Raw genomic sequence first — 115,343 nt, 5'->3', positions numbered from 1 at the left:
GCTTTTTCTTTTTTCTTTCTTCTTTTATTGTCCACCACGCATCTTGCCCCGTTACTGTTGGAATCACTGCAAAATTGTAGTGCGGCGGCGGTGAAGGGATGGACCATTCTAATGTACGTCCATTCCAAGGATCCCCTGTTACATCTCGTTCTCCATACTTAATGCCATGAAGAATCTGCCATGCTTGAAAGATAAACCCTATGCCCATAAAGAAAGCTCCGACTGTAGAGATAACGTTCAGCGGTCCCCATCCCATGTCAAAGTCGTACGTATAAATACGGCGCGTCATTCCCATAAATCCTAATGCGTATTGAGGCATGAAGCATACATAAAAACCAATATTCCATGTCCAAAACGCCCATTTACCAAGACGGTCATTTAGTTTAAAGCCAAACATTTTTGGCCACCAATAGTACAAACCTGCAAAAAAGCCGAATACAACGCCACCGATTAACACTTGGTGAAAGTGTGCAACTAAAAAGTAGCTATTATGATACTGATAGTCTGCGGGAGCTGCTGAAAGCATCACCCCCGTTGCTCCTCCCACAACAAAGCACGGGATAAAAGCAATTGTCCATAGCATTGGCTGCGTCATTTGAATACGGCCCCGGAACATCGTAAATAACCAGTTGAACACTTTAACACCCGTGGGAATTCCGATAGCCATCGTCGTAATAGCAAAAAACACATTCACATTAGCACCTGCACCCATCGTAAAGAAATGATGCACCCATGTGAAATACGATAGAACGCTAATAATCATCATTGAAAAAACCATAGACTTATAGCCAAATATCTTCTTTTGAGAAAACGTTGCAACGATTTCAGAAAAAATGCCGAATGCAGGAAGTACAACGATATACACTTCAGGATGTCCCCACATCCAAATTAAGTTAATGTACATCATCGGATTTCCTCCGCCGGTCATAGTAAATAAGTGTCCGTCAAAGAAGCGGTCAATAAACAATAAAGCAAGCGTCACGGTTAATACAGGAAACGCGAAAATGATAATAATACAGCTTGCTAGAACGGACCACGTGAATAACGGCATATGCATAAGTTTCATGCCCGGCGCACGCATTTTTAAAATAGTCATAATAAAATTAATTCCAGAAGCCAAGCTGCCAATACCTGATATTTGAATACCCCAAATATAAAAATCTTGACCTGGTCCAGGACTGAACTGCATGCCAGAAAGCGGCGGATAACTCAACCATCCTGCATCTGGCGAGCCGCCGATTACAAACGACAAATTGAAAAGCATGGCGCCAAAGAAAAATAGCCAAAAGCTTACCGCGTTTAAAAAGGGATAGGCGACATCTCTTGCTCCAATTTGAAGCGGCACAACAATGTTAAAGAACGCAAACATAAGCGGCATTGCCATAAATAGAATCATAATGGTTCCGTGCGTAGTGAAAATTTCGTTGTAATGATTAGAATCTAGAAAATGCCACTGAGGAAATGCTAGTTGAATACGCATTAATAATGCATCTACTCCGCCTCGAAACAGCATTAATAATGAAGAAAGCATATACATAATTCCAATTTTTTTATGATCTACCGTTGTGAGCCACTCACGCCATAGCCACTTCCATTTTTTAAGATACGTAAGAACAAAAATAATACCGGCTAGTGTTAACAAAATCGCGACATCGGCTCCGTAAATCATCGGCTCTCCTGTCACAAAAAAATGAGATAAAAATTCTTTTAATCTGTCTAACAACTTAGTTTCCTCCTTCCTAGTGCTCGTGCTGTGTATGGGCTTGTTCATCAGAAGCCACATTCATGGTCTTCATGTCTTCATTTTTCATATGGTGATGCTGACTATAATATTGACCACCGTTTTTAATGACAATTTCTTGGAATAAGCCTTTAGGAATAGTAGAATACGATTTTTCCAAGGAAAGACCTTGTTTGGCAAGGTTGCTATAATCAGCTTTTGTTAAAGCTGGTGCGGTTTCTTTCACTTGCTTTACCCAATGATTAAATTGTTTTGTCGATGTAGATTTAACTTTAAAGTTCATATGAGCGAACCCTTCACCCGTAAAATTAGCACCTGAACCAAAATATTCTCCCTTGTGATCAGCTTGCAGCCAAAGCCCCATTGCCATTCCCGGCATGGTATATAATTGTCCTCCCAACTCCGGTACCCAAAAAGAATTCATAGGTGCATCTGACGTTAGAACGAATTGAACGGGCACATTCTTTGGAATTTCGACATAGTTGACTGTCGCAATATCTTGATCCGGATATTGAAACAACCATTTCCAATCAAGGGACGTTACTTCAATCGTTAGCGGCTTTACATCTTTTTGCGGCGGATCTACTAAGTCATACGTTGTTCTGGCCGTAGCAAAACCTAAAATGCCGATAATAATGATGGGGATGCCCCACCAAATAAATTCAAGACGCTTACTATCGTCCCATTCTGGCCGATACGGAGCCTTGTTTCCAGGCTTATCACGGTAGCGTAAAACGATATATACAAGCAGACCTAAAACAGGAATAACGACAATTGCGCATAAAAATATCGAAAAAATAATTAAATGGTATTCTTTTTGAGCCACCGCCCCCTGTGGGTTTAAAATCAAATAACGACTATCACAGCCTGCTAACAAAATTGTAATGAAAACGGAGAGAATGATTAACTTGCCAATATGCATTGATTTTTGCTTTCTCACCTAAGCTCAGTCTCCCTTCCTCTAAATCTCTGTACATAATAATGATATATAAACGTTCATATTAGAGATGCATCTCAACAGATCAAAAGGCTAATAACCTCCTAACATATTGAAGTTTGTCATGACATATTGCTTACTCCTAAAAAATTATCATGTTGTGTTGTTAAAGGGTGTGATATTTATCACACTTGAAGCGATTTTTATGTAGTTTAAATGGCTTTACCATAATTTCGTCACATATTTGGGTAATTGTAGGGAATAAAAGGTGCCTTGTGACTAGCCTAATAAAAGAAAAAAACTCTTCCAGTTTTTATTAACTGAAAGAGTTTTTTATAAGTACTAGATGAAGTATTGAGCTTTAACACTTACTGATTTGCTTGTTTGACCTGCTGAAACAGCCAATCAATCATTTTCTGATTTTGATACGCGGGAACCCATGAAGCATGATCATACTTTAATTCTTTAGGATATTCCGTATATAGTGGGTGCCCCCCAGCTTTCTTTATAGCCTCTATTATATTCCTTGAATAGGTAACAGCAATAATAGAATCGTCTTCAGCATGAAATTCCCATATTGGTTTGTGGGTAAGAAGGTGCGCTTTAGCTGGATCGGCTCCTCCCGCTATTGGAACCATAGCAGCAAACAAATTAGGGTGTTCTATATTTAAGTTAAATGTGCCAAACCCTCCCTGAGATAGTCCTGTAGAATAAAGGCGATTACTATCTATATTGTAGGCTTTTCTTACACTTTGTAGAATTTCATAAGCCGTTTTCAAATCCTCTGATGTTTCGAATACTTTTGCTAAGTCGACTTTGTTGTTATCGTCTCTTGTAACGGTGAAGCCTCCGCTTGGTACATTACGAGCTTGAGGAGCTAAAACAAAAGCGGGGTGCTTTCGTTGATTTTCTGGTGAAGCCCAAATGATAGCTCCGTCGTTGCTAAGAAGCTGTTTTTTATTATCATTTCCTCGTTCACCACCTCCATGTAAAAATAGCACCAAGGGATATGATTTTGTAGAATCATAGTCTTTAGGCACATAAAGTCGGTAGGGCATTGCTTTATAAGTGAATGATAAAAATTGAGTAGCTATAGATTCTCTGCTTTCAAATGAATAAGTAAATATAGCTAGATCACTATGATTCTTATTTTTCGCGTTTCCTCTTATGGAAATTGCTTTAAGCACCGTATCATTATTAATAATAATTGGGTTTGTATACTGAGTGCTTTTAGTAGTCGGAGTGCTCCCGTCAAGTGTATAGTAAGTCTTTGCCCCTGGTGTGTTTGTCTTTAATTCAACCTTCTGCTCCAAATAATAAGTACCTGATAAAACTGAAGAGGTTGGTTTTTTTACGTTTCTATAATTATTTTCTTCTTTTGCCGCAACAATATTTAAAGGAAGGAAAGCTAGAATAAGAACTCCTACAGTAATAAAACTTAGAACTTTTTGTATTGACGTATTGTTCACTGATAAAGTCCCTCCTTTATACTATTATTCAAATGTCTACTTCCATTTCTAGAAGGGCATAACTTAAACTCTTTCCGTGCGTATCCATTCCTAAAGAAGTAGTGACTCCACCAAGTAACGCGCGGTGGCATACAAATTGAAATGCTGATATATTAGGAACTTCGTAGCGAACAATGTCTCCTTCTACAATATTTCTTAAGTGTTTTTTCACTTCCAAAGCAGTCACTTTTTCACATAGCAAGAAATAGTCTTTTTCGTCATATGGAATTAGTGATAGCATAAGCGTATTTCCTTTATCTCCAGCTCGACTGTGAGCAAGTTCATATAATTTCTTTTTCATTTGTTAAGCTCCCCTTTAATGTAAGGTGTGTTTCTATTTTGTTACGTGAAATCAACGTAGAAATAATTCCTACTACCTCATTAACATACTTTCTTGCTCCGCCTCCGCCTGCGGGTCCATTTGTATAAAGAGCTTCTACCTCTTCTCCGACTTTAGCAGCTTCCTTTGAAGTAAGACATTTCCCTGCTACTCTCAGCCTAATTTCATAAGGAGCTGATTCTTGAAAAGAGACTCTATGAACGGAAGAAATACCAATATAATCAATTCTTAAGTCGACTACTTTATTTTTTAAACGCTTATATAAAATTTCCCCAGCTAGCTTAGCTCTTTCTAGAGCATGGGATCCGGCGTAGGAAATTTCCCCTTCTCCAATAACACCTGCTTCGTAACCTACGCTGACTTTTAACGTTTCAGGCCTTGGTATACCTGTTCCACCAGACACTTGAATTTGGTTCAATTTAATTTCCTGTAAATGAACGGAAGTAAAATCTGCAATAACATCCGGTGTTATATATTGATGGGGGTTAGTTACTTCGTAGAGAAGCTGTTCTTTTACAGTAGCTAAGTTAATGACTCCTCCTGTCCCTTCTACTTTAGTAATGATGGCTGTCCCATCTTCTTTAACATCAGCAAATGGAAAACCTAATTCAGCAAGCTTTGGGACTTCTTTTTTTCCGGGATCAGCAAAATAACCACCAGCTACCTGCCCCCCACACTCCAATAAGTGTCCAATTACTGTTCCCTGAGCAATTTTATCTACGTCGTCTAAAGACCATCCAAAGTGGTGTACCATTGGAGCAACAAATAAAGACGGATCTGCTACTCTACCAGTAATAATAACTTGAGCCTCTGTCTCTAGAGCTGGCAATATTGTTTCTACCCCTAGGTAAGCGTTTGCGGATATGACGTTATCAAAATGAGATATCGGTTCATTTGTTTCTAGAGTCAATCCATTTCTATCTATCAACTTTAGTACATCATCTCCCGTTACGGCTGCTACCTTTATCTCAATGTTTAGTCGGTTAGCTATTTCAACAACTTTTTCAGCAGCACCTATTGGATTGGCTGCTCCCATATTTGTAATAATCCGCACTTTCTTTTTCTTAATAATAGGTAAAAGAATCTCTAGTCTTTCTTCTAACAAGGGATCGTAACCCATTAAAGAATTTTGACTTTTTCTTTTTTGAGCAAGTGCGATTGTTCTTTCAGCTAAACATTCTAATACTAAATAATCTAAATTTCCTTTTTCAGCCAATATAACAGCCGGTTCTAATCGATCTTCTGAAAAACCCGCGCCTGATCCAATTCTTATCATTTTCATCACCTCAAATAGTAATTGCTCCCGTTATTAATGCCACAATTGTCATAACAATGGTCGTTCCAAACGCCCACTTAAAGATAAAACGCTGATGATCGCCTAAATTTACACCGCTAACCCGACAAGAATAAAAGTTGAGGCGGTTAAAGGACTTAATGGAAACCCAGTTGTCATCTGTCCTAAAATAGCTGCTCTGCCAATTTCAATTGGATCGATACCAAAGTTAGAAGCCGTTTGGCTAATAATAGGTAATACTCCAAAATAGTAAGCATCCGGTGTAAACACTAAACTAAGAGGCATACTTGTAACCGCTACTAGTACAGGTAAGTAAGAAGCTAGTGATTCAGGGATAATACTAACCATTGCAGAAGCCATTCCATCTATCATCTTTGTTCCTGTTAGAATACCCGTAAAAATGCCTGCAGCAAAAATCATCGTAGAAACAATTAACACGTTGTTTGCGTGGCTTAGTAAGCGTTTTTGCTGCTCTTCTGGATTTGGATAATTCACTAAAAGAGCAATTACAAAAGCCACAATAAATAAAATCGGTAAAGGTAGCCATACTTTAATTAACGCGATAAGCAGCAAAATTGTTAAAGCAAGATTAAACCTAAAAAGCCGTGGTCCTTTTGCTTCTAGAGCAGCTGCATGTTCTGTAAACCCTTGTACATGTGCTTCCAGTTCAATGACTCCTAGCCTCTGCCTCTCCTTTTTCCCAAGCCAAAAAGCAGCTGCTAACACCCATACAATCCCAGCAATCATTGCGGGAATAACAGGGTTAAATAATTGAGAAGAATCTGCATTAAATGTAGTCATGGCTCTAGCAGTAGGGCCTCCCCAAGGAGCTAAGTTCATAACCCCTGCTCCTAAAGCAACCACTCCTGATAAAATAAGAGGGTTCATCTTTAATCTCTTATAAAGAGGTAGCAGCGCTGTAATTGTAATCATAAAAGTAGATGCACCGTCTCCGTCTAATGACACAAGCATTGTGACGATAGCTGTCCCTACGACTACTTTTAACGGATCTCCTTTAACTAGACGAAGCATTTTAGAAATCATAGGATTAAATAGGCCTGTATCAATCATTAAAACGAAGTACAAAACTGCAAAAACAATCATAATACCTGTAGGCGCTACTTTTATAATACCTTCTAACATCATGTCTCCCATTTCTAGCCCAAATCCGCCTATCAACGCAAAAACAGTTGGTACGAGAACTAAGGCAATCAATACAGATAAACGATTGGTCATAATTAAAAATAAAAATACGCCAATAATTAAAAATCCTAACAATGCTAACATGTAATCCCCCCTGCCCTAAATTCACAGATTCAAAAATCTTAGATGTGAAAACCTTCGGTACTTTTTGTTCTTGCAGGATTCATGCCAAGAATATATAAAAATGGAAACAAACCTTTATTAAACCCCTTCAACATGTATTGAAAAAAATTTACGACACAACAAAAAGAAAGCGTTAACAATTAAACTGCTTTCTTTTTTTGTTTTTGTAATCTAAATTCTACTATTTTAGAAATAATCATTGCCCAGTAAAAAAATAGGCTTCTTAATACATATTCTTCTGTATTTCTAAAAAACTAGACATCTTTCTAAAGTCTTAGAAATGAATATGATATTTTTTCATTTTATTGTATAAAGTAGCTAAAGAAATATCTAAAACCTCTGCTGTTTTCCTTTTTCCTTCAATATTATTTGGATATTTTCTTAATATTTCCTGAATAAATGCGCGCTCTTTATCTTGTGTAGCTTGTTGCAGTGTTTGACTGATTTTTTCTGTTTTACCTGCAACGCCTGAAAATCTTTTTTCATTTTTAATCATAAATTCTGGAAGGTGATGAAATAAAATATCTGTACCTTCCGTCATACATGTGGCGTAGTCAATTACATTTTTTAATTCTCTTACGTTGCCAGGCCAATGATAGGATTGAAGAAAGTCTAGTGTATATTCGTCAATTGTGTAGGAAGTATTTGTGATCGAGTGCTCAATAAAAGAATAGACAAGTTTACGTATATCTTCTCTCCTTTCTCTTAAAGGAGGTATTTCTAATTGAATGACATTAAGTCTATAAAATAAATCTTCTCGAAATTGTTTCTTATTCACAAGCTGCTGTAGGTTACGGTGCGTAGCAGCAATGATCCTTACGTCAACTGCACGTTCAGTAGCTTCTCCTACCCTTCTGATCTTTTTCTCTTGCAGAACTCTTAACAACTTAGCTTGAAGATCATAGGACATATCTCCAATTTCATCTAAAAATACAGTTCCGTTGTTTGCTATTTCGAATAGTCCAGCCTTCCCGCCTTTTTTAGCATTTGTAAGAGCACCGTCTCCATATCCAAAAAGTTCACTTTCTAACAGAGACGAAGGAATAGCCGCACAATTTACAGGTATAAAAGGACCATGCTTGCGCTCACTTTTATTATGTATAGCCTGTGAAAATAATTCTTTTCCCGTGCCGCTTTCTCCCGTCACAAGAATAGGAAATTGAGATTCTGCTACTTTTTCAGCTATATAAACAACGTGCCTTAACCCTCCTTCCCCACCGATTATTTGTTCAAATGTATATTTTGCTTCATAGATAGAATCCATTCGGTTTTCTAAATTCTTTAACTTTTCGGTTTGTCTTCTTAATTCCTTTGATAACTTGTCAACTTCATTGAGACTTTTACAAACCGATACGGCTCCTGCAACTTTACCTTCTATTATAATTGGAGCCATGTCAACCATATATTCCCGATTTTTTTCTTTTCGATATACGCCTACTCTGCATTGTTGATCTTTTAGGGTATTGGTTAACTGAGCACCCGGGCGATATTCTATTAGTGGTTTTCCGATAATATCACTTTTTACTCCTGTAATCTTTGTATACTCTGGGTTAATAAATCTAACAATCCCTTCTTTGTCGATAACTAGAATACCATCATTTATCGAATTTATAACTGCATGCCACCAGTTAAAGTTTTTAGAAGAGCAGTCGACCTCTATGGGCTCTTGGAATGTATTCTTCACAGTATTATAAGCTCCTTTCTATAATAACTTGAGAGTAGATTCTTGCTTTATTTATAATTATCAACTAATTTTCTCTTTTTTGAAACAGAGTCCGCTCAATTAATTTGAATAATCTGATTTATATAAGTGAATATAACCTCGCTTTCTCCATTATTAATGTGTAAATTCATTGCACCATTATTTATATTTAAGATGAAACACTCCTCATAAAGAAAACTATATTTCTATTTTCAAAGAGACTTATCACTATAGCAATATCTTTTAAAAAAGCTATCCACTTTCTTCATAAAGATTACATATTAAAAACACCTAAAGATAGTTTAGGTGTTTTTGAAAGTTTTATATTCATCTTTTCTCTAAGTAAAAGCTCAATGGTTATATGGCCTTCTTACTCTTTGAAGCCCCTTGTTTTTTTCTCCACATATTTTCCATTTGTTCGAGAGTTCTACCTTTTGTTTCAGGAACAAATTTCCAGACAAATAAAGCAGAAAGTACACTCATTAAACCGTAAAAACCATATGTTAATCCTCCGCTATATTCCATCATCACGGGATATGTAGAGGAAATAAAATAGTTAGCCGCCCACTGAGCAGCTACGGCAATAGCTACAGCACGACCTCTAATTTTATTAGGAAAAATCTCTGAAATGAGCACCCAACAAATTGGTCCCCATGACATCATAAAGGAAGCTGTATAAATAATGATAAATATAAGCGTCCCTATACCAATGATGTTTGAAAAAGCCATGCTTGCTACACCGAACATTCCAATGGCCATTCCGATAGACCCTGTTATTAATAAAGGTTTTCTTCCCAAACGATCAACTGTCAAAATTGCAATTACTGTAAAAATAACATTTACTAATCCCATAATAATGGTTTGCAGCATAGAAGAACCTTTAGCTGCTCCCATGCTTTCAAAAATACGCGGAGCATAATATAGAGCTACATTGATTCCTACAAACTGTTGAAATACAGAAAGCAGTATACCTACAACGATAACTAATTTTCCATATGCCAATAATTTTTCAGACGAAACATTGGTAGAAATTGTTTGTTTAATATCGTCTAAAATTGATTTCGCTTCTGAAGATCCATTAATTTTAGTTAGTATGGCTAAAGCTTTTTGATCTTGATTCTGTATAGCTAAGTAGCGAGGCGTTTCAGGAACTAAAAACAAGAGTGCTGCAAAGAGTAAAGCTGGAATAGCTCCTGAAGCAAACATGTATCTCCAACCTACATCATTAATCCATTCTAAGGTTTCCCCATTTGCAATACCCCAATTCACGAAGTAAACGACTAACATTCCAAAAATAATCATAAATTGATTGAATGATACCAATCTGCCGCGAATATCTGCCGGTGCAATTTCTCCTATATAGATGGGACAAATGGCTGATGCTAAGCCAACACCAATCCCACCTATAATGCGGTAGAAGTTAAAAGCTAGTAACAAAGAGAGTGTCGGTTCCCCTTTTGTGAAAAATAAAAACTCAGGATAAGAAGCGCCTAACGCTGAGACTATAAAAAGAATAGCTGCTAATATAAGTGATTGTTTGCGTCCTAGTTTCGTCGCAAAATAACCAGATACCAATCCTCCAATAATACATCCTATTAAAGCACTTGATACAGTAACACCGTGTGCTAAAGATCCTAACCCTAAGCTGTCAATAAGATACACCTTTAATGATTCTTCAGCTCCAGATATTACAGCTGTATCATATCCAAACAGTAACCCTCCGATAGCGGCAACTAAGGTAATAGAAAAAATATATAATGAGTTTCGATTTTGTTTCATGCGTTGTTAAAAGCAGTTAAAACAGTAGAAGTTCTATTTCTAACTGAGTTCACACTTATTTGAATGCGTTTTCAAATCCTTGGAACACAAAAGAAATTTTCTTCGTCCATTCGACTAACTGCTCTTATCCTCCCCTCTAATGTACGTATTTTTCTATTGAATCAAATCTTACTACAGCATTTTCTATACTTCCTTTTGTGTCAGGTATATCGATATACAACCATAATCAATTGATACAAGCTACTTTCATATAAAGCTCCTTTTTAAAGTAAGGTTGCATGTTTTGCAACCTATTACTTCTTTTTAAATTCGCCTAGCTTTTTACTTAAGTCGTTTGTTTGAAGGTAGACTTCTTTATATAATTCATAAAGCTGTTTATAGACTTGTACATGTTCTGCGTTAGGATAATATGTTTTTGAAGACGTAATAAATACGTTTGCGCACTCTTCCAATGAGTTATACCAGCCACAGCCATAAGCTGCTAGCATGGCTGCTCCTAACGCCGGGCCTTGTTCAGTAGACAACTTTACGATTTTTGCATTAAAAACGTCTGCTTGAATTTGAAGCCAATGATCATTTTTTGCTCCTCCGCCAATTGATACAATAGACGTAATTTCCTTTCCGCTTTCTCGAAAGATTTCAATTGATTCACATAATGAAAATGTAATACCTTCAATAACTGCTCGCGTAAAGTCTCTCTTTTTATGAGAGGCGTCCATTCCTATAAAACTTCCGCGAATCGTAGCATCTGCATGCGGTGTACGCTCCCCAACTAAGTAAGGGGTAAATAAAAGGCCGTTTGAGCCAATTGGTACATTTTTTAGGTCAGCCAACAATTCTTCAAACGTGTCGTTTTCTGCGAAATTTTCCTTAAACCAGCTTAAACTGTGACCCGCAGATAGCGTAACGCCCATCGTATAAAAGGCATTTTCTTTTCCATGATTAAAATAATGGACTTTTCCATTAAAGTCTCTATCGCTTCGTTCCTCATAAGAAAGAACAACACCCGATGTTCCAATGCTACATAGTGTTTCCCCTGGCGATAAAATGCCGGCGCCAATTGCTCCGCAAGCATTATCAGCTCCACCTGCAAATACTTTTGTTGAAGTAGCTAATCCCGTTTTTTGAGAGAACGATTCACTAATATTGCCTATGCATTCACTAGATTCGACTAGTGGCGGACAAAGGTTAATATTGACTCCTACTAATTGGAAAAGCTCACCATCCCATTTTTTCTTGCTAATGTTTAATAATAATGTACCGGCAGCGTCTGAATATTCACTATGAATAAAGCCAGTCATCTTAAAACGCAAATAGTCTTTGGGCAACATAAATACAGCTGTTTTTTCAAATATCTCCGGTTCATACTCTTTTACCCACAATAACTTAGGAAGAGTAAATCCTTCTAAAGCCTGGTTTTTTGTTATTTCTAAAAGACGTTTTTCTCCAATCACTTTATAGAGATGATGACATTGTTCTGTTGTTCTTGTGTCATTCCACAAAATGGCGTTACGTAATAGGTTATAGTTTTTATCCAGCAGCACAAGGCCATGCATCTGTCCAGAATAACTAATTCCTTCTATATCTTCGGGTTTTATATTAGCGTTAGCAATTAATTCATTTAAAGCACTAGCCGTCTGCTGAACCCATTCTTCTGGATTCTGTTCGCTATACCCTGTTTTTTCATGAAGGAGAGGATAATTTTTAGAAACTACAGCGCAAATCTCGCCTTTTGTATCAACTAAAACCGTTTTTACGGCGCTTGTTCCTAGATCAATTCCAATTACATATTTCATCTTGATACCTCCGCGTTTATAAACGAGAGTAGAAATTGTTTCTACTCTCGTTTGTCCTTTAAACTTCCAAAATATATTGATTTAAAATGGCCTTTAATCGTTCTTGTCTTCCTGATTTATTCACAATATTCGAATTTTTAAACGCATACTGCTCCAGTGTATGGAAGTTAGCTTTTCCTTCCACAATCTCAAGCCCAATTCCCTCTTTAAAGCTGCTGTAGCGCTCGTTGATAACATTTTCGAAAACACGATCTTCTACTAATTTATGTGCTACTTTCAATCCTCGAGCAAACGCATCCATTCCTGCTACATGAGCATAGAGTAAATCGTCTTGTTCAAAAGAACCTCTGCGTACTTTGGCATCAAAGTTTAATCCTCCGCTGCCCAGCCCTCCATTTTGCAGGATTTCATACATTGCTAGCGTTGTAGAATATAAATCCGTTGGGAATTCATCTGTATCCCAGCCTAAAAGAGGGTCACCTTGGTTTGCATCCACTGATCCTAAGAAGCCTTGTACTCTAGCTACTCGTAATTCGTGTTCAAATGTATGCCCAGCTAACGTTGCGTGGTTAGCTTCTAGATTAAGTTTGAAGTATTTATCTAATCCGTATTGTCTTAAAAATGAAATAGTTGTTGCTGCATCGGTATCATACTGATGTGTCGTAGGCTCTTTAGGTTTAGGTTCAATTAAAAACTGCCCCGTATATCCAATTTCGGTTGCGTAATCTACAGCCATATGCATAAATCTGGCTAAGTTATCTAACTCTAACTGTAAATTTGTGTTAAGCAGTGTTTCATATCCCTCACGGCCGCCCCAGAATACATAATTTTCTGCGCCTAGTTCTTTTGCTGTTTCAAGCCCCTTTTTTACTTGAGCCGCCGCATAAGCAAATACATCTGCATTACAAGAAGTAGCTGCACCATGAACGAACCGGGGATTTGTAAACATATTCGCTGTGTTCCATAATAACTTTACGTTACTTGTTTGCATGTATTCTTTGATCATAGTGACTATAACATCAAGATTTTTATTTGTTTCTTGCAACGTACTCCCCTCAGGAGCAATGTCTCGATCATGAAATGCAAAGAATGGAACATTTAATGTTTCAAAAAGTTGAAAAGCTGCTTCAACTCTCGCTTTTGCTAAATCCATTCCATCATATCTATCCCAGGATCTTTGCATAGTAGCTGCACCAAAAGGATCCGTACCATCTGCTGTAAACGTGTGCCAGTAAGCAACAGAAAAACGCAGCTGATCTTTCATCGTTTTACCGCCTACTACTTCTTCAGGGTTATAGTATTTAAAAGCTAAAGGATTTTTAGAATCTTTACCTTCGTATAAAACTTTGTTTACGCTTTCAAGAAAATTAATTTTATTAGTACTAGTTTGGACCATTTGTCATTTCCCCCTTCGATTTAAGTGAACAAGTTTATCCATTAACTATCTTAATTCGGTTAGTTTGTTTATCCAATAAACTAACTTTATTTCATCATATACAAAATAAATGTTTATTTCAATGTTTTTTTTAGAAAATTTAGTTATAATATTAGGTATGATACTTTCAATTATCTAATTCAAGCTTCATAAAAAACCAACTTAGTTCGATAGATAAACAAAGGAGTGGTTATTATTCAAATTGCAGATCAAGCTTTAGTAAAAAAAATGAATCAAAAATTAATATTAGATGAAATTTTAAAGAACTCCCCTATCTCCAGGGCAACTCTCTCTGAGATTACAGGATTAAACAAGTCTACTGTCTCCTCTCAAGTAAATACACTGCTTGAAAAAGATTTTATTTTTGAAATTGGGGCAGGGCAATCCAGAGGCGGCAGAAGACCTGTAATGCTTGTTTTTAATAAGAATGCAGGCTACTCGATCGGTATCGATATAGGAGTCGACTATCTTAACGGAATTCTAACCGACTTAGAAGGAAATATTATTCTCGAGAAGACTTCTGACTTATCTAGTTCTTCTGCTAGTGAAGTAAAAGAGATTTTATTTGGACTTATTCATGGTTTTGTAACCCATATGCCTGAGTCCCCTTATGGTCTAGTGGGAATAGGAATTTGTGTTCCAGGTCTTGTAGATCGTCATCACCAAATTATTTTTATGCCTAACTTAAATTGGAATATCAAAGATTTGCAGTTTTTAATTGAGAGTGAGTTTAATGTTCCGGTTTTTGTTGAAAATGAAGCTAATGCAGGAGCATACGGTGAAAAAGTATTTGGTATGACAAAAAACTACGAAAACATCGTTTACATCAGTATTAATGTCGGAATTGGAACTGGACTTGTTATTAACAACGAATTATATAAAGGTGTTCAGGGTTTTTCTGGGGAAATGGGTCATATGACGATAGATTTTAATGGACCCAAATGCAGCTGTGGAAATCGAGGCTGTTGGGAATTATATGCTTCTGAAAAAGCGTTACTGGTTTCGCTTTCTAAAGAAGAAAAGAATATTTCTCGAAAAGAGATTGTGGAACGCGCAAATAAAAATGATGTAGAAATGTTAAATGCACTTCAAAACTTTGGCTTTTATATCGGAATTGGATTAACCAATATTCTTAATACATTTGATGTAGAAGCTGTTATCTTGAGAAATCATATAATTGAATCTCATCCCATTGTTTTAAATACGATTAAAAACGAAGTTTCTTCTAGAGTCCATTCTCATTTAGACAATAAATGTGAACTATTGCCTTCTTCGTTAGGAAAAAATGCACCTGCTTTAGGAGCGGTTTCTATCGTTATTGATTCTTTTTTAAGTGTTGCCCCTATAAGTTAGTTAAGTGAACGCAAAAGTTAGCAAACTATATCACGTTTGATCTTAAGAATGAAACAGCTATTTTCGATTAATTGATTTTCTATCTAAGGGAAAGAATAACCCTCTTCTAATAAGAGTGTTATGTCTGTCTCCACCCTCACCTTTTTCATCCCATGCAGCCAGTCACCTATCATAACGGCAACTGGCTGTTTATATGTTATTGGCAACCTGCTCTTTTCTAAACTACGGAGAGTCTTGCCTTTTGGGTTAGTTTACCTGCTTTTCAAATTATGAAGCATGTCTTGTAAGAGTAGTTATGACTTCCTTATATTCCTCTAACTCTTTGGTCTGTGCGAGAGTATTGATTTTCTCTAGCGATAAAAGAGAGCTCTGAATAATAAATGTGCGAGGCTCCGTATCATTTTGCAGTAATTCATCAGATATAAACGTCACAAATTCCAGACTCTTCTTTTGTTCCTCTTCATTTGTTAGTTTATTTTCAATCACCCGTTTTAACTTCGCGGTTACGCGCATAAGCTCAGTCGAAAAATGACTTTCTGTTTTCTCATTAAATACCACAGAGTAAACGGAAGGATTAAATAACTGTTCTTTTTGTTCTGCTACTTCGATTACGATTTCCTCTGTACGCTTCATACAATAAGTGACAATTTGTTCGATAGGCAATGGATAGTTTAGTGCTTTATTCATTTTAAATATATTGTTAAGCATTCCTTCTAGCAGCACAGCTCCATCAAATAAATAAGGAGAAGTCTTAGACGGGAAAATCTGCTGCAAACGTTCATATATCCAGGTGAATGTTGCTGCTTTTAACTCCTCTATATATCGAAATGTTTTAACTTCATTTAAAACGAGTGTACTTTCAATAATTTCAGGAATTTTGTTTTGCTCTGCAAAGTTCAGCATAAAAATTATCTGTTCTTCAAATACCTTCTGATTATCTCCTTTATATTCAATGGCTACTTTTTCTCTTTGTAGAATAAGTGATTCTTGCAAAGACGAAAGTAATGAGAGAAGCAGTTCGCTTTTAGATGAAAAATATTTATAAAATGTTCCTTTTGAAATACCGCTTCTTTCTAATATATCTTGTACCGAAGTGTCTACGTATCCTTTTTCCATAAAAAGCTGGTGCGTATGCCCTAAAATATCGAGCTGTTTTTGATTCATTGCTGCTACTCCTCTGTTTACAATTTACTTTTTATTTAGTATAACTTATCTGCCTTTTCCTACGTGAATTTTATCCTTTTCCCTTGATAAACAGCTAAAAATAATTATATACTATTAGTACATTTTTATACAATTAGTATAAAAATGTACTAATAGTATACGTTAATTCAACAAAGTAATTATTTATCTAGCAAGTAACAACTACTAAGCGCTATGTAGCTAGTAGATTCCAAATTTATACCTATTCTGAAGGAGGAATAAGATCATATGAACAAAGAAGTCATTCCCGTTACAGAAATTCCAAAATTCCAATCACGTGCAGAAGAGTTTTTCCCTATCCAATGGTATAAAGAAATGCTGAACAACCACCCTGTTTATTTTCATGAAGAAACAAACACATGGAATGTATTCCAATACGACCATGTTAAACAAGTCTTGAGCAACTACGAATTTTTTTCAAGCGATGGACAAAGAACCACTATTTTTGTGGGAGATAATAGTAAGAAAAAAAGCACATCTCCAATTACCAATCTTACAAACTTAGATCCTCCTGACCACCGGAAAGCGCGATCTTTGCTTGCTGCAGCCTTTACCCCTCGCAGTTTAAAGAACTGGGAACCGCGAATCAAACAAATTGCAGCAGACCTTGTAGAAGCGATACAAAAGAATTCAACTATTAATATTGTTGACGATTTATCTTCTCCTTTTCCTAGTTTAGTTATAGCAGATCTATTCGGTGTACCGGTAAAAGACCGATATCAGTTCAAAAAATGGGTAGATATTCTGTTTCAGCCTTATGACCAAGAAAGATTAGAAGAGATTGAACAAGAAAAGCAACGTGCAGGAGCTGAATATTTTCAATACCTCTACCCGATTGTCATTGAAAAGCGCTACAACCTTTCTGATGATATTATCTCAGACTTAATTCAAGCCGAAGTTGATGGTGAAACATTCACAAATGAAGAAATTGTACACGCTACCATGCTGCTTTTAGGTGCAGGAGTTGAAACCACAAGTCACGCCATTGCAAATATGTTTTATTCTTTTTTATATGACGACGAGTCGTTATACAGCGAGCTGAGAAACAATAGAGAATTAGCTCCAAAAGCAGTAGAAGAAATGCTTCGATATCGGTTTCACATCTCCAGACGAGATCGGACAGTTAAACAAGATAACGATTTATTAGGCGTTAAGCTAAAAAAAGGAGATGTCGTTATTGCGTGGATGAGTGCATGTAATATGGATGAAAATATGTTTAAAAACCCTTTTTCTGTAGACATTCACCGTCCAACTAATAAAAAGCACTTAACATTCGGAAACGGACCTCATTTTTGTTTGGGCGCCCCTCTTGCTCGACTTGAAATGACAATCATATTAGAAGCATTTTTAGAGGCCTTTTCTCATATCGAACCATTTGAAGATTTTGAATTAGAATCGAATTTAACAGCTTCAGCTACCGGTCAATCTTTAACATATTTGCCAATGAAGGTGTACAGATAAAGGCTATGTACATGACAAAAAAGAGAGCCGTGAAAGAGGTTTATCATCTCCCTCACGTTTCTCTTTTTTGTTATTCCGTTATTTATCAGGATTTTATTATTTCATTTAAGTATTTATGTACCAAGTTTGAGAGGCCTTTTATATGATTTAAATCCTCATCCCAAAAATCTTTATTCCCTAGGATATTTTCAACAAGTTGCAAGAGAGACATCCGGTTTTTTTGATATTTCAACCACTGGTCTCTATAAAATTCTAAAACATATTCTTCATCTTTTAATATATATGGGGAGCCCTTAAAATCTTCTCCTGTCCAAGTGCTTTTAAGCTTTTCTATTTTATAAAAACGAATAAGCACCGCAAAGGCTTGAACGATTCCAAGTGGAAGTGCTCTGTTTAGGTCGACGTAGCTTTTTAAAGTAGGCAGTAGACGATGTTTAAATTTTGATAAGCTGTTTAATGAAATATCAGCAAGACGATGATGAATAAATGGATTGGTGAATCGTTCAAATACCTCTTCTGCGTATACTATATTTTCATTAAAATTACCTTGGATAGAAGGAATAACTTCTTTTTTTATTACTTCATGCAGAAAGTGTTTAAAATTGGAGTTGTCCATAAATTCTTTTACTGTTTCCACTCCTGACAAAATCCCATTTAGTACCATAAGTGTATGAGCCCCATTTAAGATACGGACTTTTCGTGTTTGGTAAGGACCTAAATCCTCTACCCAATGCACATTTAAACCGGATTTTTTAAAAGGAAGGCGATGATCTAATTCACTGTTTCCTTCTATAGCCCAAAAATGATAAGGTTCCGCTGTATTCAGTAAGGAATCCTTATATCCCCATTCTGTAAATAAAGAATCTGCTTCTGCCTTAGGAAAGCCTGTGACTATTCGATCTACCAACGAATTAAGGAATAAATTATGTTCTTTTATCCATTTTATAAATGCTTCAGGTAACTCCCACTCTTTACTATAACGGAGCACGCATTCTTTTAAGGTATCTCCATTTCTTTCAACAAGTTCACATGGAAGCATAGTCAACCCTTTTTCTGTATTTCCACTGAAATGCAAATAGCGATGGTACAAAAAGAGTGTTAATTTTCCTGGAAATGATTGAATTGGGACACCTTCTTCTAATAAAGTTGGCTGATAGTTAAGTCCCGCTTCTGTAGTATTAGAGATTACAAATTCCAATGTAGGGTTTTCTGCTAATTGTAGGAAGGTATTCCACTCTTCGTATGGGTTAATGACTTGGGAGAAAACAGAAATTACTTCACTAGACGTAACCGTATCTCCATTTTCCACTCCACGTGTAAGCAAGGTATAGAGGCCATCTTGCTCCTTCAATTTGTCTATTTTCTCTTTGCCCGCAGGTCGAGGCTGCGTAACAGCAATACTTCCTTGAAAATAACCTTTCTTGTTACATTGATGAATCATCCAGTCACAGAAGCCACGCAGAAAATTTCCTTCCCCAATCTGTAACACTCTTACAGGATATTCGAAGCCGGCAGAGTTATCTTGAATAGGAGTGATCTTTTTATTAAGTGGATTTAAGGTATTTTGTGAATTATTCAAGGTAGATTCCTCCTTTGTATGATTAAGTGCTTAGTTTTTTATAGTAATTGATTATATTTCTACAATAGCTTTAATCACATTTGATTCAGGATTTAACCAGTCTTCAAACTGTTCAATTAATTGATCAAACTGTGCTCGATGGGTAATATAACGATTTAAATCTACTTTCTTGCGTTTAAGAGTGTCTACTACATAATGAAAATCTTCTAACGTAGCATTCCTGCTTCCCATCAGCGTCAGCTCCTTTTTATGGAATTCTGGATCGTTAAATGAGATGTCTGCTTTCACTAGACCTACGTATATTAATTTTCCGCCATGAGCCGAATAGTTAAATGCCTCTGTCATTGATTTAGCATTACCCGTCGCATCAAATACTGTTGTTGGCATCTCTCCCTTTGTTAACTCTACTAATTTATCAAATGGATTATTAAGAACATTTAACGTATAATCCACTTTAGCCCATTCATTAGCAAACTCTAAGCGTTCGTTATTTACATCCATTGCTATGACCTTTGCTCCTCGGTCTTTAGCAAATGCCATCACCCCTAAACCAATAGGGCCAGCACCAATGACTAAGACAAACTCTCCTTGCTGAATCTCAGCGCGTCTAACTGCATGAGCTCCTATACTTAATGGTTCCACCATTGCAGCTTGATCAAGTGTTAGTCCCTTAGTTCTCACTAAATGCGTATAAGGAACCGTAATCCACTCACTCATTCCTCCTTCAATATGTACACCTAATACTTTCATATCTGTACAGCAATTTGTTTTTCCATTTCTACAAGCAATGCATTTTCCACATTCCATATAAGGGATAATAGAGACTTGGTCACCAGCTTTTAATCCCAACTCATTGTGAGGAATAAATTCAATGTATCCTGATAATTCATGACCGAGTACACGAGGGTAAGTGAAAAAGGGCTGGTTTCCTCCATAGGCATGAATGTCTGTACCGCATATCCCAATACGTTGAATACGAACTAATGCTTCTCCTGCTTGGGGGAAAGGCCTTTTACTTTCCACTTTTTTCAACTGGTTGGGCTGTTCACATACAATGCTTTTCATACTTTATCTCTCCATTTCAATTTGAAATTTTTTTATTCAATAAACACATATCAGAGAATAACGCCTTCTTTAAAAATACTAATTTCTCGAAAGCCTAAACGTTCATTATTTGTGTGAGTTTGACCTGAAGCAACATTCAAAATATATTGCAATAAATCATGCTTTAGCTCATCTATGGTTTGATTTTCAATTAGTCTCCCTGCATTGTAATCAATCCAATGTTTTTTACGATATGCTAACTCGGAGTTTGTAGATATCTTCACTGTAGGTACAGGACCTCCAAATGGTGTACCTCTCCCGGTTGTAAACAATACAATATGAGCACCCGCTGCAGCTAATGCTGTTACGGAAATCAAATCATTTCCAGGGGCATCTACTAGGTTCAATCCTGATTTGCTTACCCTCTCACCATATGGAACAACATCTTCAACTCTAGAATGCCCTCCTTTTTGTGTACAACCAAGAGATTTTTCCTCTAGAGTGCTAATTCCACCGTCTTTATTTCCTGGAGATGGATTTTCATAAATTTCTTGATTGTGCCGAATAAAATATTCTTTAAAATTATTAACTAGGTTTGTAATTTTATTAAACGTTTCTTCATTCTTAGCCCGGCTCATTAGAATCGTTTCCGCACCAAACATTTCTGGTACTTCTGTTAAAATAGCTGTTCCGCCACTAGCAACGACTATATCAGAAACTGCTCCAACTAACGGGTTCGCTGTAATGCCTGAGAAACCATCTGATCCTCCACACTTCAAACCTATTTTTAGTTTTGAAAGAGGAATAGGTTGGCGTTCATATTGATTAGCATGGGCTACTAACTCCGAAATAAGGGATATTCCTTTTTCTAATTCGTCTTCAACTTCTTGTGCTTTAAGGAATTTAATACGATCTGTCGCATATTCACCGATAACCTCTTTAAACGCTTCAATTTGATTATTTTCACAACCTAATCCAACGACTAGGATACCCGCAGCATTTGGATGCTGAGTTAAAGCAGCTAAAAGCTTTTGTGTATTTGTCAGATCATCTCCTAATTGCGAGCAGCCATATGGATGAGGAAAATGATAAATTCCATCCACTCTTTCATCTCTGAACTGTTCAGTCGCCATTTTAGCTAAAAATTCACATGTTTTATTAATGCACCCAACCGTATTAATAATCCAAATTTCATTACGAATTCCGACTTCGCCATTTTCACGAATATACCCTTGAAACGTATAATTCAAGGCTTTTGGAATATTTGGTTGAGTAATTGGCTGGTACTCGTAATGTAAAATACCACTTAATCCGGATTGTAAATTATGAGTATGAATCCACTCTCCTTCTTCTAAATCTTTTTTAGCTTTTCCGATTGAGTATCCATATTTAAAGATGTCCTCACCTTTTTTACAAGGCTTCACTAAAATTTTATGACCTCTAGGAATATCAGTACGAATAGGAATTTCAATGCTGTTTTGACCCTCGCCTTGTACGTTTATAACTTCACCTTTGACAATCTCATTTATAGAAATGACAACACTGTCTTTTGAATGTAATTGAATAACCTTACTCATTTTTCACCCTCCATTTTCCTCTTATTTAGATGCTTTTAAAAAAGATAACGTTTTCATTTTACGAATATATTTATATAGTATCATCAATATTTGGGATAAAAATTGCGATTTTTGCTGTATTTATACTGTTTTTTGATATAAATTAGTAAAAAGAGGAGAGGGATTTCATGAGTAACTTAAAAAATGAATTACACAGCAATTTTCCATTTTTATTTGTCTATAAGGATACGAAGAGTCCTCAAAAAGAATTATCTAACCATATGCATGATTATTATGAGATTGTGTACGTTTATGGAGGGAACGGAACTTTTTTTATAGGTGATATTTTTCATGAAATGAATCAAGGAGATGTTTTTTTAATTCCTAATAATACAATTCACCGAGCAATGCCAGATAAAGAAACCCCTGTAACGTCTACTGTTCTTTTTTTAGCCCTATGTTAATCTATAAAGATTTAATTAACGATTCTTTTTCTTATTTTAGTGTGTTTGATGTAGTAAAAAAGAGTAAAAACTATAAAATTTCGCTGCACCCCGAGGAAAAACAGCAAATTGAAAAATTTCTTATACAACTTTATGAGGAAGTAACTAACGAAGAACCGGGTTCTAAGCATTATGTCTTACTAATTATTCATCAAATAATGCTAGAGTTATATCGTACTCACACCAAAAGCAAGGAAAGAATAAAAGATAATACGTATAAGGTAGATTGGATTGCAGACATTTTGCTTTATATAAACGAACATCTACATGAACCTCTCTCATTGACAACTCTTGCAGATAAATGTTTAGTCAGTCCTTCTCACTTCAGCAGGGTTTTTAAAGAAACAACAGGGATAGGATTAACTGTCTATATCAACACAAAGCGAATTATTAAATCGAAAGACCTTTTACTAGAAACCGATTATACAATTTCTCACATCGCTGAAATGTGTGGATTTGAAAGTAATCCTCATTTTTATCGAATGTTTAAAAAATATATGAATACAACTCCAGCCTCCTATAGAAAGAAAAATGATATAAGCAACATATAAACAAAGTAATGTAAAAAAGAGTACAAGCAAATAAGTGACGATGTGCTTGTACTCTTTTACCTAATTCTATAGCCCTGTCTTAGAAGTTAAATTAACATCTTTTGGTACAAGTTGTGATGCTGGTTTTACAATTGGACGTACAAATCGAATAACCGCAAGTGAGGCAAATACTGCTAGTCCTCCCGCAAGTAAAAAGGCAGCAGTGTAAGTTCCTGATCTCTCAACAAGGAAACCGGTTAATGTAGGCCCAATGATTCCTGCTGTATTAGCCAAGAAGTGCATGAACCCTCCTACGGATCCAACGTTATTTTTGTCTACTACATCGTTAACGATTGCCCAGTAAATAGCTCCTGTTAAATACAGAAAGAACACGGAAAGGGCAACGAGTGTGACCGCACTGACTGTAGTTGTTACAAGGCCTGCTACACCTATGCAAACGGCTGATAAAAACAAACATGTGACAAGTACCAGTTTACGCGAAAACAGCACTCCTTTTTGAGCGAATTTTTTGGAGAAGAAATCTGATACGAAGCCTCCTAGAGCAAGGCCTATAAAACCGAGAATCCAAGGAATGACGGTAGTAATACTCATCTCTTTTACACTCAGGCCACGCGCATCTACTAAGTAACTTGGAAACCAAGTTAGGAAAAAGAACAAAATGTAGTTGTAAGCAAAAAATGCAAATGCTGTGAATAACACAGTTCTATGTTTTAAGTAAAAAGTTAGCTTCAATTTACTTTCTGTTGCTACAGGAAGTTCTTGCGTTTTTAGCTCTTCTGATGTATCCGAAGGTTTTTCTTTAACAAATTCCCACCAGCAAACAGCCCAAATAATCCCAATTAACATAATGGCAATAAAGGAAACTTTCCAGCCATATGCAATTGCAATAAAACCAACAATTGGACCAGAGATAGCGCCTCCAAGAGGTGTACCGCTGTTAGTCAAACCAATAACAGTCGCACGATTACTTGATGGAAACCAGTTATTTACCATTTTACTTATTGTAGCAGAGAGTGGACCTTCACCCATCCCAAATAAAACTCGAATAGCAATCATACTTGCAAAGCCTACAGCAATGACCAGAGCACCGCTAAATATTGACCACACAATCATAGCTACAAAAAGAGTCAACTTAGCACCGTATTTGTCAGAAGCCATTCCTCCAAGAAAATTGAAAATTGCATAGCCTACAGAGAAACTACTAAAAATAATTCCCATCTCAGTGGGCGTAAGAGATAAATCATCTTGAATAAAAGGAGCTGCAATTGATAATGCAGAACGATCTAAGTAATTAATAATTCCTGCTAAAAATAAAAATAAAATGACAATACCTTTCCCTTTTGAAAACATAAATACCCCCTTGTTTGTAAAGCCATTGCTTTCTATTGAAAGCGGTATCATTATGAAGCAAAGCTAAATAATTTCTTTCTTCAATCAAGATCATTTTGTAAAGTAAATCGATTTACTAAGAATCAAGCAAAAAAGTACTTCTTTTTTGCTTGATGGTTTCTAACAAGAAGTTCCAAGAAGCAGAATTGGTTTCAAACGATGGATGCTGGTATCGATTTTATCCGTTTTATTAATTTGATTAAAAAGAAGCTCTGCTGCTAAATTCGCCATCTGTACGGTAGGCTGTTTAATAGTTGTAATCGTTGGCGTATAAAGCTTTGCAAACGATACCTCGTCAATACCAATAACAGCTAGGTCTTGTGGTATTCTTAAATTTTCTTTTTTTATATATTGCAGAACTTCATTAAGAACAATATCGTTCCCTGCTAAAATTGCCTTAGGCGGCTGGGATAGAATGAATAGCTCAGAAAGCGCTTCTGAAATCTTTTCTATATCTGCTGTTTTAATATAATTTTCATTGGGACTTATTCCATGTGATAACAATGATGATTTATACCCTTCAATTCTCTCGACCCGCGGACTAATATTTCGAATGATGGAGGTAGTTACAATGGCAATATCTTTGTATCCTTTTTCAACAAAGTGATCAATTGCCAGCTTAGCCGCTAAGTGATTATCAAGCATGACCGTAGCAATTTCAGGTTCTGTAATGGTTCGATCCATAAACACAATAGGAAAATTTTCTTTTTTCATTTGCTTATATAAGTCTGGATTGCCCCCTGTAGGGAAAATAATAATACCATCTACTTGTTTTGCTTTTAACATTTGAATATAATTTTTTTCTTTATCAGGCTCATCGTCAGCGTTACAAACAATAATATGGAATCCATGGTTGTAAAAATAGTTCTCTATCGCACGAATGATTTGAGTTGAAAACGTATGGAGTATATTGGCGACAACAACTCCTACTGTAAACGTCGATTTTTGCTTTAAACTACGGGCTAAAATATTGGGTTCATAGTTTAAATCTTTAATTGCTTCTTCAATCTTTTTTCTGGTCTTTTCACTCATATGTTCGTATCGCTTGTTCAAATATTGAGAGATTGTACTTTTGGATACCTTAGCATGTTTAGCTACATCTGCAATAGTTACTTTGGCCATAACATTCATCCCTAACTTATAAAGAGTAGTTGATCCAAGATTCATGTAATCAAACAATATTTTATTGTATTAGGAATATATTTACAATTATTTGTTGATAGTTTTTATTTCTACGGCTCCATTTGATAAGGAATGTGATAGTCTAAACGCCCGCGTAAGCCATGAACCCTCCATCAACTGGTACTGTGATACCCGTAACGAAGCCGGAATACGTTTCATCTGCAAGCCAAAGTAGCGTTCCTAGTAAATCCTCTGGTTTTCCAAACCGCTTCATTGGTGTCGAAGTAATAATTTTGTTGGATCTTTCTGTTAAGCTTCCATCATTATTAAGCAATAAATTTCGATTCTGTTTTGTTAAAAAGAATCCTGGAGCGATAGCGTTTACTCGTAAACCAGCTTCAGCAAAATGAACAGCCATCCACATGGTAAAGTTATTAATAGAAGCTTTAGCAGCACTATACGCCGGTACTTTGGTCATCGGTGCATATGAACTCATAGAAGAAATGTTAATAATAACGGGAGACCTTGCTTCTAATAAAGCTTTTCCAAAAACTTGACTAGCTAAAAACGTTCCTATGAAATTACTAGAAAACACTTGTGAAAAACCATTTTCATCTAAATCAAAAAATGTTTTTTCCTCCACCTTTTCACTATACTTTTCTCCCTCTGTAATAGCATCAGGATGGTTCCCGCCGGCGCCGTTAATAAGTAAATCAATATGGCCAAATGTTTTAAGAATTTCCTCTCTTGCATGTAATAAAGAATCTCTATCTAATACATCGGCCTTAACAGAAATAGCTATTCCACCTAATTCCTTGATCTCATTAACTATTTCTCTTCCTTTATCGATAGTTCTGTTCAAGATAGCTACTTTCATACCTTGACTCGCTAACTCTTGTGCCATTTTAGAACAAAGAACACCGCTACCCCCAGTAATTACAGCAACTCTTCCAGTTAAATTTTCGTGAATTGAACCCATTCTTTCTCCCCTACCTTATGGACTTGATGCGCATCCCATAGACCAAGTAAGTACATGATTCCTAAAGCTCGATCATATAACCCGTAGCCAGGGCGACAAACTTCTCCCCAAATATGACGACCATGATCAGGTCTTACGTAACCGCTATAGTTTTGATTGCTTAATTCTTCTACAACACCTTGAATGTTGATGGATCCATCTTGTGTATAATGAGAAGTCTCTACAAAGTCGCCATTCTCATAGATTTTTACATTGCGAACATGGGCAAAAGGCGAACGGGAAGCATATTTTTTAGCAATCTCCACCATATTATTTTTAGGATTAGCGCCCATTGATCCTGTACATAAAGTGAATGTGTTAGATGGTGAATCGGATATAGCCATCAACTTTTCATAGCTTGTTTCGCCTGTAATAATACGCGGTAATCCAAAGATTGACCAAGGTGGATCATCCGGATGAATGGCTAATTTAATTCCACATTCCTCTGCTACAGGTAACACTTCTCTAAGGAAAAATTCTAAATTCGCCCATAATAAATCTTCATTTATCTTTTTGTACGCCTCAAATAACTCCGAAATGTGATCCAGTTTTTCAGGCTCCCACCCAGGTAACGTCAGATCTGAGGCTGCTGTTACAGTACGAATTAGCTCTTTAGGGTCAATATTTTCTACTTTTCCTTTTTCATAAAATAAGGCAGTAGATCCATCCGCTAAAGGATGAAACATTTCAGTACGAGTCCAATCAAAGATTGGCATAAAGTTATAACAAATGACTTTGACCCCAAATTCTGCGAGATTACGAATTGTTTGTTTATAGTTCTCAATATAAAATTCTCGCTCTGCATTCCCTAATTTAATAGATTCGTGAACGTTAACGCTTTCAACAACATCCGTATGAAAACCAAATGATCGAATATACTCGATTTCTTTTTGGATTTCTTCTATTTCCCATACATCCCCTACAGGCTTTTCATGCAATGCCCAAACAATTCCTTTTACACCGGGAATTTGTTTAACCTGTTCTAAAGTAACTGTATCATTTCCTTTTCCATACCATCTAAAAGTAATATTCATGATAACACCTCCGTTAGTGCGCTACACTTTTCTATATATTTCTCACTTAATTTAACAACAGCTTCATACCCCCGATTTTGATAGGCTTTGTTTAAATCACTCCCAATGCCAATAGCTACAGCACCTGCGTTTATCCATTCTTCCATGTTATCTAAGTTAATTCCGCCTGTAGGCATGATTTTCACGTTAGGTAGCGGACCATTTACAGCTTTAATAAAAGATGGATCAAAGTGGCCTGCAGGAAATAGTTTAAGACTGTCGCATCCTAGTTCAAGAGCACTAGCCATTTCTCGAATGCTCATACATCCGGGGATATAAGGAATACCGTATCGATTACAAAGTTTAGCCACATCTTCAACAAAGTGAGAACTTACAATAAATTTTGCACCATTTAAAATAGCATGACGAGCTGTTTCTGAATCTAGTACAGAACCTGCTCCTAAAAGCACATCTAGCCCTTTTAAGGATCTAAATGTATCTTCAATTTGAGGAGTAGTATACGTTAACTCGATTGCTTTAATGCCGCCTTCTACCGCCGCTTTAGACAATTCAGTTGCTTCACTCGCATCTTTCCCGCGAATGACAGCGACCACCTTTGTACTCGTTAATGCGTTAATAGTTGAATATTTATTCATTTTTTCCTCCTTAGTCAAATACGATAATGGCTTTACGAACTTGTTCTGGATGTGCTTCTACAAAATTAAACGCCTCTTGTACTTCATCTAATGCAAATTGATGCGTTATTAAACCGTTATGACAAAGCTTCTTTTCATTTAATAGTTGAACAATTTTAGGAAATTGATTTGTTTGCAATCGCGATCCTGTTACTGTTATTTCTTTTTTAGTAATAGGCAGCTGCGAGATAGCAGAAGGCCTTTCGTCAAATCCAAGCACGACTACACTTCCTGCAGCCGATACTACTTCAAAGGACAATTCAAATGTATTTGGTAAGCACACGGCATCAATTACTACGTTTGCTCCTTTTCCATTCGTCCATTCTTTAACTCGGTCTCGAACGTCTTCACGCCCAGCATGAACGGTAACATCAGCTCCATTTTCATTCGCAAACCCTAATCGCTCTTCACTTAAGTCTGTCATTATTACAGTTGCTCCTTGAAGTTTGGCTAATTTTAATATACAAATTCCAATAGGTCCTGCTCCCTGAATGAGTACCGTATCTCCTTTTTCTACCTCACCTCTCCAAACAGCTTGGGCACCTATAGTGTAAGGTTCTGCCAATACGATTTCTTCCCAGGGAAGAGTTGAGTCTACAACATGAAGCTGCTTCTCTGGAAGTACGAACCATTCCCTCATGCCTCCATCTTCATGAACACCGAATACAGATAGATTTTCACACACGTTCGGCCTCTTTTTTTGGCATGCGTAGCACTCCCCACAGTAATTAATGGGTTCTACAACTACATGATCACCGATTTGGATACCGGTAACTCTCTTACCAATCTCCATAACTTCTCCTGCTACTTCATGACCAACGACACGTGGTAAAGTAGCAAGAGGGTTTGTACCATGATAGATATGCATATCAGATCCGCAAATTCCTACTCGTTTTGTCTTAACTAAAACATCTGTAGGATTTAAAATTTTTGGCCTTTCAGTTTCTTGGATAACGAGTTTATGAGCTTGTTTAATTTGAACCACTTTCATTTTTTCACCTACTCCTTTAGAAATTCGTATACGCTTGAGGCGATCGTAATCCCTTGTTCTAGGTTTCTTTCTTCATGTAACTGTTCAATTTCCCCCGGCACATATACACGTTCAGTTGCTGGAGCGGGCGGTACTTGCTGTAGCTCTTCTATCATTTGATCCATTTGTTCTAAAAAGTGATTTTTATCTGTAAAGAAAGAAGGGTTTATTACACAAAAATAGTGACCAAGCTTTCTTTTTTTATCAAGGTCCCCGTACATTTTACTAATGTGAGGGCCAAATGCAGCTCCGGCTAGTAAGCCAGAAAATACATCTACAATCACAGATAAACCGTACCCTTTAGGCCCGCCGAATGTAGAAAGAGAAACGACCTTATTAGGATCTGTTACAGGAATGCCATTCTCATCTACTCCCCAACTTGCAGGAATTTCTTTTCCTTCTTTACGGGCTTGAAGAATTTTTCCGAAAGCTACATTGGAAGTAGCCATATCAAGAATAAATGGCTTTTTTGTTTTTGCAGGTATACCATAAGCAATTGGATTTGTTCCAAGAAAAGATGCTTTTCCTCCAAACGGTACAACAATCTTATCGGTGTGTGTCATGGCCATTCCAATTAATTCGGCTTCTGTTGCTTTTTGAACAAAATAACTTAATGCACCGCAGTGGCTGCTGTTTATAACAGTAATCATGCCAACTCCATTTTCACCGGCCATCTTAATCGCATGATCAACAGCAATGTTGCCAATTACATGACCAAACCCGTCATCTCCGTCAACAATTCCAGTTACAGGTCCCGTAGAACGAAAAGAAATGTTAGCATCAGGATTAATTCCACCCGCTCGCAAACGATTTATGTAGTGCTCTGTTCTTAATACACCATGTGAATTTACATTTCTCAAATCTGCGTGAGTCAATACGTCTGCGATTTGTTCTGCATACGCTTTGTTTACCTTTTCCTTAGTTAACTTTTTAATAACTAGCTGTTTAACTTCTTCCACTTGTACAGTTACTGTGGACATTTTTACCCCCTACATGATAAAAAAGTTTGATGAATTCAACTTATCATTTTAATAGTTAGAATAATTAGATTTTTATTCTGATAACTTCTATTAATCTACCTTTCAATAATCGCTTCTTTCTGCATAAAAGCTGAAACTTCTTCTAAGTAAGGCAGCCCTTCATTATCTCCTGATACAGTCGTAACTAGAGCTCCTACACTATTCCCAAGTTCTAATCTTTCATCTAAAGATAATCCATGTAAATATCCATAGACATACCCAGCATCAAAACCATCTCCTGCATCGACTGTGTCTATCGCTTTAACTTTAAAAGCATTCTTTCGATACCATTTTCCATTGCTGTATACCTTCGAACCATTCGCACCGTCTTTAATTACAAGTTGATAGATACTGTAATGTCTGGCTAGGCTTGCTAACTCACTTTCAGAATTACTTCCTGTGATCATATTTATTTCATCAAGTCCAGTTAGCAAAATATCAACATGTGGAAAAATTTCAAAATAAATGGATCGCGCCTCTTCAATTGTCCATAACTTCAGTCTTATATTAGGATCGAATGAAACAGGGATTCTTTTTTTTGCCGCAATTTCAATTATCCTTTTGACAATTTCAATATTTTTATAGTCTATAGCTAAGAACACACCTGTTATATGTATTAAATGAATGTTCTCAAACATCGTCTCCTGAATATCTTCTGGTTCTAATGTTAAAATGGGAGACTGATGTCAATAATAAAAAGTTTTTCCTGAACCATCTTCTCTAATTTCTTTAAAATTTAGAGATGTAGAAAAGCCATTTATAAACGAAACGTATTCCATATCTATTCCTTCACCACGTGCAAAGTTATAAATGAAACGCCCAAATTCATCTTTTCCTAAACGACTCAGCCATTTTGTACGTAACCCAAGTCGTGCGCAGCCAACAGCAAAATTAAGTTCAGCCCCTCCCACTTTTCGTTCAAAATTTGGAACAAATCGCAAAGGTCCTGTTATGGAAGGATTGAGAGTAATCATAGCATCACCTAAAGTGAAAACACCACATGTAGAGGACATTGAATCGCCTACCTTTCTGACTAGATATAACTTTCTTATATGATGTACTAGCTAATCTGGTTAAAGCCACATGGACAATTAAGTGTATCTGAAGTTAAACAAAGTTTTAAAGTAAATCGGTTTTGTAAACCGGTTTTGTAAATCGATTTATTAAAAGTATAATTGAAAGCACTTACATTTTCAATAACAAAAACAATTATTATTATAAAGATTCAGAAAAATAAATTTATTATTGTTTTATTCATTACATAAATGACTCTATTTTAGGATACGTATATTAAAAATAAATAAGTTTTCACCTCTTTGTTTGAAAATAGCAGATTTGTTTATTATCTTTGCTTTTGAAAATTTGTAAATTATTTTAGACATAAGAAATAGTCCATCATAAAATGGACCTCAAAAAGTTAATTTGTTTCCGTGTGCTTAATAAATCTTTGTTATTAAGCCTTGTACGGTAACATATAAGCTATTGCCTTCTCTGCCTTAATACATCTTCTATAAAATGCTGATACAAATAATTAATAAGAGCAGTCGCAATCGAGATAACAAAAAGTTGAAAACGCGTCATGTTGACCATTTTGTATACCTTCAGTTTTTCTGCCAGACTCGTCAAAGGATAAGCAAATAGATAATCAAATAGAACGTTAATCAGCAAATATTTTTTGAAATTTCCATAGGTCAGCTTGAATACCCAAAAATTAGCTACAAAAAATGGTCCAAAGATAAAAGATATATCGCTTGCAAGTTTAGGAAAAAGAGGTTTTCTCACTTTCCACCAAGTAAAGCTTTTAGATAACTCACTGATAAAAGCAATAACCAATGAACTAAACGTTAAAACAGGTAGGTATCTTTTAAAGACAAATTTATCAACTTTTACTATAGACAGCCAAGGCAATAAAAGTACTGCCAAAAGCGTTAACTTTCCTTTCATTATGTACCCGACTCCTGCCGTTACGAAAATGTAAGCTAGATCATATCCTCTTTAGTTTGTGTAATAGGCTCTTTTTTATGTGCTTATTACACTGCGTTAGTTCTTTTATTCGCCTTTTATTACAAGATTTTTTGCTTTCAGGAAATTATTGATTCTCATATTCTGCATGTGCATGGAGAAAATACGGAGGTGAATGTTTAAAAGGAGGAATTAAAAATGACTACAGTACGTGAAGTTATGACTAAAGATGTGAAAGCTTGTGCACCGCACGACCCAGTAACAGCAGCCGCAAAATTAATGCGTGATATTAATTGTGGTTCTGTGCCGGTGTGTCAAGAAAATCGAGTAATGGGAATGATCACAGACCGTGATATCGTGTTAAACTGCGTGGCAGATGGAAAAGATTGCAACACTGTGCATTGCCATGATTGTATGACTAAAGATGTAATTACGTGTTCTCCGGATACGGATATTCACGAGTGTGCACGTATGATGGCTGACCATCAAATTCGCCGCATTATTGTAGTGGAGAATAATAATATGGTTGGAATCTGTGCAATCGGCGACCTTGCGACAGTGAACGTATATGTTGATGAAGCCGGTGCAGCATTAAGCGAAATTTCTAATCAAGTTCATTAAAACTTTTCAGCATATAAATCCTTAATGCTTGCACAAAATAACCCTGTCTGCAAGGAGGTGCTAACATGCCAAATTTAAACGATAACAAATTTAAAAAGATTCAGTCTGAGAGTCAAAAGCAAGGAAAGTCTCAAGAGGAATATGCGGCTGAGCTTGACGCTAATCGTGCAAAAAGCCAAAAGAAAAAGTAACAATAAAAAAGGATTACAATCGGCAGAGGCTCGTTTGTAATCCTTTTTATCATCCCGTTTTGTTACAGGCTGCGATCAGTTATAAATGTGTAGTGAGTATATGCTTCATACTTCTCACCGGGCTTTAATACACAAGAAGGAAAATGCTTATGATGAATAGCGTCCGGTAAACCTTGTGTTTCTAGGCAAACACCGAGATATTTCTCTGAGTGAACGCCTCTGATTTCGAATTCTTCGTCTAGATGATTTCCAGTATAGAGAACAACTGAAGGCTGATCCGTTTTGACTTCTATTTTGCGGCCGCTTGCAGGATCAAATAATGACATCTGATTTTCAGCTTCTGCTTCTAAAAGAAATGGATGATCGTACCCTTTACCCACTAATATATTTTGCGGATGTGTAGAGTCCACACCTTCCTTGAGACTATGTCCTTCTCTAAAATCAAATGGGGTACATGTGACATTTAGCGTTTCCCCAGTAGGTAAAAGATCATCATTCAATTCTAAGAATTCGTTACTTTTCATCTTCAAAACATGATCCAAGACCGTTTCTTTTAGATTTCCGCTTAAATTGAAATACGTATGATTTGTTAAATTGATAAGAGTGTCTTGATCTGTTGTTCCTTCATAAGAAATATGGAACTCATTTTTATTCGTTAATGTATACGTAACTTTCACTTCAAGGCTGCCGGGATACCCTTCTTCTCCGTCTTTACTTACATATGTAAATTCAACACCTACATGATCACTTGCTTCAATTATTTCGGCATTCCATATTTTGTGGCTGAATCCTTCTTTTCCGCCATGCAAATGGTTGTTTCCTTCATTTTTCTCTAGACGATAGGTTTCATTATTAAGCTCAAACGATGCTCCACCTATACGCCCTGCTACGCGTCCGACCACAGCTCCGAAATAAGGCGAATATTTCTGATATTCTTCTATTGAATCAAATCCCAATACAACACTTTCACTCTTCCCTTCAGAATCCCGCATTTCAATATTTGATATCACACATCCATAGTCAAGGCAGGTAATTTTAAGCCCTTCATCATTTAGTAAGGTATAAGCATGTACAGCTTGATTGTTTAGTTCTCCAAATTTCTCTGAGTTTACTTTCACTTTTAATCAGTCCAATCCTCTTTTTATTCGTAAATTGCTTAACGGACCCTACATGTTATAAACATCGGATATGTTGTCATAGTTCCCTCCGCAATTCTTCCTGAATCTTCATTATTCTCATTTTATTGTAATCGTGTACATTTCTTAATTCAAGCTTGAATGATAAAGGCTGGCCACTGGGTGTCATTGCTATTTCTTTAGTATTCCTAAGTATTCTTCCCAAGGTCCTACATCTTCTCTATATCGTTCTGCCATTACTCGAACAATTTGCGCAATATGGGTTAAATCATGAGCAACCCAAGTCGAGAGCAACTCTCTGACTTTTACTTCCCCAAACTCAGGGTGTTCTCCTCTCATTTCAAGGTGCTTTTCATGCTTAACTAGCAGCTTTAGTTGATGTAAATTCTGTATTCTTACCTTTTTGAATTCAAGAAGCTTCTCTTCAATAGAATTAGCAGATTCCTTGTTTAAATGGGCATAGCGGTCAAACGGAGGAAAAGCTCCCTCTTTTCCTTTTTGAAGGATAAATTCTAGCCTTGGTATCCAATTGTTTTTTTCTGCTTCTATTAAATGTTCTATGACTTCGGAGGTATCCCACGTTCCTTCTCCTTCATTGCATTGCAGCCACCCTGCAGATAGACCAGACAAAAGTTTTTCAAGCGTTTGTGGCGTATGCTCAAGTATTTCAATCGCTTCTTTTAAATTAAAATTCATATCAATTCCCCTTTCTCAACGTAATGATGCTGAGCTGTCAGTTATGTAAATCCTTTAGAGATTATAGTCAATTTTACCATAATTCGCTTCTATTAAAGGAGCCAACTATTTTTCTAATTCCTTTTATGATGACTAAAACAAAATAGGAACACATGTTTGGTTTTTCTCTAAAAATATGATAAAATATATATAGGCTAAAACGCAGTGAGTATCAGTCTGAATAGGCACTGCTCATTCGTAAAATAGATTGCTAGCAACTTTTCATCTTGAGCTTTCCGTGTGAATTGGAGTGAGACAACAGTGAGTAAAAATCAAAAACGATGGACAAAAGAAGAAGATAGATTTCTTATCCAACACTATGGCGCTATGACGCTTCAAGAGATGGGTAAGTATTTACATAGAAGCAAGGAATCGGTTAATAAACGACTTACTCGATTAAACCTTCGTGCTTCGGATACAGCTTTACGTAAAAAATGGACGCTTGAGCAAGATGCTTTTTTGCAGGAGAACATTGATATCATGAATAACCGTGAAATAGCACACTCCTTAGGCAGAAGTCCTTCTTCTATTGCTACGCGCATAAAAGTTTTGGGACTAACACGAAAAACGGCGATGCGAAGATGGACGCTGCAAGAAGACGAATATTTGCTAAGGTATTACGGAGTAAAACCTCTTTCACACATATCAGCTAAATTAGAGCGAAGTGTGCAAGCGCTAGAATCGAGGTTGAACCGTTTAGAAGTGTATGGAGCCAAAGTACACGTAGGACATATTACAGCGTGTGAACTAGCAGCCTGCCTTGAAGTAGATGTTCATACAATTTACAAGTGGATTCATAAAGAGAATCTACCGTATAAAATGATCATCGCCAAGACCAGAACATTTATGGGAATTGACATTCAATCTTTTTGGAAGTGGGCTGAACAAAATAAATCGTGCCTTAACTTTTTTAAAATACCTAAAAATACGCTTATTCCAGAACCAGCGTGGGTAGATGCACAGAGAAAACTAGACTATGTAAAGCGCCCTAAATACGAGCATAAAAAGTGGACAGCAGAAGAAGATGCCAGATTGTGGCGCATGTTTTATCAGGAAAAGCGCAATCAGCGAGAAATTGGGCAGCTGCTCGGGCGCTCGAGAAATAGCGTGCAGCGACGCTTAGAGCGTTTACGTAAAAAGAAACTAGCTAGTTAAACGATAAAAAGCTTGGAATAAGCTATGCTTACCCCAAGCTTTTTTTATTGATATGACTTTTTGTTAAGCTTTAACTGCTTTTTCCCAATCTGCTGCAAATTTTTCCATTCCTTGGTCAGTTAACGGATGTTTTGCTAATTGCTCAATAACAGCGTATGGAATTGTGGCAATATGAGCTCCTGCAAGTGCTACACGCGTTACATGATCCGGGTGTCTTACAGATGCTGCAATAATTTGAGAGTCGATGTTTTGAACGCGGAATAACTCAGCAATTTTAGATACTAGCTGTACTCCGTCTTCTGAAATATCATCAAGACGTCCTAAAAATGGAGAAACATACGTCGCTCCAGCACGAGCTGCTAAAAGCGCTTGATTTACTGTAAAGATCAAGGTTACATTTGTCTTTACGCCTTTCTTTGCAAGGTAGCGCGTCGCTTCCAAGCCAGCTAATGTCATAGGCAGCTTAATCGTAATGTTTTTATCTCCGTCGTTAATTTTAATCAGTTCTTCAGCTTGAGCAATCATGTCTTCAGCAGAAAGTGCGTCAGGCGTTACCTCAGCGGAAACGGATTCAACTTCCGGTACCATTTGAAGAATTTCTTCGATGCGGTCTTCAAACCTTACGCCTTCTTTTGCTACTAAAGATGGATTGGTTGTCACACCAGCTAGAACACCTACTTTGTATGCTTTCTTAATATCCTCAAGGTTTGCTGTATCAATAAAAAATTTCATCTCACTATTCCTCCTTATTGTTGTACATCAATCTGCATTTCAACTTGCGCGAACTATAGCCTAGCCAATTTGCTGCAGGGCATATAGGTTTTCTATAGAAGCGTTTTCAATCTCTTTTGCAGTTAATACCTTTAATTTTTCTAAAAATTGTATGGCGTCCACTCGGTCTTCAATGTCTTCTTCTGTACGAATATTCTCCGTTTTAATCTGATGGATACATTCGTTGATGACTTCTTTGTACGCATTCGTTTGGATAAACCATTCTGCTAACAGCGTTTTTGTTGCTTCTCTTTCTTCTTCACTTTTAACTGCAAACAAACTCTCTGTTTCCGTTTCACTCAGCATAAGACTGCTAAAATCGTGATTCATACAAAGCCAAAAATAACCTTTTTGGCTATCGTAATACTTTCCTTCTCTTAAAAGAAAATACTTGATTCCAAATTTAATTTTATGAGATTGGTTCTCTGAACTCGGCATATGAATTTCTTTTATTTCTACGCTTTCTGGTACATCCAGATATGTTTCTAAACCGTACTTTGTATTCACTACTTTTGCATCCAATATGTCCATCCTCATTCTCCTTTTCTCAAATTCTATTTATTTTTATAAAAACAGAGGTCTGATTTTATGTAATAACGAATCCCGTTTTTATGGATGTTTTTCTTAACCAACCGACATGTTTTACTGTTTACGCTTTCATTATATATCAGATTATTCGAAAAATCATCAAAAACAACCAAATTCATTCAAAAAAAGTCATAAAACCATAAAAAGTAGTCAAAAAAGGTCATTATTCATTAAAAATAGATGAACTTTTATGTTGATTGCGTGCTTCAACGTTTCTTAAGGTAATTACCTTTTCCAAAAAAACGACTTTTATTACATACCCTTTCTGCAAAAATATACTCATTCGTTTCACCGTTTTTTCACTTTAACATGATATCCTGTAGTATACTTTTGTTTCACGTGCTAATTCTCATGAATTTTTGCTATTTAAGGTTATTCATTTTTATTAGTGGGAAAGTTACATAAATACAACACGTTATAGGGGACTTTAACATGGATAAGAGAATTGAAACATTAAAAGAAAAGCTGCCTGATAATCATAAGGAGGTTGCTGTTCTGACCTCTCATATTTTTGATGCGCTTGATAAATTAACAACTGAACATCGCAGATATGTTGATATTTCGGCAGCAGCCAAAATAAAGCCGAATCCGGATGAAGAGAAAGCTTTTTTTGATACCATTTATCAAGTGAAAACACTCATTATGTCAGAGCTTGAAAAAACCGTTGAGGATATCGAGCATAAAGGTGATAAAAACTGGCATAAGAACTATAAAGATGGAATCGAGTGATAGGTAAATAAAACGTTTAAAAGCCTGTGCTTTTTGGAGCACAGGCTTTTTCCCATGAGATTCTCTACACTCTACTGGCTTGATTTGGAGAGATCTTGGAATTCAATCATTGAAGATTTAATACCGTTACTTTTTCACGAGTCATAGATTCAATACTTTTACGAATGCCTTGAGCACCCATACCGGATCCTTTTACGCCGATAAAAGGAAAATGATCAGGACCGCGTTCTGTGCGGCCATTGATTTGAACGGAGCCGACTTCCATTTTATTTGCAATTGAGAAGGCTTTATTAATATCTTTTGTAAAAACACTTGCTTGTAAGCCAAATTCTGATTCGTTTGCTATATCAATAGCTTCTTGGTCAGAAGCGACGCGAATAATTGGTAACACAGGGCCAAATGGTTCTTCCCATGCTACGCGCATAGTATCATTTACGTCATCTAAAAGAGTAGGATAAATAAGGTTGCCTTCACGCTTGTTTCCAGTCACAACTGTTGCACCTTTTCCTAGTGCATCTGCAATTAAAATCTGAATAAAGTCCGCTGCTTTGCTATCAATTAATGGAACGATCGTACATCCATCTTCAGGAGAACCGACTGATAGTTTATGTACTTCTTCTTTTAAAATATTTACGAGCTCGTTTGCCACTTTTTCATGCACAAGTACTCGTTTAATAGCTGTACAGCGCTGGCCGGAATAAGAAAATGCTCCGCTTATAATATGTTTTGCTGCTTCTTGTAAATCTGCATCTTCACATACAATACCCGGGTCTTTTCCTCCAAGTTCTAATACAAGAGGAATCATGCCTGCCTTTTTAGCTAATTGAGTACCCGTATTTGTTCCTCCGGTAAATGAAATCATGTTAATGCCTTTATGTTCAACTAAATAATCCCCAATAACAGATCCGCGACCCGTTACGACGTTTACAAGACCTTGTGGAATACCTGCTTGATGAAGAGCTTCAATCATCTTAATACCGCTGATCGCTCCTTGCGTTGCGGGTTTGAAGATAACTGCATTTCCTGAAATAAGCGCAGGCGCCAGTTTAGCAGCTGCTAAATTTACCGGATAATTAAAAGGAGGAATTGCGAGTACAACCCCTAAAGGCACGCGTTCAACAATCGCAACTTTAGACTTAGAACCGCCAGGAAAACTATCTCCCTTCATGCTTTCTCCGTTCATATGAAGGGCTTCTTCAACTGTATAGCGAATGAAATCAGCTGTGCGCACTACTTCATTTCTTGCATCTTTTAAGCTTTTTCCAACTTCCTTCATGATAATTTCGGCAATTTCACTCTGCATTTTCACCAGCTCATCCGCCCATTTGTATAAATATTTTGCACGTTCTTGCAGAGAAATTTCTGCCCACCCTTTCTGAGCTTTCTGCGCGGCATGTACTGCTTCATCGACCTCTTCTTTTGTGATAGCCTGCACTTTTCCAATCACGTCATGACGGTATGGAGAAACAATGTCGATTGTCTGCCCTGATTTGCTTTCTTTCCACTCACCGTTAAGATAAAAAGAATAAGTTGATACATTTAATACCGTTGTTGTCATAAAAAGTCCCCCTTAATAAAAGTAAAAGTGAAATTTATTATCAAAATTTTCAGTCTTTTTACAAATGAAAACTCTGTGAATATCTGAGCAAAAAAGAATTCTAGCTGTATCCATTTCTATAACTTTTTAATATCGCTTGTAACTTCCTTAAACTTGTTGCCTTTAAAGCAGTAGCTTTTCTCTTTTCGACTCGAAACCAAAGCATCATATAATTTAATGAATATTTTGTATTTTTAATATATATAAATTTCTTTCATTCGTACAATACAAAAAAGTTATCTCAACGATTAATAATTTTAATGATTTATATCCCCCCTACGAAAAAAATTTATGACTTCCTACTTTTTCAGGGAAAATAGGAGTTTTAAGCTCCCTTGATTATATTTATTTTGAGGGAGATATCGAGGAGATGCACTACTCTTTTTGTTCTATGTGTTGAGAAAATAAAATAAGGGTATAAAATAAATATAGGAAAATGAAGATAAAAGTAGAATATATATCCTAAAGGGAGGGATTTATTGTGATTGTTACTTTAGGTTTTCTGGCATCAATTATTGCTTTGTTTATGCTTTTTACTAACCGGACGTCCAATATCCCGGAAGAAATAATCCATGAAACAACAAATGTCAATAAGGAAGAGCAGTATATGTATTATATATAAAGCGTCTTAACAGACGTTTTTTTGTTGCGCTTTTTACAAACTCTATAGCGGTTAGAAACGGCCCTCACCTATCATTTATCTTTATTTGTCAGTGCCTGATAGCCATAGATAGTTAAGCAGAAACTAATAAACGAAAAAAAGATATGTTTTGGCTTAAAGTTAACTAACGTAAATAAGTCCAATTTTTGATACAAGTAACTTAGCGGAAAAGCAAATAGTGAATCCATAAGTAAATTGACGAAAATAAATCTCTTAAAGCTGCCAAACGTAAAATGAAAGATCCACAGTGTCCCTACCAAAAAGGTCCAAAAATAAAACTGCTATCGTTTAAAATTTTCCTTTCCACCCTCCTTTTACACTCCACCACTTGTAAGGAATAGCTAATGAGCACATTCCAATTACTAAAGATGAGGCAAAAAGAGAAGCGGGAAAATAGGTTCTAATTGATTTTTTCGGCATAAAAACAAGGGAAATCCACAGAAGAAACAATTGAAGAATTCTGATGACATTGGGCATATTAGTAAATTCTCCTTTCTTATGTTAACATGCTTAAATGTAATTGGATTATGCCTATATCAAAAAAACAGGATAAGCTCTGTTGCTCTGTGAGTTATTTACAACCGGTGGAACAATCATAATTAAGACAGAGCACAGCTTCCAACAAAACGTTTAAGAGCTAATTCTTTTTAAATGAAAATATCTGAATTCAAAATACGACAGACTTCGACACTATCTATTTGTTACTATATTTTTTAGGTTCTATTTTTAGATTGGAACCATTTTTACATAAGTAATTCAACAATTTAAGCCTTTAAAATGACGTGGCAAGTGGAGGAAACTTAATGTGTTTCAAATGTAGACTACTGCTGATAAAGATAGAATTTATACGAAAAATGATGATGATGATTGCCCTAGAAGAAGGGTTTACAAGTAGTAATACGATTAAAATCAGTCAGGATCTAGATGTATTATTAAATCGGTTTGAAGCTACTTGTTAAAAAATGGTGGTGGATAACAGAAAAAGGATCTTTCGATAAGATCCTTTTTTGCTGTTGGTAGACAATTATTTGTTTCAAAAAAAATGAAGGCTGATGTTATTTAGTAGTACATCTTGATTGCTCGTTCATACTCTATTCAATCATTCTGTGCTTCAAAAAAGTCCCACATCATTTTTGAAGCATTAGGACCTTTTGAATCAGTATCTGATCCATTGTCATTTCCTCCTGACCATGCATGCCCCATATCCTCTACCATAATTTTTTTCATCCAGATTTTATTTTCTGCATCTATGTAGTCAGCCATTATGTAGCTATAATGATTTCCGTTGTCTTGTGACGTATAAAAAGCAGCATTTTCATGTAGGTTTATACCGAAATTCTTATATGTATAAATCCACTGCTGAATTAATTTAGACGCATTAATTGGATTGACTGTTGTATCTGATTGGCCATGAAACGTAATGATAGGAACAGGCCGTGCATAAGGTCCCATTTTTTTATAAGCTTCATCACCGTCAAGTTCAGGATTTAAAGAGCCATATAGCATGACTTCTCCAGCTGTGATGAGGTCTACAGCATACGCATTACTGCCTGCTGAATGAATGCCTACCGCTTTGAATACATCAGGATAAGCAATAGCCATCACATTTGCCATAAAGCCTCCAGCTGACATACCAGCAAGGTATATACTAGCAGGATCAACAGCATATTTAGCGGTTATGTGATCAATCATATCTTTTATTATGTCTGGCTCTCCATTACCGCGAAACTGGTTATACTCATAAAACCAATTCCAGCACCCGTTGGAATTAGCAAAATAATTCATTTGAGGATAGAGAACAATAAAGCCTTTTTCTTCCGCTAGCTTATTCATCTCCGTACCTGCAGCAAAATCATCTGCATCTTGTTGACATCCATGAAGCATAACGATTAATGGTACTTTACTTAACCCAGTATATGTACTTGGAACATACACCTTGTAGGTAAAATAATCATCATAATTATACTCTTTCCAAATAGGTTGAAAGAACACGCTCTGTAATTCTAGTAAAAACGTAGAAGCAGTTAAAACTGGGTTTGTAAAAAAGGAATATAAAGTATTCACGAAGTTTACCCTCTCTCTATTTCTGATGTATATACTCTTTATTTCGTTATACCACAAAATAATCCTTTTATTATGACGCTGATCTTTTTATATGCCTCTAATTATTTTTTTCTTCATTCTTTAGTCGTACAAATTCATACAATAAGTTACGCTTTGCGTTGGATAACAACTTTAGGTAATTTTATTAAACTTAGTATAACGAATACAAGCAAAAAATTTTAAAAGGGAGTGTTCAAAATGGCGAAAGTAAAGCCTGATTTTAAACATTACTTGAATGAGATCATTCAAGCCCTTATTACCACCAAATAATAGACAAAAATCCTACTACAGAAAAAAGTTGTACAGCACGGATAGCTTAGTAAGGCTAGCCCTTTACGATAGCGATAAAACAGTTGGTCTTATCGAAGAAGGCACGCGTGAATTTAGCTTGAAAGATCCTATCTTTCCATATTCTGAGCCGACTACAAAACAAATATTTTTTAAGAATATAAAAAAAGGACTGACTATAAAAAGCCAGTCCTTTTTTATGTTATCAAACGATTATTTCTTTAACTAAAATTAAAGACTGATGTTATTAGGGGGTACTTTGTCATCTGTCTTGAGCTCAGATTCTATGTATGAATCTTTAGAGGACTCTCCCATACGCCAATAAACAAGAAAGCTGATGGCAATACATCCTGCTACATAGAAAAAGAAAAGTGATTCATGGCCGATACTTTTTAACCATAGGGCAATAAATTCTGCAGTACCTCCAAATATGGCAACTGTAAGTCCGTATGGTAACCCTACACCAAGAGCTCGAATCTCTGTTGGAAAAAGCTCAGCTTTTACAATAGCGTTAATAGATGTATAACCTGTTACAATGATAAGTCCAACTGTCATTAATAAAAAGGCCATGACTGGGTTATGTGCTTGTTTCATAAAAAGAAACAGGGGTACAGTCAGCAATGTTCCCAAAATACCAAAGCTCATTAACAAAGGTCTGCGTCCAATTTTATCCGATAGCATACCTGCTATTGGCTGAATGACAACAAATACAAGCAGCGCACAGAAGTTAATCCAGCTTACGACTCCTTTATCTAGCCCTACACTGTTTACCATGAATTTTTGCAAATACGTCGTGTACGTATAAAAAGCGACCGTTCCTCCTAATGTTAAGCCAATAACGGTCAACACTGCTTTAGGATGCTTCATAAGTGCTTTAATAGTTCCGGCATTTTCACGACTTTCAGAGTCCATTTTAGAAAATTGCTCTGACTCATCCATTGTACGGCGCAGCCATAAAACGCTTAGCGCTCCGATGGCTCCAATGACAAAGGGAATACGCCAGCCCCATGAAATCATATCTGCTTCACTAAGAACGTTTTGCAGAATAATTTGAACACCTAATGCCACCAGCTGACCAGCAACAAGCGTCACATACTGAAAGCTTGAATAAAATCCTCTTCGCCCGCTGCTTGCCATTTCAGAAAGGTAAGTTGCAGACGTTCCGTATTCTCCTCCTAAGGAGATTCCTTGCAGCAAACGCGCTAGTACTAGAATAATAGGAGATAATAATCCTATGGTGCCATAGCTAGGAGTACAAGCAATAATAAAAGAACCGCTCGCCATAATTGTAATAGACAAGGTAAGTGCAGCCCGGCGACCATATCGATCCGCGTAGCGTCCCATTAATAAACTACCGATTGGACGCATCAAGAAACCGACGGCAAAGATTGCAGCTGTGTTAAGCAGCTGACTTGTTGAATCACCTTCCGGGAAGAATTGCGATGAAAAATAGACGGCAAAAGCAGAGTAAACGTACCAATCGTACCATTCAATTAAATTCCCAACAGATCCTTTGAAAATATTACTTGTAATACGCCTGTTGTTTGCAGCTTCACTGGTATGAGCCATGATTGATCCCTCTTTTCTTTGAGTGTTTAATGTTGGTTCTCCTGTAACATGAAGTAGTAAATAATTTACCAGCAAATCTTTTTAAACAGCTAGATTGTATTGCTTTCTATAAAACCTGTTCAACCAATTACTTATATAATGAGAGCGCTTAAAAAAGGTTGGATAATTCATTTCAATATCATCTATAGATAACAAAATAAGCGGTTTTAAAAGCGGTTGCTGTCTATTACATATGTAGTGTTAATCCTCCCTTCTATTTATATATTGTACTATCGATTTATTAGAAAATATAATATTTTCTAATTATTTATACAAAAATTTTACAAAGTTCGGCTTTCTAATTTATATGACAAACAGAAAAAAAGCCATGTTCTTTAAGTGAGAACATGGTTAAGAAAATACTCTTTTCAACTTGTGAGTGTAAGCTGCTTACATTTACATAATATGTAGAATAAACATAACTTGTACTAAGCTCTAACCTAAATTTAAGATAATTATCGAATTTTAATGTTATCCCCTATTATATATACAGCCATAGATGCTCTATAATTTTGTTGCATCGGCGACCTTAATTTGACTCATTTGATTTTAAATTCACACAAAAAGCGTTCTATCCCGAGATATTTTTCACCTAAGCTTGTTGTTTGGAAACCAAACTTAGAATAAAAGTTTACTGCCTCTTTATCTGTCTCAGCAAAAACCGAATGTATATCATGTTTCTTACAAAGAAAATTAATCATGCTGCTTCCTGTTCCTCTACCTCTTTCTCTTGGTAAAACAGCTATATGTTTTATAACAGCTTCTTTGGAGTTAAGAAATTCAACTCCTATACAACTAACGGTTTCTTCGTTTACTTCCATACTGTATAATTTCCGACTTTGCAAACAAACGTATTTTTCATATTCTTCATCAACCTTCTCTTCTAAAGTTGCATAAGATAACAGTTTTTTTATGGACGGACTTACCTCAGGTGAATTGATTTCTTTCATACTAGGGCCTCTTTCCCCCTATTACCTTATTAATAATTAGTTTGTTTCTTAGGGATCTTGCTGTTTGCCCTTATAAGAGAGAAAATAACTATATAAAATAATGAATGAGAAGAAATACCCCGAGAACTGGAGTCGCAGCTAACATAAGGTTTATAGAATTTGTAATTCTCCACTTCTTGTCCGTTTTTGATTCGGTGGCCAGATTGGCTCTCATCCGATCGCCACTTACAGCTTCTCCAGATATAATAATGGCTAGCCCTACTAGTATAATGAACACTGCCAAAAAGACTGTTTCTAAATTTACGTTAGCTATTGTACATGCCAATAAAAGAACAAAAGATAAAATGAACCCTCCAATAATTGATTTAATCATTTTTGTTTCCCTCCTAGTCTTTTCATAAAGTTCCCAAACATTAACTATATAATATCATTTTTCTATATTTTTACTTTTGGTTTTTGTTATTCTAACAGGTAAAAAGACAGCAATTAAGACAGCTAAAAAAGCGAAACGCTCATGTCTGAGTGCGTTTCGCTCAAGGGAACTGCATTTCAACTACCTTTTGTGATGTCTGCCGAACCTATGCGAATTACTTTTGATAAGTCACTTAATGTTAACTGTATCTGGTGACCTACACGTCCACCTGAAAAGTAAATCGTTTCACAGTTTTCTGCTGTAGAGTCAATGAAGGTTTCGAACTGCTTTTTCATTCCGATAGGAGAACACCCGCCGTGAACATATCCTGTAAGAGGTAACAGTTCTTTTTGAGGAATCATTTCCAAAGACTTTTCACCAGCTGCTTTTGCCGCTTTCTTTAAATCAAGCTCCTTTTCAACCGGTACCATGAAGACATAATGTTCTTTTGATTTCCCGACGGTCACCAGTGTCTTAAAGACTTTAGAAAGGTCCTCTCCGAGCGAAGTAGCTACCTGTACCCCACTCAGCTTTTTAGTGTCATAAGAATAATAGTTGTACTCAATTTTTTTCTGATCTAAAATTCGCATGACATTCGTTTTATCTGCTTTTTTACCCATAATTATCACCGATACCATCATAACACGTTTTGTTTTCGTATCTCCATATATTAGGATAGGTAGGTTAGTAAGGATTATTCATATCTTTTATTGTGATACAATCATTTGCGATAAGGCAATAAACTTTTTTAAATATCGTCCTTCCCTGTGTCGCAAAAATTTCTGTTCTAAAAGAAAGGCTTTATCCAAGGAATAGCTTGTGGAATAAATGCCATAATTACATAAATACAAAAAATAAGCCAAGAAGCAAGCTACACTTCTTGGCTTATTTATCATTTAGTATGCATCATTTAGTATGCATCATTAAGTAAATCAATAATTTCACCTGTTTTAGGATTCACTGAGTACCATCCATATGTGGCTTCGTGCGCTTCGCTGTAAGGTGTATTAGGGTCATCTTTTACATCTTCAAGATCGTGGATAACATAATTCCCATCCTCATCATCGTGGTCATAAACAACAATGTGTACCGGATCATTAATAGAATAACCTTGTTGTTTTCTAACTAACTCTTCCGCTTGTTCGTGAGTCAGTAATGTTTGCGTATCCTGGGCTGGTGCTTCTTCAGTAGCCGATTCTTCGCTACCTTGCGGATTTTCTTGTGACCCCTCTGTTGATGTAGTATCATCTGTTCTTTTTGCTTTTATCTGAGGTGTTTCCGACATACTTCCTTTTTGATATTTTCCATCATAGTAAACGCCTATTCCTCCACCAGAACTGGTACAGCTTGGCTGATAATCAACTTTTATATAACTTGTATAGTTAGTCATCGTAATCATACAACCACCGTCTATATCATCCGTTATTTGAGTAGCGACATTTCCTTTAATCTTTTCAGTTCCTTCCACATCCCCTGCGCTCACAATTCCCGTACTAACATCTTCTGGGTTGTCAAAATGATTTGCGTTTAATTTGAACTTAAACGTGTCGCCTTTTAAATTAGTAATATCTATTCCAGCGGGGTCTGTATCAATATTTCTGCTCCACGTGCTACCCCAGTCAACTTGACTAGGTGCTGATTCAGTTTTATCTGCTGCTTTCGTAGAATCTTCTTTCTGTTTATTCCCTGGTTTTGAGGAGTCTTTCTCTTTTTCTGTGACTTTATTTGGTTCTTTATCCGACTCTTCTGTAGCATTGTCTTTTGGCTCTTTTTTCTTGATTGCTTCGTTACTTTCTTCTTTTGCTTCTACGTTTTTCTTTGTTGCGTTCTCCTTGGTTTCTTGACTGCTTGTAGCGGCTTCCTTTTCACCTAAAAAACCACACCCGGTTAAGCTACCTACACATAACAGTAATGAAATTCCCAAAACAAAAGATTCCTTTTTCATCTAAAAACCCCTTTTTATGTATATTTATAGAACTATATTATCATTAAAATATTCGTTTTTTATATAAAAATGAATTTAATATGCTAAATAATAACTTTTCACCATCCTTAGACCCCGCTGTTTTCACAGAAAAAAAAGCCACTAGAGGCACTAGTGACTTTTTTATTTCTATTTATTCAATTGTGCTGGTGCATCCATACGTTTGTTTTCTATATCGCTACAGCTTTTCATCTTAACTATAAAGATGACATTTTACTTTATGCTTACTGTCAATCACTGTATCTTCAGGTGTTTCTTTCATGCAGCGGTCGAATGCGAACGGGCATCTTTTATGAAACGCACAGCCTGAAGGTGGATTAAGAGGAGAAGGAATTTCACCTTTAACCTCAATTTTTTCGCGTTTTTCATGTTCGTGAATTGCCGGGACAGAAGATAAAAGAAGTTTTGTATAAGGATGACGAGGATTTGAAAAAATCTCATCTGTTGGCCCTTCTTCTACTAATCTTCCTAAATACATCACGCCAACGCGATCTGCAATATGTCTTACGACGCTTAAATCGTGGGAGATAAAGAGATACGAAAGCTTCATTTCTCTTTGCAAACTGCGCAGCAAGTTTAAGATTTGTGCTTGAATAGATACGTCCAGCGCTGAAACCGGCTCATCACAAATGATAAGCTTTGGATTTAAAATTAATGAACGCGCAATCCCTATACGCTGGCGCTGACCGCCTGAAAATTCGTGCGGATAGCGGTTGTAATCTTCTTCGTTAAACCCAAGCTTTTTTAACAACTCAATGACAAGCTGCTTTCGTTCACTTTTTGCCCCTACATTATGAATCGTTAATGTTTCTTGAATGGAAGCACCAATTTTTTTCCTTGGATTAAGAGAAGTATGCGGATCTTGGAAAATCATTTGCAAATCTTTACGAATTGTTCGCAAGCGTGAGGCTTTAGATTCGAAAATACTTTCTCCATTAAACCGTGCTTCTCCGCCCGTTGGTTCTACTAATTTTAAAAGCGTGCGCCCCGCTGTACTTTTCCCGCAGCCAGATTCACCTACTAATCCATACGTTTCACCTTCATAAATATCAAAGGATAAATCTTGAACTGCTTTGATTTGGCCTTTTGCTTTCCCTAAAGCAGAACGAACCGGATAATATTTTTGCAGGTTGCGAACTTCAAGCAAGGGCTTGGCGCTTTGATGCTTTGCTTCACTAGACATACGCAACCTCTCCTTCTTGAATTTTTTCATAGTGCCAGCATCGAATGCGATGCGTATCATCGGCATGCTCTAAAACAGGTACTTCTTTATGGCATTTTTCCGTTGCAAATGGGCATCTTGGAGCAAAACGACAGCCGTCTGGCACGTTTGAAAGCGGCGGAACCGTTCCTGGAATGGATGAAAGCTCTTTTGTTCTATCTCCATCTAAGTGAGGAACCGACTTAATTAAGCCCATTGTATAAGGATGAAGTGGTTTTGAAAACAGCGTTTTAACGTCCGTTTCTTCCATCACTTGACCCAAATACATCACGGCTACTTTTGTACAAATATTAGCCACAACTCCTAAATCATGGGTGATGAAAAGCACGCCCATATTGAGCTTGTCTTTTAAGTCCATCATAAGATCAAGGATTTGCGCTTGAATGGTTACGTCTAAAGCCGTTGTTGGCTCATCGGCAATGAGAAGCTTTGGCTCACAGGCTAAAGCCATCGCAATCATAATGCGCTGCCTCATTCCGCCGGAAATTTCATGCGGATACTCTTTTGCTCGCTGTTCTGGAGACGGAATGCCGGTTAGTCTCAAAAGCTCTACGACTTTCTTTTGTGCTTCTTTTTTGGAGACTTTCTGATGCAGACGAATCACTTCAGCAATTTGTTTTCCAATTGGCATAACGGGATTTAATGACGACATTGGATCTTGGAAAATCATTGAGATTTCGTTTCCTCTTAGCTTTTGAATTTGCTTTGAAGTCATGTCTAATAAGTTTTTTCCTTCAAACAAAATCTTGCCGTCGTAGCTTGTTAAGTCTTCATCCAATAGCTGAAGAATAGATTCGGACGTTACGCTTTTTCCTGATCCAGATTCACCCACAATGCCTAATACTTCTCCTTTATTTAATTGAAGAGATACATTGTCAACAGCTGTTACTTCTCCGCTATACGTTGTAAAAGTTACTTGTAAGTCTTCTAATTTTAAAAGGGCGTTACTCAACGTTTTTTCCTCCTTTTCTTCAGCATTAAGTTTTTCGGATTTAGCCAGTCGCGCAGACCGTCACCAAATAAATTAAGGCCAAGTACAATTAAAATGATGAATACACCCGGAAACACGGTCATCCACCACGCGTTGTAAATCGCAAGCTTTCCGTCATACAGCATATTTCCTAAGCTCGGTGTCGGCGCAGGAATCCCGGCTCCTAAAAAGCTTAGCGAAGCCTCAGTTAAAATCGTTACGGCAAACACGTATGTTACTTGAACGATTAAAGGCGATAAGACGTTTGGTGCCATATGAAAACAAATGATTCGAAGTGAGCTTGCTCCTTGAGCTTTTAGCGCTTCAATAAACGTTTTTTCTTTTACAACAAGCGCAGCTGAACGAACAATTCTCGCAATCGAAGGAATAAATACAAGGCTCAGTGCGATAATAACGTTGCTTGTTTTAGGTCCTAAAGCAGACATGATGGCAATTGCTAGTAAAATAGATGGAAAAGCAAACAAGCCGTCACAAATTCTCATTAAGATATAATCAAGAATTTTATAATAAGAAGATAAAAGTCCAACGATTAAACCAAGTACAGTAGCAACAATCGTTACTGCAGCTCCAATCATTAATGATATTCTGACGCCGTACATTGTCCGGCTAAATACATCTCGTCCAAAGTTATCCGTTCCAAACCAGTGCGTGCTAGACGGCGGTGCTAATCGATTTGCAGGGTCGATTTGTAAGCTGCCAAAAGGAGAAATGAGCGGAGCAAAAACAGCAATCAAAATAGATAATAAAATAAGTATCGCTCCTCTTACTAGCAAACGATTTGAGAAAAAGCGCGCTGCTGCTGGGTTTCTTTTTTCTTTGCAGTTACTGAAATGGTCTCTGTATTTTGTTGTGCGTTCACATTCATCACCCTCCTTTAATCATGATAAGAATTGCGTACACGCGGATCGATCACGGCATACAGCAAATCAACAACTAAATTGATGACCACATAAGCAACCGTAATTAAAAGTACGGCTCCTTGAATAAGCGCGTAATCACGGCGTTCAATTGATGAAACAATCAGCTGACCTAACCCCGGGATGTTAAATAATGATTCTGTTACCGCCGCTCCGGTCACAAGCCCCGCAAATGATTCTCCGATAACTGTTAAAATCGGTAAAAAACTCACGCGCAGCGTATGCTTAAGCATAATTGTGCGTTCATTTAATCCTTTTGCTTTTGCCGTTTTAACAAAGTTCTCAGAAATGGTATCGAGTAAAGATGAACGCGTCATACGCGTAATTAATGCAGCTTGAATAGCTCCAAGCGTAATCGTTGGTAAAACTAAGTACTTTAAATACTCAAATAATCCAGCATTTAACGGAACGTATCCTGAAACAGGAAAAATTCGAAGCTGTACCGCAAAAAGCAAAATAAGGAATGAACCGAGAAGAAAGCTAGGAATGGAAATACCTAAAAGGCTGGCTCCCATAATGCTTTCATCACGAATCGTTCCTTTGTGTTTAGCTGCATATATACCAAATAGTAAAGCAAACGCCACGCCAAAAATTTGCGCGAGTATAGCTAGAGAAACCGTAGGACCTACGTTATCCCAAATTGCCCCGAGCACAGGTTTATTTAAAAAGTAGGAATAGCCAAAATCTCCGTGAAAAATGTTAGATAGCCAGATAAAGTATTGATTGACCACGGGCTCATCCAATCCCATTTCCTTGCTCAGCGCTGCAATTTGTTCTGGACTTGCGCCTTGTCCTAAAATGATCGCTGCAGGACTCCCAGGCGTTAAGCGCGTAATTAAAAACACAACAATAGATACAATGAATAAAACAGGAATTAGTGCAAAAAGTCTCTTAAGTGTATAAGCTCCCATCGTAAACTCCTTTCTAAAACAGAGAGCATAAGCTCTCTGTTTATTAGAATAATAAGATATTATTTTGTTAAACTCATATTGTAGAAAATTGGACCTAAATTATACTCATAGCCTTTTGCATTGTTAGAAACGGCATTGATGTTCACTTTATGACCAATAAGCGTAAACGGAAGCTCGTCCCATACGTATTGCTGAATTGCATCAATGTCACCGCGAGCTTCTTTAACAGAAGGAGCAGCTTTAATTTTGTTTAAGTAGTCCATTGATTTTTCAACTGATGTCCCTTTTGTAGTCCAGAATCCTTGGAAGATGGTAGAACGAGCATTCCAGTCAACAGGATAGATGTCCCATTGGCTTGTATCACTCATTTTATCGCTGAATGTCGCCCAGTCGTATACTTCGAGTTTTACATTCATACCAATGTCTTTTAACTCTTGTTGAACCACAACAGCTGTATTGTATTGATCTTGGTAATCACGAGACGCCATTAAACGAATTTCTTCCCCGTTATAACCAGATTTCTTCAAATATTCTTTTGCTTTTTTCTTGTCATGCTGGTTGTATTCTTCTTTTCCAGCTGTACTGTAGTAGTTTGGATACTCTTTGTTCACAATGGATGAAGAAAGCTTGTAATAATCTGAGCTTCCGTAAGAACTGTCTAAAATGTCTTTTGAGTTAAGAGCTGCGTTAACTGCTTTTCGTGCATTGATATCTTTGAAGACGCCTTTATCTGTGTTGTAGAAAAGTCCCATAAATCCGCCTGGTGATGTTTCTACTTTTGCATTTTGACTGCCTTCAACTTGTTTGGCATTATCGCTTGATACAGATAGCGCAACGTCAAATTGTCCGGTTGTAATACCAGAAATCCTAGTTGACTCATCGCTTACGAAACTAATCTTAATTTCATCGACGTGAGGAGTTTTCTTAACTTCGCGGCCTTTCGAAGAATAATCTTTAAATTTCTCTAATAAAAGATATTGATTTTTCTTCCATTCTTTTACTTTATATGGACCTGTTCCTATGTAGTCTTTGATCCCTTCATCAGATGCATTGTCAACCACTTCTTTTGGTAAAATAGCTGCTGCAGGGATTGGATCAGCTAATAAAGATAGCGTGTTTACATTTGGTGATGGTAAGTGAAGCTCCACCGTATAATCACCGGTTTTTGTCATTTCAGCACCAGAGAAGTTTGTTTTCCCAAGGGATGATAGCTTAATCCATCGGTTAATAGAAGCGACAACATCATCTGCAGTCATTTCTTCGCCGTTATGGAATTTAATCCCTTTTCTTAACTGGAACGTGTATGTTTTTTTATCATCGCTAATATCTACTTTAGACGCTAAGTCAGGCTTAGGATTTCCTTTGTCGTCTAAAATCATTAACCCTTCATAGATACTGCGCGTTGCATCTTTCACGTCGGAGTCCCCAGTGATTTGAGCATCCAGCGTTGCTGGCTCACTTTGAGACGCGACGTTTAGCATTCCGCCTTCTTTTCCTTCTTTTTCACTTGAAGAATTTTTACTTGCGTTACCACTGCACCCTGCTACCATGAGGACAATGGTTAAAAGAGAAATGAAAAGTAAATAAGTCCTTTTCACTAAAATCACTCCTATTTCCTTGTATAAAATTTTAATCCGACTATAATAAGAAGAATAGTAGGAATGTGAACAATTGTAGCACTACCTTCTACCTTTGGCAATTAGTATTTTTAACATACAGAGGCTATTATACCATTTTCTATTAAATAAATAGGGTATATATGTATAATAGTTGAACAAAAGAACCATTTATTTCTTATAAAGCAAGCGATTGAACACACTTTATCAACGCAGTAAAAAAGAAAGAACATCTCAAGAAATGGTAATTTAACAAAAAGGAGAAAACAACAGTGGGATTTTTAATTGGTATATCAGGAAGCATTATTGTGGATCAAGGAGGACGCTTTCCAGGCTATAAGCGAGCGTATGTGAATAACGACTATATCGAATCAACAGCGCTCAGCGGCGGAGTTCCTTTTATCTTGCCAGTGCTAAAAGACGAAGAAATGATTAAAGCGCAGGCAGAAAGTATAGACGGGTTGATTTTATCAGGTGGCCAAGACGTTAACCCCCTTTTATACGGAGAAGAACCGACAACCAAAACGGGTTCACCTTTTTTAGCACGAGATCAGTCTGAACAGCTATTGTTAAAGCATGTGATCGATCAAGGAAAGCCGGTATTAGCAATTTGCCGCGGCTTACAAATTTTAAACGTTGCTTACGGAGGCACTCTTCATCAAGACATGTCAGACATTAAAGAGTCATTTATCAAACATGATCAATACAACAATACAAGCGACCCTTCTCATTCCATCATGATTAAAGACGGAACACGCCTGCATGAACTTTACGGTAATCAAGCTCTTATTAATTCATTTCACCACCAAGCTATTAAAGACGTAGCGCCAGGTTTTGAAGTTTCCGCGTGGGCAAAAGATGGAGTCATTGAAGCCATTGAAAAACAAGGAGAACAATTTGTAGTCGGCGTCCAGTGGCATCCAGAAATGATGGCAAAAGAACATACTTCAATGCTAAACTTGTTTAAACTGTTTATGGAGCATGTGCAGCAGTCGGCTGTAAAAAAAGTCAGCATTTGACGTTTCAATCTACTGCGTCACCAATACAAAAAAGGCAGGCCGTTATAATGGCCTGCCTTTTTGTATTACCTGAAGATACGCATAGGAATTTAAACAAATTTTCATCTATTAATTAGGTAAAAAGAAGAAAAACAGCGCAAGCATCTTTAGCTTTTACAATATTTCAATATACCCATCTGTTCCATGTACGCGAATTCGCTGTCCGTCTTTTATCAGCCGAGTAGCATTCTCTACTCCGACAACCGCTGGCAATCCGTATTCACGTGCAATGACTGCTCCATGAGTCATCAGTCCGCCAACTTCCGTAACAAGCCCCTTTATTCCTACAAATAACGGGGTCCAGCTAGGGTCAGTAAAGGAAGTGACTAATATATCTCCATCTGATAGATTAGCATTTTCCATGTTTAAAATGACGCGCGCTCGCCCTTCAATCACTCCTGAAGAAACCGGTAAACCTACAATTGCTTGGGACGGAAGATTTTCTCGTTTGTACGCACCTGTAACAATTTCGCCATGAGATGTGATTACACGCGGAGATGTTAGCTTTGTGTATAATTGGTATTCTTCTTTTCGCTTGGTGATGATTTGATCATTCACTTTATGTGTGCGCACGACTTCTTGAAGTTCGTCAAACGTCAGATAGTATATATCTTCTGTTTCAGAAATAACACCGGCTTTTACAAGCTGAGCGGCTTCTTTCAGCAGAGCCTGCTTATAAACAAAATAGCGATTAATCATGCCGTATTTGGGATATTCACGATAACCGATAAAATTTCGGATGAGATTAATCTTTTCTTTTGTTTCTTTTGCTTTTTGTTCACCATCCGGCAATTGCTTCAAGCGGTTTAATAGCTCTTGCTCTTTTTTCAAGGCTTCCTGCAGGCCTTTTTCAAATTTTTGCTTGCTAGCGTTAGCCTCAAAGTTTTTAATATTACCAAGAATCACAGGGATAAGTGCAGACGGCTTTTCGCTCCAGCGAGTTTTCGTAATATCGATTTCGCCGGGGCATCGCATTCCGTATTTGCTGAGATAATCATAGATAGCGACTTGAGTTTCCTGTCCGCCTTCAAACTTAACCAGTTTCTCCAAAAAGTTATCATCTTTTACGTGCTGTAAATAATGGATGACTTCTGGATAAGGACGAATCACATCTGCGACATCCAATAGCGCCAGACCCATTTCTGAAGTAATATTGTTTGGTACAGATTGAGAAAGCGCATCTGCTGCGTTTTTTTCACCTAGCCACGTCTCCATTTTTTCATTGATCCATGATGAAGCATCCATAGCGGCCATAAACACAGCTGAACTTTGTGGGTCAAATAAAATCTTCTTTAATGTCCCGATATCTTCTGAAATAAAATCGACTAATTCCGACCCAGATTTCGTCTGGATGGTTTGTTTTAGCTCTTCTATTGATGCTTGATTCTTCTTGATCAAGTCAGAAACGATGGTCGAGTCGTTTTCCATTTGCGCCTTAGGCTTCGTAGAGGGAACGCTTTTATTGCTTTTACCAGAACTTTGATCATTTGGTAAAGGTTTTATAAAGTCTCCTCGCTCTATTATGCTTGTAAGTGCGTCTTTCATGAGCGGATCATGTTGTCCCATGGCGCCTAACATCATTTTTCTGCTGTCAGGTGAAGCCAGCATAGGGGTGACATCAACAAACAGCCTTCCACCGGCTGTACGCATCGGTGCATTAGTCGTTAACAGAAAAAAAGACAATCCCAGTGGTTTCATGGCATCGGTCATCATTTGTTGATGTCCCACAGATACATACACGCGATTTTCCTGATCATGTGCTTCAGGAATTGGATATAGAGTAGTAATTGGACGACTTTGGACAATATAAAATGTATCATCAGCCAAGCACCATTCAATATCTTGAGGACAATCAAAATAAGCTTCAAGCTGTCTTCCAACGCGTTCTAGCTGTAAAATTTGAGAGTCAGTGAGCGCTTGCGTTTTTTGCAGATCGAAATGAACTTCCTTCGTTTCTGTTCCGCCTTCTTTTAATCCGTAAATAGCTACCTTTTTAGCTGCTATTTTTTTATCGACGATTTCTCCTTCTTTTACTTTATAGCAATCGGCAGAGACCAAACCTGACACTAGCGCTTCTCCAAGTCCAAATCCCGCATCGATTGATAACAGCTTTCGGTTAGAAGTAATTGGGTCAGCGGTAAATAAAATACCTGAAGCCTGCGGAAAAACCATTCGTTGAACAATAACCGATACGTGCACTTGACTATGGTCAAATCCATTTTTAATACGGTAGGTTACCGCGCGATTTGTAAACAGGGAAGCCCAGCATTTGCTAATGTGCTGCAGAATGGCTTCTTTGCCTCTGATGTTTAAATAGGTGTCATGCTGACCAGCAAAAGAAGCATGTGGCAAATCTTCAGCAGTCGCACTTGAACGAACTGCATAAGCATGCTCTTCCCCAAACTGAGAGAGAGAATGAATAACTGCTTTTACAACGTCAGAAGGAATTTTTATTTCCAGAATGATTTGGCGAATTTTTTCGCTAATTTCACCAATTTGATCTCGGTCATCAGCTTTTAACATCGTCAGCTGGTTCAGTAACGCTTGAAACGTTTCATTTTGTTCAAGGGCTTTTTGATACCCGGCCGCTGTCACACAAAATCCGTCCGGTACTTGTATTCCTTGAATTTTTGATAACGCCCCTAAATTTAAGGCTTTTCCTCCAACAAGTGAAAGCTGTGTATCTTTTATTTCTTGAAAGCTAAGAACTAAAGAGTTCATTCAACATCTCTCCTAACCGGTAATGTTTTATTGATTTTACCAGCAGTAAATGAGAATAAACAGTCTATATCGACGTTTTTTTATGTGATATAATTAAAGTAGGAAGAGAAATACATACCTTTTTGTTTGCGGTTACATATTTAAAAGTTGTATAACTAACTTATCTAATTGATTCGTATCCTTTTTAAAGCAGGTAAGTACACGTTTGAAGTATTTGTTGATCTTCCTCATTTAGCACTTTCTTTTTATAGGATAAAATTTCAGCAACTCTCCTCATTTTAACCCTTCTTTCATTTGGTCACCTGAAGAGTCTAGCTCATTAGATGACTAACTCTCTTTTTTTGAACTATTCCGAAACCATAGTATTACGAATGTATCTCTTCGCTCGTTTTCTAGCAAGTGTATAAATAATTACCTGCAGCACAAGCGCCGCAAGGCTTATCAGTACTACTTGTTCGACAGAATTAAAGGGCGAAAAATATTTCTCCCATTTAGAATCAGGAAGCCTTAATGCGTTATAAAAATATGAAGTACTAAAAGAAATTATATTTCCTAAAATAAGTGATAAATCCGCTCTAATAAGCCCACTTAGATAAGACAGTGCTACTGTAACTATGGCCATGATTATATAGTTTACCTTTGAATCATCCTCAAAATCTTTTCGCATAGATAAATAAACGTATGGAATGCAATAAACGCTAAAAATTATAAAAGGAAGTATTCTTCTCATATAGTAATCTCTCCAATATTTAGGATTCGACATAGTTTTCTATTATTATAAATTACCAAAGGGAATTTTTTCTAGTTTTTTGTACGCAGAGAGTGTAGAAATACTTATATGTATCATGATCGTTTGTAGAATCATTCTTTAAGGCAAAGTAAAAAAGCACGCTTATGAGTGCTTTTTTACAGCATATTTATTTAAACAGGACGTGTGTTTTAATCGAACATTTTCTGTTTACTGGTAACAATTACTTCTTTATTTTTCTCCTAAAATGGCTACAGGGCTAAATACCTTGTAATGAATACGTTCGTTTGGTATATCCCATCTACGTAATGCTTTAAGAATAGCTTCCATAAACGGAATCGATCCACAGAAATAAAAGACAGCTTCTTTTGAAGGAACAACGGATTGTAACAATTCTAAATCAATATAACCTTCTTTATCAAAATCAGTACCAAGTCGATCCCCTTCATTAGGCGAACTATAAAAGATGAAGGAGGTAACATTTTCGTTATTTCTGTTTAGTTGAGCCACATGTTCTTTAAAAGCATGCGTTTTACCATTAATACTTGCATGAAGAAAGGTAACCTTACGTGTAGGTTGTTTTTCTACAATGGTATTCAGCATACTAAGCAAAGGCGTAATGCCTATACATCCACTGATTAGTACAACGGGAAGTTCACTGTGATCAAGTACAAAATCTCCAGCAGGAGCTGAGAACTTAAGAGTATCTCCTGTTTGAACTTGTTTATGTAAATAGTTTGACACGATTCCTGCTGGCGCACCGTCATGCGCATCTTCTCGTTTTACACTGATTCGATAATAATCCTTTCCAGGGGCTTCAGAAAGACTATAGTGACGAATATGCGTGTATTTCTCTCCTGGAACATTTGCTGCTAATGTAAGGTATTGTCCTGCTTTATAAGAGGCAATTTCTTTCTCATTTTTAGCTTTTAAATAAAAAGATGTTACGTTATCACTTTCTTATACCTTCTTATCTATATAAAAGCTTCGATACCCTCCCCAACCTCCAGATTGACTTTCTGTCTCTTCGTAAAGAGCTTCTTCTAGCTCAATAAAAGCATCGGCAATATATCCGTACGCTTTTCCCCATGCTTCAATAATCTCATCTGAAGCTGTATCTCCCAAAACATCCTTTACTGCTTGAAGTAAAGTTTCACCAACGACTGGATATTGTTCTGCCTTTACCCCTATCGCACGATGCTTTTGTGAAATTCGTTCAATTACAGGTTTAATGGCTTCTAAGTTTGTAATATGTTCCCCTGCAGCATACACGGCATAGCCTAATGCTTCCTGTTGAATTCCTCTTTTTTGATTTGTTTGATTGAACATATTATACAAATCTGGCGCTTTTTCAAATAACAATTCATAAAATCTCTTTCCTATTTGTTTACTATGTTCCTTCAAAACTGGCACTGTTGATTGGACAATTTCAATCGTTTTAGAATCAAGCATATAACATCGTTAAGTGAATCTATGAAAAATGGTTAACTACTCTTTAAGCTTATACTAATTATGTATGGGAATTTTATGTAAATAAACCTTTTTATTACGTGAAATGAACATCAATTAATTCACTTAATCTCATTTAAAAAATCTGTTATTTTAATGGTTTTTACCACTGCATCAATAATCATTTTTATGTTCTTTATTCCATTAAAGCGACAGATTTTTGAAGATTTTAAAATTACTATTTCTTATCGCACTAAAGGACCCTTTACTTTAAGTGCAATCTTTCACAATCTGCAGTGTTTCTTCATTTAATAAACTTAGTTTTCTCTTATTCGGCTTATATCTACTCTAGGTGGAAAACCAAACATTCGGGAATATTCTCGACTAAATTGCGATTGACTTTCGTATCCCACCCTGAATGCGGCCTCGGCTACATCTGTTAATTCTGTTAATAACAAGCGCCTTGCCTCCTGCAATCTCAGTTGTTTTTGAAACTGAATAGGGCTCATTGCCGTTACCTCTTTAAAATACCGGTGTAGCGATGAAACACTCATATTCGCTATTTCAGCAAGCTCTTCAATACGAAAAGACTCTCCATAGTTATTAATAATATGGTCTATAACCTCTCTTATTCTAGAGGCATGGCTACCTTCTAACGCCATTTGTTCAAGTGCTTCGCCGTGTGGACCATGTAGAATCCAATAGAGAATTTCTTTTTTTAATAAAGGGGCGAGAACAGGGATATGTTTTGGAGCGTCTAGCAAAGATGGTTCTATTTTGCTAACATACATACCTCGTTTTACGTTCTTTCCTTGCCCCGTTTTAATATCTGTACCATTTAAGATCTCTAAAACCTGGCTAGAGGTAAATTCAAGTTTCAAGGCTAAATATGGGGACTCGGCTGAGGCTTTGATGACTTGACCTGTAACTGGCAAGTCAACAGATGCCACAATATAATGACCAGAACCGTATAAAAAACGTTCTTCTCCCAATAATACCTCCTTCTCTCCTTGGAGGATAATGCAAAAGGATGGCTCGTTAACTCTAGAAATGGGTTCAGTAATAATGGATTCGCGGATGAGAAATAAAGATGGAATAGTAGTAGAGTGAACACCATCCTGCTTCGAAAAGCGTTCAATAAGTTTAGCAAGTTCATGTTGCTGTTTATAGGGGTTGTTAGACATAACTTATTCTCCTTTTATTTATTTTTGGTTTATTATAACGGATATTCATTGATTAAGTAAGAGGACCTAAGAGGATTAGGCAAAAACTTGATAGCAATGTGCTAATGGTTTCTTTATTATTTATGACATAATTAACCGTAAATAAGTCACGAGAAATGTGATAAATAACTAAGAGAGAGGAAGCAGTTAAATGGAATATGTAAAACTTGGTAATACAGGCTTAGATGTATCTCGACTTTGTCTTGGATGTATGGGTTTTGGGGACGCCAACAAATGGCTTCATCAATGGGTGCTTAATGAAGAGGACTCTCGCCTTGTTATAAAAAAAGCCCTGGACTTAGGGATTAATTTTTTTGATACAGCAAATGTATACTCACTGGGTACAAGTGAGGAATATCTTGGACGAGCTCTTAAGGATTATGCTAATCGTGATGAAGTTGTCATAGCAACTAAAGTACACGGACAAATGCATAAAGGTCCAAACGGCTCTGGTCTTTCCAGAAAAGCAATTATGGGTGAAATTGATAAAAGTCTTAAGAGGTTGGAAACTGATTATGTAGATCTTTATATCATCCATCGCTGGGATTACACTACCCCTCTTGAAGAAACGATAGAAGCATTACATGACGTGGTGAAGGCTGGCAAAGCAAGATATATTGGTGCTTCTGCCATGTACGCTTGGCAGTTTCAAAAGGCATTACATGTGGCTGAAAAAAATGGTTGGACTAAGTTTGTGTCCATGCAGAACCATTTAAATCTAATATACCGTGAAGAAGAACGAGAAATGTTGCCTCTTTGTAAGGAAGAGAAAATTGGTGTCACTCCATATAGCCCTCTTGCATCTGGGAGATTAACACGTGACTGGTCAGTAACAACACATCGTTCCGAGACAGATCAAATTCAAAAATCTAAATACGATGCGACTGTGGACGCAGATCGATTGGTTGTAGAGCGAGTAGCATTCATGGCAGAAAAACATGGTATACCTCGCACACACATCGCACTTGCCTGGTTACTACAGAAAGAATTGGTAGCAGCTCCTATAATTGGTGCTACGAAAATATCACATCTTGAAAATGCTGTAGGTGCTTTATCTGTTAAGCTAACAGATGAGGAAATTGCGTTTCTTGAAGAGCCATATGTACCACACTCAGTAGTTGGCCATAATTAATAATGACCGATTAACGTGTTTCTATCTCTATTGAACTTTCATTATGGGCTACCTCTCTATAGTAATTAGAGGTGGCTTTTTATTTTAATTTGATAATATGTTTATTTAAATTAGTTCTGTATATGATATAGAACTCTAGCCACTATAAAGGCCGAATGAGTAGGTAACGAAGTCGTAATTCTTTAGATACTATGTAGCTGTTTAAGTAAATAAAGAGTAGGTAGTGATGCAAGTTGTACCTGTCTTTTATATGCTTATCATTGTCTTCACATATCTCTTTATAAATTGGACGAGAAGTTATAATATTCCCTAACGATTAAAGCAGATCCTTATGAAAGATAAGAATGACGTGAATAACCATAAATAAAAAAGAAGTCACCCCTTGGTAACTTCTTTTTATTCTAATATGTGTGTGTAATCAATATTACAAGGAATAGCAGGGCCCAAAAACCATCTGAAACTTGTATAGTAGAAAGGAATTTATAGAAAAGCTGTTAGGGTTTATTCCCTTTAAATATAATCTTTCTTTTCTCCTGTTTAATCCGTTTTAAGCGCAGTTCTATCTTTTTATCTAACGCTCTATATAGTATTTCGCTAGTTGTGCATATACAAAATAAGATTATAGTAATGATTACAGCTTGTGGTACATCAAAATAGAAACACAGCATGACTATGAGTAGGGACATAGCGTAAATGGAGTTGATTACCCATCTTCTATTTCTATGAGCTTCAAGGTTTCTTTCAAGTAACTCTTTTTGTCCTTCTTCTTTTTTTGTATTCTCTAAATGGTTGTACGTATAATTCATTGTTGTTTCTCCCCTAAAAAACTAATTTTAGATTATGCACGCATTATATTTCCTATATGATCCAATTAAGAAAAAAATGGTTTTTCCTTTTTATTATAAATTAATGATTAGTAAAAGTTTAGACCTAATTTTTCACAAAAAATCTAATACGTAAATCTTCTGTTTGTTAAAAAAGAACACTTATAAATTTGATTTCTTCTCAACAAAGTAACAGCATAGTTGGGTACGCTCAAAGAGAAAGCTGGCTTCTTATAATCGTTTATATTTACTGTCTTCATGTATTTAACTTATACGAAGCGAACATCGATAAGTACGTTTAATCTCATTTTATTCTTTAACTTAAATACATCATCAATGAAGACAATTAGTTCCCCTAGGGAGTCAACAAACTGAATGAATCCTGTCTCCGTTATGCATTGACCTCTCTTATAATATGTAAGGTAGAATTGTTTATTTGTATGTAAGGCTTCAATTAAGGTGAAATTAATTTGTTCCATTTGATCTTCTGTTAAAGAAGGTTGAGGTATCTCTGATTGCTTTTTTATGATTTCCTGTAATCCTATGTATTGCTCTGGCATAGTGGCGAATGGTCTCCATTTTTTCATTCCTCTGTTTTGCATATCATCTTCCTCCTTTATGACCTCCTAAAAGGCCGTTTCGATAACGAGCTGTTGAATGCCCGAGATGGCTTGAAGCTCGCAAAACACTATTCTTCCCATAACGCATCCGTATTTCATCAATCGTTTTAGCAAGTGCATAGGCTCTTTCGCGCTGCTCAATATCTTCAAATAAACTCATTTGCTCCTCTTCTTGAATAAGGGTGTTCGATAATGAAATCCCAGTAGAACGAATTGGCATTCCGCTATCAAACGTATATAAAATCGTTAAACAATAAGGGAAAATATCTTGACTTAAACTCGAAGCTCGTCCCATTTTTTTTGCCTTGAGAAGCCCCCACCTGTTTGTTTGCTGTAGCCAATGGATAAATGAATAGTTTGTGCCACGACTTGATGCATACGTAAACGAAAGCACACATCGTCTAACAGCTCTAATAGCAGCAATTCCACTTCTTTTCGATTTGTATAGTCTCGAAACAGAATTTGACTCTTCCCGAATGATCGAGAGCTCGGAATATACACGTCAGAAATGCGACTAAAATCAATTCCATTTGCATGTTGGTGGATTTCTTCTCCTAAGACACCAAATTCTTTACGTAATATCTCTACAGAAGAAAGAGCGAGTTCCTTTATGGAGTGAATGCCCAAAAGATTTAAGCGTCTTTCCGTAGCGGATGAGATTCCCCAAAAATCCTTCATTGGGTGAATCGACCATAATTTAAAAGGAATATCTTCGTATCGCCAATAAGCTACCCCTGTTGGGCTATTCTTGGCCTCATGATCTAAGCTCACCTTAGCCAGTAAAAGATTCGGACCGATTCCTGCAGTGGCTGTAAGCCGTGTCTTACGATAAATCTCGTTGATGATTTTACGGGCTAATTCTTCTGGTGTGCGAGCGAATAAATGTAAAGAAGTTGTCGAATCAATAAACAACTCATCAACGCTATACGCATGGAAATCTTCAGGAGCCACATACTGTAACACTAAACTAGAAATATAGTTCGAAGCCTTGATATACCTCTCCATGGATGGATTTACGACATGGATATCTTTCCTTCTAGGAATGTCGAAAAGACGGCTGCCTGTTTTGATCCCTTCTTTCTTTAATAAGGGTGTGGCAGCTAACACAACTGATCCCGACGGCTTTGTATCTCCTACAACTGCCAACTTTGTTTTTAATGGATCTAGCCTACGTATCACGCATGAAACAGAAGCAAAGAATGCTTTCATATCAATACAAATAATGACTCTGTTTGGCAGGTGTTCATAATCCATTGGAATAACTCCTTAAATAAAAGAACTTTCGTTCTCTATATTGTACACGAACAAACGTTCTTTATTCAATAAAAATCTCAAATTTTTCCCGGTTTTTGTTACTATAATAAGAGAAAAGAACATCGCATATAAATCGGAAGAACGGAGGGGTGACCTATGAATAGAAAAATGCCTAATTATATCATCTTTTTATCATGGTTTTTGTTTTTAGTTCTTTTATGGATTCTTTTCTCATTTTTTAAAGGTGAAAATGGACAGTGGTGGTCTATGTATCGTTTAAATATAAAGAAATATGGTCCTTGGGCTTTAGAGGTTTCTTACATAAAGTTTAGTATTGCTGCTGTTATCTCCTTAGTAATAGCTTATATGGTGAGTTTTGGCTTCAAAAGAAAAAGATAAAGATAAGGTTAAATAAAGTGCTTTTAAGGTAATATATATCATTCAATTTAATCGTAATAAGCAATAAAGATAAAAAGACCTTAATTAATTTGTTAATAAGGTCTTTTAAGTATATACAAGATTTATTACGTATTTTAAAAGCAAAAAAAACGGTCATTGTTACTTATCCTCTAAATACTTAAGTTAAGTACCATAAGATAATGATTCAAAGAAAACAGAAATATTTGTGTTTCTACAAAGTAATTTTATATTAGAAAAGTATTTTGACTAAAGGTAAGCTGTTGATTGTCTAATAACTAATTCAGGAGATAGAAGTAAGCGCTCTTTATGGGGCTTAGATTCCTCCATTTCTTGAAGTAATAAATCGACTACTTTTGCCCCCATCTCTTTCATAGGTTGAGAAACCGTAGTAAGCATGGGAGAAGTGGTAGTAGACAGCACAGTATTATCAAACCCTACAATTGATAAATCTTCAGGAAGATTTAAATTTGCTTCTTTTGCAGCCTGTATGACGCCAGCTGCTAATAGGTCATTACAAGCAAAGATAGCAGTAGGTTTGTCGTCCAACGAAAGAAGCTGCTTAGCACTTTCATATCCTTTTTGAATAGTAGCTTCTGTTTTTATTATGTATTCATCTCTTATAGGAAGTTTTGCTTCTTGAATTATATCTTTGTATGCTGCTAAACGTGGTGTATTACTTCGCACATCTTCTGAAATAACCCCAATTTTCTTATGCCCTAAAGATAATAAATATGAAGTAGCTAAGTATCCACCTTTATAATCATCAACTGTTACGGTATTAATAGACAAACTGGGTATTTCTGAAGCTATTAAGACACTAGGTACTCCCTTATTTATCATTTCTTCAAGCAAATGCGTACTTCTAAAAGCTGAGGCTACCACTACGCCGTCTACTCGTTGGCTAGTCAATAAAGATAGGTATGTTTTTTCCTTTTTCACCTCATTGTCTGTGTTACACATCATAACGTTTAATCCTAATTCATGACTACGATCTTCAATACTTCTTGCAATTTCAGAGTAAAAAGGGTTAGATACATCCGGAACGAGCAAGCCGATCAATTTTGTTCGCTTCCCTCTTAGAGAAGCTGCAGCTGCATCAGGCTTATAATTAAGCTTCTCCATTGCTACTAGTACTTTCTTTTTTGTCTTTTCACTAATCTTTCCTGTATGATTAATGACTTTTGAAACCGTTGCTATGGAAACACCTGCTTCTTGAGCCACACTGCGAATAGTTATTTTCATAAGATCCCTCCCTATCACTCAGGTATTTAGTTTATAAATAAGTATGTATTGCGATAGATTAATTTTATTCATTATAGCATATAAACTATCCCATTTAATAAATAGACAGCTTTGCCTAAAGCAAAGCTGTCTACCATTATTCGTCCGCCATTTATAATTTTTGTACATATTAAAGAATGATTTTCAATAAATTACCTTGCCTGTTTGCTCTCTAATTCTTGGTCATCATAGGAACGGAAATAGTATTCCAGTTCTTCAAGTGATTTCCCTTTCGTTTCTGGTAAATACCTATTCACGAATCCGATTGCTACTAATCCTAGTACGCAAAATACAAAAAAAGTGGTAGATAAGCCTATAGTGTTAAGTAACACAGGGAACGACAAGCTGATTAAGAAATTAACAATCCACATCCAAAATACACTAAAGCCCATACCAAGACCGCGCATTCTTAATGGGAATATTTCCGCCAGTGTTAACCATGTTACAGGTCCTATAGCCCCCTGCATGAAAGCTAAAAACACAACCGTTAAAGAAAGAACGATGTAAGGAAGTGCCGCGGAACCATTGAGAATAAAAGAGAAAAAACCAATGAGAAAAAGAGACGTGGTAGTACCGCATAAACCGATAATCAACATTGGCCGTCTTCTCACCCTACCAAGCAACCAGATTCCAGCCAACATCGCCACTACCGAAATAACACCATTGGCAATGTTTCCAATTAACGCTGCTTTGGTTCCCCATCCTGTATTCTTAAGTATTTCTGTTCCATAATACATAATTGCGTTCACACCGTTAATTTGATTAACGATAGCAATCCCAATTCCTAAAAATAAAATGCGACGTACCCAAGGAATAGACAAATCTTTGAAACTAGACTTTTCTAATTTGGACTCTTTTTCAACTGATGATTTAATTTCTTTCAGTTCTATATTCGCCTGATTTTCCTCTCGGATTTGTTTAAGGACTCTTAAGGAATCACCTATTCTGCCTTTTGATGCAAGCCAACGAGGACTCTCTGGAACGATTAACATTCCAAACCATAATACAACAGCTGGTAGTGATGCAATCACTAGCATGAACCTCCAGACATGCCCTACATCTCCTAATACATTGCCCAAGATTGCATTGCATGTAAAAGCTAAAAACTGACCTGTAACAATCATTAATTCATTTTGTGTAACAATCTGTCCTCTTGTTTCAGCTGGTGACATTTCAGCTAGAAACGTTGGGACAGTTACAGATGCACCACCTACAGCAACTCCTAAAACGAACCGACAAATGACCATTAACGTAGTGTTTGGAGCAAAGGTGCATCCAAGGGTTGCTACAAAAAATAGTAATGCTAGATATAAGATGTTTTTACGACGCCCATTATAATCTGATAAACGTCCGCCAAATAATGCACCAAAAGCCGCACCTAATAAAAGGGAGCTAGCGACGAGTCCCTGTGTAAACGGATTTAAATCAAGCTGGTTTGCTTCTGACATATACGGTAATGCCCCGTTTATAACGCCAGTATCATATCCAAAGAGTAAACCACCGAATGTGGAAATAAAAGCAATTTTTCGTACCATTCTTTTAGGGTTCTGTTTCTTCTCTTTTGTCTCTATGTACATCCATTCTCCTCCTACTCATATTAAACATACAGAGTAATGTCTACGAGCTTATAACATTAGTAGAAAATCAAATTAGAGATAACGCTTACAATATCAAAGGAACCAATTTCCTATTATTCAGAGGGACTTCAGAAAACACATACTAGTAACTAGTACGTGCCCTTATAGGTAACAGCATGGCTATTCAATTATAAAGATGATGGCACAACTTTGTAAGGCGACTGTACTGAAACGAGTTCTCCTGTTTCAAATGATTCTTTGCAAGCGTAGCCTAAAGCGGTGGATAATACTCCATCTTCTACTGTGACGTTTGGTTGTCTACTTTCTCTAATACAAGAGATAAACTCTTCAACTTCACTTAAGTATGCCTGCTCAAATCGCTCTAAGAATCCATCTGAACATTCTTTTATCGCTCCATTTTCATCAAATACAGTTACCATATTCTTTTCTGGGGTTGTCCCAATTCTTAAAGTTCCTTTTGTCCCGATAATTTCAGTTTCAATATGATATCCGTGTGCACAGTTACGGCCCGCAACAAAAATACCCATTGTATCATTTTCAAATTTCACTAAGGCAGCACCTGTCTCTGCGTCATTTAATTCTTTAATTTCAGGATAACCGTAAGATCCGCCAATAGCCCACACTCGTTTAGCTTCTGAATTTAAGTACCATCTAGCTAAATCCAAATCATGGATAGCCATATCTAGGAATAGACCGCCACTATAGTTGTTCTTAGCAAATGTCATGAACCCATCAATTGCTTTTGTAGGATCAAGACCATAGCAACGAATCAAGACGGGATCTCCTATTTTTCCTTCTTCAATCTGTTTCTTCGCGTATGAATACGATTTATCATATCTTCGCATAAATCCAACCATAAAAACCTTATCCTTATGTTTGTTAACGGCTTCTTGTACTTGTAACGCTTCTTCTAGATACAAACCAAGAGGCTTTTCACTAAAAACATGTAGATTAGCATTTAAGGCTTTCTCAATTTGCACACAATGAAAACCCGATGGCGAAGCAATAAGAACTGCATCTACCTCTTTGTTCTGTATCATATCGTCATAATTAGTATAGGCATATTTAACTCCCCATTCTTCCTGTACCTGTTCAGCCTCTTCTTTGATCACACTGCAAACGGCTAGTAATTCACAATTTGGGATTCGGAACGCTAAATTTTCTGCATGTTTTCTTCCTAATCTCCCTAATCCGACGATGCCAACTTTAACTTTTCTCATTCTTAATCACTACCTTCCGAAAATTTAATTAGAATATTCAGAAATAAAACCACAAAAAATAAAAAGAAAACGTTTTCCTCGTGTTTTTATTATAATTAGCTTCTCATAACAAAGTCAACATTTTTCGAATTTAAATATAAAATCCTTATTTACCAGCAAATAAGCACTTATAATAGCTGTTTAGCCATCCGTAGGTTAGTTCACTTGTAAACTCAGGTTGATTTTTACAAGAAATGAAAATAACCGATTTTAAGGAAAACCTTTTCCTTAAATCGGTTATAAACCATTCAAAAAGATGGTTATTGAAAATAATTTTGAGTGTTATGTCGCCTAAACTGGCCTTATTATCTTGTACCTTTTAGATCTTATAAGATAGACGATAAAAGGAAATATTCTTTTTTAATTCGTTTTTATAGAAATTAAATATATAGATATTAGATAATTAATTTTATTTTTAGATGCTTAGCTCATATTAAAAAGTTTTATAAGTTTCGTAGTACTATATTTACAAACTTTCTTAACTTATTTGCATATCATTCAATCAAATTAATTAAAAGGATAATATACGCGTTTTGAATATGATTTATAATTTTCTTTAAAAATAATGCCTTTATTAACCTACTTAACGTACGCGTTTCGAATAAAGGTTTTGGTATTTTATATTATTTTTATTTTAATAATGGATAATGAATGGAAAATTGATAATTTTTTAAATTTTATCAAAAAAATTTATTTTTTATATTGAAATATGTAATTTGACTGTTTATAATACAAAAAAGATAAGTTATTTGCAATTTAAGTTGTCTGAAAATTTAATTTTTTATGAAGAATATTATTAATGGGGGTTTCACCGTGTCAAACAAAGTACCGTTTTCTTTTATAGTAATCATTGGTTTAATGTTATTCGCATTATTTTTTGGAGCTGGAAATTTAATATTCCCTGCCATGCTTGGTCAGTCAGCGGGAGCAAATATCTGGTCAGCAAATGCGGGTTTTTTAGTTACTGGAGTAGGCTTGCCTTTACTTGGTGTACTAGCTTTTGGATTCTCCGGAAAGGAAGATTTACAATCATTAGCAAGTCGCGTACATCCTATCTTTGGTTTAGTATTTACAACTGTTCTTTATCTAGCTATTGGACCTTTATTTGCTATCCCACGAACAGGTAACGTCTCTTTTGAAATCGGACTTAAACCTTTCATTTCTGAAGGCTCTAGTTCTATAGCTTTACTCGTATTTACTATTATATTTTTCAGTATTACATGCTTTTTTTCTCTCAATCCTGCGAAAATTGTCGATATTGTCGGAAAATTCTTAACACCGATTAAATTAACATTCATTGGAATTTTAGTGCTAGTTGCTTTTATTCATCCTATTGGAAAATTTCAAGCACCTACAGAAAAATATGTAACAAACTCTTTTTTTAATGGGTTCCAAGAAGGATACCTAACAATGGATACTCTTGCATCTTTCGTTTTCGGAATCATTATTATCAATGCAATTAAAGAGAAAGGCGCTAAAACAAAGAAGCAAATTATAACTGTTTGCCTAAAAGCTACAGGAATTGCTGCTATTATTCTTGCAACTATCTATTCTGCCCTTTCATATATGGGCGCCTCAAGTGTAGAAAAACTTGGGCATTTAGATAATGGTGGTACGGTGTTAGCGAAAGTCTCTGATTATTATTTTGGAGAATATGGAGGGTTACTATTAGGCTTAATGATCACAGTAGCTTGTCTGACAACTAGCGTAGGGCTTATTACTTCATGCTCTTCTTATTTTCATAAATTATTACCTTCTATTTCTTATAAGAAAATTGCGATTAGCTTATCTGTGTTTAGCGCAATCATCGCAAATGTTGGATTAAATCATTTAATTTCTTTTTCAGTACCTGTTTTAACAGTTCTCTATCCATTAGCAATAGTTCTAATCTTTTTGACTTTCCTTCATTCTTTATTTAAAGGATGCGCTGAGGTATACCAGGGTAGTCTATTCTTAACATTTGTTGTAAGCCTGGTAGATGGATTAAATGATTTTGGCTTACACATCCCTGGTATTGACCAATTATTTACTTACTATCTTCCTCTTTACCATATTGGATTAGGTTGGATATTCCCTGCAATTATTGGTGGGCTTGCAGGTTATGGAATTAACTTATTTAAAAACAAAGAGCAATTTACTTCTAAATCAACAAGGTTAAATAAATGATAATTTCACTTCACTCCTCTGGTTAAATTAAAGTATTTAGGTGAACACTTTGAAGCCTAATTTTATTGCTATTTGGCACTTAGTATAAAATGAAGCTTCAATTAACTTCTAAATAAGGGAGTATAACTATGGAGAAAACGTCACAAGATTATAGCTGTATGGATGCCTTAGTATTTGGATCAGATTAAAGAAAATTTAATCGAAGAAGATGAATTACTTAAAAATCCTCTTAAATAATAAAGCAAATGTAAAAAGAGTCCTTTACTTATACGAAGTAAAAGACTCTTTTTACGCGTTTCTTTTATTATATATGTTTTGTTAAAATATTATTAGATTTCTGCTTTTAGACATAAAAAAAGCTTCTATATCCCTTTTTTTGTAAAGATCAATCAAATCTCTTAAGGTCTTAGCTTTTTAAAATTAGTTATAAATTGATCTAAGAATAATTCAGTCATTTATTTAACGGCTCTTACTATATGTTTAGACAAGTTCTCTTACTACTTTTATACTTATTTTAAACTTATATCTATATCATTCTAAAAAAATTTTCATAAAAGTGTATACTTTTCAAAAGACGTTCGTAATTCGTTTTTTAACTTAAACGAACGATGGAAATGATAGATTTTCTATATAACAGAAAAGTCTGTAAAGGTATACTTTTACGGACGAGGCATTTGATTATGTTTCAAAATATTAAAGGAATACAGTCAAAAAGGTGCGCTCTAACTGAGCGCACCTTTTGTTTTACAAATTATATATTTCTCTGTTTAGACTCACAACATCCTTATGTGAGAATTCAACTTTCTTTTCTTCCGCAAATTTTTCTATCACTTTGTCGCGAAGTAATGGTGCTTTTTCTTTGTTTGCCTTTTTCAATGCTTTTGTGAGTTCGTCTTTTGTTAGCTCTGTGCAGTAAGCAGGGGTTCCTGGCTGTTGTCTCCAAGAATCATTTAAAGAACCACTATCTACTGCGTCGAAGCCTAGCTCGTTTACTACGTCCCTAACTATTTGTTTTTGTGCAGGGTCATCACCAGCAACTGCCATCGCAATTCGTCCACTAGAATCTTCGGATGTGCCTTCATTTTCTAAAGTATAGGCTAATAAGTTGTTGAAAGCTTTAATGACCGGTCTACCTAATTGATTTAAAACCCAAACACTTTCAACCATACCGTTCTCAATTTCTTCAATTTCATCGTCTCTAAAAGGATAATAATTTGAAGTATCTACAATGATTACTTCCTCCTCAACTTGATTGATAATGTCCCGAATGCTTGGTATCGCTTTTGTAGGAAGAGATATTATAAGGACTTCAATATTTTTAATTGCGTCCTCTACACGCACGGGCGTTCCAGCAAGCTCTTTTCCTTCTAAATGTTCCATTTCCCTTGCATCTGCAATTTTGACATCATGGTCATTCTCAACTAATTTTTTAGAAATAATTGATCCAATTGATCCGGCACCTATAATTCCAAATCTCATTATGATTCCTCCTCAAGAATTTGTATATAAAAGAATTATTCTGCTTAAGGTTGCACAATTATATGTCTATCAAACCTTAAGCATATATTCATTAGAAATTAAAAGCTTATTGAGTATTTTGGTTACATATACTAGAATAAAATCATTTCTCACTTTTTTAAAGTAGGCAATAAAAATTGCCGTAGTACATTTTTTTGTACCTAACAGTAGAAAGCAGGTGAAAAGGTGTCAAGAATATGCAAGGATGGATTCGACAAAGAGTGTATAAGAGACCAAAGAGAAGTATATGGTATTGCCTATACCCAAAATATACTTTCAGGACGTTGGAAGTATATTATCCTTTGGTTTTTAAAAACCAAAGAACGTCGTTATAGTGAAATTAAAGCTTTTTTATGGGATATTTCGCAAGGTTCTCTTACAAAACAGTTAAGAGAATTAGAAACAGATGGACTAATTAAGCGAGAAGTTTTTCCAGAGATGCCTCCACGTGTTGAATATTCCTTAACAACTAAAGGGCGTGAATTTATCCCAATACTTGATATGATGGAGAACTTCGGCAAAAAATTTGGGGAGAAACCTGAGTAAAATAATAAGCAGGAGTTCTAACTTATATAAAAAAGTGTTAAAACAAAGAGCGCAAACCCTTTGTCATTCATAGGGCTTACGCTCTTTGCTTTCGCTTAAATATTGTTTTAAGGAACACTACTTCTATTTGTGTAAGAATCCATTACTTTAATGTGAGCCAGTTCTAATTCAGATACTATTGAAAAGGAATTAACACTTCGAAACCTAGTTTGTTTTACATAAATTGCGAAAGTTTATTTTTTAGCAAACCCTTGTTTATTTAAATACTCAAGCATAAAGGGAAGTTTACTTCTTTCAAGATGATCCTCAATATGATCTTTCCATCCCTTGACTTTCTTTACTGTGAAAGGAGCTTTAACAGGGCGATCCTGATAATACTCACGCATCTGTTGGTCATACATTTCTAATTTTTCTTCATCCAGTGATTGATACTGATTGTCAAACATGACCATTGATTGAGGCAAACGTGGTTTTAGTCCAGGTTTCTCTCCTGCAGGATGGCCTATGCATAGACCTACTAGAGGAACCACATACTTTGGCAAATTTAATACCTCGGTTAATTCTGCAATATTAGCTCTTACTCCACCGATATAGACACCACCGAGTCCCATTGATTCAGCTGCCGTTAAGGCATTTTGAGCCATGAGCCCAGCATCAAATGAACCTATTAAAAGGTATTCAATATAGTCTAGGTCTACTGTGGAAGCTATTTGATGATTTCGGTTAAAATCTGCACAAAAAATCCAAAATTCTGCTGCTTCTTCAATATATGGTTGATTGACAGAGAGTTTCATCACTTGTTTTCGAAGATCTGGATTTGACACCCTAATGATAGAAACGGCCTGTAGAAGACTAAAAGATGAAGTTTGATTAGCAGCCTTAAAGATTGCATCTCGTTGTTCCTCTGTCAAAGGTTGATCTGTAAAAGAACGAATAGAGGTATGATTAGAAAGTAATTCAATTGTATTATTCATATTAACATTCTCCCTTTCTTTCCTAAATATTAAATTCGCATCTAATTTTTTCATGATTATCGATTTGAATTAGGACTATTTGCAAAGATAATAATAAAATCATTCCTCTTATTTATGAAGAGGGCAATTTTAATTGCCTTAGTACCATTTTTTGTACCTAACGGTAAGAAAAGGGTTTAAAGATGCCAAGAGTATGTAAAAATAATTTTTCAAGAGACTCCATAAGTGGGTGACATGATGTATGACAATACTCGCTAACTTCAAAAGAGCTTTATTTCTCTCTGTTACTGGAATAACGTAAGGAAATCTAGGTTTATAACGTTAAGAAATTCCCATCAAAAAAAGCTAAATCCCTCTGTATTAAATAGAGAGATTCAGCCTCTTTCATTACTTAATTAAAGTGATTTTTCATTGAAAAAGAAACATAAATTATTATTTATAAAGGGTATTCATTCATTCTGAGCAAGCCTTAATCTCTCTTATTACACCTTCAACTTCGGATAACTTATAGTACCATTGACTAAATCCCCATCCGAATAAATTAGGATTTATACAAATACATATTGTCAATATAAATAAAAAGCCACTCAGTATTTGCAGGACAGGTGGCTTTTTACTATAAAATGCATGTGCAGACATATAATAACACATTTTTTACCTTATGGACTATATTTTTCTGTAAGAACATATAAAAGATGCACTTTTTATACATCGTAGCTTCAATTACCTCAAGAGGAAAAGCTATCATATCAAGAATGTATAAAAAGCTGCATAATCGATAAAGAGAGAACTCAACAAACCTCTCGTGGCTCAAGGGTTTCCCTTCGTTGTGTTTTCCGGAAAGAGTTGTTATGTAAAGTAGAAATAGAGTTCATTTTTCTTCCTTATAAAACCGTTCTCCCGTATGATGACTGTAGTACACGCGCAGTTTTTTATTTGTTGTCGGGTCAACCATAACTTCATCTGTACGGATAAATCCATTCGGTATATTCTGGCCATGTCGGTTTCGAAAGCGTTTATCCCAAATAAGCCATGATAGTAGGGCTAAAACCAAGATACCAACACTCATCACTACATAATAAATAATGATTATATTCACCATTATTACATCTCTTCTACAATAACTGCGGTCCCGTATGCCACAATCTCACTCATGTTGTTTCCAATTTCGCCAGAATCAAAGCGCATCATAATTACTGCATTGGCACCCATCACTTGGGCGTTTTTCACCATACGGTCTAACGCATGCTTCCTTGCGTCCTCAAGCATTTCTGTATATTGACTAATTTCGCCACCAATGAGTCCCTTTAACCCAGCAAGAATATCATTTCCAATCCCTCTTGCTCGTACAGTTAATCCAAATACAGGGCCCTTTACTTCTACTGTTTTATAGTTTGGCACATTTTCTGTTGTAACAATAATCATTAACCATTTCTCCTTTTGTTTATGATATTAACAAGATATTTAAAATGAACTTTTAGCTCTCCTCAACTTACTGTTATAGAAACTGGTATCTCTACAGAGTTTTCACTTAATATATTCTTTATTTTATCTAGAATACTTTGTTCTCTATTCAAAAAAGGAAAAGCCACTGTCCCTAAAACCTGTTTAACAATTGGTTGCTCTTCCATTGCCATCATCCTCTGTTAGATTAATCAATATCATCTTTATGATAAATCAAAAGAACCCATAAAAAAAAGAAACACCTACGTACTAGATGTTTTCCACCTTTAAACATCATTGCTTACAGTAACTTTATTCTTTTATTCCGTGTTTGTCAGGATGATTCCTGTAAATAAAGGTATTTCATTCGATTCTTCATCTTTTTCTTAATTCGGCAAAGTGCATTATCTACTGTTTTGTGGGAAAGATCTAGTTTTTTAGAGATTTGCATATATGTTTGTCCATTTATGTATAGGGCAAACACGTTTTGTTCGATGGCTGATAACATTTCTTGCAAGATTTGTTCTCTCTCTCTTTTATTCTCACTTTCTACAGCCGCCTTTTCCGGACATACTGTGTGTGGATGAGGAAGTATCTCCATAAGGGTTATGTCATCTTCTGCTCGTTTTGAATTTCTAGATACGTTTAAAGAAAGAGCATTATTTAAAGGCGAGTGTTTTTGACGATTCCCTGCCTTTATAGCTGTAATAAGTTGACGTGTAATGCATAGCTCCGCAAAGCCTCTAAATGAACTCTTCCCTTCTATTCTAAAATCTCGCGCAGCTTTATATAATCCTAACTTTGCCTCCTGTAAGAGATCCTCTCGATCTCCTCCTAATAGGAAGTATACTTTTACTTTCGAACAGACTAAATACTCATATTTCTTTACTAATAAGTTGAAAGCAACCTCGTCACCCAGTTGAAACGCTTGAACACTCTCTTCATCACTTAAAATTGTCTTTTCTTCTCTTGATTTTACGTTGGCTAATATGTTCATTTGCGTTCCTCCTCTTGTCTTATGCTTTCTATGCACTTTATATTATAAAAAAGAGAAGGTATAAAAAATGTCGAAAAAGCAAAGAGTAAAAAGAATATTTAGATAGAAAGAAGAGAGAGAGATTACACAAAATTTCATATGTGTCTTTATTTTATATATACACTGATAGATGCCAAATTAGTTAACAGAATCAATGTAATTTATGTTATTTACAAGCTGTATTTACTCTACTGATCTGAGTTCCAATTACAACTGTAGCATCTAGTTCGACACAATGTGTTACTTTGGGAATTAGTCCATTTTGAGCAAGTATCTCAGCCGTTTGCAAAGCCTGTTTCTGGCTAGTCTCGACAAGTAAATAACCACCGGGCGCCAGCCATATTGGTGCTTCAGAAGCTACCCGTTTCTGGACATCTAGACCTTCCATCCCTCCATCGAGTGCTACCCGTTTCTCATATTCACGTGCCTCCTGAGGTAACAACTCGATTGAATCTGTAGGCACGTAGGGGGCGTTTGCAACCAAGATATCGACACGGTTATGTAATGCGGATGGAAGGGGATGGTAGAGGTCACCTTTATACACATTCCCCCCAAAGAAAGTAGTATTTTGACGTGCACACTTTACTGAAGTTAGGTCGATGTCGGTTGCATACAGCTCAATGTGGCCTATGACTTTGGCCAGCGCGGCTCCAACTGCACCAGTACCACAACACAAGTCAACTACGATGGATCCTGGAGTAGCAAGGGAAGCTGCCTGTTTAACAAGAAACTCGGTGCGCGGGCGTGGTATAAAGACTTCCTGTTCCACTTTTATTCGAATACCGCAGAAATCTGCCCAACCAATAATATGTTCGAGGGGAAGACCAGTTACTCGCTGTTCCACCATGTCGGTGAGTTTGTCTAATGTCTGAGCCTCTGAAATAAGTAACCGAGCCTCATCGTCTGCAAAAACACAACCGGCAGTTCTAAGCTTCTTTATTATAATTTCCTCTGTTTTCTTGTCTATATAATTATGAATCTGTTTCTCCATTCATTTCACCATTCCAAATATCTTATTGAAGTTATGTTCATTGATAACTAGTTCCTTGAAATTTAGAGGAATCCTTCTTCAAGTGTCCTTTAATTGCATAAGCAAGGTGTACATCATATAGTTAGTTAAGTTAGGTGGAAGGGTATTCTTAAGAGTACCCTCCTACCGTAACTAGTAAAGAGTATTGCGTATAATGGAAGCTGCCAAAACCTAAAAGCCCATATTCTCTTAATTATAAGCCATGAGACCCAGCAATAAAGTTCATTAACTTAAATCTTTGGCAATGTATGACTAAGTTCTTTACCAATAAGATTCGCTGAAACTGGCTTCTTTCCTATTTCCCTGGCCCATACCGATAATTGTCCAATATGGTGTATTTCATGAGCAATCATATGACGCATAACTTCCCCCCAAGTATCAGTTACTATGCTTCCGTCTGGTTGTGGGTCATAAAGAATGTTCCTTTCTTTTTCTGCATTCCAAGACCTAACAAACTCTCTTACTTCAAACTGAAAGTTTGTATCTAACTGGTGAACTTTTTCTAAGCTTTGATATTCCTCAAAACTCTCCTGAAAATCATCCTTTCCCTGAAGAATGCGAACCCAACTCCACTCTACATCAACAATGTGAAAGAGAGTGTGTAATATTCCTCCTACTCCCCCTGTTCGTTTCCGAAGCAGTTCCTCTAGTGGAATATTCTCACACCATTGATACCACTCTTCTCTAACCAACCAGTTATAATGAAACATAGTTTGCAAACTAATTCCTCCGTTTACTGTATTTTTCACTTTGTCTCTTTTTAAATGGGAGTATTAATTAGTTCGACAAATATTTTTAGATACCTATCTCATTGGAATAAGACAAGGTAATACTTAGAGTCGTATAGGCTATTCTGTTCCTAGAAAATTCATTATGTTAGTTAGACAAATTAGCATTAACCCTCAAAAATTTTAGAAATTTTCTCCGACCTACTTTTATATTTATTTTAATTTCATTTAACGTACCTTTATGAATAACACTGTGTTAAACTGTTTTGGGAATTATAAAATTAAATATGTGACTTTATGGTGATACCTATTTTAAATAAGATAGCTATCTTAAAAGGGAAGTTGGTGTAATTCCAACGCGGTCCCGCCACTGTAACAAGTAGTCTTATTCTTTTATCTACTCCACTGTCCTAATAGGATGGGAAGGAACAGAATAAGATGATGATCTGAAGCCAGGAGACCTGCCTTAAAGTTTAACACTATTTAACCTACGCGGATGGGGTGGTGTTTGAGCGAAACAGCTATGTAAATGAGATGAATTTATGAAAAAATCTGAATGCATTGTTATTGTTGAGTCAAGCACTTCTTTTTTAGAAGTGCTTTTTTAATGTGCTTACAATGTATCTAATAATTGGAGGAAATAATGTTTACAAAGAAATTAAAATTACTTTTCACTGTAGTTCTTTTATTTTTCACCCTTACTGCCTGCATCTCTAATAAAAGTAGTACAAGTAACGAGAATGAAAAACAATCTAAAACACATAAGAATCTAACATTTTTATTCAACTTCGCTTCTAACACGCTAGATCCAAATGTCGATGAGAATTATACAGCTATACGGGCTGGAGTAGGAGAAACACTCGTTAAAATTGGCGATGACTTAAAAATGCACCCGTGGCTGGCCAAGAAATGGAACACAACAGATAATGGACAGACGTGGATATTTACCATTAAAGAAAATATAACATTCCAAAATGGAAAAAAGCTAGATGCTAGTTCAGTGAAAGATTCTCTTAACAGAACCATTAAAGAAAGCCCTGCCATGCGAAATACATTAAAAATTAAAACAATGGAAGCGTCTGGACAAACATTAACCATTAAAACTGAAGAGCCTCTTCCAAAGTTTCCTTCGGAATTAGTTCATCCTAGTACAGTCATTGTTGACGTAGATGAGCCTAATATAAGTAAAAAGCCTATTGGAACAGGCCCATTTGTGATTACATCATTCGATCCAGGAAGCAAACTAGAATTAATGCGCTATAAGGATTATTGGGACGGAAAAGCAAAATTAAGCCGTGCAACGTTTGCATTTAATGAAGATGCAAATGCCCGAGTGTCGGCTTTACAATCAGGGAGTGCAGACATTATTTACCGTCCACCTTTCGAGAGTATAAGTACATTAAAAAACGATGATTCCATTGTCATTGATGGTGTACCAAGTGTACGTACACACTTACTCCTTTATAATTGGACTAACAAATCTCTAAAGGATGAAAACATAAGAAAAGCGATTAATGCTTTGATTGACCAAGAGAAGATCGTTAAAGATGTTATGAATAACCAGGCGACTATTGCAGAGGGTCCCTTTTTATCTAAATTCCCTTTTTCTCCAGCACCTTCTAAAGCAGAAAAGGGTATAACGGCTGCAAGGAAATACTTAGAACAAGCAGGATATGAAATAAAAGATGGAAAAGCTCTTAAGAACGGAAAGGCTCTATCTCTTTCACTTGTGACATACGATTCTTTACCTGAATTACCGTTAATTGCTCAAGTTATTCAATCGAAAGCCAAAGAAGTCGGAATTACTATTAACATTAAGCTCACAGACAATAGCGATCATTATTTGATGGAAAAGGATGATTGGGATTTAGCTGCTTATAGCCTAATTACAGCGCCACGAGGAGACGCTAGCTATTACTTGAGTACGGTTTATTTACCAGACGGAGCGTTAAATGCGAGTAGAATCAATGACAAGCAGTTGACTAATTTGATTCAAAAATTAAATGCGACAGTGGATGAAGGTACAAGAAATAAACTAGCTAAGGAAGCAACTGCAAAGATTAATAATGAAATGTTAACTTCATCAATTGTTCATCCTAAGAATGTAGTAGCTTATAAGAAATACGTACAAAATTGGGTAACAAGCCCGACTGAATATTATATGTTAACAAAAGACTTAGACGTGAATTTAAAGTAAAAAAGTATGTTGAGCTTACTACTTTTAAACTACCTGTACTTAAAGAGAATACTAGTGGTTTAAAAAAGATAGTATCAATGATTGAGGAAAACTATTTTTCTGTATGAGATGGATCTGGTTCAATACAATTTCAATACAATAGAGCAGCGCCTACAGAAGAGGTATACATCTTTAAATCTATCGCATTAAAAAAGACAATTTCAGGAGTGAAATAATGCTTAAAAAATCATGTTTGTTACTTGTTTGTCTCATAGTTTCTTTATTGACAGCCTGCTCAGAAGATACAAAAACAGGTGCTGATCAATCTGGAAAAAAGATAATATCAATTGGATGGCCACTTGATATAGGCCCACTAAATCCACATACCTATTTGCCTAACCAGATGACTACTCAGGCAATGGTTTATGAGTCACTTGTCGAATATAATGATGACGGTACCATTTCACCTAAACTCGCTGAAAAATGGAAGGTTTCAGATGACCAAACAACGTATACTTTCTACTTACGTGAAGGTGTAAAGTAATCTGATGGCTCCACCTTTAATGCAGACAATGTCATTCGCAACTTTAATGCCATTTTAGAAAACCGAAAAGCTCATTTATGGATGGGAATGGTTAAACATATTGAATATGTCAAAAAAATAGATGATTATACAGTTGCTTTAAAACTGGATGAACCCTATTATCCTGTTCTGAATGAACTAGCATTTGTTAGGCCATTTCGATTCCTAGGGGATGCAGGATTCCCTGAGAATGATGCAACCTCAAAAGGTATTAAGACAGCTGTTGGAACAGGTCCATGGGTTCTAAAAGAGTACAAAAAAGATAAATACGCTATTTTCAAACGCAACGATAAATATTGGGGTGAAAAACCAAAAGTTGATGAAGTAAAAATAAAAATTATTCCTGATTCAGAATCAATTGCTCTAGCGTTTGAAAATCAAGAGTTAGATTTAATCTATGGTCGAGGCATTGTTAGTTTAGATAATTACACGTATTTAAAAGATAGTGGTAATTACGAGACAGCTATTTCAGAACCGTTGTCCACAAAAGCGTTACTATTTAATACTCAATCAGGACCATTACAGCAATTAAAGGTACGTCAAGCCATTCATTATGCAATTAATAAGCAATCATTAATAAGTACCGTGACACATGGTACAGAAAAAGTAGCAGATACTTTGTTTTGGGATGCCATTCAAAAGCCAATGGCTGAAATGATCCAAGGTGAACTAGCAAAAGTAGGCATCAAATTAAATATTAAAGGAACAGATGTAATCGTGGGTTTACATCAGTTAATGAATGATGAAACCGACATTAACTTTTGGCGAACAAACGGACCACCAACTGATCCACATAATTTTATCAATGAATCAGCAACTCCAAACGCAAGTGGAGTTTATGAAGCAAAACTAGGATTAGCAGAGGCAAAAGATTTAGATGAAAAAATCCAGCAAGTACTTGTTAGTACAGACGAAGAAAAACGTTCACAATTATATAAAGAGATTTTAACAACTATGCATGATGAGGCGTTATTCTATCCGATTTCATATGAAACTAACAATGTAATTTATCAGAAGTCATTGCAGAAATTCGTACCACGCGCTGCTGAATATGATATTCCATATACTATTATGGACTTCAAGAAATAAATTGTAAAAAGACCGATGAAATCTGTTTCATCGGTTTCTTTTAGTCTAAATCGAGGTGTACATATATGAAAAAAACTTTATGGTTATTTTGTTTAAAACGGTTAGCATCTCTACCAATTATTCTTTTAGGTGTATCATTACTTACCTTCTTCTTAATGCGTATTGTACCTATAGAGCCGGCTGAAGTAATTTTACGATTATCCGGTGTCAAATGTCTCGGCTGCAATGCAAAGATAATAAGAAAGTCCAGTTTGTTGAGACTCAAGCATATTTCTATGAAAATCATCATTTAAAAAGGAGCGTGCTTGTAATGCAAAATCTTCTGCTCTGGTATTATGTCCCTGATTATTTAAGAAATCAATATGCTGTTTGATTAAATCTTGTACCTTCTCATCATTAAACTTTAATCCTTTCTTAAGCGAATTAGCTATACTATCCATAAAGTGTTTTGCCTCTAAAGCTTGCTCATTCATTGACTGAACATCAATTTGATTTTCTTTAAGTAAATCATAGTCATAATTCTCTTTTAGATATTTATTTTGATCCTTCATTGCTTCCACCCACTCTTTTTCTCTCTCAAATCCTTTGAACATTTCTGATTTATCCATAATTTCTCCTTTCATGGTGAAGTGAATCGATTCATCTAGTGTCTGAACTAAACGCTTTATTCTTTCCATTCGTGCAAGAAGTAATTTTCTTTGATCAGACAATATAGATAATCGTTCTGGCTCACCATCCAATAGTTGATGTATTTTTTTGAGGGGAAAGTCCAACTCTCGATAAAATAAGATTTGTTGTAAACGCTCCAGCTCTTTTGTTCCATAGAGACGATAACCTGCCTCACTTATTTTGCAAGGCAATAAAAGACCCATTTTATGGTAATGATATAGGGTTTTTATCGTCACATTTGTCAATTCTGAGATTTGTTTTACTGTATATAGCACACTTATCCACCTCGTCTGTCAGTCTAAAGGCTACTCTAAGGTAAGAGTCAATAACTAATTCTATAATTCAGATGAAAAATTTTTAAGAGAAAACCTCGCTCAAATTATGAAAAGAGTTACCATAATGTAAATGATCAGAATGAATCTAAAAGAGCTGCTGTTGATTTCAACAGCAGCTCTTTTAAGCTACGTGGCATTTTAACGTTCAAAAAATAATTAGAAACCCAGTTAAAACAATTACACTTTTCGTTAGGTATCAGGGTAAAAAATTTAAGACTGTTAACATAAAAAGTAAGATGATTCCTGGGAATTTATCTGAACCGGGAAGGTTCCCATCAGCGAATACTTTCTTGTGAACCTTCTTAGAATAAAAACATCCACCTACAATAACTACTAGCCCTATAAATAATAAAATAGTCATTCTCTTTACCTTCTTTTTCTTAACTCCATCCTAATGATATTAGCATAAAATACAGGAATGTCTGGAGAAAATACTTTGCATACGATAAAAAATCACGTATTTGTCTTGACTATGAGTAAGTGATAAAATTCTACTTTTAATAAAAGAGTTTATTCATCTACTTAATATAACGTAGGTTACGGCATAGATAAAAAAACACTGGCTTACGACTAGTGTTTTTTATTTACAATAGTCATTTATCCAAATGCTATCCAAAGAACGAAAAAACAACGTATAACACAACAGAAATACCTGCAGCTATCAGTGCTGGGACAAGTTTTGAACGAGCATATTTAACTACATCTATCCCCAAAACCGTACAGGTCGTCACGGTGTTATCGCTAAGAGGAGAAGCAAATGCTCCAAATGTTCCACTAGCAAAGACAGCACCAATTGCCATTAAGATGCTCGTATGTGATTAAGTTGCTAATGTTACGCCAAGGGGCATTAAAAGCCCCCAGGTTCCCCACGATGAACCAATAAAACAGGAGATAACTGCTCCTAGGATGAAAAGAGATGGCGCAATAAACATGTGAGGAATCCATGATGTTAGATGAGAAGTAATGTATTTGGAAAACCCTAGATCTTCTGAAACAGCTGTTACAGCCCAAATAAGTGCTAACATAATGATAACATTAACCAATTCGTTTCCACCCTTCACAAAATGGGTAACAAGGGTACTGACTGGAAATCGCTGAAAGATAAAAATAGCAAATGCTATGATAACTGCTATTAATAATGAAGTTAACATGACTCCAAGCATATCGCTCTTTATAAAAGCATTAAAAAAGCTATTTGCTTTAGAATGACCATCCCACCAGCTGAGGAACAGGGTTAACAATAAAAATAAAGATATAGGGACGATTAAATTCCATGGACGGATTGGCGTCTCCTTAATATAAGCACGGTGAGCCGCATCTAAATCCTCTTGCTGATCCGCATGATTCGGAGTGTTTCCATTCAGTCTATTTCTATCAAACATTCCCGTCCTTTCGCCATGAATATCCGGTTCACTAATAATTGTTCCTGTTTCCATATTAAATGAACCTTTTAAATTGGTACCTGCCCCATCTAAATCCGTTGTGTGTGGTGGGATGTGTTCCCCCTTCTTATTTTGGTTAAAAGATTTCATTTGATGATCTGTATGGACGTTTTCTAGGTGCTCACTCTCGTTCTCTTTTTTAAAGAAACTGTAATATATTCCGACTAAGATAATGACAATGGAGAAAAAATTAAAAGGTATGCTTTTTACATAAACCATGTAAGCTGATTGATGAATTCCAGACGTCTTGAGGGATTGGCCAATAATGGAGACCATGTACCCAACAAAAGCCGTTGCAATTGGAATTAAAGCAATAACTGGGTTTGCCGTAAATTCAATTGCATAGGCGATTCTCTTTTTAGACATGCCAAGACGTTTGCTTAATGCTTTCATAATTGGAGCAATTGTTACGATACGAAAGTCAGGCTCGCTAAACGTACCAAGTGTGGAGACCCATGCAAGGGCCATTGCGCTTTTTTTTGTTTTTACCTTTTTACTTATTAAATGAACAAATCCTTTAATTCCTCCGGTTAATTTTATAATTCCTACTAGGCCAGCGAATGCGTATAGAAAAACAATAATTCGAATATTATTTTTGACAACGATATTGCTGATTAAGTATTTAATCATGTGTTCAGCTCCACCAAGTATGTTCGGATACAGAAGGTAGCTCCCAACTAATAGACCAACGAATAGGCCAGACTGTACTTGTTTAGTCAATATCGAAATTGGAATTACAAGGATAAATGGAATTAGGCACGCCCAAGTTCCTGCCATAAAAACAACACCTCTTTCAAAAAACTTTTTTTATTCTTTTTGAAAAGAGGATATTTTATGCATTTAAGTATGAATAAAGCAATATTCTTTGAACAAACTAACTAGGGTGTCAAAGGGTATCATCGGATAAAGTCATGTAAGAAGAAAGGCACCTTAGAGAGAAGGTGCTTTTTTGGTTGAAAGGAATACATAAAAAGTGAAAAAACCACTCAAATATCTGGTTTTCTTGATTGTTGGAGTTATTTGTATTAGCCTCTTACTATTTTCCATTTACACGGATTTTGCTCACTTTAATGGATACAATCCTATTCCTGTTGAGAAGTAAAAAGCACGCATACATGCATATCTATATTATGAATCAGCGTATTTTTTGAATGGGATACTTTGCTATGAGCAAACTACTTCAGACGCCGAGAGGCATCTACCTAGAATCCCTATTCTATGAGCAAAAAAAACTACCTCCCTCTCCAAAAAGGTAGTTTCTTTTGTTTTTAAGTTCTATGTAAACTTTTTCTATGTACAATCTACACGTTTGTTATAAAAAAACGACTGATTACACATGTATTTTACGCATTGGAAAAAAACTACTTAAGATACCTGAAAGCATCAGGTCAGTATAACAATTACCGTATAGAAAAAGGAGACCTTATAAATTAAGGTCTCTTCAAATCGACAATTTTTCTATTAGCAATAAACTTCATAGATTTTATATGGTTATTTAGCAAAGATATATGTTAATTAAAAACCCTCCAAGACAACCTTCCCAATCATTTTGCCTGACTCTACTTTAGCATGAACCTGTCTCAAGTTATTAGCATTAATAGGAGAAATAGTTTCTGTTAAAGTAGAGCGGAGAATTCCTTGGTCAAAGAGTTTACTTGTTAGATTTAATAATTCATGTTGTTTAATCATATCTTCTGTTTGATACATAGAACGAGTATACATAAACTCCCATACAAAAGTGACACTCTTACTCTTTAAGAGATTTAAGTCTAGGTTTTCACTATTTTCAACAATTGAACAAATTTTCCCTTGCGGTAAAATAGATTCTGCCATGCTGTTCCAATGACCATCTGTATCATTTAAGCAGAAAATATAATGAACTCCGTTGAAGCCGATTTCTTGAAGTTGAGGTACAAATTCTTGTCGATGATTAATGATATAATCAGCTCCTAATTGCTTGCACCAGTCTACCGTTTCTTCTCTGGAAGCTGTAGCGATAACCGTTAGACCCAACCATTTAGCTAATTGGATAGCAATAGATCCTACCCCACCGGCACCACCGATAATAAGAATCGTTTTTCCCTGATCTCTTTCTTTTGAAATACCTAAACGCTCAGATAACCCTTCCCATGCTGTAATAGTAGTCAGTGGCATAGCTGCGGCCTCTGAAAATGAAAGATTTGAAGGCTTTTTACCTACAATACGTTCATCTACAAGTTGATATTCACTATAGGAACCGGGCCTTGTAATATCACCTGCATAAAATACTTCATCTCCTGGTTTAAACAGTGTACAACTCTCTCCAACAGCTTCTACTACGCCACTGGCGTCCCACCCTAAGATTTTGGGATGATCCTCTATATGATCTTTGGGCTGACGTACTTTGGTATCTACAGGATTCACTGAAATAGCTTTTATTTTAACTAATAAATCCTGCCCTTTAGGAATTGGCTTTTCCACCGAAAGATCAAGCAGGCTCTCTTCATTTTCGATAGGTAAGTAACGGTATAGTCCTACTGCTTTCATACTAAACATCCTCCTAATAAAATTTAATCATCATTTCACATATATGATGTGTAATTCATTATAATGAGAAAGAGGAATAGATAATAGTACGCACATTTAAGTGGTATAGTAACATTCTATATAATATGGAGGTTTTTTATGAGAAATCGTAAGACGGGATATGGTGATTGTCCAACAGGTTGCCCAGTCGAAACAACATTAGATATTATTGGTGGTAAGTGGAAAGGAGTTATTTTATATCATTTATTACAAGAAACAAAACGATTTAATGAATTACGTCGTTTAATCCCTAGCCTAACCCAAAGAATGCTCACACTACAGCTTCGTGAACTTGAAAGTGATGGTGTCGTTCATCGAGAAGTGTATCCTATCGTTCCACCAAAGGTAGAATACTCTCTAACCGAGTTCGGTTACACATTAAAACCTATCATTCTTCAAATGTATGAATGGGGAAAAGCATACGAATTAAACATAAAAATGAAAGAAAATAATGGATAGATAGTACTTTTACCTAAATAGCTATTATTGATGAAATCTATTTTATGAGGAAAAAACTGCTGATTGTCTGTGGGAGTTTTTTCTGTTTTTCAACTGCATATGATATAAAAATCTAGTTACCATAAATTCACAGTCAAACAAGCAGATCCTTAATAATCAAGGACCTGCGTGTTTTAGTTTACATAAAGTTTATTTCATCGTGTACTGTTTCTTAAAAGATACACACTGTAAATCAGTAGCAAAACTAATAAAAATAAAGCTATCCAATAAATGATCATTAGACTGTTTGGAAAATAAGTAATAGCTTCGTATAAAAGAAAAGCAGTTATTAGAAAAAAACTAACAAAGCGACCTACATAACATATTAAAAAACGAATGAACTCTGTCACTTGGTTTCTTCCTTAAAATAACACTCTCTCCATTTTACTAAAAAATGTTACAAGGGATTACGCATAATATGATTTTAGATTTACGTAATCACGATTCTAGGCACTAAGAAGAAGCGCCAATCTTTGCTTAGAATAACGCCCCCTATAGTTTAACAATCTAATCTACAATTAAAGCTTTAATTCTTCATATTTTCCTACATAGGAATAATTTTTGTTGCAACTGTTTGTTGAAATGCTTGATCATGCTCAACGATAACCATGGTGGGACTAAAGCTTTGAATGAGCTCTTCAATCTGCACACGCGAATAAATATCAATAAAATTTAATGGTTCATCCCAAATATATAAATGAGCTTTTTCACATAAACTTTTGGCTATGAGCAGCTTTTTCTTTTGTCCGCCAGAATAGTGAGATATGTCTTTCTCAAATTGAATTCGGTCGAAATCCATCTTACGTAGGATGGATTTAAATAACGTTTCATTAACCTCATATTCTTTAATAAAGTCCGATAATCTTCCTTTCAAATGAGAGGTATCTTGTTGGACATAAGAAATAATGAGGCCTGAACTTAAATTCATTGAGCCTGTATACTGTATTGGTTTGCCTAGAATTAGTTTTAGAATACTACTTTTTCCACTCCCATTCTTTCCATCAAGTACAATACGGTCACCTTGTTCAACTTTAAAGCTAATTGGCTTGTTTACTATTTGGTCATTATACTTAACAGATACATCAGTCAAATTAATCAATTCATTTGATTGACATTCTAATGGTTCTAATTTTAATGACTCTGTTATTTCCACATTTTTCAACAGCTTTGACTTTTCTTCAATAGCTTTTTGTTGCCTTAATTCAAGGTTCTTTGCTCTCTTCATCATCTTTGCTGCTTTATGTCCTACAAAACCTTTATCCAACTTAGAACCAGAATTTGTTGTCCCATTTTTGGAAGATTCCACTTGATTAGACCAACCTGTTGTACGCTTTGAAGACTGTTTTAATCTTCCAATGTCTTTTTGTAGACGTTGATTTTTTGCCTCTTCGTGCTCCTGCTGTCTATCAAAGTTTAATTTCCACGAAGAATAGTTCCCATTTTGAACTTCAATGTTTGCTCTATTGATAGATAAGATATGATCCACGCATCCGTCTAAAAACATTCTGTCATGTGAGATTAAAATAAACCCTTTTTTCTTTCTTAGATAATCAGAGACTATCTTTCGTGCATCAGTGTCTAGGTGATTGGTTGGTTCATCAATCAATAGAAATTGACCCTCATTCAAAAAAAGGCCAGCAAGCAACACCTTTGTTTGTTCCCCATTTGATAATGTTTTAAATGGCCGGTACATGACCTCCGCATCAACATTTAAATAGGATATTTCACGAAGAAATTCCCAATCTTCTACTTGCGGGCAGATTTCTTCTAAGATTTCATGAGTATACTTGTTTTTATCTGAAACTGGATAAGGAAAATAATTAAATTCTACCGAGGAAATGATTTTCCCACTATACTCATAATTCTCTAATAATAAATTAAAGAATGTTGTTTTACCTCGTCCATTTCTACCGATAAATCCAAGTTTCCAATCCGTATCTATTTGAAAGTTTACATCTTCAAAAATATTGTCAAAACTACTTGGATAAGAAAAAGTTAAATTTTGAACTTGTATCATTGACATAATAAATCCTCCTTTGTATATCAACACCTTTTACTTTTTATACAAAGTCGGCACATCCATCTATTCCAAATTACTCTGTATAAGTTTGATGGATATTAACGACTTATACAGAGTATTACATGCGTAACAATAGTGTCTGAATTACTCATTTCTCTCTCTCCTTTATTCATTAGGTTAAGTTGCAGAATTAAAAAATATTAAGCTTACCTATGAGAGCATAAAAAATCCTCCCAATTTGTAATTGGAAGGATTAGTCTTTCACTTATGTTAAATAAGTGCTTATTTGCCATCGGAATAATGACAAATGAAGTATAAACTGATTAATAAAAATGGATAGACTAACCCTATATTTTGTAGTTTGAAGTTATTCATTTCAAATGAAAATATAGATTAGTTAATCATTGTCCATTCATCAGTCCTCTCATAATCGTATCTTTATATTAACAATTTTTTTTATGTAATACAATGTTGCAATGTATTACATATCGTTTACGATTTCGATCTGTAATAAAAACCAAATTAAAAGTAAGCTTTTGTTTATAAATTTAATGTTAAATAGTCTTTCTGGTTTACATAAAACAATTTTACAGGAATAAATAAAGTCCCAAGAAGTGTTACGGGACTGCACCCTGTTTGTGAGACAGGAATCAAAGCACCTTTTATACATATTCTCTCCTCTCTAAAAATAGTATTTTTAGGAAAAATATGATATTGTTTACATGCGGTTATATTTTGGTACTTTATAATTGTGAATTCTGATAAAAAGCTATCTCATTTGCCAATGCTGGGGGAGCTTTTTATTTTTGCTGCAATTCTTAGAAAGGAGTATTTGATGTTATTGAAAACGATAGTTACAGCAATTATTGGAGGTATTCTTTTTCCTTTGTCAACAAAACTATTTATGTAAAAAAAGACCACTAACAAAGACATAAGTTATATTACAATGAGTTTTTCATTCGCTATCCTCTTCTTTATTATGCTTCTATTTACAAAAAACTTCACTTAAAAAGAGTAAGAGATCTAAATATTTTCAGTCGATTAAGGAGCTTTTCAAATGCGTAATCACGAAAAAACTAAGAATAAAAAAAATATAATTTTAGGTATTATATATGCTCTAATTTTAATATTTGTATATGCATTTAACTTACCTCTACAGATAGCTTTGTCTATACTTACTCTTGTCATAATCTTTGAACTTGTAACTTCAATAAAAGAAGATGACAAAGCTAAGAATGTTATAAACATTATTACTCTATGTTTATTTATACTTGGAATTGTTTTTCTCTAACTAATACTTACTAAAAAATAATAATAAAAACGGAACAAAGACTTCTTATAAATTAAGAAGTCTTTGTTCTTTTTGATCTTTCCAACTCTTGTTCCTTGCGTTTATCGTGATTTTGAATATCTCCAACGTGTTTTAATTTAAGATTGATATTGTCTGATATAGATAGTTCAAAAGGGTACACTCTTTTTGGATGCAAGAAAAACTAATGAGAAAACGTCTATTTGTCGTCATCTAGAGTAAATAGTAAAACTATATTTTTAAGGATAAAGTTTATATATTTACTCTTTCATATAAAATAAGTTTTTATTGTATTTTTGATTAAATTTATCTTATCAAAAACATATTAACATTAAATGATTATATACTTTTTGTTTATTTACCATAGTATGCTAGTCATGACCTGCTTCAGAATTAGATAAGGATTTGATTCCCCCTCTTTTGTACGCCATGCTACAAAACCGTCTGGTCTTATCAATACAGCTCCTTGAGAGGTGACACCGTACAATGCTTCCCAGCTATCCTCGTACTCAATCCCATCCCCTTGTGAACTGATATCATAAACTTCAATAGAGACACCTAAGTGGGAAGATATATTTCGGGCAGCAGTGCGCCACAGTCTATTATCTTCTCCCGTAAATAAGACGAAATTTTCGCCTATTAAATCTAAGGTAGATATACGCTTACCTTGGTACTTCAACCACATATGTGGAGCACGTGTACCTGGTCTTCCGTTTAGCTCTAATTGATCCATTCTATGTGTTGTATCGGAGTTTTCCTCACTAATGGCTGATGAGTTATATTTATACCCTACAGTAACTGCAAGATGATCCATATTATTGAGGGTGCTTACACCTTTCTTAATAACACTGAATAATAAATTACTTGCATATTCCGTTGTTACTTCTGCAGCATAGTGTCTTTCATCATTATAAGTTTGGAGCAATCGTGGATGAGCTTGTTTGTGTATCACTGCAGCCAACTTCCAAGCTAAATTATGAGCATCTTGAATACCTGTATTCGAACCAAATCCTCCGGCAGGTGGCATAAGATGCGCTGCGTCTCCAATTAGAAAGACTCGATTATCTTGAAAACGAGTAACTGTCTGTTCTACAGCTGCCCAAGGTAAAATACTGAAGATGACAATATCAAGATTTGAAACTCCTATAGCTTTTTTTAGAATCTCACAGCATCGCTCTTCAGAAAAATCTTTTGGACTTTCTCCATTTGAGGGATTATAGGCCACGTGGTAAATCCATTCATCACAATTGTTAACGGTGATGAGCGCACCAAATACTTCTGGATTTAGGATTTGAATCCAGCCAAACTGGCTAGCTTTTAGAAAGCGACTTAGATCAGCCTGAAAATAGATGTTAATATAATGTCCGCCGATGACTCCTCTTCCTGTACTTGGAATTTTTGTATGTTGACGAATTGTGCTTTTAGCGCCGTCTGCCGCAACTAAATAATCACTTCGAATCTTTTCTTTCGTTCCTGTCTCTCGATTTATTATAGTGGCTGTTACTCCTAAATCGTCTTGTTGATACTCTATAAGTTCAGTATTATAGCGTATATGCCCTTTTCCCTCTTTAGCAGCTTGAAGAAGGATAGGTTCTAGTTCCATTTGATAACAAGATGCTGGCTTTGAAGGGCTCACCTTTTCAAAATTTTCTATTCTCTCTTTCTCAAGAGCCTTTTGGGAGTTCTCCACCGTTTCTAATTTCTCAGGGTCTATGCTTTTTATTGTCTCTACAGCAATCCTTCCACGAATATTATCTAATGGTTTGCTAGCAGTACGAATAGCTGCCTCCAATCCAAGTTGTCGAAATATTTCCATCGTACGAAATGTAATCCCTCCGGCTTTTGGATGGCTAGCTGTACCAGTGTGTTTTTCAATGAGTAAATAATCAACGTTATGACGTGCCAAAAAGAGAGCAGAGGTAAGTCCACTAAGACCTCCACCTACTATTAAAACTGGAACATGTTTGTGTATCATAGAAATTTTCCTTTCAATTTTAAATGTACCCATGGGCCTTACTGAATTCAGTAATCAAACTATAATATAAAAAAAAATGAAATTGTAGACTGTTTTTAGGTTATGTTTTATAATTATAATAGAGTATGCCCCAAATAAGGGGCGTTTTTTTTCTATAACTTTTTAAAAGAATACTTATCAATGTTAATGGAAACAATAGACACTTCCTGACTTTATACATGTGTTTCATTCTGTATTATCTTACTGTCTGTGTCCTTATATTTTATACATGTTAAGTTCTCATAATGGATTTTATCGGTATGAAATAGAAAAGACACCTTTTAGTTTTAATACAAGGTAACCGTTTTCATTTTTTACTTTCTCAAAATGATTTGATAGGTTATAATAAATATCTACAAAAATATTAAATGATATGTAAGTAACAAGCAATTACACCCTTAATATTTAGCTGAAAGAAAAGCCCACCTCTGACAAATCAGGCGGGTTTTTCTTTTTTAGATGTATATGATACACACCCTTAGTTCACATAAAACATTTTATGTGAACTAGTGTCCCAGCAAAATTATTAAGATTTAACTCTTTATTTAATGGACGATAAAAATAATACATCGGGTCACAACGGACTCGGTGCGTTATTGATTAGTTATGACCCACTACTTGGTGAGGAATATAAGGTTCTTCCAAAAATGCAACTTCTTCAGGCGTTAACTTAACAGATAGAGCATCTACAGCATTTTCTAAATGGGATATTTTTGTTGCACCAATAATAGGAGCTGTTACTTGGTCTTTTTGCAACAACCATGCAAGTGCAACATGAACACGGGGAATATTATGTTTTTCTGCGATTGATGCGACTCTCCCTACTACTAATCGATCTGCTTCTATAGTTCCATCATATTTAGACTTTTGAACTTCATCTGTTTTAGAACGATAGGTTGCTTCTGCCCAATCACGTGTCAATCTTCCGGATGCAAGTGGGCTATATGGAGTTACTCCAATTTTTTCTTCTTTGCAAAGGGGTAACATCTCTCTTTCTTCTTCACGATATAGAAGATTTAAGTGGTTCTGCATGGATACAAATTTAGTCCACTTGTTTTTCTCTGCTACATGCAATGCTTTTTGGAACTGCCATGCGTACATGGCAGAAGCACCAATGTATCTTGCTTTTCCAGCCTTTACAATGTCATGTAATGCTTCCATTGTCTCTTCAATGGGTGTATTGTAATCCCAACGATGAATAATATAAAGATCTATATAATCTGTTCCAAGACGTTTCAGACTCTTATCGACTTCACTCATGATGGATTTTCGAGAAAGACCAGAGCCATTAGGTCCTTTATGCATGGGTTGGTGTACCTTAGTTGCAATCACAACTTCATCACGATTAGCATAATCCTTTAGGGCAGACCCCAGTATTTCTTCACTTACTCCATGCGAATACACATTTGCTGTATCAAAGAAGTTAATACCAAGATCAAGAGCTTTTTTAATAATAGGACGACTCTTTTCTTCATCAAGTACCCATGGGTGTACCCAATTAACAGCATCCCCAAAACCCATGCACCCAAGACAAAGACGAGATACATCTAATCCAGTATTTCCAAGCTTCACATATTCCATTGATAATTCATTCCTTTCCCATCAGCATCTTTTTATTGATTCTTATCTAGCAAATAGCCCTTCATATCTCATGTAATAATTGTTTTTCAGTCCTCTTAGCTTAATTCCTAAACAAATTTTTAATTTAATACGGTTCTTTGTTTATAAGCTCCTCCTATACTTTATAGTTACAGATCAAGTCATTCCTATTTGTCCCATTTATGCGTTTTACTTTTTATATTGACAAATTGAGTAACTCGATTGGATACAAGTCTATCACCTTCGAGCAACACGAAGTCAATACTTTTAATTGCGGTTAATATAAACATGAAATGAATTTTTTAAACAAAAAGACAGACTAATTTTATCTAGTCTGTCTTCCCTAATATGTCATTTACATTTGAATCAACACGTCGTTTAGAGGTATTAAATGATTTTATCCTTCATAAATTATTGTTTACTTCATCCCTTCTGTTGAAAGGTGCTTTTTGGAATCAAACATATATTTTCTTATTAAAATAGATACTAGACTCAATATCAGGAATAGCAATGCTCCTAATACAATGTATTGTGTCCCCATTCCTGATATAAATAAGCCACCCACTGCTGTACCAATGGTTATCCCTAAATTACTAACCGACAAAAATAATCCATTTGCGAAATCCGGAGCTTCGGGGGCCGCAGAAGTAATCCAATATTGACTAACGTTATTTCCTATAGCAAATAAGAATCCCCATACCAAAATCGTAAGCATCATAAATCCAGTGGATGTTCCGGTAAGTAAGGACAATAGATGAATGATCCCTAATATAATGGGAAAAGTTACGGCTGTTTTCATGGCATTTTTTGTAAGTAACCTACCACCTACAAGATTTCCAATTAGACTGGCTAACCCTAATATAAATAACGCCAAAGTTAAGATGTTCCCTGATATATTCGTAACGGTTTCAAGATATTCTGTAATAAAAGTATTAACACTCGAAGTTGCGGAACCTATAAAGATGACCGCTGCGATAGCTAACCAAGTAAGAGGTCTCTTTAATACACTCACTTGAGATCCGTAAGAAAGTCTTTCTTTAACCGGCATGGATGGAATAAATACCAATGTAGCTATGAACGCTATTGCATTGACGATAGCAAAAAATAACATAGCGCTTTCTAGGGAAGTTTCACTAGCAATATAATTCGTAATGGGTACACCAAGTATCATACCTGCAGTTACGCCCAAAATCACTTTAGAAACAGCCTTTGGAGCCTCTTCTCTGCTAACTGAAGTAGCAGCTACTGTCAAAGCCAATGAACAATAAATAGGGTGAAAAAATGCTGGAACTACACGAGCAATTAGTAATAGGGTAAAGTTTGATGCAAACATAGAGACAATGTTACCCAAGATAAAAATAGCAAGGACAAGCAACATGACCTTCTTGCGATTTATGCCTGAAAACAATAATGGCAGTATAGGACCAGAAATTGCAACTGCAAGGGCAAAGAGGCTCACTAGAAGCCCTGCTTGAGATACACTAATATGATAGTGATCAGCAATTAAAGGTAATATCCCAACAACACCCATTTCAGTTGTTAGGATGCCGAACACTCCTATTGTTAATATAAAGATAAGTAAATTATTTCGTTTAGACATAAAAATCTATCCCCTACTTTCATTAATTAATAATTATATTGATGTACACTTTGTGATTTACTTTGAACTATCCTAGAATCTTTCTTTTTACTGTGAATAGCTTACGCTTTTTATTACATAAATCACCTCTGCCTTTTTGTAAGATATTACTAAAGCGGTCACCAAATGGGCCGAAATCTTCTATATCCCTTGTATTGGAATGACAACTTCACCACCTTTATGCTACGATAAGCCTACTACCTTCGAGCAACACGAAGTCAAGGTTTTTTAAGCAACTTTAACATATTTTTTAAGGAGGACTTACTAATGTATACGGTAAAAGAAGTGGCGAAACTCCTTGATCTGACTGAACACACGGTTCGTTACTATACAGATAAAGGATTAGTTCCAAGTTTGCAGCGTGATAAAAATAATAATCGCCTTTTTGATCAGCAATCTATTAATTGGCTTAGAGGTGCAAAACATTTGAAACAGAGTGGTATGTCTGTCGAGGCCATCAAAACTTATGTAGATTTATGTCTGGAAGGTGAATCTACTATTCCACAACGTTATGAGATACTTTTAGAACAGAGAGACAAAACTCTGGCTCAGTTAGAAGAAGCGAAACAAAGAGCAGAATTTATGGTAAATAAAGTGGATCACTACCGTGATATTATGAATAAGGTAGTCCCAGATAACATGAATCCAGGGAACTGGTCAAAAAATGAAATACAGGATAAAGCGCCCTTAAGTTAATGAGTGCTGTGACCAAAAATATCGTTTTTTAGGACAGGTTAGAAGAACCTAATTAAAAGAGAAAAATACGTGACTTACTTATACCTTAATTTACTAACTGGCATCCTGTTTAAATTTATTAGATATTTTACTATAAAGAAAAAAGCACAAACTCGTTGTTACTAAACGGATTTGTGCTTTTTTCTTTATATATACTTTTACAAATATTTGATGATATTGAGTAGACTAGTCATTTCTTTTACTTTAAATGTGGTGAACCCTGTTTAAAAAATAATTAAAACCTATTGACTTCGTGTTACTTGAAGGTGATAGCCTATCTATAGCACAAGAGTGTTTAATGTATAAATCTCAACTTAAGAGGAGTAACTGGAAGCAAGTATAGGGAGGAATTGTATATGCAAAAAGTAATGTTAAACAATAGTGTAGAGATGCCAATATTGGGATTTGGGTTTATCAAATTGAAGATGCAAAGCAATGCGAACAGGCTGTCTACGATGCCCTTATCGCTGGTTATCGCCTAATTGATACAGCTGCTGCTTACATGAATGAAGAAGCAGTCGGAAAAGCAATTAAACGAAGTGGTATCCCAAGAAAAGAAATATTTATTACAACAAAACTTTGGATTCAGGATGCAGGTTATGAGGATGCAAAAAAAGCATTTGTAAAGTCGCTGGAGCGACTAAAAGTAGATTATATTGATTTATATTTAATTCATCAGCCATTTGGTGATGTATATGGCTCTTGGCGTGCTATGGAGTAGTTGTACCGAGAAGGTAAGATTAGAGCAATTGGAGTCAGCAGTTTTTATCCAGATCGCTTGGTGCAATTGTTATCCACACTAAGTCTCGTTATTCAACCTTTTCATCATTGTTTTTCCCCATTGATGCGTCACAAAATCTGGTGCAATCTTGCTCATGAAACGCATAATTTTGCTGAAACCTGGATTCAAACGAATTTTATTTTTTTCCATACCTTTTATACCAGCATCAACAAGCTTGTCCAATGGCAAATCAATGAATTTTGTTGACTTGTCACGTGACATTTTATCCTCTAAATTCGTTTCAGAAATGAGTGGCGGACAGAGCTCCATGACATGAATCCTCTCATTTCCGGCTCGAATTTGTTCACGTAGCGCATCTGTGTACATGTGTATTCCAGCTTTTGTTGCCGAATAAATTGGACTACTTGCCACCGAAATATTTGCTAGTACGGAGCTGACATTCACAATCATGGCTTCTTCTTGTTTAGCAAGAAGAGGAAGGAATGCTTTTGTCACATAGATCGTGCCGTTCAGGTTCGTATCAATTTCTGTGGTTAGTTGTCCACCTGTGACTTCTTCAGCGAATAGATCATAGTAGCGCATGATACCAGCTGAGTTAAATAGGACATCTAGTTTTGAATACTGTTGTTTGATTTGATGCACCAACTGGTCAACCGACTTTACTTGACTGACATCCGCAGCAATGCCAATTAAATTAGGGTTTTCTTTGATTGCTTGGTCAATGTTTTGTTTGGATCTACTAGTGACAATCACTGTGTTCCCCATTTCAACAAACCTTTTTGCGAAAGCCAAGCCTATACCAGATGTCCCACCTGTTACTAAAATAGTTCGATTCTCCAATTTCATATCGTTGTTTTCCCTTCCTGTATAGTCCTAAAAATTAATAATTACTTTCCCTCTTGGTCTTCCATTTGCCACAAGTTCTAGCGCTTCATTTATATTGTCTATGCTAAATAGTGCGGGATGAATTGGTGGAACAATGTTGTTCTCTTCAATGATTTTGGTAACCTTTTTGAGTTGTGCGCCGTCAGAACGAACAAACATAAAATGATATTCCACATTGTGTTTCTTGGCTTTGTGGTCATACTTTGCACCAGCAATGGAAAACAGCTTTTGTTTCCAAAATGGGAAATTCCCTTTTTTTCCGAAAAGCTTATTTGGACCTGTACGTAGAGAGAGCAATCTTCCGCCAGGTTTGATGATACTCAATTCGTTGTCAAATTCTTTAGGACCCAGCGTATCAATTACATAATCCACATCCGACAACACGTCAACATAGTTTTCTGTTTTGTAAATTAAATATTGGTCTGCCCCCATTTCCAACGTGCGTTCGCGTGCTTCTGAGTTGCCACTAACAATGACATTTAGACCCATTTCCTTTGCGAGTGGGACAGCCATTTGACCAAAGCTACCCGATCCACCTGGAATAAAAACAGATTTACCAGGCTGTGCCTCAAGTTCTTCGTGCAGACCTTGATAAGCAGTGAGTCCAGCCAGTGGTGCAGCAGCAGCTTCCACATAGGATAAGTTTTTTGGCATAGGTGCAATGGCGGTAGCATCGATTGCGGCATATTCTGCAAAAGCACCAATTCTTTTTAATGGGAGACGTGTGTAGATGTCCTCTCCTACTTGAAATTCTGTCACGCTTTTTCCAACCTTTTCTATAATTCCTGTCAGTTCATTACCAAGCGTTAGTGGGAATTCATAATCCTGAATCAGTTTTACGCTACCTGTGATGATCAACATTTCGAGTGGATTGACCGCGGCAGCTTTAACTTTTACTAAGACTTGGTTTTCATCGATTTCTGGGATTGGAATGTCATTGACTTGGATATGGATATCTTTTGAATATTTTGTTATTTGAGCTGCTTTCATAAGTGTTTTCATTCTTTTCATTAGCACCCTTCCATTGAGTTGCTTTTATTAAGTTTCTTTACCTTGTTTTTATTATTTTCACTGTCCATTTCATTTTCTATCTTTAGTATAATTTTTTTATAAAGCTCTTATATTATTCCAATTGTTTAGGTGGAGGGGACCTTATTTTAGGATCAATCCACCACCTAAACCTTAAATACTTACAAAATTACCTTTTTGTCTATTTGATACTAATGTTTTTTAGAACGTTCATTCTTAAATGATTAAATTTTTTAAAACGACTTTGTTGATGCATCAAACACCTAGTATTGGATAGATTTGATCTCTTAAATTGAAATTGTAGCTTTCATCTACGATACCTACGACTTTATCGTTATCATAAAGTTCCATCATAAAACCAGCCATTTGTTTAGCTGTGTGATACATAGGCATAAAGTTTTTGTAATCAAATTCTTCTACATCCTGTGCAGTTTTCTCAAATTCTGTTTCTGTCACTGCTGGTGCTAAAACTTTCGCCTTCATTTTTGCACTTTTAAGCTCTAGTTCTTTTGCAAGACCTTCTGTAAATGCACTAACAAAATATTTAGATGCAGAATAGGTGATACCACCAATATAAGTTGCATATCCAAGTGCGGAGGATACATTAATTAATTGAGTTCCCTCTACATAAGAATAATCTCGCACAAATAGTGTAGAAAGGATTGCCAATGACTCTATGTTAAGACGTAGCATGGATTCTACTTTTTCTAAATTCTGATCTGTCACAGAAGAAGATTCACCAAGACCGGCATTATTAATCCACGTCTCAATTTGATACTGTTTTAAACTGTTATACAGAGTGTAAGCCTGATCTGTTACCGATAGATCACTTGTATGAACAACAACATCTAAATCAGGATTTATATTATGAATGACTGATTTAAGCCCTTCTAATTTCTCTAATCTTCTAGCTACAATAATTAAGTTTTTGCCACGAGCAGCAAATTCTAATGCTGTTTCATATCCTATACCTGAACTTGCTCCTGTAATAACTGTGTACTTCATATTCTTTCTCTCCTTAAAAATATATTTAGATTGGTGTTAATTCATTTATTTAAACAACAAGATATAATTCATCCCAGTGCTGACAAATTCATATCAATAATGGTTTCTAATTCTTTTTTATCATTTGTTGTTTTTGCTAATACTCGTATTCCTACAAGGGAATTATGAATGAATTTAGAGAGCCCTTTGATATCATAGTGCTCAGGAATCTCTCCTTGTTCTTGACCATGTTTCAGTAAATCAAATAATAAGGTTTCGGTCTTTATAAACGTCTCTGTAATTTTTTCAGCTACTTCTTGATCAAGTAACGATAATTCAACTGCTGTGTTTACTGTTAAACACCCTTTTGGCTGTTTATCGGTTGGATAAATAACCATTTCAAATACTTTTCGTATTGCCTGCTTAACCGTTAATTCTGGTGTTATGTTACTTTTAAATCTTACATCCATTACTTCTACATAGTGACTTAGGGCTCGAATAAATAAAGTATGTTTATCACCGAACGTATCATAGATACTTCTACGATGAACGCCCATATAGTTCACCAAATCTTGCATGGATGTTTTTTCATACCCCTGTCGCCAGAAAAGCTCCATTGCTCTCCTTAATGCTTCTTTTTCATCAAATTCTTTGTTTCTAGCCATGTACTCACACCTTAGAACGTATTATCTCGTATGTCTGAGAAAGGATTTAGAATCATTTATACACTTAGAGTGCAACAATTTTATACTATTCATTTCCCCTCAATAAACTCTTTAGGTAATTTAAGAATAATCATTCTTATTTTGGTAATGAACAGTTAGATCTAACTTGTACTGAGTATATCAATTTAAGAACGTTCAGTAAAGAATTTTTAACCGAAAGTTAAAACCATTATTTTCCTAACTACTCAGAACTCTTTAGTAGAACAAGAAAAAGTAACGAAGTTTTGAAGCTAGCTCACCCTATAACATCGTCCATAACTGCTTCTTTAGGGGCAAACTTAAATCCAACTGTATATTTCTTTATAATTGTTTTAAAATATAAACACTAATAAGAACTCTCTATGCTAAAAAGAAGGGTAATCATTAAATGGTTAACCTTTTTTTGTGTTTATTAAAAATAATTGGGTGATTATAAGTATGGAAACTCATAAAGGTATTTTAAAAAGAGCTTTATCTTTGGAGATTGAAAAAGCGAGAAAGTCTTTAATTAAAGTAGGTTTAGAAGAAGGGTTTACTAATCCAAAAACTTTAAGAATTAGTCAATTCGTGGACGATCTGCTAGTTGAATTACATAAATTAAAATAGGTTATCGTCTTATTAAGAAACCTATGGAATTAAACACTCAAACACGTATTAATAATCGAGAAACAACTTAAAAGGGATAATTTGCTTCTTTCCTGCATTCTAATTTAAATTATATGCGATTATTGGTGAATTCAATATATCTAGACAGGCACGCCTATGTATAAAACATGCGCTTTTTATACATGTCTCTTACCTCCGTCTACTAGAGAAACCTTGTGAAATCAAGGATGTATAAAAAGCTGCATAACCCATATATTTTTCTGCTTAAGAACCCTTACTCCCACAAGGGTTCTCTTTTTGTATGTCTTCCGGAAAGCTGTATTATGTTGACTAAAGATATATAGAAGATATAGCTTAAAAACAGAAAAACTTCCCCAATGCGTTAAGGAAGTTTTTTGTGCAAAACTCGAATAAGAAAAGCACCAGGTGCCTCACGGCGTCTAGAGTAGTTTGCTCAAAAAAATATATAATACGTGTCCAGTTGAAGATATAGTATAATAAAATTAGAGCTAAGAACTCGTATAAAGGACATTTTCTTTTAAAAGAAAGTGTCCTTTATTTGTTAGTGCTGATAATCCTAGTTATGTTAAGTGAAATATGAATTATTCATAAAAATAATCAGTTTGACTATTTACTTCTAGTGATGACAATTGGATGAACGTCACCAAAAAGTCGGCTTACCTACCATAAACCAAAGCATAGTCATTAATAGAATAATGTAAATCCAAATAGATTGCTTTAGCTTAGTTGCCAGTTCTTTTTTATTTTGCCCTTCCTCCTTATACTTTCGAAGTGTTGGTGAAAACGCACGCGCCAGAAAGAACAAGGAGCAAAAGAGGAAAATCAGGGTCATTATAATCCATGGAGTAGTCCACGTCCATGGACCACACATAACAAGGAGTATCCCTGTTATAACAAGAACATGGCCTGTATGTTTTGCGAGCCTAACGACAGATTGAAATGTACTCAAATAGGCATTCGTTTCTTGTTCTCTTGCACTATGTAGTTTTTTTACGAGTGGCAAGAGAATAAAGAAAGGACCAATAGATAAAATGACACTAGAAACATGAATATATACTAATATACGGTACAACAAATCCATTTCTTTTACCTATCAATCATTAACTGATCTGAACTCATGCACCCATACCCTCATTTGCGGAAGCCAAGGCATCCCCGGATGATAAGATAAAATAGATTGCTTATATTCCTCTACTGTATCATAGCCTTCCTGGCGAGCATTTTCATCTGTTAATTCACCTAGTGATTGAGAATAAACTCGTTCCACTATGAATTTCTTATCCCCTAAGATCATTATCTCTCCTACATCAGCATATCTTCCATTTCGGCGAGTTGCTGTTTTGCTGCCATTGATTACTTTATTTACATCATCGGGCATCGTTACAAGTCGATCGATTGTACATGTTTTTGGTGGCAATTCACTTTGTGCTTTATGATTACTCATTAAAAAAACTCCTTTCATTTCTTGTCTCTTATACAATGTATCACACTTTCATTAACAATTATTATTTGAATTAATTAGGTTGAAATTTCCTCTTATAAATTCTGGTATGGTTTATCCCTTTTCTTATTCTATAGCCTACGTTCATGACGTAACGTATAAGAAAACTAATTATTTTTTATGCGTATAATAAGATTTATTTTATGGATTAAATAGACTATTTTCCATTAGCTTTCTTAACATCTAAATGGGTGTACCTACCTTTTTGTACTATATACATGGGACAGCCTTAATCCTAGGTTATGTATTGTATCCTCAATAAATCAATGTGACAACAACACTAAAATAAATATAATGTTACATATTTTTCTTCCACAATTTTTTTATCAAACTAACTGTGCAGGATAATCCAATAAATTTGTTGTATAGATACGTAGCAAGTGTTATGCAAAAAAGAACATGCGTTCTATTCTTTAGTTAGCTATGATTTATTGAAATCTAAATAAAATTTTAAAAGAGGTGTTTTTCATGGTCTTAGGAATTTATCCTTATTTAGTGATGAACGGTAATGGACAAGAAGCTGTTAAATTTTATGAGCAGGCATTGGATGCAAAAGTTATTGGAGTTCAAACTTTCGGAGAAATGCCCGGAAATCCAGAATTCCCTACTCCTATAGAAGCAATAGATCGTGTAATGAATGCGCATTTAAAAGTTGGTGATACGGATTTAATGCTTTCTGATACATTTCCAGGTCAACCATACCAAATTGGATCACAAGTGACGGTAGCCATCAGCATAGACAGTATAGAAAAATCGAAAGAAGTGTTCGAAAAACTCAAAGAAGATGGTCAAGTAGGAATGCCCCTTCAAGAAACTTTCTGGAGCCCATCATATGGACAAGTAACAGATAAATTCGGTGTTACCTGGCAAATTTCAACACAACTTGCTGATAATAAGTAATTGATGAAAAGTTAGTTTTTTAATTAAATTAAATACCTTATTGAACTAAAGGGGCAGCAGTTCGATAAGGTACATCTAAATATAATCAAACTTCATTTTAAAGTAGCCTGGATCCTAGTATAAATGCATGCTTTTTTCATTTTTACCCTCTGTAGAAAGATTTGTCGTCATATAGAGTGTAAAATAAAACTTATATTTTTATAACATAGTTTATATATTTACTTCTCATTGATAATAACGTTGATTACGTATTCTTAATAAACCTTATAGTGCTTTGGTCGTTTTGTTGTGAAAGAAACAAAAACTCGTTATACTGTATACAAATTAGGGAGGAGTTAGTATGGATAAAAGACAGCAGTTAATGAGTGAACTTATGGATTTGTGTAATGAGATAATCTGGCGTAATAAACCGGAAGTAGAATTGGCTTTAAAGGACTATAAATTGAGTGAAATAGAATTAATCGAAAATATTGCTCTAATCCCAAATGCAAATGTAACAAGACTTGCAGCTGCAAGCTACATGACTCGAGGTGCTATCAGCAAGCTTACCAAGAAGCTGATAGCTAAAAATATTATTGAGAGTTATCAAAGTGTTGAAAATAAAAAGGAAATATATTTTCGATTAACAACTAATGGACAAAAAATAAATGATATCCATCAAAAATTACACCAATCTTTTCTTGAACGTGATAAAGAAGTATTTAAGCACATGACCAATGAAGAATTTGACACTATTTTTCGTTTCATTGGTAGATATAGACATCATCTGAAAAATATCACTGAGTAAGTGGTGTTTTTTTATGTTGTTTTATTGTTGACTAGGAAACAATAAAGGGATAAACTTATATTTGTTTCCTGAGAAACAATAACTTTAAAGGAGAACTATCATGGATACTTCAATAAATAAACATGCCCTAACGTTTGGGCTTATCACTGTCTTCTTAACTGGTCTTGGATTAACTATAGTTAGCCCCGTTTTACCTTTTTTAGTAAAGACTTATACTAGTAATCCCAGCAGTCAGGCTACTGCAGTAACATTACTTACGTCTATATACGCTCTTTCTGTCTTTTTGGCTGCACCAGTCTTAGGTGCGTTAAGCGATAGATATGGTCGTCGTCCAGTATTAATTATTAGTCTAATCGGCTCTGCCCTTGGTTATTTTATCTTTGGACTTGGAGGTGCACTTTGGATTCTCTTCCTTGGTCGTATCATTGAAGGTTTGACAGGTGGCGAAATTTCAGCAATTTTTGCTTACTTTGCAGATATCACCCCTTCAAATGAACGCACTAAGTACTTTGGTTGGATTAGTGCTGTTGTTGGGGTTGGCACTGCTCTGGGCCCTATAATTGGAGGTGCACTTGGGACTTTCGGAAACAGTGTTCCTATGTATGCTGGTACGGTTATCACATTGTTTAATGCCATATATGGCTATTTTTTAATGCCTGAGAGTCTTAAGAAGTCTAAACGCTCTTGTAGTATCTCTGTTAGACATCTTAATCCATTTATACAATTATCCAAGGTTTTTTCCTTTAAATCTGTTAAATGGCTGCTAATTGCTGGGTTCCTAATTTGGATCCCTAACGGATCATTACAAGCTATCTTCTCTCAGTTTTCAATAGATACCTTTGCATGGCAACCTATATTTATTGGTCTGACATTTTCTATAATAGGTGTACTGGATATCTTTTCTCAAGCAATCATTATGCCACGGCTACTCAAATTTTTGACAGATAAAAAAATTGCTCTTTTAAGCATGATAAGTCAAATTATTGGTTTTATCCTTATTTTGATTTCAACCCTTACAGCTTTTTATTTAGTCTTTATTGTTGGGATGGTTTTCTTCGGATTGGGTGATTCAGTCTTTGGGCCATCATTTAATGGCATGCTTTCAAAATCTGTTAGTGACAGTGAGCAAGGTCATATACTAGGGGGAGCTCAAAGTATTCAATCTCTAGCCCGATTTAGTGGACCTATCATTGGTGGTCAGCTGTATTCAGTAGTTAGCCACGCTACTCCGGCCATCATGGGTGTGGTACTGATTGGTATCTCTGCTCTCGTTTTATCAAAAAAGCATCGTTATATTTAATAAAAAGCAACCATTAAACAAGAACAGAAGAACTGCCTCTTCATCGATGGCAGCTTTTTTCTGTTTTATAACTGTATACCTTATAAGCTTTTAGTTAACATAAAACGTATTATAGGTAATATAGCAAAACAACCCTAGAGTTATAACTCTAGGGTTATCTTAGTAATGATTACCGATAGATAATCCCCTTTATTTACTTTTTCAAATATAATTCTAATTTTCCAAACTTATCTATATGTTTATGTGTAGAGAAAACCTCTCTACTTATTCTTCCTACAATCGGTTCAGTTCTAAATACTCTTTTAAAGTTTGCTGTAACGTCCCTTTGGCTTCTGCCTTATCCTCAAAGGAGATTCCTGAGTGAATCATTGTCCTAACTAGGTCAGCACGTAAACCTGTAAGAATAGCTTCACATCCCATCATTGAAATTCCAGTTAGTACTTTCTGAAAATGATCAATAACATGCATCTCCATGTTGGCAACTCCAGACAGGTCTATAATTAATGTCTGAATTTTTATCTCTGAGATGCCCATTAACACTTTCTCTTCAATTGTTTGGATACGATTGATGTCAACCATTCCGATTAACGGTAGTACAGCTACAGATTGGCTAAGTGGTATAATGGGTACCGATAGATTTTCAACTAAGTCTCTTTGAGAGGCAATTAATTCATCTTTATACTTGGAATAACTAATGAGAAAAGTGTTAAGAAATTGATCGATCCTATCATTAATTCGTTTCTCTAAGGCATAAAATTCTTCACGACCATTAAAATGGTTATTTATTCGATCATATTGATAGAGAAAATGCCATAACGTTCGCCTAATAGCCTGTACCCATTCTAATTTGAAAGCAAGAGTTAAGGCATGCTCTGCCCAGGCTACCCCTTCTTGTTGAGCGAATGCAATGAGTTGTTCTTCTTTTTGTTCTACGACATAGAGAGATAACTTTTGAGCATTTTTCAAAAGATTAATATTTCCAGTTTCTAAAATGTCGTTAATCTTAGAAGCTACGTTAACTGCCTCTGATAAAAGTTTATCCTGAAAATTTTGTTTGTTATCTTTAATAAAATCTGTCATTTTCTCTCTCTGATTATAAGTAGTTTCCATTTTGAATACACCCTTTATTTTTTTTATTGGTTATCGTTATCCTTATCCTTAGTTAGTATACCTAAATGAATTATTATCAATTTTCATTTTCAGTCTTTGTATAAAACCGAAAGTCTTCCTTATACTCATGACATTAGATGCGTCTTTAGATAAAAACCAACGGAGATCTTATAGAGAATTTTTAAATCTGGATATATTCATGGTCGTACTTATTTTTTTCAACATGATAAAGGGTTAATTAAGATCATGTTTGCTAGCTGCTACTCATTTAGATAGTTCATCAAAACTGTTCTGAAATTGTTCTTTATTTAACGTGTTAACATTCTCCCATGCCCTAGTAATGTAAGTCTCTAGATAGTTTGGCTAGGAAATGGATTCAGTAATAAAAACTTTACAAAATAAGACTCCTTATATTTTTACCCTCAAAAAATGTATTTCAAATCCATCTTTTATATTAAATGTATCCATTTTCGAAATTGTTAAATTACTAAAGGTAATAACCTATAAGAATACCCTACATTAAAATAGATTAAAGTTTAATTGGTAACATTTCTTTATATAGTGAGAAGGCGAATCAGTGATAGATGACACTAATTAAAATTAAAAAGATGTTAGAAACTTTATTACAGTACGAAGATAGCGAAATTATTCATACCATTTGTAGTTTACATAATACTTCTCCCTTAGCTATTCTAAAGAACTTTAATTGAGAAATCTTGAAACGGATGAGATTGAACATGTTACAGATGCAGAGATTACATCTATAGCTTTGTATAACATAATAAATATGTGGGAAAAGAAGTTAAACTACTTTTAAAGTTTAGATAATGATTTTTTTAGAAAAAAGATCCTGCATCATTTAGAAATTTGCTCTTTTTGATTTGAGTATATAAATTCCTTTATTTCTACAATTGAAAGACCTAGTTGATAAGCTTCCTGTATAAGGCTAATCCATTCCTGGTCTTAGCACAGGCTTCCTCCCAACTTTCCTAATTTAGATTGATGAGATTTTAACATTCAACAATGATACATTAGAAATCGATACTATTTATTCAACATATTTCTTCAAATTTCCTGCAACATAAGTCTTTTTAGATAATTAAATAAGATTTAGTGTAGAAAAAAGGAAATTTAAGGAATCGTTATTGAAGCTCTGAGCAAGCTAACTAAGGTGCAATACAGCAACACCTAATGACTATTGTTAATTCCACTTACAGAAAAAAGACCATCTCTTTTGACTGGGAAGAGATGGTCTTTTTTTGTGTATAGTATGATCTCTTAATTACCATAATCACAACTCTCAGAATTAAAAAAAGAGCCGTTTGTTATAATACGGCTTCTTTTACTAATTTGTATACTTTTGATAGTTGCTGCTCCTATTAATAAGTTATTTATTATACGTCGTATCGGTATTTCTATAATTATCAGTGTTAAGAACATGTTTATCTAGATACTTATGAAAGAACCACTCACCGCTGGTTATAACAATTGCTGATACTATAAAGTCCTGAATAATAGTGCTGTTATTTTCAAAAAGGGATGCGCCCATTATCCAGATTACTAAAAAAATTAAAATAAGATCAAAAATTGTAGCGATAGTGTTTCGTTTTTTGTAGTCTGAATCATCATCAGCATTTCAATATACTAACAAATCGTCAAGAGCGTAAGCGATAACTGTGAGGACCAAACTAATCAGCATGCTGTTACTAAAATCATAATTATAAATGCCTGTTAGTATAATACCTAATACCAAAGCACTCATTACAAACTTTATAATAAGAGCCTTTAGATGTTTCATTTTATCTTCTCCCTTCCTTTAATTTGATTTTTAGGGTTATATACCTAGTTCCAAGAAGAATAACCTTTTTTACACTAAAGAAAGGATTGTCTATAATAAGCCTAATTTTCACCTGGCATAATATAATATCCTACGTCATCTCAATCAACATAGTGTTCCTTATTGTTGCATACAAAAAAGCCCTTTCAACAAGGGCTTTTTGAAGCATTCTTATGAATTTTTAAAGTGTTACATACCATTACCAACTAGAATTTTTTATTAATTGGATTACTCTCCTTTTAAAACCTTTCTATTTGGCGCTTGAGGTGGTTGTTCTAGCCATTGTCGGTTGACCATAATATTAAATCCCTTTTCGGCATAAATTAATATTTCTCCAATTACTTTACTATAATAAGTAGCTAAATCCAGCCTCATAGATAAAGATAAAGCATGTCCAATAAGTGTCACATCAATGGAATTCAAAAAATTAAAAAGCGCAAAGATAAGTTTGTCGGAAATGGGAGAAACGGTTGAATTCGTTACTTCCATACTAACAGGAACCGTGCCAAGAAGTTCTTCTTTTTCTAAAAGCTCATTAAAGAAATTAATTTGTTTTTCTGATATTTCCATTCCATCTTTTATATAATTTTTAATTTCTTTATCTTTAATCACTTGTAACAAGCCCATACAGAGTAACACCGAGAAATAGTTACGCTCTATATTGAAGAATATTTCAGTAAGTTCGACTGCATTTAAAGGTCTCTTTTTTCCCATGGCTGCTACTATATAAGATTGTTTTTTTACATATTCGACTTTCTCAGGATAGGTAATCATAGGTGGTCGATCGTAAATACCTTTAGATAACATTAAGGTTGTAGATTCTGCATAGAGTTCTGTAGCCTGATTTAAGGCTTTAGTGAAGAAATCAAGTACATCTGCCCGAGCAACAGTAGAAGTAGCAAACCCTAAGTTAACCATTGACATGCGATTCATTGAGTAGACAAAACTCAGAGCAAAAAGATCATAAAAAAGAGGGGGAGCCAATAAATTAATATCCTTTTCCATAAATCCATCGGGTAAAGGGATACTTTCCTCAGAAAAAATGTCCTTAATTTGGTTTAAATGTGTTTGAGAGACATGTAAAGATTTTTGCAAAATAGGCTTTATTTCTTCATCTTATAAGTGAGGAAGAAAATACTTTAACAAACAAGTAGACATTGTTTCTTGAATATAAACTCCCCATAACCCTCCAATTTCAGGACTTGACAACCTTATATTACGCTTAACCATTGATGCCTCCTAATTACATGTATTTATCTTAAGTATTGTATTTTTTTCTAAATTATTCTTTTCTTAATCTTCAGCAGGCTAAAGAACATCTTTACTTATAGTTACCATAATCATAATGGACTTGTAAGAAATGAATACGATATAGGGGGGTAATATACTTTAAGGGCTGATATAGAAGAAATTAAAAGTGAAATCATAAATAGATTGAAATAAATAACAATTAGTACAACTAATAATAAACTCTATTAAATAAGATTTTCTGTATAGAGCGTACTACTTGAGGAGCTAGTAGGTATGATGATGCTAATTCTCCAATTTCCTTAAGGGAATTGGAAAAGCTACTGTTTAGGGCAGTAGCTTTTTTTATTAACTAGATAAATTATCTTGGAAGAGATAGATAATTTATTTTATGGTTTCTTAGATCTTGATAACAAAATTTCCCTTGAATTAAGGTAATGATTCATAAAGACTAAGTTATTTCTCATAGTAGTATGCATGACAATTTTTATTAAATTAAGAGTTGTATTAACCAATTATTTATTCTCCCCTCTATATATGTTTATAGTTTTTTCAAAATACAACGGACCTCCATGCACCTGTGGGGTAAAATAATATCCTTGAGCAAGATTAAGTGAATTGCTTTTTCTTTTTTATATAATTTAGTACGACTTCACGCTCATCTTCAAATAATAGGTTTAAATGATTAATTTTAGATATAGGTTGCCAGAAATATGAGTCTACAATCGGGACTTTCTTTTCTCCAGCTAATATTTTAACTTCAAAATAGGTCATGTGAACATCAACATTATAGGTAGTAGACCTATTCTCGTGTATTTTTTTTACTATCTCTACTTGATAACCGGTTTGATGCCATACTTCTCGAATACAACAATCTTCGAGCCTTTCATATCCTTCGATAGCACCAGAAGGAACAGACCAACGCTTGGGCATGTTGGGTTTTTCTTGGGAGACCATTAATAATTCATCTTTATCATTTAAACAAATTATTGCAAAACCACTACACGTATTCACTAAGATCTCCCCTTTTAAAAACATTATAGGCGTACAGGTGCTTCTTATAAATAGAACTCAATCAAACTCGATGATATTCTTAAGCAAGTCCTCTAAAAAAGTTACAGCGTGAGCTTAAACACAGGATATTCCTTTATTTGGTAATTGTAACTTTAAATACCACTTCTGTGTCATCTGCTACTTCAGCTCCTTGATAAAATGTACTATGCGAAACACTATGAGCTATAAATCTTTCACTTGTTTCAGGAATTATGACAGTATAATGAGTATTCTCAAAAAAGGAATCGTATAATTGATAATCTTGTTTACCTAAAACAGAAAATGAAAACTTAATTTGATCTCTCCTCTTAGTCATTTTTCCATTATTAATAATTCTTTTTTCAAGTCCCACTTCTTCTTTGCTGACTGTAGACGTAGTAAGATATTTTACATCAAATACAACATCATTAATGACTAATTCTTTCACTATTAAGTCCTCCTTCTCTATTTGTTTCCTTTTCTTAATTCGCCAAAGATTAACAGGTCACCTCTTTTCTAATATTTATCATTCTATAACTCATCTTAAAAAAGAACTTTTTTCTCTGAACCCCAAATATTTTTGTAATGATTTTATTAAACATCTAACTAATTGACTAACTAAGTTGTTTTACCTGAGTATGCACAAAAGGTGAAAAAAGAAGGAATTCTAGGAACAAAAATACAGTATAAAGGACGTATAGACGAATTAGAGAATATTTTGGAAAATAGAAAAGGAAAGAGAATAAAATAACATTTGAAAGGTGAATTCTGTTGAAAGAACGAGAACTTCAAGAAGTAACTCAACATCTAGATAAATTGTTTGAAGATTTAATAAATGAGAATATCACAGAAGAGGAATTTAACTATTTGTCCGATGAGCTTTACAAAAGACAAACCAGACTTAGATATGGGATTGAGATTGAAAATGGGATATATTACAGGAATTATTTAAGATTTTAAAACTAGCTAACCAAAAAGGCAAGGTTAGCTTTGTTAGAAACGAGATAATCATATATTAAAATATATGTACATTTTTTATACATGGGGTTGGTTTAGTGGGCTACCTTTCGCATGAAGTGTACGAGAAATCTAAAGGTGCCCCAACATATAAAGTAGAATGTACTAAGGATCAGTGGGAGTCTAGTAAATCGTACCGATTTACCCCAATAAAATAAACTTAAAAAAAGAGAAGGGTTGAACCTTCTCTTTCTGCTACCACATCTATACTTGGGGATATCTTTTTATTCTTTATTCTCACCGTTCATAAAAAAATCGACCCTTTATGAAAATAGCTTATTATAAAAATGGATAGATTGCTTCTGCATAAGCGATGGCGCCTTTTTTATTGGGATGGCCAATTGAAGCTCGTTTGCAAATTTCAAAATCAACTCCTGTACATCTGGCTTTTGTGCAGGAGATCAGCCTTTCTGTTGCGATAAAATCTTGTGGTGACATATCTAAATTAATGCCAAATACGTATGGGTCATCAGTAAGTGCAGAATGTTCCGCAGCTATATTTGGATCAGCAAAGAAAAAGCGTTTTTCCCTAGTTAAGTTAGCATTTGTTTCATCTACAGCCTGTTGGAGAAACACTTTTGACTCATTGGCCAGCTGCATACTTCTTGCATGTATGATTTGAAGGTGATGATTGGTCAAAAAGCCAGCACCAATGCCACCAGGTATTCCTTAAACTACTATTCCCAAAGCAACTAATAAAATTTCTACAGCACTTAAATCACTATGTTCAGAAACAGGTGGGTAGTATCCGGTTACAATTACCTTAGCGTTAGGGAAGGTAGTTGCTACTTTCTCTAGTAGAGTTTTACTACCATCGAGAAAGTGCTTACGATGTAGCTCAGTTAAATCAATATCAGTAAAAGGATTTAGGACGTTTCTAAGGTTAACATCATTTATTCGGACAATTGTACTTTCTGAAAATCCACTACCTATTAAGTTTATTTTCTTTCCTGGGCTCACACGTGTAGTGATTTGGTTATCCTGCAGAGCAGAGTCGATTTTAGGTTTAATATATAGAGAAGCCTTGTTAGATAAAGTTCCATCTAGCTGTTTTACCTGAATTGTATGCTGGCCACCCTTTAAAGAAGGTACTGCAAACTGCAGAGCAGTGTCACTAAAAGCATTTGTTTGCACAGGAGAACCATCTATTAACACGGTATCTGATTTTGTAAAGCGTTTACCTTTTAAGGTTATGCTATCACCTGCAAAAGCATAAGCTGGCACTGCTTCAAAAATAGCTGGCTCTAATAGTTTAATACCAATATCATCTGGGTCGATAACGTACATACCGATTGGTTCTGCAAATTTTCCTCCACTGTATCCACTAGAACCTTGACCAGCATAAGAACCATCAGGTCCCTTTAATCCCGCAGTTCTCGATCCAGGACCACAAACTGCACCAAAGTTTGCCTTAACGGAATCTCCAACTGGACACCCAGCACCTCCTGTACCTGGATAGCCAGGCTGACCTCCACTTCCTCAGCGTCCTCCATCGACCGTAATATAAAAACTCTTAAGGTATTTGTTAATAACTGCTTGTGGAGCATAAATTGAAAGCTTTCCTCCATGCCCTCCGTTACCTCCAGCACCTGCTCCTGCCTTACAGAATCCTGACCAGTCCAATTGAGCAGGCTTTCCTTTCCCTCCTTGGCCACCATTTCCCCCATCTTGTCCGGCACCGCCAGTAGTCCCATCTTGACCTCTTAAATCAAAAGCAGGACGTCCAATCATATCAAGCACCCACACTTCCAACTCAGGTGCATTATTACCATCTGGGGCTTTACTACCTTTAATACCATGTGTACCATTTGTTCCTGTATAAGTTCAATTACATTAGTGAGAAAACCTTATGGTTACATAATTACATAGCTTTTAAATTCACAACTATTTTTAAGGTAAGTTGAATAAATGCTCAATAATCTATGACTATACTATGTATATACAATTCTAGGTCACTTATCTTTTTGATAAGATGGCTATCATTTATTGTAGGTAAATTAGCTAATTTTGTTATTAAAGAAGAATTCAAAAAACCAAGTCTTCAACTATTTGAATTTAATATGTATCAAATTATAGTAATAATTGTTCTGAGTGGAATTTTAGGAGTAGTAGCCTCATTTATTCCAGCATTTAGAGCATCAAAAATGAATCCAGTTGAGGTTCTTAAATACGAATGAATCTAAAATAAATGCTTAAACAGTATGAAAAAACCTGTATCTCCTTAGATACAGGTTTCTTTCTGAGTTTAGTTACCATAAGTTTGATTATGGGTACCGATTAAGACTTATGAAAACGTCGTTAATAATTTAATACAAATCAAAAGGATAGAATAGATCCTGATAATTAGGCCTATTTTCTTTTAGTCTCCAACTATAAAGTTAATTTTCCACCGTGATA

General features: G+C 35.5%; 96 protein-coding genes, 10 pseudogenes and 1 riboswitch (2 of these 107 cut by a window edge). Of the genes and pseudogenes, 24 read left to right on the top strand and 82 right to left on the bottom strand.

Translation table 11 applies throughout. From position 1 onward, the window contains the following. The 10 genes and pseudogenes from Q5794_RS09835 to xylA all read right to left on the bottom strand — a co-directional run. Positions 1-1,669: pseudogene (locus Q5794_RS09835) on the bottom strand (cbb3-type cytochrome c oxidase subunit I) (it extends 244 nt beyond the left edge of the window). 70 nt (positions 1,670-1,739) lie between these two features. After that, a complete protein-coding gene (locus Q5794_RS09830) occupies positions 1,740-2,663 on the bottom strand; it encodes a cytochrome c oxidase subunit II transmembrane domain-containing protein (RefSeq protein WP_214986954.1) in 924 nt (307 codons plus the stop codon). A gap of 383 nt (positions 2,664-3,046) precedes the next feature. Next, positions 3,047-4,147, bottom strand: coding sequence for a chitobiase/beta-hexosaminidase C-terminal domain-containing protein (locus tag Q5794_RS09825; RefSeq protein WP_214986941.1), 1,101 nt, complete (start codon positions 4,145-4,147; stop codon positions 3,047-3,049). A gap of 28 nt (positions 4,148-4,175) precedes the next feature. Beyond that, a complete protein-coding gene (locus Q5794_RS09820; RefSeq protein ID WP_192997721.1) occupies positions 4,176-4,487 on the bottom strand; it encodes a hypothetical protein in 312 nt (103 codons plus the stop codon). Next, positions 4,468-5,802: an acyclic terpene utilization AtuA family protein gene (locus Q5794_RS09815; RefSeq protein WP_374989040.1), complete on the bottom strand. Its 1,335-nt coding sequence runs from the start codon at positions 5,800-5,802 to the stop codon at positions 4,468-4,470. Before Q5794_RS09815 ends, Q5794_RS09820 begins: the two co-directional genes overlap by 20 nt. A gap of 10 nt (positions 5,803-5,812) precedes the next feature. After that, a pseudogene (locus Q5794_RS09810) lies at positions 5,813-7,107 on the bottom strand (CitMHS family transporter). A 313-nt stretch (positions 7,108-7,420) separates the two neighbouring features. After that, positions 7,421-8,830 (bottom strand): sigma-54 interaction domain-containing protein, encoded by a 1,410-nt coding sequence (locus tag Q5794_RS09805; RefSeq protein ID WP_374989039.1) that lies wholly within the window; start codon positions 8,828-8,830, stop codon positions 7,421-7,423. 375 nt (positions 8,831-9,205) lie between these two features. Further along, positions 9,206-10,627: a D-xylose transporter XylE gene (gene xylE / locus Q5794_RS09800; RefSeq protein ID WP_374989038.1), complete on the bottom strand. Its 1,422-nt coding sequence runs from the start codon at positions 10,625-10,627 to the stop codon at positions 9,206-9,208. A 293-nt stretch (positions 10,628-10,920) separates the two neighbouring features. Further along, positions 10,921-12,423, bottom strand: coding sequence for a xylulokinase (xylB, locus tag Q5794_RS09795; RefSeq protein ID WP_374989037.1), 1,503 nt, complete (start codon positions 12,421-12,423; stop codon positions 10,921-10,923). 58 nt (positions 12,424-12,481) lie between these two features. Then, entirely contained in the window at positions 12,482-13,819 is a 1,338-nt protein-coding gene (gene xylA, locus Q5794_RS09790; protein ID WP_374989036.1) for a xylose isomerase, read from the bottom strand. Positions 13,820-14,053: 234 nt separating this feature from the next. On the opposite strand from xylA, the gene Q5794_RS09785 reads away from it, so the two are divergent. Continuing rightward, the gene (locus Q5794_RS09785; RefSeq protein WP_311592646.1) at positions 14,054-15,211 is read left to right on the top strand and encodes a xylose repressor; all 1,158 of its coding nucleotides are present in this window, start codon (positions 14,054-14,056) and stop codon (positions 15,209-15,211) included. 267 nt (positions 15,212-15,478) lie between these two features. Here Q5794_RS09785 and Q5794_RS09780 read toward each other — a convergent pair whose 3' ends face one another. Then, positions 15,479-16,375, bottom strand: a complete 897-nt coding sequence (locus Q5794_RS09780) for a TetR/AcrR family transcriptional regulator (protein ID WP_374989035.1) — start codon at positions 16,373-16,375, stop codon at positions 15,479-15,481. 267 nt (positions 16,376-16,642) lie between these two features. Here Q5794_RS09780 and Q5794_RS09775 point away from each other — a divergent pair, with 267 nt between their 5' ends. Then, positions 16,643-17,875, top strand: a complete 1,233-nt coding sequence (locus Q5794_RS09775; protein WP_374989034.1) for a cytochrome P450 — start codon at positions 16,643-16,645, stop codon at positions 17,873-17,875. 85 nt (positions 17,876-17,960) lie between these two features. Here Q5794_RS09775 and Q5794_RS09770 read toward each other — a convergent pair whose 3' ends face one another. Genes Q5794_RS09770 through Q5794_RS09760 form a run of 3 tightly spaced genes read right to left on the bottom strand, consistent with a single transcriptional unit; the run spans position 17,961 to position 22,075 of the window. Continuing rightward, positions 17,961-19,454 carry a tagaturonate reductase gene (locus Q5794_RS09770; RefSeq protein ID WP_214987846.1) on the bottom strand — a complete coding sequence of 498 codons (1,494 nt, stop codon included), beginning with the start codon at positions 19,452-19,454 and terminating at the stop codon, positions 17,961-17,963. 51 nt (positions 19,455-19,505) lie between these two features. Further along, the gene (locus tag Q5794_RS09765) at positions 19,506-20,519 is read right to left on the bottom strand and encodes a zinc-binding alcohol dehydrogenase family protein (protein ID WP_214987845.1); all 1,014 of its coding nucleotides are present in this window, start codon (positions 20,517-20,519) and stop codon (positions 19,506-19,508) included. Between the two features lie 50 nt (positions 20,520-20,569). After that, complete coding sequence (locus Q5794_RS09760) at positions 20,570-22,075, bottom strand: UxaA family hydrolase (protein WP_214987843.1); 1,506 nt, start codon at positions 22,073-22,075, stop codon at positions 20,570-20,572. 167 nt (positions 22,076-22,242) lie between these two features. Here Q5794_RS09760 and Q5794_RS09755 point away from each other — a divergent pair, with 167 nt between their 5' ends. After that, complete coding sequence (locus Q5794_RS09755) at positions 22,243-22,518, top strand: AraC family ligand binding domain-containing protein (RefSeq protein ID WP_374989033.1); 276 nt, start codon at positions 22,243-22,245, stop codon at positions 22,516-22,518. After that, positions 22,512-23,108 (top strand): helix-turn-helix domain-containing protein, encoded by a 597-nt coding sequence (locus Q5794_RS09750; protein ID WP_374989032.1) that lies wholly within the window; start codon positions 22,512-22,514, stop codon positions 23,106-23,108. The genes Q5794_RS09755 and Q5794_RS09750 overlap by 7 nt, the downstream gene beginning before the upstream one ends. Positions 23,109-23,174: 66 nt before the next feature. On the opposite strand, the gene Q5794_RS09745 is transcribed toward Q5794_RS09750, so the two are convergent. The 9 genes and pseudogenes from Q5794_RS09745 to Q5794_RS09705 form a co-directional block, all read right to left on the bottom strand. Further along, positions 23,175-24,458: an MFS transporter gene (locus Q5794_RS09745; RefSeq protein WP_374989031.1), complete on the bottom strand. Its 1,284-nt coding sequence runs from the start codon at positions 24,456-24,458 to the stop codon at positions 23,175-23,177. Between the two features lie 159 nt (positions 24,459-24,617). Beyond that, entirely contained in the window at positions 24,618-25,619 is a 1,002-nt protein-coding gene (locus Q5794_RS09740) for a LacI family DNA-binding transcriptional regulator (RefSeq protein WP_214987836.1), read from the bottom strand. Positions 25,620-25,761: 142 nt separating this feature from the next. Further along, the gene (locus tag Q5794_RS09735) at positions 25,762-26,598 is read right to left on the bottom strand and encodes an SDR family oxidoreductase (protein WP_214987833.1); all 837 of its coding nucleotides are present in this window, start codon (positions 26,596-26,598) and stop codon (positions 25,762-25,764) included. Beyond that, positions 26,574-27,671 (bottom strand): mannonate dehydratase, encoded by a 1,098-nt coding sequence (gene uxuA, locus Q5794_RS09730; protein WP_374989030.1) that lies wholly within the window; start codon positions 27,669-27,671, stop codon positions 26,574-26,576. Before uxuA ends, Q5794_RS09735 begins: the two co-directional genes overlap by 25 nt. Continuing rightward, positions 27,668-28,306 (bottom strand): bifunctional 2-keto-4-hydroxyglutarate aldolase/2-keto-3-deoxy-6-phosphogluconate aldolase, encoded by a 639-nt coding sequence (locus Q5794_RS09725; RefSeq protein ID WP_374989029.1) that lies wholly within the window; start codon positions 28,304-28,306, stop codon positions 27,668-27,670. Before Q5794_RS09725 ends, uxuA begins: the two co-directional genes overlap by 4 nt. Before the next feature lie 10 nt (positions 28,307-28,316). Then, the gene (locus Q5794_RS09720; protein WP_374989028.1) at positions 28,317-29,336 is read right to left on the bottom strand and encodes a zinc-binding alcohol dehydrogenase family protein; all 1,020 of its coding nucleotides are present in this window, start codon (positions 29,334-29,336) and stop codon (positions 28,317-28,319) included. Between the two features lie 8 nt (positions 29,337-29,344). Continuing rightward, positions 29,345-30,355: an ureidoglycolate dehydrogenase gene (gene allD / locus Q5794_RS09715; protein WP_374989027.1), complete on the bottom strand. Its 1,011-nt coding sequence runs from the start codon at positions 30,353-30,355 to the stop codon at positions 29,345-29,347. 95 nt (positions 30,356-30,450) lie between these two features. Further along, positions 30,451-31,407, bottom strand: a pseudogene (locus Q5794_RS09710) (sugar kinase). Between the two features lie 466 nt (positions 31,408-31,873). Further along, positions 31,874-32,338 carry a hypothetical protein gene (locus Q5794_RS09705; RefSeq protein WP_214987823.1) on the bottom strand — a complete coding sequence of 155 codons (465 nt, stop codon included), beginning with the start codon at positions 32,336-32,338 and terminating at the stop codon, positions 31,874-31,876. 216 nt (positions 32,339-32,554) lie between these two features. Here Q5794_RS09705 and Q5794_RS09700 point away from each other — a divergent pair, with 216 nt between their 5' ends. After that, complete coding sequence (locus tag Q5794_RS09700; protein WP_013056563.1) at positions 32,555-32,977, top strand: CBS domain-containing protein; 423 nt, start codon at positions 32,555-32,557, stop codon at positions 32,975-32,977. Between the two features lie 65 nt (positions 32,978-33,042). Then, positions 33,043-33,168 (top strand): hypothetical protein, encoded by a 126-nt coding sequence (locus Q5794_RS09695; protein WP_013056562.1) that lies wholly within the window; start codon positions 33,043-33,045, stop codon positions 33,166-33,168. A 62-nt stretch (positions 33,169-33,230) separates the two neighbouring features. On the opposite strand, the gene Q5794_RS09690 is transcribed toward Q5794_RS09695, so the two are convergent. Together Q5794_RS09690 and Q5794_RS09685 are read right to left on the bottom strand one after the other, a co-directional pair. Then, positions 33,231-34,286 carry an aldose epimerase family protein gene (locus Q5794_RS09690; protein WP_192997711.1) on the bottom strand — a complete coding sequence of 352 codons (1,056 nt, stop codon included), beginning with the start codon at positions 34,284-34,286 and terminating at the stop codon, positions 33,231-33,233. A 189-nt stretch (positions 34,287-34,475) separates the two neighbouring features. Then, positions 34,476-35,000 carry a DinB family protein gene (locus tag Q5794_RS09685; protein WP_374989026.1) on the bottom strand — a complete coding sequence of 175 codons (525 nt, stop codon included), beginning with the start codon at positions 34,998-35,000 and terminating at the stop codon, positions 34,476-34,478. A gap of 300 nt (positions 35,001-35,300) precedes the next feature. Here Q5794_RS09685 and Q5794_RS09680 point away from each other — a divergent pair, with 300 nt between their 5' ends. Next, the gene (locus tag Q5794_RS09680) at positions 35,301-36,194 is read left to right on the top strand and encodes a sigma-70 family RNA polymerase sigma factor (RefSeq protein ID WP_374989025.1); all 894 of its coding nucleotides are present in this window, start codon (positions 35,301-35,303) and stop codon (positions 36,192-36,194) included. Between the two features lie 63 nt (positions 36,195-36,257). Here Q5794_RS09680 and fsa read toward each other — a convergent pair whose 3' ends face one another. Both fsa and Q5794_RS09670 read right to left on the bottom strand, forming a co-directional pair. Beyond that, positions 36,258-36,926, bottom strand: a complete 669-nt coding sequence (gene fsa, locus Q5794_RS09675; protein ID WP_013082751.1) for a fructose-6-phosphate aldolase — start codon at positions 36,924-36,926, stop codon at positions 36,258-36,260. A gap of 60 nt (positions 36,927-36,986) precedes the next feature. Further along, on the bottom strand, positions 36,987-37,496 hold the full coding sequence (locus Q5794_RS09670) for a hypothetical protein (RefSeq protein WP_033578705.1): 510 nt from the start codon (positions 37,494-37,496) through the stop codon (positions 36,987-36,989). 489 nt (positions 37,497-37,985) lie between these two features. On the opposite strand from Q5794_RS09670, the gene Q5794_RS09665 reads away from it, so the two are divergent. Further along, entirely contained in the window at positions 37,986-38,282 is a 297-nt protein-coding gene (locus Q5794_RS09665; RefSeq protein WP_013082749.1) for a hypothetical protein, read from the top strand. 106 nt (positions 38,283-38,388) lie between these two features. Here the strand turns inward: Q5794_RS09665 and Q5794_RS09660 are convergent, their stop codons facing one another. Together Q5794_RS09660 and Q5794_RS09655 are read right to left on the bottom strand one after the other, a co-directional pair. Further along, on the bottom strand, positions 38,389-39,840 hold the full coding sequence (locus tag Q5794_RS09660) for an NADP-dependent glyceraldehyde-3-phosphate dehydrogenase (protein WP_192997708.1): 1,452 nt from the start codon (positions 39,838-39,840) through the stop codon (positions 38,389-38,391). A 988-nt stretch (positions 39,841-40,828) separates the two neighbouring features. Continuing rightward, entirely contained in the window at positions 40,829-41,017 is a 189-nt protein-coding gene (locus Q5794_RS09655; RefSeq protein ID WP_251034203.1) for a hypothetical protein, read from the bottom strand. 326 nt (positions 41,018-41,343) lie between these two features. On the opposite strand from Q5794_RS09655, the gene Q5794_RS09650 reads away from it, so the two are divergent. Beyond that, positions 41,344-41,499: an aspartyl-phosphate phosphatase Spo0E family protein gene (locus tag Q5794_RS09650; protein WP_016763750.1), complete on the top strand. Its 156-nt coding sequence runs from the start codon at positions 41,344-41,346 to the stop codon at positions 41,497-41,499. A gap of 136 nt (positions 41,500-41,635) precedes the next feature. On the opposite strand, the gene Q5794_RS09645 is transcribed toward Q5794_RS09650, so the two are convergent. The 11 genes from Q5794_RS09645 to Q5794_RS09595 form a co-directional block, all read right to left on the bottom strand. After that, positions 41,636-42,604 carry an alpha/beta hydrolase family esterase gene (locus tag Q5794_RS09645; RefSeq protein ID WP_374989024.1) on the bottom strand — a complete coding sequence of 323 codons (969 nt, stop codon included), beginning with the start codon at positions 42,602-42,604 and terminating at the stop codon, positions 41,636-41,638. Between the two features lie 558 nt (positions 42,605-43,162). Next, positions 43,163-44,500, bottom strand: coding sequence for an MFS transporter (locus Q5794_RS09640; RefSeq protein ID WP_192997704.1), 1,338 nt, complete (start codon positions 44,498-44,500; stop codon positions 43,163-43,165). A gap of 578 nt (positions 44,501-45,078) precedes the next feature. Then, complete coding sequence (locus tag Q5794_RS09635) at positions 45,079-45,489, bottom strand: GNAT family N-acetyltransferase (RefSeq protein ID WP_214987814.1); 411 nt, start codon at positions 45,487-45,489, stop codon at positions 45,079-45,081. Between the two features lie 88 nt (positions 45,490-45,577). Beyond that, on the bottom strand, positions 45,578-45,862 hold the full coding sequence (locus Q5794_RS09630; protein WP_374989023.1) for a DUF5316 family protein: 285 nt from the start codon (positions 45,860-45,862) through the stop codon (positions 45,578-45,580). Positions 45,863-46,038: 176 nt separating this feature from the next. Beyond that, positions 46,039-46,521: a Cys-tRNA(Pro) deacylase gene (gene ybaK, locus Q5794_RS09625; protein ID WP_192997702.1), complete on the bottom strand. Its 483-nt coding sequence runs from the start codon at positions 46,519-46,521 to the stop codon at positions 46,039-46,041. 290 nt (positions 46,522-46,811) lie between these two features. Then, positions 46,812-47,846: a hypothetical protein gene (locus Q5794_RS09620; RefSeq protein ID WP_374989022.1), complete on the bottom strand. Its 1,035-nt coding sequence runs from the start codon at positions 47,844-47,846 to the stop codon at positions 46,812-46,814. Positions 47,847-48,078: 232 nt separating this feature from the next. Continuing rightward, positions 48,079-49,068 carry an ABC transporter ATP-binding protein gene (locus Q5794_RS09615; protein WP_268576351.1) on the bottom strand — a complete coding sequence of 330 codons (990 nt, stop codon included), beginning with the start codon at positions 49,066-49,068 and terminating at the stop codon, positions 48,079-48,081. Continuing rightward, positions 49,061-50,059: an ABC transporter ATP-binding protein gene (locus Q5794_RS09610; RefSeq protein ID WP_192997700.1), complete on the bottom strand. Its 999-nt coding sequence runs from the start codon at positions 50,057-50,059 to the stop codon at positions 49,061-49,063. The genes Q5794_RS09615 and Q5794_RS09610 overlap by 8 nt, the downstream gene beginning before the upstream one ends. Next, the gene (locus Q5794_RS09605; RefSeq protein WP_374989021.1) at positions 50,056-50,871 is read right to left on the bottom strand and encodes an ABC transporter permease; all 816 of its coding nucleotides are present in this window, start codon (positions 50,869-50,871) and stop codon (positions 50,056-50,058) included. The genes Q5794_RS09610 and Q5794_RS09605 overlap by 4 nt, the downstream gene beginning before the upstream one ends. Positions 50,872-50,972: 101 nt before the next feature. Further along, positions 50,973-51,926: an ABC transporter permease gene (locus Q5794_RS09600; protein WP_013082737.1), complete on the bottom strand. Its 954-nt coding sequence runs from the start codon at positions 51,924-51,926 to the stop codon at positions 50,973-50,975. Between the two features lie 59 nt (positions 51,927-51,985). Continuing rightward, a complete protein-coding gene (locus Q5794_RS09595; protein ID WP_374989020.1) occupies positions 51,986-53,524 on the bottom strand; it encodes an ABC transporter substrate-binding protein in 1,539 nt (512 codons plus the stop codon). Between the two features lie 290 nt (positions 53,525-53,814). Here Q5794_RS09595 and Q5794_RS09590 point away from each other — a divergent pair, with 290 nt between their 5' ends. Then, positions 53,815-54,561, top strand: a complete 747-nt coding sequence (locus tag Q5794_RS09590; RefSeq protein WP_214987800.1) for a gamma-glutamyl-gamma-aminobutyrate hydrolase family protein — start codon at positions 53,815-53,817, stop codon at positions 54,559-54,561. A gap of 153 nt (positions 54,562-54,714) precedes the next feature. On the opposite strand, the gene ppsA is transcribed toward Q5794_RS09590, so the two are convergent. The 4 genes and pseudogenes from ppsA to Q5794_RS09570 form a co-directional block, all read right to left on the bottom strand. Then, complete coding sequence (gene ppsA, locus Q5794_RS09585) at positions 54,715-57,321, bottom strand: phosphoenolpyruvate synthase (protein WP_214987799.1); 2,607 nt, start codon at positions 57,319-57,321, stop codon at positions 54,715-54,717. A 346-nt stretch (positions 57,322-57,667) separates the two neighbouring features. Then, complete coding sequence (locus Q5794_RS09580) at positions 57,668-58,051, bottom strand: hypothetical protein (protein WP_214987796.1); 384 nt, start codon at positions 58,049-58,051, stop codon at positions 57,668-57,670. Between the two features lie 249 nt (positions 58,052-58,300). Then, a pseudogene (gene hmpA, locus Q5794_RS09575) lies at positions 58,301-59,521 on the bottom strand (NO-inducible flavohemoprotein). 314 nt (positions 59,522-59,835) lie between these two features. Then, the gene (locus tag Q5794_RS09570) at positions 59,836-60,702 is read right to left on the bottom strand and encodes an AraC family transcriptional regulator N-terminal domain-containing protein (protein ID WP_374989019.1); all 867 of its coding nucleotides are present in this window, start codon (positions 60,700-60,702) and stop codon (positions 59,836-59,838) included. Between the two features lie 190 nt (positions 60,703-60,892). Here Q5794_RS09570 and Q5794_RS09565 point away from each other — a divergent pair, with 190 nt between their 5' ends. Beyond that, positions 60,893-61,873 (top strand): aldo/keto reductase, encoded by a 981-nt coding sequence (locus tag Q5794_RS09565; protein WP_374989018.1) that lies wholly within the window; start codon positions 60,893-60,895, stop codon positions 61,871-61,873. Between the two features lie 494 nt (positions 61,874-62,367). Here the strand turns inward: Q5794_RS09565 and Q5794_RS09560 are convergent, their stop codons facing one another. The 3 genes and pseudogenes from Q5794_RS09560 to Q5794_RS09550 form a co-directional block, all read right to left on the bottom strand. Next, the gene (locus Q5794_RS09560; protein WP_192997691.1) at positions 62,368-62,679 is read right to left on the bottom strand and encodes a hypothetical protein; all 312 of its coding nucleotides are present in this window, start codon (positions 62,677-62,679) and stop codon (positions 62,368-62,370) included. A 287-nt stretch (positions 62,680-62,966) separates the two neighbouring features. Beyond that, on the bottom strand, positions 62,967-63,299 hold the full coding sequence (locus Q5794_RS09555) for a YolD-like family protein (protein WP_214987790.1): 333 nt from the start codon (positions 63,297-63,299) through the stop codon (positions 62,967-62,969). A 1-nt stretch (position 63,300) separates the two neighbouring features. Continuing rightward, positions 63,301-64,571, bottom strand: a pseudogene (locus tag Q5794_RS09550) (damage repair protein). Between the two features lie 156 nt (positions 64,572-64,727). Here Q5794_RS09550 and Q5794_RS09545 point away from each other — a divergent pair. Continuing rightward, complete coding sequence (locus Q5794_RS09545) at positions 64,728-64,970, top strand: hypothetical protein (protein WP_214987784.1); 243 nt, start codon at positions 64,728-64,730, stop codon at positions 64,968-64,970. A 267-nt stretch (positions 64,971-65,237) separates the two neighbouring features. Here Q5794_RS09545 and Q5794_RS09540 read toward each other — a convergent pair whose 3' ends face one another. From Q5794_RS09540 to Q5794_RS09530, 3 genes are all read right to left on the bottom strand, one after another. Continuing rightward, positions 65,238-66,233 carry a LacI family DNA-binding transcriptional regulator gene (locus Q5794_RS09540; protein ID WP_192997688.1) on the bottom strand — a complete coding sequence of 332 codons (996 nt, stop codon included), beginning with the start codon at positions 66,231-66,233 and terminating at the stop codon, positions 65,238-65,240. A 191-nt stretch (positions 66,234-66,424) separates the two neighbouring features. Further along, a complete protein-coding gene (locus tag Q5794_RS09535) occupies positions 66,425-67,849 on the bottom strand; it encodes a sugar porter family MFS transporter (protein ID WP_374989017.1) in 1,425 nt (474 codons plus the stop codon). Positions 67,850-68,037: 188 nt separating this feature from the next. Continuing rightward, positions 68,038-69,090 (bottom strand): Gfo/Idh/MocA family oxidoreductase, encoded by a 1,053-nt coding sequence (locus Q5794_RS09530; RefSeq protein ID WP_214987781.1) that lies wholly within the window; start codon positions 69,088-69,090, stop codon positions 68,038-68,040. A gap of 852 nt (positions 69,091-69,942) precedes the next feature. On the opposite strand from Q5794_RS09530, the gene brnQ reads away from it, so the two are divergent. Then, complete coding sequence (brnQ, locus tag Q5794_RS09525; RefSeq protein WP_214987779.1) at positions 69,943-71,295, top strand: branched-chain amino acid transport system II carrier protein; 1,353 nt, start codon at positions 69,943-69,945, stop codon at positions 71,293-71,295. Between the two features lie 744 nt (positions 71,296-72,039). Here brnQ and Q5794_RS09520 read toward each other — a convergent pair. Continuing rightward, positions 72,040-72,774 carry an NADPH-dependent F420 reductase gene (locus Q5794_RS09520; protein WP_215054705.1) on the bottom strand — a complete coding sequence of 245 codons (735 nt, stop codon included), beginning with the start codon at positions 72,772-72,774 and terminating at the stop codon, positions 72,040-72,042. A 225-nt stretch (positions 72,775-72,999) separates the two neighbouring features. Between Q5794_RS09520 and Q5794_RS09515 the strand changes: the two genes are divergently transcribed. Beyond that, on the top strand, positions 73,000-73,359 hold the full coding sequence (locus Q5794_RS09515; protein WP_214987775.1) for a helix-turn-helix domain-containing protein: 360 nt from the start codon (positions 73,000-73,002) through the stop codon (positions 73,357-73,359). Positions 73,360-73,592: 233 nt separating this feature from the next. Here the strand turns inward: Q5794_RS09515 and nfsA are convergent, their stop codons facing one another. The 7 genes from nfsA to Q5794_RS09480 all read right to left on the bottom strand — a co-directional run bounded on the left by nfsA (position 73,593) and on the right by Q5794_RS09480 (position 78,561). Next, positions 73,593-74,333 carry an oxygen-insensitive NADPH nitroreductase gene (gene nfsA, locus Q5794_RS09510; protein WP_214987773.1) on the bottom strand — a complete coding sequence of 247 codons (741 nt, stop codon included), beginning with the start codon at positions 74,331-74,333 and terminating at the stop codon, positions 73,593-73,595. A gap of 871 nt (positions 74,334-75,204) precedes the next feature. Continuing rightward, entirely contained in the window at positions 75,205-75,435 is a 231-nt protein-coding gene (locus Q5794_RS09505) for a hypothetical protein (RefSeq protein WP_251034199.1), read from the bottom strand. 2 nt (positions 75,436-75,437) lie between these two features. After that, complete coding sequence (locus tag Q5794_RS09500) at positions 75,438-75,758, bottom strand: YbjQ family protein (RefSeq protein WP_192997681.1); 321 nt, start codon at positions 75,756-75,758, stop codon at positions 75,438-75,440. A 62-nt stretch (positions 75,759-75,820) separates the two neighbouring features. After that, entirely contained in the window at positions 75,821-75,964 is a 144-nt protein-coding gene (locus Q5794_RS09495) for a hypothetical protein (RefSeq protein ID WP_192997680.1), read from the bottom strand. Positions 75,965-76,110: 146 nt separating this feature from the next. Continuing rightward, positions 76,111-76,773, bottom strand: a complete 663-nt coding sequence (locus Q5794_RS09490; RefSeq protein WP_214987771.1) for a sigma-70 family RNA polymerase sigma factor — start codon at positions 76,771-76,773, stop codon at positions 76,111-76,113. Between the two features lie 205 nt (positions 76,774-76,978). Beyond that, complete coding sequence (locus tag Q5794_RS09485) at positions 76,979-77,803, bottom strand: putative protein N(5)-glutamine methyltransferase (RefSeq protein WP_374989016.1); 825 nt, start codon at positions 77,801-77,803, stop codon at positions 76,979-76,981. Between the two features lie 269 nt (positions 77,804-78,072). Continuing rightward, the gene (locus Q5794_RS09480; protein WP_374989210.1) at positions 78,073-78,561 is read right to left on the bottom strand and encodes a DinB family protein; all 489 of its coding nucleotides are present in this window, start codon (positions 78,559-78,561) and stop codon (positions 78,073-78,075) included. A 290-nt stretch (positions 78,562-78,851) separates the two neighbouring features. Then, a riboswitch (cobalamin riboswitch) is annotated at positions 78,852-79,054 on the top strand. A 159-nt stretch (positions 79,055-79,213) separates the two neighbouring features. Between Q5794_RS09480 and nikA (Q5794_RS09475) the strand changes: the two genes are divergently transcribed. Together nikA (Q5794_RS09475) and nikA (Q5794_RS09470) are read left to right on the top strand one after the other, a co-directional pair. Next, positions 79,214-80,767, top strand: a complete 1,554-nt coding sequence (nikA, locus tag Q5794_RS09475; protein ID WP_374989015.1) for a nickel ABC transporter substrate-binding protein — start codon at positions 79,214-79,216, stop codon at positions 80,765-80,767. 214 nt (positions 80,768-80,981) lie between these two features. Beyond that, positions 80,982-82,418 (top strand): annotated as a pseudogene (nikA, locus tag Q5794_RS09470) (nickel ABC transporter substrate-binding protein). A gap of 197 nt (positions 82,419-82,615) precedes the next feature. Here the strand turns inward: nikA (Q5794_RS09470) and Q5794_RS09465 are convergent. The 3 genes and pseudogenes from Q5794_RS09465 to Q5794_RS09455 form a co-directional block, all read right to left on the bottom strand. Further along, positions 82,616-83,362, bottom strand: a complete 747-nt coding sequence (locus tag Q5794_RS09465) for a MerR family transcriptional regulator (protein ID WP_374989014.1) — start codon at positions 83,360-83,362, stop codon at positions 82,616-82,618. A gap of 668 nt (positions 83,363-84,030) precedes the next feature. Beyond that, positions 84,031-85,641, bottom strand: a pseudogene (locus Q5794_RS09460) (Na+/H+ antiporter NhaC family protein). 738 nt (positions 85,642-86,379) lie between these two features. Continuing rightward, positions 86,380-87,390 carry a zinc-binding alcohol dehydrogenase family protein gene (locus Q5794_RS09455; RefSeq protein ID WP_214987762.1) on the bottom strand — a complete coding sequence of 337 codons (1,011 nt, stop codon included), beginning with the start codon at positions 87,388-87,390 and terminating at the stop codon, positions 86,380-86,382. A 138-nt stretch (positions 87,391-87,528) separates the two neighbouring features. Here Q5794_RS09455 and Q5794_RS09450 point away from each other — a divergent pair, with 138 nt between their 5' ends. Then, the gene (locus Q5794_RS09450; protein ID WP_214987760.1) at positions 87,529-87,888 is read left to right on the top strand and encodes a helix-turn-helix domain-containing protein; all 360 of its coding nucleotides are present in this window, start codon (positions 87,529-87,531) and stop codon (positions 87,886-87,888) included. 583 nt (positions 87,889-88,471) lie between these two features. Here Q5794_RS09450 and Q5794_RS09445 read toward each other — a convergent pair. From Q5794_RS09445 to Q5794_RS09430, 4 genes are all read right to left on the bottom strand, one after another. Then, the gene (locus Q5794_RS09445) at positions 88,472-89,950 is read right to left on the bottom strand and encodes an Lsa family ABC-F type ribosomal protection protein (protein ID WP_214987759.1); all 1,479 of its coding nucleotides are present in this window, start codon (positions 89,948-89,950) and stop codon (positions 88,472-88,474) included. Between the two features lie 1,664 nt (positions 89,951-91,614). Further along, complete coding sequence (locus tag Q5794_RS09440; protein ID WP_214987756.1) at positions 91,615-93,231, bottom strand: FAD-dependent monooxygenase; 1,617 nt, start codon at positions 93,229-93,231, stop codon at positions 91,615-91,617. A 639-nt stretch (positions 93,232-93,870) separates the two neighbouring features. Then, positions 93,871-94,851 (bottom strand): aldo/keto reductase, encoded by a 981-nt coding sequence (locus tag Q5794_RS09435; protein ID WP_214987754.1) that lies wholly within the window; start codon positions 94,849-94,851, stop codon positions 93,871-93,873. 436 nt (positions 94,852-95,287) lie between these two features. Next, positions 95,288-96,469 carry an MFS transporter gene (locus Q5794_RS09430; RefSeq protein WP_374989013.1) on the bottom strand — a complete coding sequence of 394 codons (1,182 nt, stop codon included), beginning with the start codon at positions 96,467-96,469 and terminating at the stop codon, positions 95,288-95,290. A 306-nt stretch (positions 96,470-96,775) separates the two neighbouring features. Between Q5794_RS09430 and Q5794_RS09425 the strand changes: the two genes are divergently transcribed. Both Q5794_RS09425 and Q5794_RS09420 read left to right on the top strand, forming a co-directional pair. Continuing rightward, positions 96,776-97,204, top strand: coding sequence for a MerR family transcriptional regulator (locus Q5794_RS09425; RefSeq protein ID WP_192997671.1), 429 nt, complete (start codon positions 96,776-96,778; stop codon positions 97,202-97,204). 395 nt (positions 97,205-97,599) lie between these two features. After that, a pseudogene (locus tag Q5794_RS09420) lies at positions 97,600-98,036 on the top strand (aldo/keto reductase); the annotation flags it as partial. 6 nt (positions 98,037-98,042) lie between these two features. On the opposite strand, the gene Q5794_RS09415 reads toward Q5794_RS09420, so the two are convergent. The 4 genes from Q5794_RS09415 to Q5794_RS09400 all read right to left on the bottom strand — a co-directional run bounded on the left by Q5794_RS09415 (position 98,043) and on the right by Q5794_RS09400 (position 101,548). Further along, positions 98,043-98,831 carry an SDR family oxidoreductase gene (locus Q5794_RS09415; RefSeq protein ID WP_374989012.1) on the bottom strand — a complete coding sequence of 263 codons (789 nt, stop codon included), beginning with the start codon at positions 98,829-98,831 and terminating at the stop codon, positions 98,043-98,045. A 27-nt stretch (positions 98,832-98,858) separates the two neighbouring features. Next, a complete protein-coding gene (locus Q5794_RS09410) occupies positions 98,859-99,872 on the bottom strand; it encodes an NADP-dependent oxidoreductase (protein ID WP_374989209.1) in 1,014 nt (337 codons plus the stop codon). 282 nt (positions 99,873-100,154) lie between these two features. Continuing rightward, a complete protein-coding gene (locus Q5794_RS09405) occupies positions 100,155-100,904 on the bottom strand; it encodes an SDR family oxidoreductase (RefSeq protein WP_192997669.1) in 750 nt (249 codons plus the stop codon). 68 nt (positions 100,905-100,972) lie between these two features. Further along, complete coding sequence (locus tag Q5794_RS09400; protein ID WP_057242778.1) at positions 100,973-101,548, bottom strand: TetR/AcrR family transcriptional regulator; 576 nt, start codon at positions 101,546-101,548, stop codon at positions 100,973-100,975. Positions 101,549-102,025: 477 nt separating this feature from the next. Between Q5794_RS09400 and Q5794_RS09395 the strand changes: the two genes are divergently transcribed. Beyond that, a complete protein-coding gene (locus Q5794_RS09395; protein ID WP_192997667.1) occupies positions 102,026-102,193 on the top strand; it encodes an aspartyl-phosphate phosphatase Spo0E family protein in 168 nt (55 codons plus the stop codon). A gap of 661 nt (positions 102,194-102,854) precedes the next feature. On the opposite strand, the gene Q5794_RS09390 is transcribed toward Q5794_RS09395, so the two are convergent. Together Q5794_RS09390 and Q5794_RS09385 are read right to left on the bottom strand one after the other, a co-directional pair. Next, positions 102,855-103,289 (bottom strand): DUF2269 family protein, encoded by a 435-nt coding sequence (locus Q5794_RS09390; protein ID WP_214987852.1) that lies wholly within the window; start codon positions 103,287-103,289, stop codon positions 102,855-102,857. 18 nt (positions 103,290-103,307) lie between these two features. Next, a complete protein-coding gene (locus Q5794_RS09385; RefSeq protein ID WP_192997666.1) occupies positions 103,308-103,658 on the bottom strand; it encodes an ASCH domain-containing protein in 351 nt (116 codons plus the stop codon). 525 nt (positions 103,659-104,183) lie between these two features. Between Q5794_RS09385 and Q5794_RS09380 the strand changes: the two genes are divergently transcribed. The 3 genes from Q5794_RS09380 to Q5794_RS09370 all read left to right on the top strand — a co-directional run bounded on the left by Q5794_RS09380 (position 104,184) and on the right by Q5794_RS09370 (position 106,702). Beyond that, entirely contained in the window at positions 104,184-104,615 is a 432-nt protein-coding gene (locus Q5794_RS09380) for a VOC family protein (RefSeq protein ID WP_164797770.1), read from the top strand. A gap of 340 nt (positions 104,616-104,955) precedes the next feature. Beyond that, positions 104,956-105,402: a MarR family transcriptional regulator gene (locus tag Q5794_RS09375; RefSeq protein ID WP_057242773.1), complete on the top strand. Its 447-nt coding sequence runs from the start codon at positions 104,956-104,958 to the stop codon at positions 105,400-105,402. Positions 105,403-105,502: 100 nt separating this feature from the next. After that, a complete protein-coding gene (locus tag Q5794_RS09370) occupies positions 105,503-106,702 on the top strand; it encodes an MFS transporter (protein ID WP_374989011.1) in 1,200 nt (399 codons plus the stop codon). A gap of 273 nt (positions 106,703-106,975) precedes the next feature. Here the strand turns inward: Q5794_RS09370 and Q5794_RS09365 are convergent, their stop codons facing one another. From Q5794_RS09365 to Q5794_RS09335, 7 genes and pseudogenes are all read right to left on the bottom strand, one after another. Further along, complete coding sequence (locus Q5794_RS09365) at positions 106,976-107,812, bottom strand: STAS domain-containing protein (protein WP_374989010.1); 837 nt, start codon at positions 107,810-107,812, stop codon at positions 106,976-106,978. A gap of 855 nt (positions 107,813-108,667) precedes the next feature. Further along, positions 108,668-108,766, bottom strand: a pseudogene (locus Q5794_RS09360) (hypothetical protein); the annotation flags it as partial. A gap of 433 nt (positions 108,767-109,199) precedes the next feature. Further along, positions 109,200-109,610: pseudogene (locus tag Q5794_RS09355) on the bottom strand (DUF2512 family protein). A 267-nt stretch (positions 109,611-109,877) separates the two neighbouring features. Beyond that, entirely contained in the window at positions 109,878-110,756 is an 879-nt protein-coding gene (locus Q5794_RS09350) for a DUF3231 family protein (RefSeq protein ID WP_374989208.1), read from the bottom strand. Positions 110,757-110,765: 9 nt separating this feature from the next. Beyond that, positions 110,766-110,879: a DUF3231 family protein gene (locus Q5794_RS09345; RefSeq protein ID WP_226897692.1), complete on the bottom strand. Its 114-nt coding sequence runs from the start codon at positions 110,877-110,879 to the stop codon at positions 110,766-110,768. A gap of 627 nt (positions 110,880-111,506) precedes the next feature. Beyond that, the gene (locus Q5794_RS09340; RefSeq protein ID WP_192997660.1) at positions 111,507-111,911 is read right to left on the bottom strand and encodes an NUDIX hydrolase; all 405 of its coding nucleotides are present in this window, start codon (positions 111,909-111,911) and stop codon (positions 111,507-111,509) included. A 133-nt stretch (positions 111,912-112,044) separates the two neighbouring features. Then, on the bottom strand, positions 112,045-112,377 hold the full coding sequence (locus tag Q5794_RS09335; protein ID WP_374989009.1) for a hypothetical protein: 333 nt from the start codon (positions 112,375-112,377) through the stop codon (positions 112,045-112,047). A gap of 323 nt (positions 112,378-112,700) precedes the next feature. On the opposite strand from Q5794_RS09335, the gene Q5794_RS09330 reads away from it, so the two are divergent. Next, on the top strand, positions 112,701-112,889 hold the full coding sequence (locus Q5794_RS09330; protein WP_057242769.1) for a hypothetical protein: 189 nt from the start codon (positions 112,701-112,703) through the stop codon (positions 112,887-112,889). 336 nt (positions 112,890-113,225) lie between these two features. Here Q5794_RS09330 and Q5794_RS09325 read toward each other — a convergent pair whose 3' ends face one another. The 4 genes from Q5794_RS09325 to Q5794_RS09310 all read right to left on the bottom strand — a co-directional run. Then, complete coding sequence (locus tag Q5794_RS09325) at positions 113,226-113,585, bottom strand: hypothetical protein (protein WP_214987743.1); 360 nt, start codon at positions 113,583-113,585, stop codon at positions 113,226-113,228. A gap of 30 nt (positions 113,586-113,615) precedes the next feature. Continuing rightward, positions 113,616-114,233, bottom strand: coding sequence for an IPT/TIG domain-containing protein (locus Q5794_RS09320; RefSeq protein ID WP_374989008.1), 618 nt, complete (start codon positions 114,231-114,233; stop codon positions 113,616-113,618). 192 nt (positions 114,234-114,425) lie between these two features. Beyond that, the gene (locus Q5794_RS09315) at positions 114,426-114,677 is read right to left on the bottom strand and encodes a hypothetical protein (RefSeq protein WP_374989007.1); all 252 of its coding nucleotides are present in this window, start codon (positions 114,675-114,677) and stop codon (positions 114,426-114,428) included. Positions 114,678-115,316: 639 nt separating this feature from the next. Then, a protein-coding gene (locus Q5794_RS09310; RefSeq protein ID WP_374989006.1) for an MBL fold metallo-hydrolase crosses the window boundary here: on the bottom strand, positions 115,317-115,343 show its 3' end. 660 nt of this gene lie beyond the right edge of the window; only the last 27 of its 687 coding nucleotides appear in the window; the start codon falls outside the window, past its right edge; its stop codon occupies positions 115,317-115,319.

This window comes from Priestia megaterium (assembly GCF_041941685.1).
Classification (GTDB): domain Bacteria; phylum Bacillota; class Bacilli; order Bacillales; family Bacillaceae_H; genus Priestia; species Priestia megaterium_C.
This window is presented reverse-complemented; position numbering and strand designations above follow the sequence as displayed.

Coding starts and splice junctions, on each gene's coding strand:
- Q5794_RS09830 (WP_214986954.1), bottom strand. CDS start 2,663: ATGCATATTGGCAAGTTAATCATTCTCTCCGTTTTCATTACAATTTTG.
- Q5794_RS09820 (WP_192997721.1), bottom strand. CDS start 4,487: ATGAAAAAGAAATTATATGAACTTGCTCACAGTCGAGCTGGAGATAAA.
- Q5794_RS09815 (WP_374989040.1), bottom strand. CDS start 5,802: ATGATAAGAATTGGATCAGGCGCGGGTTTTTCAGAAGATCGATTAGAA.
- xylE (WP_374989038.1), bottom strand. CDS start 10,627: ATGAAACAAAATCGAAACTCATTATATATTTTTTCTATTACCTTAGTT.
- xylB (WP_374989037.1), bottom strand. CDS start 12,423: ATGAAATATGTAATTGGAATTGATCTAGGAACAAGCGCCGTAAAAACG.
- xylA (WP_374989036.1), bottom strand. CDS start 13,819: ATGGTCCAAACTAGTACTAATAAAATTAATTTTCTTGAAAGCGTAAAC.
- Q5794_RS09780 (WP_374989035.1), bottom strand. CDS start 16,375: ATGAATCAAAAACAGCTCGATATTTTAGGGCATACGCACCAGCTTTTT.
- Q5794_RS09775 (WP_374989034.1), top strand. CDS start 16,643: ATGAACAAAGAAGTCATTCCCGTTACAGAAATTCCAAAATTCCAATCA.
- Q5794_RS09765 (WP_214987845.1), bottom strand. CDS start 20,519: ATGAAAAGCATTGTATGTGAACAGCCCAACCAGTTGAAAAAAGTGGAA.
- Q5794_RS09760 (WP_214987843.1), bottom strand. CDS start 22,075: ATGAGTAAGGTTATTCAATTACATTCAAAAGACAGTGTTGTCATTTCT.
- Q5794_RS09755 (WP_374989033.1), top strand. CDS start 22,243: ATGAGTAACTTAAAAAATGAATTACACAGCAATTTTCCATTTTTATTT.
- Q5794_RS09750 (WP_374989032.1), top strand. CDS start 22,512: ATGTTAATCTATAAAGATTTAATTAACGATTCTTTTTCTTATTTTAGT.
- Q5794_RS09745 (WP_374989031.1), bottom strand. CDS start 24,458: ATGTTTTCAAAAGGGAAAGGTATTGTCATTTTATTTTTATTTTTAGCA.
- Q5794_RS09740 (WP_214987836.1), bottom strand. CDS start 25,619: ATGGCCAAAGTAACTATTGCAGATGTAGCTAAACATGCTAAGGTATCC.
- Q5794_RS09735 (WP_214987833.1), bottom strand. CDS start 26,598: ATGGGTTCAATTCACGAAAATTTAACTGGAAGAGTTGCTGTAATTACT.
- uxuA (WP_374989030.1), bottom strand. CDS start 27,671: ATGAATATTACTTTTAGATGGTATGGAAAAGGAAATGATACAGTTACT.
- Q5794_RS09725 (WP_374989029.1), bottom strand. CDS start 28,306: ATGAATAAATATTCAACTATTAACGCATTAACGAGTACAAAGGTGGTC.
- Q5794_RS09720 (WP_374989028.1), bottom strand. CDS start 29,336: ATGAAAGTGGTTCAAATTAAACAAGCTCATAAACTCGTTATCCAAGAA.
- allD (WP_374989027.1), bottom strand. CDS start 30,355: ATGTCCACAGTAACTGTACAAGTGGAAGAAGTTAAACAGCTAGTTATT.
- Q5794_RS09705 (WP_214987823.1), bottom strand. CDS start 32,338: ATGAAAGGAAAGTTAACGCTTTTGGCAGTACTTTTATTGCCTTGGCTG.
- Q5794_RS09700 (WP_013056563.1), top strand. CDS start 32,555: ATGACTACAGTACGTGAAGTTATGACTAAAGATGTGAAAGCTTGTGCA.
- Q5794_RS09695 (WP_013056562.1), top strand. CDS start 33,043: ATGCCAAATTTAAACGATAACAAATTTAAAAAGATTCAGTCTGAGAGT.
- Q5794_RS09685 (WP_374989026.1), bottom strand. CDS start 35,000: ATGAATTTTAATTTAAAAGAAGCGATTGAAATACTTGAGCATACGCCA.
- fsa (WP_013082751.1), bottom strand. CDS start 36,926: ATGAAATTTTTTATTGATACAGCAAACCTTGAGGATATTAAGAAAGCA.
- Q5794_RS09670 (WP_033578705.1), bottom strand. CDS start 37,496: ATGGACATATTGGATGCAAAAGTAGTGAATACAAAGTACGGTTTAGAA.
- Q5794_RS09665 (WP_013082749.1), top strand. CDS start 37,986: ATGGATAAGAGAATTGAAACATTAAAAGAAAAGCTGCCTGATAATCAT.
- Q5794_RS09660 (WP_192997708.1), bottom strand. CDS start 39,840: ATGACAACAACGGTATTAAATGTATCAACTTATTCTTTTTATCTTAAC.
- Q5794_RS09655 (WP_251034203.1), bottom strand. CDS start 41,017: ATGCCCAATGTCATCAGAATTCTTCAATTGTTTCTTCTGTGGATTTCC.
- Q5794_RS09650 (WP_016763750.1), top strand. CDS start 41,344: ATGTGTTTCAAATGTAGACTACTGCTGATAAAGATAGAATTTATACGA.
- Q5794_RS09640 (WP_192997704.1), bottom strand. CDS start 44,500: ATGGCTCATACCAGTGAAGCTGCAAACAACAGGCGTATTACAAGTAAT.
- Q5794_RS09635 (WP_214987814.1), bottom strand. CDS start 45,489: ATGAAAGAAATCAATTCACCTGAGGTAAGTCCGTCCATAAAAAAACTG.
- Q5794_RS09630 (WP_374989023.1), bottom strand. CDS start 45,862: ATGATTAAATCAATTATTGGAGGGTTCATTTTATCTTTTGTTCTTTTA.
- ybaK (WP_192997702.1), bottom strand. CDS start 46,521: ATGGGTAAAAAAGCAGATAAAACGAATGTCATGCGAATTTTAGATCAG.
- Q5794_RS09620 (WP_374989022.1), bottom strand. CDS start 47,846: ATGAAAAAGGAATCTTTTGTTTTGGGAATTTCATTACTGTTATGTGTA.
- Q5794_RS09615 (WP_268576351.1), bottom strand. CDS start 49,068: ATGTCTAGTGAAGCAAAGCATCAAAGCGCCAAGCCCTTGCTTGAAGTT.
- Q5794_RS09600 (WP_013082737.1), bottom strand. CDS start 51,926: ATGGGAGCTTATACACTTAAGAGACTTTTTGCACTAATTCCTGTTTTA.
- ppsA (WP_214987799.1), bottom strand. CDS start 57,321: ATGAACTCTTTAGTTCTTAGCTTTCAAGAAATAAAAGATACACAGCTT.
- Q5794_RS09580 (WP_214987796.1), bottom strand. CDS start 58,051: ATGAGAAGAATACTTCCTTTTATAATTTTTAGCGTTTATTGCATTCCA.
- Q5794_RS09570 (WP_374989019.1), bottom strand. CDS start 60,702: ATGTCTAACAACCCCTATAAACAGCAACATGAACTTGCTAAACTTATT.
- Q5794_RS09565 (WP_374989018.1), top strand. CDS start 60,893: ATGGAATATGTAAAACTTGGTAATACAGGCTTAGATGTATCTCGACTT.
- Q5794_RS09560 (WP_192997691.1), bottom strand. CDS start 62,679: ATGAATTATACGTACAACCATTTAGAGAATACAAAAAAAGAAGAAGGA.
- Q5794_RS09555 (WP_214987790.1), bottom strand. CDS start 63,299: ATGCAAAACAGAGGAATGAAAAAATGGAGACCATTCGCCACTATGCCA.
- Q5794_RS09545 (WP_214987784.1), top strand. CDS start 64,728: ATGAATAGAAAAATGCCTAATTATATCATCTTTTTATCATGGTTTTTG.
- Q5794_RS09540 (WP_192997688.1), bottom strand. CDS start 66,233: ATGAAAATAACTATTCGCAGTGTGGCTCAAGAAGCAGGTGTTTCCATA.
- Q5794_RS09535 (WP_374989017.1), bottom strand. CDS start 67,849: ATGTACATAGAGACAAAAGAGAAGAAACAGAACCCTAAAAGAATGGTA.
- Q5794_RS09530 (WP_214987781.1), bottom strand. CDS start 69,090: ATGAGAAAAGTTAAAGTTGGCATCGTCGGATTAGGGAGATTAGGAAGA.
- Q5794_RS09520 (WP_215054705.1), bottom strand. CDS start 72,774: ATGAGATTTGGAATTATAGGTGCCGGATCAATTGGATCAATTATTTCT.
- nfsA (WP_214987773.1), bottom strand. CDS start 74,333: ATGAATAATACAATTGAATTACTTTCTAATCATACCTCTATTCGTTCT.
- Q5794_RS09505 (WP_251034199.1), bottom strand. CDS start 75,435: ATGGTGAATATAATCATTATTTATTATGTAGTGATGAGTGTTGGTATC.
- Q5794_RS09500 (WP_192997681.1), bottom strand. CDS start 75,758: ATGATTATTGTTACAACAGAAAATGTGCCAAACTATAAAACAGTAGAA.
- Q5794_RS09495 (WP_192997680.1), bottom strand. CDS start 75,964: ATGGAAGAGCAACCAATTGTTAAACAGGTTTTAGGGACAGTGGCTTTT.
- Q5794_RS09490 (WP_214987771.1), bottom strand. CDS start 76,773: ATGAACATATTAGCCAACGTAAAATCAAGAGAAGAAAAGACAATTTTA.
- Q5794_RS09485 (WP_374989016.1), bottom strand. CDS start 77,803: ATGGAGAAACAGATTCATAATTATATAGACAAGAAAACAGAGGAAATT.
- nikA (WP_374989015.1), top strand. CDS start 79,214: ATGTTTACAAAGAAATTAAAATTACTTTTCACTGTAGTTCTTTTATTT.
- Q5794_RS09455 (WP_214987762.1), bottom strand. CDS start 87,390: ATGAAAGCAGTAGGACTATACCGTTACTTACCTATCGAAAATGAAGAG.
- Q5794_RS09450 (WP_214987760.1), top strand. CDS start 87,529: ATGAGAAATCGTAAGACGGGATATGGTGATTGTCCAACAGGTTGCCCA.
- Q5794_RS09445 (WP_214987759.1), bottom strand. CDS start 89,950: ATGTCAATGATACAAGTTCAAAATTTAACTTTTTCTTATCCAAGTAGT.
- Q5794_RS09440 (WP_214987756.1), bottom strand. CDS start 93,231: ATGATACACAAACATGTTCCAGTTTTAATAGTAGGTGGAGGTCTTAGT.
- Q5794_RS09435 (WP_214987754.1), bottom strand. CDS start 94,851: ATGGAATATGTGAAGCTTGGAAATACTGGATTAGATGTATCTCGTCTT.
- Q5794_RS09430 (WP_374989013.1), bottom strand. CDS start 96,469: ATGTCTAAACGAAATAATTTACTTATCTTTATATTAACAATAGGAGTG.
- Q5794_RS09425 (WP_192997671.1), top strand. CDS start 96,776: ATGTATACGGTAAAAGAAGTGGCGAAACTCCTTGATCTGACTGAACAC.
- Q5794_RS09415 (WP_374989012.1), bottom strand. CDS start 98,831: ATGAAATTGGAGAATCGAACTATTTTAGTAACAGGTGGGACATCTGGT.
- Q5794_RS09410 (WP_374989209.1), bottom strand. CDS start 99,872: ATGAAAACACTTATGAAAGCAGCTCAAATAACAAAATATTCAAAAGAT.
- Q5794_RS09405 (WP_192997669.1), bottom strand. CDS start 100,904: ATGAAGTACACAGTTATTACAGGAGCAAGTTCAGGTATAGGATATGAA.
- Q5794_RS09400 (WP_057242778.1), bottom strand. CDS start 101,548: ATGGCTAGAAACAAAGAATTTGATGAAAAAGAAGCATTAAGGAGAGCA.
- Q5794_RS09395 (WP_192997667.1), top strand. CDS start 102,026: ATGGAAACTCATAAAGGTATTTTAAAAAGAGCTTTATCTTTGGAGATT.
- Q5794_RS09385 (WP_192997666.1), bottom strand. CDS start 103,658: ATGAGTAATCATAAAGCACAAAGTGAATTGCCACCAAAAACATGTACA.
- Q5794_RS09380 (WP_164797770.1), top strand. CDS start 104,184: ATGGTCTTAGGAATTTATCCTTATTTAGTGATGAACGGTAATGGACAA.
- Q5794_RS09375 (WP_057242773.1), top strand. CDS start 104,956: ATGGATAAAAGACAGCAGTTAATGAGTGAACTTATGGATTTGTGTAAT.
- Q5794_RS09370 (WP_374989011.1), top strand. CDS start 105,503: ATGGATACTTCAATAAATAAACATGCCCTAACGTTTGGGCTTATCACT.
- Q5794_RS09365 (WP_374989010.1), bottom strand. CDS start 107,812: ATGGAAACTACTTATAATCAGAGAGAGAAAATGACAGATTTTATTAAA.
- Q5794_RS09345 (WP_226897692.1), bottom strand. CDS start 110,879: ATGGTTAAGCGTAATATAAGGTTGTCAAGTCCTGAAATTGGAGGGTTA.
- Q5794_RS09320 (WP_374989008.1), bottom strand. CDS start 114,233: ATGTACGTTATCGACCCAGATGATATTGGTATTAAACTATTAGAGCCA.
- Q5794_RS09315 (WP_374989007.1), bottom strand. CDS start 114,677: ATGATTGGACGTCCTGCTTTTGATTTAAGAGGTCAAGATGGGACTACT.